This is a genomic window from Lichenicola cladoniae (assembly GCF_013201075.1).
In the GTDB taxonomy this organism is placed as follows: domain Bacteria; phylum Pseudomonadota; class Alphaproteobacteria; order Acetobacterales; family Acetobacteraceae; genus Lichenicola; species Lichenicola cladoniae.
The window spans coordinates 2,295,172-2,410,514 of record NZ_CP053708.1; the positions used below are offsets into that span (position 1 = coordinate 2,295,172).

The following is a 115,343-nucleotide window of genomic DNA, read 5'->3' on the forward strand; positions in this document are numbered from 1 at the left end:
CGAGCTTGACGAGAACCCGGGTCGCATCGGGCCAGTCGAACCCGACCCGGGCAGCCCGGCTGGTGAGCTTCATGGCGCGCAGCAGGGCAGGGAGCCCAATGGCCACTCCAGCCAGCGCACCATGTTCCTGGCGGGCGTGCCGCTCGATCTCCTTGTTATTTTCCCAGATCGCCTTGACCCCGGCGGCGCCGAGCGAGGCATCGTCGAAGACATGCGGGTGCCGACGGACCATCTTGTCCGCGACCAGCCGGGCGATCGTCTCGAAGTCGAACCGGCCGGCTTCCTCTGCCATCCGGGCGTAGTAGACGATCTGGAGCAGCAGGTCGCCGAGCTCGTCGGGCAGGCCGTCCCAGTCGCGCCGGGTGATCGCATCGACGACCTCATAGGCTTCCTCGATCGTGTAGGGCGCGATGCTGTCGAAATTCTGCACCTGGTCCCATGCGCATCCGGTCGTCGGATCACGGAGGGTAACCATGATTGCGAGCAGCCGGTCGAGCTCGGAAGAGGCCGTCATTCGCAGGTGCTCATGGTGATCCTTTGGCGTGTGGGCGGGGTCCCGGCGGGCGGCGGTGCCGCGATGGTAGACGGTGACGCTGTCCGCCTCCAGTAGCCCCCACACTCATTGTTGCAACCCGGTAGAAATGTCCGCTTCTGCGCCGGATAGAAATGTCCTCTCGCCCGGTTTGGCCCTGACGGAGCCGGAGGCGACAGAGGGGCCAAACCGGGCGGTTTGACCCCGCAACGGCGGAAACTTTTGCCAGCAGGGCTTGGTTCAAATCCCGCGAGGTCGGCCTCGCTTGCGACCGTTCGAGACATAGCCAATCTTTTCACTGTTGGTCTTGATCCGTGGTGCGGGACGAGGCTCCGCCTGCAGCTCCTGCACAAAGACCAGTGCCTCGGTCAGCCGCTTATTATCGACAATTGCCGTGTGCGTGACCCGCTGGTCCTTGTCGAACGCCAAGTATGGCAAGGCGACGCCGTTGCAGCGGATCTCCAATCGACCGCCACCAAAGTCGAACAACTCGACGTATTTGCCTGGCAGCGTCTCGGACAGCGCATTGCGTTCGAGGATCAACAGCTTGCGCTGCCATGAGATTTGCAATTGCTGGCCGACATGTCGTAGCTCGCGTTTGCACAGGATGTCGCTGAGGCGGGAGAGGGTGACCTTGAGCGGCCGGTGCAGGTTGTCGGGCCGGGCAGGAGGCACAGCAAAGCGTCCATTGAACCGCTCGATAAATCCTGGCAGGAAGCCGTTGCCATCCTCGATCGTCGTGATCCCTTCAAGCTGCAGCTCCTTGACCAGCCGGTCTTGCAGGGTCCGGTTCGCTCGCTCAACGCGGCCTTTGGCTTGCGACGAATTGGCGCAGAGGATTTCGACATTCAGCTCGGCCAGTGCTCGGCCGAATTGCGTCATGCCATCGCCGCGCATCGCATCGAGCTTTGCGACGCGGAAGACCGTGTGCTTGTCTGAGTAGAATGCTACCGGGCAGCCGTGCTCGATCAGGTAATCCTGCAGCGTTTCGAAGTAGGTCTGGGTACTCTCGCTGGGCACGAACCGCAGCTGCATCAGCCGGCTGGTGGCGTCGTCTATAAATACCAGCAGCGTGCACATTGGATGGTCTGGACCGAACCAGCGGTGCTCGGAACCGTCGATCTGTATGAGCTCTCCGAAATGCTCGCGTCGCGGCCGGTTCTGGTGGAAGCTGCGGCGCTGAGCACGGGTCAGCCAGAGACCGTCGGCACGCATCCAGCAGCGCAGCGTCTCCCGTGGCACCGACAGCTTGTGCCGATCCGCCAGCATCTCCGAGGCCAACGTCGGTCCATAGCCTTGGTAGAGCGACCGGACCAGTCGCAATGCCTCCGTCCGGTGCTCGGTCGGCCGGCGATGGTTCGAGGGTCGGCTGCGATGGCCATGCGCGAGTGAGGCGGCGCCCTCCGTGCGGTAGCGCTCAACCAGCCGGCGCATGTGTCGGGTCGTTAGGCCAAGCAGCGCCGCTCCGGAAGCCACGCTGCGCTCGCCGTCGGTGATCTCGGCCAATACGCCCACGCGATGCAGTTCTTGTCCGCTCATCAGCACCAACCCCATGGCCGGTCTCCGAAATCCTCACCATGAGCGCAGGCAAGTGGTCGGGGACATTTCTATCGGGCTCATTGCGGACATTCTAATCGGGCGCTTACACTCATACACCGCATAATAGATATTATGCCAACTCGGATGTGCTAGTGGGTTGGACAGCGGCTTCGAGCGCAGTCTACATCATACCGGTGGAAATCCATTTGTTCGACAAATCCCGAGCCGGTCCGGCCACGCGGTTGTTGGCGGCCCGGTTGCCGCTGGCGATCTTTGCCGGCCTGGTCTGCCTCTGGCCGGTGATCATGCATGGCGGCTGGCCCTACAACCATGACGGGTTACGCGCGTTGCTTCGCATCGTTGAGGAAGCTGGCCAGTGGCAGGCCGGACATCCGTTGCCGCTATGGTCGAACGTATTCCAGCAGGCATACGGGTCGCCGGCGCCGATCCTGTATCACAAGCTGTTCAGCGCTGTCGGCGCCTGTATCTGGCTGCTGACGGGTTCGCCGCAGACGACCCTGTGCCTGACGCTGCTCCTGTTCATGGTGATCGGCTTCATCGGGACCGGCTTCGCGCTCCGAATGCTCGCGGGGCGGCCTGTGCTCGCGGTGGAGGCCCTGAGCGGCTGGGTACTGCTCTCTTGCAACTATTCGACGACCGACTGGCTCTCTCGCGGCGCAATGGCGGAGTTCGCCGCCTTGTGCCTGCTGCCATACCTGTTCGCCTGGTGCATCGTGCTGCTCCAGCACGGGCGATGCAGCCGCTGGATCGGCCCTCTCATGGCGCTGCTCTGGCTCGCCCATTCCGGCATCGCGCTCTACTGCATTATTCCACTTGGCCTGTGCACCACAGTTGCGGCGGTCAGGCACGGACGCGCGCTTCAAAACGCAATCCGGCCACTGTTCCAGGCGATCGCGATCTTCGCGGTCCTGATCCTGCCGTTCGTGCTGGCGGCCTTGCCGATGCTGGCTTTCGCGGACACGCCGTTCCTGATTCTGCATTACCGCCCGCAGTTTACCCATGCGCAATTCCATCGGCTGTTCGCCGATCCGGACTGGCATTGGGGAGACCACAGCGAAGGCATGACGGTGCAGATCGATCCGTTGCTGCTGGCCGTCGCGGCGGCGTTGGCCCTGGTCATCGTCGTCAGGCCACGGCTTCACTGGCCGGCCTTGTTCCTGTTGCTGACGGCGGTGCTGGTCGTGCTGCTCCAGCTCAGGGCCGCGGTGCCGCTCTATGCTGTCATTCCTGGCTTCGCCTACATCCAGTTCACCTGGCGGCTGCTGTGCTTCCTGAGCGTCGCGCTGTCGATCGGGCTCGGTGTCGTTCTCGTTGCAGTGCTCGACGATAGGAATGGAAGCCCGCGATCCCTGCCCGCTCCAGTCATCGCTGGCCTGGTCTGCCTTGCCATGGTGTCCGGTCTCGGAAAGCCCCGTGCGCCCGGGCCCACCGAGAAATGGTTCTCGAAGGCCGACATGACGCTCGGCGGCCAGGGCATCCCGACCAGCGGAGTGTCCATGGAAGCACCGGAGTATCTACCGAGGGTGCCCGGTGGGCCGCAGGAGTTCGGCGTGCTCTGGCAATCCGCACGCCGCTCGGGGCTGTGCACGGCGACATTGCTGGGCGATCCAAATCGCGAGGCCGCCGAACTTCACTTTCGAAATGACTGTTCAGCAGATGCCGAGATTGCCCTGCCGGTGTTTCTCGCCCCCGGCATGCGCGCGAGCCATGACGCAGTATCTGTGGCGATGGTCCGTGGCTGCGACGACCCAAGGGTTCGGCTTCGGCCTGGCGCAGCGCGCGTTATCAACCTGCAGATGCCGGGGTTTTTCACGGCGCTGCAGGATTGGTGGCATGGCCAGGCCAGCGAGCGCCGGTGCGAGACCTGATCAGGGACCGGTGCGTGCCGGAGACGCCAGGTGCGTTGCCAGCACGGTCTGGGTCTGGCGATCGATCTCCAGCAGCTTGACCTCGTAGCCCCACAGGTCGGCGAGTTGGCGCAGGGTAGCACGCGCATCCTTCTCGTCCAGCAGATGGCCCGGGCTGGTGAGGTGCTGCAGCTTGAGGCAGCGATCGCCCGACAGGTCGACGTCCACGACCTCGATGTCGAGATAGAAATTTCCCGGATCGTAGGACTGCGCCACGCTTCGCCTTATGTCGCGATAGCCTTGCGGGTTGTGGATCGCATCGACCAGCAGATACGGTTTCTCCGCGTCGTCGTGCAGGCGGAACAGCTTGAACTGCCTCATGACCGCAGGCGACATGAACTGCTGGATGAAGCTCTCGTCGCGATATTCCGCCCATGCGTGCTTCAATGTGCCGAGCGCATCGCCATTGCCGGCGATATCGGGAAACCAGGCACGATCCTCTTCCGTCGGCGCTTCGCAGGTGCGCGCGATGTCAGTCATCATCGCATAGCCGAGCGCATAGGGATTGAAGTTGGGACCGCCGCCGGTGTCGAAGCCGGGCTGGCTGATCACGTTGGTGGTGGAATGGATGGTTTCCATGAACGCAGCGTCGTCGATCCGGCCCTGCTCGTGCAGGCGCGACATGATGCGGTAATGCACCCAGGTGGCACATCCCTCGTTCATCATCTTGGCTTGCGGCTGCGGATAGAAATACTGCGCGATCAGCCGGACGATCCGGATGATTTCCCGCTCCCAGGGTGCCAGCCGCTGACCGTTCTTCTCGATGAAATAAAGCAGGTTTTCCTCAGGCAGGCCGAGCCGCCGCCTCCGTTCGGCTGCATTGTCGAGACCCTTTTCCGCCTTAGATCCGGGCACTGTTCGCCACAGATCGTTGAACACACGGTCCTCGTGCTCGCGCCGCTCGCGATCGCGCTGTTGCTCGCCCTTGAGGTCCATCGGCCTCGCGCCGCTGTGACGGTGCACGCCCTGGTTCTGCAGCGCATGTGCGGCGTCGAGAATGCGCTCGACCGCGCGAACACCGTGACGTTCCTCACAACGCGCGATATAGCCGCGGGCGAACTCGAGATAGTCGAGGATGCCGGACGGCTCGGTCCACTCCCTGAACAGGCGGTTGTTCTTGAAGAAATGGTTGTGCCCGAATGCTGCGTGCGCAATCACCAGGGCCTGCATCGTGGCGCTGTTTTCCTCCATCAGGTAGCTGATGCAGGGATCGGAGTTGATCACCACCTCGTAGGCTAACCCCATCAGGCCGCGCTTGTAGGCGTTCTCGTGTCCGACGAAGCGCTTGCCGAACGACCAGTGCTTATAGATCAGCGGCATGCCGTGCGACGTATAGACGTCCAGCATCTGCTCGGAGGTAATGACCTCGATGCGGTTGGCATAAACATCGAGCTCGAGTTCATCGATGGCGATCCGTTCGATTGCATCGTAGGAGTTGCGCAGCGTGTCGAAGTTCCAGTCCGAGCCGCTATAGAGCAGTCCCGGGGACGAGCCCCCTCGCCTGCCCGACTGCCCGGTCTCGATCACATCCAGAGGGCTCATCCTAGGCTGCTCCTGCTCTGGTTCATGCGGTTTCCGGACGTCGCGCGAACAGGTCGCGAAACACCGGGAAGATGTCCCGTTTCTCGGAGACCTGCCGCATCGTCAGCCGATCGTTGGTCTCCGCCACGGCCTTGTAGCCACGCCACAGATCGGTCTCGCCGCGTATGACCGCACCGGAGCCGACAATCTCGATGTAGGCGTAATACTGCACCAAGGGCAGGATCTGTTCGCGCAGCAGCACGCAGGATCTCGGCGTATCCACGTTCGAATTGTCGCCGTCCGAGGCCTGCGCCACGTAGATGTTCCAGGTGTCGGCCGGATGGCGCGCCTTCTGCACCCGGAGCATCTCCACCAAAGCGGACGACACGATGGTACCGCCGGTGCGCGGATCGTGAAAGAACGTGTCCTCGTCGACTTCCTCGGCCACTTCGGCATGCCGGATGAACACGAGGTCGACGCGCTTGTAGCGCCGTTCGAGAAACACATGCAGCAGCAGGAAGAACTGCTTGGCCAAGTCCTTCATGCGCTCGGTCATCGAGCCGGATACGTCCATCAGGCAGAACATGACCGCACGGGTCGAGGGCGTCGGCGTCGTGGTGAAGCGCCGGTAGCGGAGATCGACCGGATCGATCCATGGCACGCGGTTCATCCGCCGGAGCGACACCTGCAGCTCCAGCTTCAGCTCCGCCAGGGCGTCGAGGTCGGAAGGCTCGAGAGGCTCGCGCTCCTCGAGTTCGCTTATGAGCGCTTCAAGCTCCAGCACCCGCTCGGTCTTAGGGCGCCGCAGGCCGATGCGGCGTGCCATCGAATGGCGCATCGTCCGGCCAAGATCCAGTTGCGACGGAGATCCGTCGTTGCTCAACCCGGACCGGGTGATGCTGGTGGTGTCGGTGGTGGCGATCTGGCGCTTCACCAGGTCCGGAAGCTCGAGGTCGTCGAAGAACACGTCCAGGAACTCGTCACGGCTCAGAACGAACCGGAAGCTGTCCTCGCCGCCGCCTTCCTCGCCGCCCTCACCCGGCCCGCCGCCGCCACGGCCGGCACCGCCTGGCGGCCGTTGCAGACGGTCACCGGGCGAGAACACCTTGTTCCCGGACAGCACGATGCTGCGCGCACCGCTGGAAAAGACCCGGTGCAGGCTAGGTTCATGCAAGGCGTCCGAGGGGATCGAGATGGCGCCTCCCTTCCCGACCTCCCGAAGCTTGCCCGAGGCTACCGCATCGCGTGCGGCACGCTGCACGGCATCACGAGCCCTGATGAGCACGCGTTGCCGGTTTTCGAGGTTCTTCCCATGCGGGTTGGGACGCCGGTCAATGATATCCACGCGGTTCAGGCCATCCGATCTTCAGGCTGACTGCTTGACGCGCATGTACCACTCCACGAGGCGGCGAACCTGCCGCTCGGTGTAGCCGCGCGCTACCATGCGCTCGACGAACTGGCCATGCTTGCTCTCGGTATCGCCATCCTTCTTGGACCCGAAACTGATCACCGGGAGCAGGTCCTCGACCTGGCTGAACATCCTCTTTTCGATAACGTCGCGAATTTTCTCGTACGAGGTCCACGATGGATTGAGCCCGCCTTTCTGGGCACGCGACCGCAGGGAGAATTTCACCACCTCGTTACGGAAATCCTTCGGGTTGGCAATCCCGGCCGGCTTCTCGATCTTCGTGAGTTCGGCGTTGAGCAGGTCGCGGCTCAGCATCTGCCCTGTGTCCGGGTCTTTGAAGTCCTGGTCCTCGATCCAGGCATCGGCGTAGTCGAGATAACGGTCGAACAGGTTCTGCCCGTAATCGTGGTAGCTCTCAAGGTAGGCCTTCTGGATCTCGTTGCCGACGAACTCGGCGTAGCGGCCGGCAAGTTCGGATTTCAGGGCCGCAAGATACGATGCCTCGATTTCCGCGGGAAACTGCTCGCGCTTGATTGCCTGCTCCAGCACATACATCAGATGCACCGGATCGGCGGCGATCTCGGTCGGATCGTGGTTGAAGGTCGCCGACAGAACCTTGAACGCGAACCGGGTGGAGATCCCGTCCATGCCCTCGTCGACGCCGGCGGCATCGCGATATTCCTGCATGGTCTTCGCTTTCGGATCGGTCTCGCGAATATTCTCGCCGTCGTAGATGCGCATCTTCGCATATTGCGATGAGTTCGGATGAAGCTTGAGGCGTGACAGCACGGCGAACTTGGCCAGCATCTCGAACGTGTTCGGGGCGCACGGCGCATCGCCGAGTGCCGAGCCGCTGATCAGTTTTTCATAGATGCGGGCTTCTTCCATTGCGCGCAGGCAATAGGGCACCTTGATCACGCAGACGCGGTCGAGGAAGGCCTCGTTGGTCCGGTTATTCCGGAAGGTCTGCCACTCCGCCTCGTTCGAATGCGCCAGGATCATGCCGGTGAAGGGGATCGAGCCGATATTCTCGGTGCCGACATAGTTGCCCTCCTGCGTCGCGGTGAGCAGCGGATGCAGCATCTTGATCGGCGCCTTGAACATCTCGACGAACTCGAGAATGCCCTGGTTGGCCCGGTTGAGGCCGCCCGAGAAACCGTACGCGTCCGGGTCGTTCTGGCTGTGGCTTTCGAGTTGCCGGATATCGACCTTGCCGACGAGAGCTGAAACATCCTGGTTGTTGTCGTCGCCGGGCTCGGTCTTGGCGATCGCGATCTGGCGCAGCTTCGATGGATGCAGCTTCACCACCCGGAAGCGGGAAATGTCGCCGTCGAACTCTTCGAGCCGCTTCAACGCCCACGGGCTCGCAATGCCGGTCAGCACGCGCTTGGGGATGCCGTAGCGTTGCAGCAGGCTCGGCCCCATGCGGTCGACATCGAACAGCCCCAGCGGACTCTCGAACACCGGGCTGAGTTGCTTGCCCGCCTTCAGCACAAAGATCGGCTCCCGTTCCATCAACGATTTCAGCCGTTCACCGAGTGACGATTTTCCGCCGCCGACCGGGCCGAGCAGATAAAGGATCTGCTTGCGCTCCTCGAGTCCCTGCGCTGCATGCCTGAAAAATCCGACGATGCGCTCGACGGTTTCTTCCATGCCGTGGAAATCCGAGAATGCGGGATAGGTCCTGATCGTGCGGTTCATGAACACCCGGGCTAGCCGCGCGTCCTTCGAGGTGTCGATCGTTTCCGGTTCACCGATGGTCTTGAGCATCCGTTCGGCTGCTGTCGCATAGCAGGACGGGTCGCTCAGGCAGAGTTCGAGATATTCGCCGAGGCTCATCTCGGTTTCACGACGTTCGTCGCGCATCGTTGTCGCCAGGGTGAAGACGTCGTCGAGCGGTGCCATGGCGATAATCCCTCGGGTAAGCGTGGGTCTGGTCAGTCCGATCACGAAGCGGCGTCAAAAACGGGTTTTGCTGACGACTGCCGGCTTTCGATCAGGTTCCTCCCTGTTCTAGACCTCGGCGGATGAGGAGCTGGGGCGCCAGCTTCTTCCGTCCAGGGCCTGTTGGTTTGGTATCTTGGCATTCCGGCGAACGGATGTGCCGCCGTCCTGATGGAAGGCTATCGCTGCGCAAGCGCGCGATTCAACTAAAATTGCAGAAGTGTTGCGCACAACCTCTGGAAGTGAACCCTTTGGACACACCACCATGCCATGCCGAAAGCGGCATCTCCGGCCTCGCCGGCGAACGGCTAGAGGGTCAGGATCAGTCCGTCGTGAGCGGCTTCGATGCCGGGCGGCAGGCTGTCACGCATCCATGCCCAGTCCATGTCGGTGCCCATGTGCGTCAGCACCGTCCGCTTGATCCCGAGCTCCTGCGACCAGAGCCTGACCAGGTCGAGGCTGGCATGGGCGGGATGCGGAGCGCGCTGGAAGCAGTCGACGATCCAGGTCCGGCTGCCGGCGATTACCCGCTTCGCGGCATCGTCCAGCGCCACGACGTCGGTCGAGTAGGTGAAGTCGCCGACTCGGAAGCCGAGAGTGGTCCCGCTTCCGTGCACCTGCTCGAACAGGTCCAGCCGCAATCCCTCGATCTCCACCGCCTGACCGGCGACGATGACGCGCGGAAGCAGGACCGGCCGATAGAAGCTTGGCGGCGTCCAGGGCCTGAAGGCATAGGCGAAGCGGTCGGAGATCTCGGCGAGCACCGGGGCGGTGCCGAACACCTGCAAAGGGCGGCCCAGGTTCCGGTTCAGGCTGCGGACGTCGTCCAGTCCGGCGACGTGATCCGCATGCGCGTGCGTATAGAAGATCGCCTCGACCCGTCCGATGCCGTTCGCCAGCAGCTGGTTCCGGAGGTCGGGGGACGTGTCGACCAGCACACGCCGCCCGTCATCGCCCTCGACGACGATCGAGGACCGGCTGCGACGGTTCCGCGATTCCAGGGGGTCGCACACGCCCCAGTCGCCGCGCCCATCCTCGCCGCCGATCATCGGCACGGCGGCAGAGCCACCGCATCCGAGCACCACCACGCGCACGACTAGGTTGCCCGGCTGAACAGGCGGCGGAAATTGGCGGTGGTCAGCGCCGCGACGTCTGCCTCGCTGACGCCGCGCTCCGTGGCCAGCATCGATGCCGTGTGGGCGACGAAGGATGGCTCGTTGCGCTTGCCGCGCCGTGGCACCGGGGCCAGGAACGGCGCATCGGTCTCGACCAGCAACCGGTCGGCCGGAATCGTGCGGGCGATCACTCGCAGCGCTACGGATTTCGGGAAGGTCAGGATACCCGAGAAGCTGATGAAGCCGCCCAATGCGATGGCTGCCTCCGCCAAAGCCGCGCCCGAACTGAAGCAATGCAGCACGAACCGGAACGGGCCGCCCGAGGCATGTTCCTCGCGCAGGATGGCGGCGACATCCTCGTCCGCATCACGCGCATGAATGACCAGCGGCAGGTCGGCGAGCCGTGCGGCCCGCAGATGCACACGGAAGCTCTCCTGCTGGAGTGGGCGAACTTCGGGGCCGCCATGGAAGTAGTCGAGGCCGGTCTCGCCGATGCCGACCACCTCGGGCGCCGCGGCCATCGATGCCAGATCATCCGCCGACGGAAGAATTTCCTCCGATACATGGTCCGGATGGGTGCCGATGGTACACCAGACGGCAAGGTCCGGACGCGCATGCCGCGCCAGGCCCCGGTTGACCGGTGCTGCCGACAACCGGGTGCCGATAGTCACCAATCCGGAGAGGCCCGCCGACCGGGCGCGGTCCAGCAGGCCGGGAAGCTCCTCATCGGTGAAATGATCGAGGTGGCAGTGGCTGTCGATGAGCATCTTCGGTTCCTCAGGCGACGGCCGGAACCACGGGCTCGACATGACGTGGAAAGATCCCCTGCGGGGCCGGCAGCTGCAACCCGGCCGGCAGCGGCGCATCCAGGGCAAGCAGCATCCGTTCCCCCGGCGCCACCCCGAGCTGGTCGAGCAGCCGGCCCATGCTGTCCGGCATGAACGGCTGCAGCACGGTGCCGACCTGGCGCAGCACGTCCACCAGCACGCGCAGCACCGAGCCCATCCGGGCCATGTCGGTTTTCTTGAGCGCCCACGGCGCCTGCCGGTCGATATAGCCATTGGAGGCGCGGACCACCTTCCAGACTTCCTCGAGCGCCTCGTGCAGCGCCTGGCGGTCGATCAGCACACGGACCACCCGGCGCAGCGCCTCGGCCTGGTTGAGCAGGACCGTGTCGTCGTCGGTGACCGATCCGCGATGCGGCAGCCTGCCGTCGCAGTTGCGGGCGATCTGCGACAGGGTGCGCTGCGCCAGATTGCCGAGGTCGTTGGCGAGTTCGACGTTGAGGCGCGAGATCAGGGCGCGGCGGCTGAAATCGCCGTCACCACCGAACGGCACCTCACGCAGCAGGAAATAGCGGACCGCATCGACGCCGAACTCGTCCGCCAGCGCCCGCGGGTCCACCACGTTACCGATCGACTTGCTCATCTTCTCGCCGTCGATGGTCCACCAGCCATGCGAATAGATCCGCTTCGGCAGCGGCAACTCGGCGGCCATCAGGAAGGCCGGCCAGAACACCGCGTGGAACCGCACGATCTCCTTGCCGACCAGGTGCAGGTCGGCGGGCCAGAAGCGCCAGAGCGGGTTGCTCTCGTCCGGATAGCCGAGTGCGGTGATGTAGTTCACCAGCGCATCCCACCAGACATACATGACGTGGGCCGGGTCATTCGGAACCGGCACGCCCCAGCGGAAACTGGTGCGGCTGATCGACAGGTCCTTCAGTCCCTGGCGCACGAAGCTGATCACCTCGTTGCGCCGCGCCTGCGGGCCGATGAAGTCAGGATGAGCATCGTAGAACGCCAGAAGGCGGTCCTGCCAATCCGAGAGGCGGAAGAAGTAGGACGGCTCCGTCACCCACTCGACCGGCGCGCCGGTCGGCGCCACGCGAACGCCGTCGGCACGCAGGACCAGCTCGTCCTCGCCATAGAAGCTCTCGTCCCTGGTGGCGTACCAGCCCTCGTAGGCGCCGAGATAAATGTGGCCGGCATCCTGCAGCCGGCGCCACAGCGCCGCACAGGCATCGAGATGACGTGGCTCGGTGGTGCGGATGAAGTCATCGAACGAGATGTTCATCGCCCGCGCCATGTCGCGGAAGTCCGCGGAGACCCGGTCGGTGAACTCCTGCGGCGCCACGCCGGCGGCAAGCGCCGCCTGCTCGACCTTCTGGCCGTGCTCATCGGTGCCGGTCAGGAAGAACACCTCATGCCCGTCGAGGCGCTTCCAGCGCGCCATGACGTCGGCCGCGATCGAGGTGTAGGCGTGCCCGATATGCGGCGCGCCGTTCACGTAATAGATCGGTGTCGTGATGGTATAGCGCTTGGTCATCGTCCACCGTTACGAAAGGCTGCGCAGCAGGTCCAGGCTCGACAGCAGCGCCTGCCGCTTGTCCAGGTTGAACCGTTCGGTCTCGTCCTGCACGTGACGGATCTGCTGCCAGACCGAGATGTCGTTGTCGGACGCCCGGTCGGAGGCGGCGTTTCCACGCGCCGCATCGCGGACCTCCCTTGATATGGCATCGCCGAGCAGCGTGAGAAAGGTCGCGAAACCACCTTCCTGCCGGTTGACGGCATCGACCATCTGGTATGCGCGGCTGCCGGACGTGCGCGAGGCAAGCGCCTCGCGGACCAGTTCGTCGAGTGCGATCCCGCCCTCACTGGCCAGCACCAGGGCCTGGCCCGGCGATCCGTGCGCCAGCGATGCCAGCACCTCGCGGTCGGCGTGCTCGCGATCGGGGAGCGTGCGCCCGAGCACCTTCATCATGCTTGCATCGTCGAGCACGTCCAGGCGCAGCGCGCGGCATCGGCTCCGGATGGTCGGCAGCAACCGGCCCGGCGACGCGCAGACAAGCAATAATACGGTGTGCGGCGGCGGCTCCTCGAGCAGCTTGAGCAGCGCGTTGGAGGCATTGCGATTGAGGAACTCGACCCCGTCGATAATCACCACGCGCCAGCCGCCTTCGGCCGCAGTGCGGCGCAGCAGGTCGCCGATCGGGCGGACGTCCTCGACGACGATCTCGCCGCGGAACCGCTGCTTTTTTTCGTCGAAGCTGCGTGCCACGGTGATCAGGTCGGAATGGCTGCCCGCGGCGACGCGGCGGAACACCCGATCGGCCCTGTCCACGAACAGGTCGTCGCCGGCTCGCCGCTCCGGTCCGGACAGGAGCCAGCGCGCGAACCGGAAGGCCAGCGTCGCCTTGCCGATCCCGACCGGGCCGGTGATCAGCCAGGCATGATGCAGCCGTCCAGTCCGCGCCGCCGACATCAGCGTGCGTTCGGCCGTCTCGTGGCCGATCAACCAGTCCTGCTCCCTGGGGGGCAACAGGGTTAGTGCGGTCATGCCGGAAGACGCTGCTCGACCTCGTGCAACATGACCTCGTGGACCTGCTGCGTGCTGCCGGTCGCCGGAATCGTAACCACCCGGGTTCCTGCCTGCCGAGCGATCTCGTGGAAGCCGCCCGCCACGCGCTGGTGAAACGCTTCATCCAGCCGCTCGTAACGGTCGCTCCGCGTGCCGCGCTGCCGCAGTCGGGCCAGCGCCAGGTCGCGCGGGAGATCGAGCAGGAGCGTGAGATCCGGCGCCAGCCCGACCAGCCCGATCAGCCGGTCGATAAAGCTGAGGCACCCCGGATCGCCCTGGCCGAGGCCATAGCCCTGGTAGGCAAGCGTAGAGTCGTAAAAGCGGTCGCAGACGACGACCATGCCGGCATCGAGCGCGGGCCTGATGGTGTTTTCGACATGGTCGAGCCTCGACGCGAAGTGGACCATCACCTCCGCCCGCAGGCCAAGCGCATGGTTGCCCTCGAGCAGGAGCGTCCGCAGGGTTTCTGCGCCCGGCGATCCACCGGGCTCTCGGGTACGCAACACCTTGCGGCCGCGCGCCAGCAACGCCTCCGCCAGGAGCACGGCCTGGGTCGATTTGCCTGCGCCCTCGCCGCCCTCGAGCGTAATGAACAGGCCGCTCAACTCCTGCCCAGATAGTGCTTGAGCACAGCGACGGCGCGAGCCGGCAGACCCATGCGTGCGACCGCGTCGACGGCAACCAGCGGCACCTGGATGTCGGTCACACCGGCACCGGAGATGGTGATCAGCCCAACCTGCTGGCCCTTGGCGATCGGGGCCGTGACCGGCGACTGGTAGTCGAGCGCCACTTTGACCCGGTTCTGCCAGCCGTGCGGCACGGTAAGCACAAGATCGGCGGCGGCGCAGGCGGTGACGGACGGTAGCAGCCCGAGCCAGACGGGAACGGTCTGCAGGACCTGTCCGCGTGACAACACACGCGCATTCTCGAAGTTGGCAAATGCCCAGTTCAGCAGCCTCGCACCCTCGGAGGCCCGGGCTTTTGACGAAGGAAGGCCGTTGACGACAAGGGTGATGCGGCGGCCACCCCGATCCGAACTGGCGCACAGACCAAAGCCACCGGCGTCGGTGTGGCCGGTCTTGAGCCCGTCGGCCAGGCCCTTGTCGACCAGGACGTTTCGGTTACCCTGGTTGATGTTGTTGAACTTGTAATCCTTCTCGGAAAAGAAGTGGTAGTCGTCCGGGAAGTCGGCGATCAGCCGGTGCGCCAGCGTCGCCACGTCGCGCGCCGACATGAAATGGTCCGGGTCCGGCCAGCCGGTGACGTTGCGGAACTGCGAGTTGGTCAGTCCGATGGTTTTCGCCTTTGCGTTCATCAACGCGACGAACTGCTCCTCCGAACCGGCAATGCCTTCGGCCAGCACGATGCAGGCATCGTTGCCCGACTGGATCAGCATGCCGCGGATCAGGTCGGAGACCGCTATCTGGCTACCGAGCGGCACGAACATCTTCGAGCCCTGCATCCGCCAGGCCTTCTCGCTGACCGGCAGCATCTGGTCGAGATGCAGCCGACCTTCCTTCAGCATGCCGAAGACGATGTAGGCGGTCATCATCTTGGTCAGCGACGACGGCGGCATGCGCTCGTCGGCGGCCTTCTGCAGCAGGACCGTGCCGGTCTGGAAATCAACCGCGAACGCCCAGCGAGCCTCGGTATCCAACGGGCCGACGGGCGTTTCCGCCGGTGAGCCCGCACCGGCCTGTGCGGTGCCATCGGTCGCGGACGAGTCGTCGTCGGAATCGGGCGTCGGCTTGGATGCGGGATGGGCGGGCACCGGGTGGCGCGGTCGCGCCAGCGCCCCGAAACCGGATGCAAGCGACGACGAGACCACGATGCTTCCGGCACCGCTCAGCAAAATCCTTCTGCTAGGCACGTTGATCCCTATTCGACGATGATGTGCGCACCGGTTACCCCGGCGCGGCGGGCTTGGTCCAGAGCCGCATCCGCATCCGACGTACGCTGGAACGGGCCGACACGCACGCTATAGATGATCTGCCGCCCCTGGCCGTCGCTCCGTACAGAGCCGCCGATGCTGGCGCCGATCTGGTCGGCGTAGCTGCGCTGGTTGAACTGCCCGGCGTCGATCCACAACGCGCCCGGCTCGGGTCTTGCCTGCTGCAGGCGCGGCGGCAGCTTGTCCGGCACACGCGCCTCATCCGTCGTAGGAGCGTAGCCGTGCCCTGGAACCGGAGCCTGCATGGCGGGCGCCGACGAGCCCGGAGCACCCAGCATTTGTTCCTGGACGCCCTCGACCGGTGCGGTGGCGATGTCGAGATGCGGGCCGGATGGAGACTGCTCCGCCAGACGGCGGCTGAGCCCGGCATCCATCTCGAGATCGACGCGGGTCGTGGCTCCGGGCTGGATGTCAAGCAGGCGCGCGGCGCCTTGGGTCAGGGCCAGCAACCTGCCCTGTGCGCCCGGTCCGCGATCGTTGACCCGGACCAGGATCGACCGGCCGTTCTCCAGGTTGGTCACCCGCAAGACCGACGGGAGTTGCAGCGTCTGGTGCGCGGCGGCAACCGCCGAGGCATCGTAGGCTTCGCCGTTCGCGGTCAGAGCCTGCGGACGAGACTGCTCGACGATGGCCAGGCCGGTGGCGTGGTACTCGAGTTGTTCCTTCGGGTAGAACCAGGTTCCGCCTCCGCCCTGCCAGGGCGAGCCCACCACGTAATGAGGCGCAGGAACCGGCGCGGCCGGGTTGATCTTGCGCTGGCAGCCGGCGATGGCGAGAACCAAGGCCAGTGCCGCGACGGGCTTTCTCACGCGGCGGCGTTGCCGATAAGGCCGACCGCCAATGCATAGAAATCCGATGGGTTGTAGCGCCTGATCACGTTGAAATTGGCATAGATCATGAACGCGTCGCCGCCCGCACCGTCCGGCAGGAGCAAGGCGCCATCGACATCCTGCCGCGAAAACCGCGAACCGTCGCTCCGCCGAACGCCGGCCTGATCCCAGCGCGCCAGCGGACGCATCGACTGGCGACCGGCGCTGGACGGGTCGATCTGCCGGGTCAGGGTGACGGCCTGACCCCATGGCTCGCCGGCGACCCAGCCGCTCTTGCCGAGATAGTTGGCAATCGAGGCGAACACGTCGGCGCGGTTGGTCCAGATGTCGCGATGGCCATCGCCGGTATAGTCGACCGCGAACCGGACATAGGAACTCGGCATGAATTGCGGCTGCCCCATCGCGCCGGCATAGCTTCCGAGCATCCGGGCCGGCGCCACGTCGCCATTGCCCAGGATACGGAGTGCGTTCATCAGCTCGGCGCGGAAGAAGCTGGCCCGGCGCCCGTCATAGGCCAGCGTCGCGAGTGCATCTACGACATTGAAGGAGCCGATTCGCGTGCCGAAGTTGGACTCCAGCCCCCAGATACCGACGACGATTCGCGGATCGACCCGGTAGCGCTGCCAGATATCGGTGAGCAGCGTCAGGTTTGCCTGATAGCCGGTGCGCGCCCCTTGCGTCTTCTGGGTTGAGATGACCCGGGTCCGGTACTGCGCCCAGGTCAAGGTGAACTCGGGCTGATGTCTGTCGAGTTCCAGCACCCGGGCGTTCGGGGCCTGCAACGAGAGCGCCTGGTCGAGAATCGACGACGGAACGCCATGGCTGCCGGCTTCGGCACGAACGCCTGCCAGGAAGCCCGCGTAGGATCCGGAAGCCTGGCGAACCGGCGCACGGGTGCGTCCGAAGGCTCCGGAACAGACCGAAACGGCCCCTGCGGAGAACATTGCTGTTGTAAGGGCACGGCGTGTTGTCATCGCTGGAATCTGTGCCACACGCGTCGGTGATACACAACGATCTCGACCGAAACGGCGCCTGATGACACGGCAATCGCCTTAGGGTGCAGGCTGACGGCCTTCCCTCGCTCCGCAGAGCAGATAGTGGAGGAACGGGCTCATGTTGGAGGCAATGACGTCCGCATTGACCGAGAGATACCAGGTCGTCACGAAGGAGGCGTTGGGGTTGCGGCCTTCCAGTGCGCCATCGTCGAAGGAATGACGGATCGGATCCGGGCCGGCGACCGCAACGTCAGGATACTCGGCCCGGTACCAGTCGGTATCGAACAGCAACGACATCGGCTCTATGATGCTGCCGGTCCGGCTAATAGAGCCGGTGCTGACTGGATCGACGAACGCATTGGGCTGGGGCTTGCCGATGGTCGGGGCCGATGTCGCGACCCGGGTCGGCGGGAGTGCGGAAACAGGCGCGTGCCTGGTCCGAAAGACATTGGTATCGTCCGGTCTGGCGGCGGTGGTTACGGATGGAGAACCGATCGGCCGACCTGCCGTCATCGGGGCCCGCACCGCACGAATCGCTCTTCCGGCGGCTTTTTATTGCCGTGGTCGAGTGATCGTTCTTGTCGGTGGCCAATGGTCGTATTCCGGAACCGGTGCTTCCGAAGCTAACCGATCGATGCGGCGGCGTCAGCCCCGATCCACGCCCGGCCCGCAACCAGCTTGATCAGGATGCGTTCCCGGACTTCAAGAGGTGGAGCAGCCAGTGGCGAACGCAGCGCGACGCAAGGGCGGAGTTCGACGGCACAAAGGCCTGATCGCGATCGGGACGTTCGCCGTCCTCCTGATCCTGGTGATCATCCTCTGGCAGTGGGACTGGTTCATCCCCTTGGTCGACCGCCAGGCATCCGCGGCGATCGGTCGCAAGGTTACGATCGAACATCTGCATGTACGGCTCGGTCGCGTGACGCGCATTATCGCCGATGACGTCAAGGTGGCCGGCACCGACCAATTTCCCAAGTCGCTGGCGACCGCGCAGCATCTCACTGTCAATGTGGAGCTGCTCCCGCTGATCAGGCATCGGCAGATCGTCCTGCCGCTGATCGATCTGGACCATCCCACCATCGACGCGGAGGCGGCGCACGACGGCACCAACAACTGGACGACGTCGGACAATTCGAACAGCAAGGCCGACAAGCCGAGTTCGTCACCACCGCTCCTCGGTATACTTCGTATCGAGGATGGTCACGTCCATGTCGTGGACGCCAAGTTGAAGGCCAACTTCAATATCCAGGTCGCCACGACCGAAACGCCGGATCCCGACATTCGGCCGATCCCGGTTGATCAGGGCCATATCGTCGCGAATGCGACGGGAACCTATGCAGGCCAGCCGATCACCGGCCGCTTCGTCGGTGGCGCTATCCTGTCCTTGCGGGACAAGACCCGCCCCTACCCGATCGACCTGCGTGTCGCCAACGGGCCTACCCATGTCTCGCTCGTAGGCACGATAGAGCAGCCGCTGACGTTCGGCGGCGCGAAGGTGAAGCTGCTGTTCGCGGGTCCCGACATGTCGCTGCTCTATCCGCTGACCGGTGTGCCGATCCCGCAGACGCCTGCATACAAGGTCGCCGGAAACCTCGATTACAGCCGCGAGCGGATCGCGTTTCGCGAGTTCACGGGACAGGTCGGCTCCAGCGACCTGAACGGCACCATCACGGTCGTTCCCGCCAAGATCCCGACGATCGATGCCAACCTGAATTCCCACAACGTCGATCTGGAGGATTTGGGCGGGTTCATTGGCGCGGATCCCGGCCACGGAGCGAAAACGCCTGCCTCCACGCCGAAAACACCCGATGCGCATCCTGCCTCGACAGGCGATGTACTGCCGAACACCCCGATCAACATGCCAAAGGTGCGCGCGGCCAACATCCACCTCGTCTACAAGGGGGATCACATCAAGAACCGGAGTATCCCACTCGATAATATCGTCGCACGCCTGAATATCGAGAACGGCGTGATCGATCTCAAGCAGCTTGATTTCAAGGTCGGCACCGGCACGATCTTCAGCAGTGCGACGCTGGATCCGGTCGGATCCTCCCTCAAGACCCGTGCCCATGTCGATTTCCACCGGATCGATCTGTCACGGCTTCTGCAGGCGACCCACACCTTTCATGGTCAGGGCATTATCGGTGGGCGTGCCGATATCACCACACGCGGCAGCTCGTTCGCGGACATGCTTGGAAACGGCGACGGCGGCATCTCGCTCGTCATGAGTGGCGGCGGCGACATCAGCGCGTTGCTGCCGGACATCGCCGGCCTCGAATTCGGCAATGCACTGCTGTCGGCACTCGGAATGCCAAACCGGGCGCAGGTGCAATGCTTTGTCATGGACATGCCTTTGAAGAACGGAATCCTGTCCACGAACTCGTTCCTGTTGCAGACCACGGAAGCCCGGTCGATCGGTCGCGGAACAGTGGATTTCAAGAACCAGACACTGGACTACAGCCTGACAACCCGCTCGTCGCATTTCAGCGTCGGCTCCCTGCCCGGCCCGATCAACATCACCGGCAAGCTGGGCAAGCCGGCGATCAGGCCGGGCGCCGAGGTTGTCGCCCGGGCCGGCGCCGCGGCCGGGCTGGGTGTGGTGCTGGCTCCGCTGGCGTTGCTTCCGACGATCCAGTTCGGCGTTGGGGAGACTGGTGCCTGCCAGTCGGCTCTGGAGGACATGAAGACGCATCCCGCGTCGCCGCCGATGCGTAATTCGGCCACTCCGCCGACCCGGACCAAACACCGTTCACACTGATGTCAAGGCGCGCGCGATCGGGTCGCCTCTCTAAATAAGGAGGTGACGCGGCACGGCACGAGCGATATGCCACCGCACCCGGGGTCGTCCACCGGGCACGGCAGGCTCGTCAACCCGCCACGTGTCGCCGGAGAAACCGCGCTTGCCAACGCCTCGCCCGCTCACGACCACCCGGATCGACTGAGGCGTGTTCTCGCTTTCAGTGACTGCGCTGTTCAAATCGGCTGGCGTTCATCCGCTCCTCCAGGCCCTGGCCATCATCCTGGGCACGTTCATCCTGGAGGATGCCGCGACCGTCCTGGCGGCGATGCAGGTACAGGATGGCCGGATCAACTGGGTCGTCGCCCTGGGTGCCCTCTATATGGGCATCATTCTCGGCGATCTCGGGCTTTACGGAATCGGGCGGCTGGCCGCGCGCTGGAGCTGGGCACGGCGCTTCCTGCCAGAGCAGCGCCGCATCAAGGGACGCGCCTGGATCGAGGAGCGGGTGTTTCGCGTGGTCTTCATCAGCCGGTTCATCCCGGGCGCGCGGTTGCCGACCTACACGACCTGCGGCTATCTGAAGGCAAGCTTCCGGCGTTTCGCGGTGGCTGCGATCCTGGCGACCTCGGTCTGGACGACGTTGCTGTTCATCGTCTCGCGCCATGTCGGCCAGTTCCTGATCGACCATCTTGGGGCCTGGCGCTGGGCCGGCGCTGCCGTCTTCGCGGTCGCGATCGTGCTGATCGGTCGCATTGCGGTGCGGCTGCAGAAAGAGAGTGAATGACAGTCCTGGTAGCCACCCGCCCGACCGTCAGGGAGCGATCGATCTCGTCGTTCGAGTTCTGGCCGGGGTGGATCTTCTACACGCCGGTGGTGCTGTTCTGGATCCTGCTCGGTCTCCGTCATCGCAGCCTCACGCTTCCGACCGCAGCCAATCCGAGGGTCGAGACCGGTGGGTTGTGCGGCGAGCGCAAGAGCACTGTCCTGGACCAGGCCGGGCCGGAGGCGGCAGCCTGGATCGCACCCTACGTGGTTTTTCGGACGGGAAGCGACGATCTGGCACGAGCGCGCTCGGCATTGGATGGGAAGAGCCTCCGCCTGCCGCTGGTGGTGAAGCCCGACATCGGCTGCAACGGCACCGGCGTACGGCTAGTCGAAACCAACGAGGCACTCGCCGAGAGCCTGGCAGCGTTTCCACGCGACACCGCCCTCGTGTTGCAGGAATTGGTGCCGTTCGATGGCGAGGCTGGGATATTCTACATCCGGCCCCCGGGCGCCCTGACCGGACATATCAGTTCGCTGACGCTGAAACAGGCGCCCATCCTGCTCGGCGACGGGCAGTCCAGCATTCGCGAGCTGATCATGGCCGACGAGCGGTCCGGCCAGATCCCGGAAATCTATATGCCGCGCCTGAACGGGCGCCTTGACGATGTGCTGGCGGCGGGCGAGCGGTTCCGCCTGGTGTTCGCGGGCAACCACTGCAAGGGGTCGATCTTCAGCGATGGGAGCCGCGACATCACGCGGGCATTGACCACGCGCGTCGATGCGATCATGCGCGACATCCCCGACTTCCATTTCGGACGGCTGGATGTGCGGTTCGAGAGCCAGGCCGCCCTGCGGGCCGGCGAAGGGTTCCGGATCATCGAGGTCAACGGCGTCGGATCGGAAGCAACCCACATCTGGGATCGGGCAACCCGGCTGCGCACCGCCTATCTGGACCAGTTCAGGCATTATAACATGGCGTTCGAGATCGGTGCGGAGATGCGACGGCGCGGTGCGAAGCCCAGCAGCATCCGCGAGCTTTTCTCCTACTGGAGGCTGCAGCGCCGGCTGATGTCGTCTTATCCGCTGAACGACTGAGTGGGCTTTAGCCGGGGCAATTGCTCGGCGCTCCACCGGAGCCGAAGATATACTGGCTGACCTGCTGTTCCAGGCTGACCATCTCACAGGTATCGGTGACCACCGCACCGGGTGCCAGCATGCGGCTCGACTTGCCGGCATCGACCATGAGTGAGTTCCCGGACGTCAGCGTGCTGCTGCCGATGGAGAGCTTGCTGTCGACCGGCAGCCTCAGGTCCTCGCCGATATGGAAATCCACCCTGGAGGTCATCGAACGGTTGTCGAGGGTGATCGCGGTCACGCTGCCGATCGGCACCCCTGCGAGCACCACGTCGGCACCCGAGTGCAGCCCGTTCGAGGACAGGAAAGTGGCCGCCAGATCATAGCCGGCGTCACCCCTGTCGTGGTCGAGCGTCGTCGCAGCATAGCCGTAGAAGCCGATCGCGACGGCGAGCACGGCGGCACTGGCGGCCACGGACGCAAAGCCGCGTCGGGATATTTGCGGCCTGGCCGTTGTCATGGTCATGCCCATGCCATACGAACCGAACGGATGCAGGTCAATCGCCGGTTGCTTGCGGCACGAGTGATTATGCTGCAACACGCTAGGCTTAGCTTCCGGCCAGGACTTTGAAATGACGACCATCCAGGCGCTCATCATCGCATTGCTGCAAGGACTCACCGAGTTGTTCCCGGTGAGCAGCCTGGGTCATGCAGTGATCCTGCCGGCCCTGCTGCACTGGACCCTGGACGAGCGCTCGCTCACCTTCCTGCCGTTCCTGGTCATGCTGCATGTCGGCACGGCGGCGGCATTGCTGCTGTTCTTCTGGCGGGACTGGCTGGCATTGGCGAGGGGGGCGCTAGGCCTTGCGGACCCGCTGCATGTCCGCGAGAGCCGCCATATCCTGATGCTGATCGTGATCGCGACGATCCCGGCGGTCATTTTGGGCTATGCCTTCGACAGCCTCTTCCGCACCCTGTTCGGTACGCCGATGATTGCCGCGATGTTCCTTATCCTGAACGGCTTGATGCTGTTCCTGGGTGAACGGCTGCGTGCGCGGTCGAGCATGACGGGCGACCGGGCGATCGCCGATCTGACCATCGTCGATGCGGTGGTGATCGGATGCTGGCAGTGCGTCGCGTTCCTGCCGGGAATTTCCCGGTCCGGTGCCACGATCACCGGCGGCCTGTTGCGCGGCATCGACCACCAGGCCTCGGCTCGGTTCTCGTTCCTGATCGCGCTCCCGGTGATCTTCGCCGCAACCGCGTCCCAAGGACTGAAGCTGCATCACGCCCATCTGGGGTTCACCGATCTCCAGCCAGCCATCCTCGGCGCCATCGTGGCCGGGGTCACGGCATTCGCCAGCCTCGCGTTCCTCATGCGCTATTTCAGGAACCACGATAACTGGGCAATGGGACCGTTCGCGATCTACAGCATCGTTGCCGGCGCCGGCAGCCTGTTGGCGCTCACGTTCCTCTGACGCCGCCACCGGGTTGCGGACGTCGATCCAGCATTGTCAGTGAGCCCGAATGTTACCGATGAAGATGATTGCGGCAGCCGTGGCCGTCACGCTCCTGTGCGCCGCGGGCCGTCCGAACATCGCGGTGATGCCGGTATCGCGGATGGACCAGGCCTGGTGGCGCGCCCGCTTCCAGGAAAAGCAGGCAGAGCTCAAGCGCGGGCCGGTCGACCTCCTCTGGATCGGTGACTCGATCACCCAGAACTGGGAACGCACCGGGCCGGAGCCCTGGCGGAATTTCGAGCCGATCTGGCAGCGGTTCTACGGCGATCGCCATGCGGTCAATCTCGGGTTCAAGGGCGACAGCACGTGTCACCTCTTGTGGCGGCTCGAACATGGCGAGCTGGACGGGATCTCGCCGCGTGGCGTGGTCCTGCTGATCGGAGCCAACAACTTCGGACACGTCCACACCGACGCGGAAGAGACGTTCGCCGGCATCCAGGCCGTGCTGGCCGAGATCCACCGGCGCCTGCCGGCAACGCACATCCTGTTGCTGGGAGTGCTACCGTCGATCCGTTCGAGCTGGGTGACCGAGAATACGACCCGCCTGAACAATGAGTTGCGCCAGTTCGCAAGCTCAGGTCCGTCCTACCTGACCTATGTCGATGTCGGCGGCCTGTTCCGCCATGACGGGGTGGTGGATGCAGGCCGGTTCCTCGACCCGCATCTGACGCCACCGGATCCGCCGCTTCATCCGAGCGCGCAGACGCAGCAGCAGATCGCCGCAACGATCGAGCCGTATGTCGCCCGCATGCTCGGTGACCACCCGCACTCCTGACGTTAACCGACCGGAAAGCGGCGTGCCGCATGCTGTAGCGATCCTTGGGGATCGGTACGGCATGCGCCCACATATTTTCGTTGCCACGCCGTGCTACGGCGGCGTCGTCGGCCAGGGCTACATGCAGTCCGTCTGCGCGCTCATGGCGACCGCGCCCGCTGCTGGCCTCGACCTGACCCTGGCCCTGCTCGGGCAGGATGCGCTGATCACCCGCTGCCGAAACACCCTGGTCGGCCACTTCGTCGCCCAGCCCGGGGCCACGCACATCCTGTTCGTCGATGCCGACATCTCGTTCGAGCCTGAACAGGTATTCAGGCTGCTCAGGGCCGCGAAGCCGATTGCCGCCGGCATCTACCCGCTGAAGACCTACCACTGGGATCGAGCCTGCCGGGACCGCGCAGCCGCCGGCGAGGAGGCCGAGAGCGCCGGGCTGCATTATGTCGGCGAGCCGGAGCCCGCTGGGACGATGATACGTGATGGCGATTTCGTAACCGGAATTTCTGCGGGAACCGGTTTCATGCTGATAGAGCGTACAACGATCGCCGCGCTTTCTGCCGCACATCCGGAAACCCGCTATCGCGGCACCCATGCGTATTCCGCGACAATGCCGGCGGCGACCGACAATCACGCCCTGTTCGACTGCCAGATAAACCCGCAGACCGGCATCTACATGAGCGAGGACTTCACCTTCTGCCATCGATGGCGAAAGCTCGGCGGCGAGATATGGCTCGATACCGGGTCCCGCCTCACACATACCGGCCCGTCCGACTTCCACGGCGTGCCGGACCGTCGTTTCGCGACGACGCGACCCCCGGGTTAAAAGCTCGACAACCCGTCGGCACAGCGCTTGGCCGCCTGGATCTGGCGCCGCCCGGTACGAGCCAGCCAGCCTTCGCCATAGATGCTGAAATTATGCAGGCTGCGATACGATGCCGCCTGTCCTGCCGCCAGGTCCCGGACCAGGCCTGCTGCAGCGTGCCGATGCGCGGCTCGAATTGTATTCGGTCCGCATAGTCCATCCTGGCCGACGTCGAGTACGCGCTGCAACAGCCGGACGCTGGTGCCCGTCCCCCGATTCCAGCCGAAATCGAACAGCATCAGGTCGATGCCGTGCGGCATGTCGTCGCACGCCATCGGGTTCCAGTATTGCGCCTTGGCGATCGCGCTGTACATCGCGAACGATAATTTTTTCATCGTATCGACCGTCAGGCTGGACGTCTTCATCCAGGCTGCGAGGGCGGGCGCGCCGACCCCCATGTTCGACCCGACCAGGACACCGGACCCGACCGCGCCGCCGGTCCAGTTTCCGGTATCGCGCGGATCGTCGACATAACCGCCCTCCTCTACACGGGTGAACGCGCTGCAGCCTACGAAATCCGCATCCAGTGCCTGGCCGACGCTATTCAAGCTGGTCTTCAAACCGGTCGCCATGTCAGCCATTCCATTCAATAATCATGAAGCCGTCTGCGCCCACGCCACCGCTTCCGGTGGTGCCTCCGGACCCGCCGCCGCCTGGCCAGTTGCCGGCATTGCCGGCGCCATCACCGGTGTTAGGCACGGCGCCCTGGACGCCGAAGCTCGCTCCGCCGGCACCACCGATGGCGACGTTGCCGATCTGATAGCCGCCCTGCCCGGCCCCCACGCCGATCGATGCGACGGAGTTGATGTTGTTGCTGATCGGAACACCCGCGGTGCCGCCGGTGCCGGCCTGCCCGCTCCGGCCTGCCTGGCCATTGCCGCCGCCGCCGATAATCATCCGGTCGCTGAAGCTGGTGGAGGTCGCTCCAGAGGTGCCTCCGGCAATCTGGATCGCGTAGGTCGAGCCGGCCGCAACATCGATCAGCACCTCGATATAGTTGCCGCCGCCGCCGCCGCCGCCAGGTGAGCCCGCGCCGGCATCGCCACCGGTTCCGCCGGCGGCCCACGCTCGCACCAGCACGATCGAAATGCCCGCTGGACAGGTCCAGCTGTAGGCGCCGGGCGTACCCCATGCGGTGCGGTTGCGGCGGGTCGCCGCGCCGACGAACGCGGTCGTGGCGAGGGTGACGCTCGCATCACCGGGCGGTGCGGTCGGCGCGGTAGGATTGGCGAGGAAGGCCGGCGATACGATCGGTGCCGCCTGCGGGAGCTTGACCGGCACGAACGGTGCGCCGGCCGCGAGTGCGATCATGCCCGCCGTGACCGTGGTGGCGGATGCAGGTATCGAGACATGCCAGAGCGGACTGGAACCGGCCGGGATCGATGCCGGCGAGGTGGCGATCATCGCCACCCGCTGCTGCACGACGGTGCCCTGCGCCTGTCCGTTTCCCTGCACCCCGATCAGGGTCCGGGTCGGATCGGCTGCGTCCACGTAGACGATCGCGGCACTTCCCGCCTGGGTCTCGACGACGCTGGCGGAAATGACGAAATCGCCGGTGCCGGGAAGCGAGACGATCACCGGGGCGGTGTTGACGCCGATCTTTAGCAGCGGATCGCCGTCCGGTGGCAGCGCGCCGTATGCGCCTGCATCGATGACGGTCGGGAAGCTCAGGCTTCCCGGACCGATCGATACGGCCAGTCCACCGACCGGCGTACAGCCGAAACCGTCTGCGTAGGCGGCCCCGTCACCGATCGTCATTTTTGCCAGAAATCCAAGCGCCACCATGGTGTTCCGCGATTGCAGCAACTGATCCGTATCGAGCGGCACAGCGCCGACATAGATGATTTGACGGTCCAACAGCCCGTACTCCGGTTGCAGGACATCGACCGCTTGCGCAGCATGTCTCTGATTTGATGGGTCTGGTCGTTCTCGTCTTCGGGACTCAGCCGATAATGGCGGTCCAGGCGATACTTCCGGCCGGCGCCACGCGCCCGATCGCCTCGTATAGGCCGAGCGTATCGACCGGCAGCGAGCCCTCGGGCCCTCCGGCCGCCACCGGATCGTCGGCCTCGCGGATACCCACCTGGAACGAACTCGGGATATAGCTGCTCGCGACCAGACCGGCCTCGATCTGCCAGCACTGCGTCAGCATTGCCTGGTTCGTAGCACCGGATGCAGTTCCTGCCAGCATGATCGCAATCCGCCGGCCGGCCTCACCCGGGCCCGCAAGCGTGGCTGCGATCCGCTGCCACTGCCCGATCATTGCCAGGTCGACCATCTGCGTCACGGCATTCGCGGGATCGGCCACGTCGGTGATCCGAAGTACGAGCGTGGTCAGGCCGTGGTCTGGCGGAAGCATGACCCATGCCGACCCGGTCACCGGCCCGGCATCCGCCGACGCCGACATCGACGGTCCCGACAAAACTCCCGCGCCGAGAACGGCGATGCTCAACTGCGGCTGGCCGCTCAGCAGCGCGCCGCGGCCACGGTCATCGACCACCCATCGCATTGCGGCTTCCGACACTGCCGGCAGGCAGTTGCTCCAGCCGGTACTGTCCTTGATCAGGTTGAATCCGCGCGCCTCCAGCAGGGGCCCCTGCGATATGCCAGCACTGTAGAGTTGCCGCAGGACCTGCCGCTGCGCGATCTGCATCGTCCCCGATGCGTCGATGAAACTCGCCTGGGAGGCGCGCGTGCTCCAGCCGGCACCGGACACGACCGTCAACAGATACTGGAATGGCATCCGGTTCGATGCGATCGTGATCGTCGGCGAACCGTAGCCGCCCGTGTCCGCTGCACGACCCGGTTCGAAGATCATCGGCGCACGGCCCAGAAACGTGAACAGCGCATTCGAGAGTGCCGAACGCGTCGCGCGCGGGATCAGCAGGCTTGCCTGGATACGGCTGCGGAACGCATCGTCCGTCTCGCCGGCACGCCGTCTCAGCAGCAAGCCAAAGAAATCGACGCAGATCATGTCGAGCAGGCCGGCGGTCGCCGTTGCGATCCGTGTCTGCTGGAGCACATACTCCATCAATCCATGGCAGTAGGACCATGCCCGGCCCCAGCCTGCCAGCAGCCCGTCCATGACCGGCGTGGCGCTGGATGTCGCATCCGGCGAGGTCATCGGAAACCAGGCGGCCGGCAGCACGGTGCGCACCCGCCGCACCATGTCGGCCGTCGAGCCGATGCCGGCCGCATCGTCACCTTGCGTGCTCATAACGGCGTCGTCACGATGGCAATCGCACCCGCCCGGACGACGCTGCCTGCCTGGCCGCCGATATCCGCGGCCGCGCCATTGAGCGAGATGTCCTGCACGTTCGACACACTCGCGTCGGCATCGTAGCAGAGCCCGGCAAGCCTGGAGAAACGCAGCGTCTGGCCGACACCCAGCGCGTTGATGTAGTCGACCAGAGCCGTATTCACCTCGGCGGTCACCAGATCCACATCGACGGACGCGTCCAGCGCGAGCACAACATTCAGCGCTGCAGTCAGCACGATCGGCGCCGCGACCGAGATGGATGTACCGACCGGTCGTGCTGCGTCGAGCGCCGCCGCGACCAGCGCAAGCAGCGACGCGGGCGGATTACCGCTGCCGTCATCGACGATCACGTGGATATTCCCGGGCATCGGGATCCCTGCAGCGGTCTCGTTTTCCTGGATGGTGTAGGTCAGTTGTTGCTGGACCGAGGCGATCGCGTAGCCGAGTGCCTGCTTCGTCGCCTGCGACCGCGTGTTGATATAGGTGGTGAACCGCAGTCGCAGCGCGGCATCGGTTTCCGCCGACTTGCCGCCGCTGAATGCGTTGAGGTTGGTCACGGTGTCGATCCCGGAAATCGCCGTTCCAAGCACGTTCACCGCGCCGCTCTGGATGTTTCCCGCCAGGCCCGCCGTAGCGGCCTGCACCTGCACGATCACGCTGGCGACGCCGACCGCCCGGAAATAAGGCCCATTCACCACCCCGAAGCTTTGTGATGCGTCGCTGGTCCGGACAGTAGCGCCATCGGGAATCGTCGCGCCCTGGGATGCGGGGTTGAACGACGACAACGTCACCTCGCCGGACGCCTGGGTCGCCGGCAGGCGTGCCATGCCGAAATCCTGCACCCAGCTGTCGGCGTCTGCACCGATGCTGGTGGACAGGCGCGTCATGCTGAGAACCTGGAGCAGCAGATACTGCAGCCAAAGCGCCACCGAGGCGGATGCCTCCAGCATCGCGCGCAACACCGAGCCGACCGTCAGGTCGATCAGGCTCGCGCACGATCCCTGGACGGTCGCCGCCATGGTGTTCACGAGCGTCGAGAAGTTCTGGAGAGACAACTGCATCTAGCCACCGATCGGTAAGGTGAGGACCTGGCTGTTGCCGGAACCGGCATCCGTGTAGGTGATGGTCGCGCTGATCGCGCCGATCCGGTTGCCCGCCAGAACGACGGACGGTTCCGGCGCCGCTGCCACCGAGACCTCGTATGCCATCTGCGCGCGAACGATCGCGGCGATCCGCTGTCGCGACGCGACGCCGCCGACCAGCGCCGGAAGACCGGCCCCGTAGGGCAGTTGCCAGATATAGGTTCCGGGACTGGTCAGAAGCCGATGCAGCACGCGCTGCCGTGTTTCGTCATCGCCGCCGACCACGGCGAGATCACCGGACGGGCCCAGCTGAAGATCGCCGCCGACGATGTGGGCGAGGTCAGCCATGCGCCTGCACCGGCGCGCCCGACAGGCCCTGGCCGGTCTGTACGCCGCCATGCTTATGGGTTCCGAGACTGATGCCGGCGGAAACCACATCGCCGCTGGCCTCGATTCTGCCGTCGATGATCAGCTTTCCGCGTATATATATCCCGGTGTCCGTCATGTGCAGATAGGTCCCGCCATCCAGAAAGATGCCGATCTCGCCTGGCTGCACCGGCCGTCCAGTTGCGGGAGCGACCGGCGGCGTGAGCGATACGTCGAACAGCCTGGCAACGACGATCGGATGCTCGGCATCGCCTTCGACCGGCACCACCAGAACCTGCGTGCCGATCTCCGCCGGGCAGGCGATCCGCAAGCCGGAGGCGGCAATCGCGGCGTCCGGTATCCAGCCGCTCTCGATTCCTTCCGGCTGGATCGTCACCTTCACCGAATGCGAGACCGCATCCACGCTGGTGACGAGCGCATGGCGAGGCTGGCCGAGGGCCGCCACCTGCTTTGCGGCATGGAGCTTGATCGTCTCGAGCCAGTCAGCCACTTGCCGCTCCTTCGCCTGAGTCGATCCGAGCCGTGATGTGCTGAATGAAGCCGCCGTCGAGCGACATTTCGCGCTCGATCCGGTCGATCGTGTAGATCCGGTCCCAGCTGGTTCCGGTTCCGGACAGCCTGAGCCGATGTCGCGCAGTCAGATCGAGCTCGCCCGCCATGCTGCCGCTGATGACCCGCTCATGCGCACGCAGCCGGGAGAAGATGTTCTGTGCGAGCAACTCGGCATCGTCTTGAAGCAGGTTCGGCTTGATCACCTGGAACTCGCGTATGTCGCCGGTCACGGTCTGTGGATACCGTGCCGTCACCTGCTGCCGCTGCCGGCTGTTCCAGCTCGAGACCTTCACCTGCACCGATCCGGTCAGCCCGAAACTCCTGTCCATGGTCAGATGCGAGATCGACAATGTCGGAGATGCACTCTGGATGCCCGGCGGCGCATAGTGAACCTCGAACAGGTCGCTCATGTCCGAGACCGGTTTCTTGAAATGCAGCGTGGTGCCGTCGACCCAGAGCTCGTAGCCCTCGAGATCGGCCAGTTCCGCCAGCAGGTCCCAGCCGTTCGCATGCCGCGAGAAGCCCGCCAGCGCCGACTTGGTATGCTGGATCTGGTAGTACTGGCCGACGAGTTTCGATGTGGGATCCAGATCGGCGGTCAGCTGGCAACGCGCCGCGAGCGTGGCCGCGATCTCGGAGGCGGTCTTGTTCAGGTAGCCATCCTGGAGTGCCAGGTCGATCAGTCGCGCCGCATGATCCCGGCCATCGAACGATACGGTGCCCGAGGCCTGGTCCAGGCTGATGCGATCCGCGACCCCCGTCACCATGCGCACCCAATCGAGGTCCTCCTCGTCGGCACCCGACGGCAGCATCCCGAACTCTACGGCGACGTCGAGCTGGTCTGCATCGACCCAGCCGAGCCCGAGGATCCGGGTGATCTCGGTGGCACTGGCATGGATGCGGAAGCTCGCCGCCCGGGAGCTACGCGGCAGGCCGATTTCCGCCGAGCGGCATCCGTTGACGACCGCTCCATCCACGATGAGCCGCATGCGCGGGCGCCTGACCTGGCTGCCGGTGCCACTCACGCGCCTGGCAGCCCGTTGCCGGCACTCGCATCAAAGTCCGGAATATGCAGGCTGGTCAGTCCGAATATCATCGGGTCCGACACTCCGTTCAGCGCGGCGATCCGGTACCACTGGGTGGCGTCGCCGAGCTCGCGCGACGCTACCGAGAACAGGTCGGTGCCGGCGACCAGGATTGTCCGCATCATCGACCTCACGCATGGACAAGGGGTTCCGAGACCCGGGTTCCGGCCGTGGCCGCGTTGGCCGTGGCCAGGTTGGCGTTGATCCGGTTGAGATGCCCGCCGCCGCGAACCGCTGCCGCCAGCATGGCGGCCTCGCCGGTCGCCACCGCCAGGGCGGATGCGGATGCAAAGGACAGGGGCACATCCGGAGACGCGGCCACACCGATCGCACTGCCGGAAATCACCGCCTGAAGCGCCAGGCCCGGGATGCCGAGGTTGGCCTGTATGGGTCCATATGCGTTGGCTGGGCCCGTTGAAGCGGCATCCACGGCCTGCGCCGTCGCCTCCAGGCCGGCGGCCACCGTTCCCAGTGTGCCGGCAAGCGCCGCGAGCCGCGCATCTCCCGACCGGCCGCCGAGCGTTGCGAACGACGATGCCGACGCGATACCCGTCTGCAACACATCGAGGCCGATGCTGAAGTCGCCCTGTAGTGCGAACGCCAGGTCGTTCGCGCCGGTGCCGTTGCCTGCAGGGTCCGGAACGATCTCGCACCTGATCCGGTAGGAAATGACCGCGCCGCGATTCTCGTAGTCATACTGGTAGTGAACGATGACGACGTTGAACGTGTAGTCGCCGAAGCTCACGATCCGCTGGCTGCCCTGCTGGCGCATGAAGTCCAGCGCCCGTGCCCGTCGTGCGGCATCGGGCCCGGTGAACAGGCCGCGCCAAGCGATGACGCCCTGGTCGCTGCCCATCGCATCGATGATCCTGCCGCCGCCCGGCAGCCTGTGGATCGTGACGGCCTGGGCACCGCCGATGCTGATCCTGGCAGGTACTTCGTGACCCTGCAGAAGCAGATCGCCGATGATCAGCGGTGCCGGGCTGCCGACCAGCAGTTCCACCCCGCCACCGAGTGAGCCGAGGATGCCGCTCATCGCGGAACCTGCGCACCGGAATAGATCGGCACCGCACGCAGATCGACCCGCGACGTGCCATGCGACGGCAACGATGCCTGCCGCGCCTGCGACGAAGCAGTAAGCTGGCCGAGTCGTCGTCCATCCAGCATGACGTCTCCCGTGAGATGCACCACCAGTGGCGCGCCAGGGGCCGTACCCGGCTCGTCCGGCGACTGTCGGCCGGGATCATGCCCGAACGCTCCTGCAGGCCACTGCTGGCCGCCGGGAACCGCGCCCTGCTGCGGCCAGCGGGCGAGTGCTGCTGGCGGTGGAACCACGCGCCTCTGCAGCTCCATCGTAGCTGCAGCACCGCCGGCGGCTGCCGAGGCCGCACGGCTTGTGCCCGGGATCCTGCTCGCCGCCGTGATCATCCGGCCCGGCTGCATGATCACGGATGTAGATACGAACGGAGGGGTGGTCGGACTGTCGGGTCGAGCAGGAGCACCGGCATCCGGCACCGCCTCCGGTGACGGCAGGTGCCGGAATGGGGCATATGCCGACAGCTGGTCGCGCCGGGCCCCCGAACGGAAAAGTGCCGGCAATATGCCGATACTTTCTCCGGATCGACCGGGCATCTCTGGAGCGCCCTCCGCGTGAAGTATGGTTGTCCGGTCTATCGAGTCATGCCCGGCACGACCTGCCACCCGCGATGACACCGGGGGCGAAGCAGCAATACCGGGCCCGATCGCCGGGCGAGGCAGGCCTGCCGCCGCCAGTGCCCGCAGGATTGATGGCGATCCGGTTGGAACCGGACCGGGATTCCGAAGTAGGCGCTGCTGACGGACTTCCGCGACACGCGAACCAACCGCCGGCCCCGACGCAACGCCGGACCGGACGTTCGACCTGCGACTATCTCCGACGATCGGTTCTTGCCGAGCCTCTATCGGCAGTCCGGGAGCCGGTGGCCGATCCGCTTCCGCCGGCGCAACAGCCTTGGCAACCGCGCCGGACCGAAACGCAGTCCGGCCAGGCACCCCCGCCCGAACCGCGCGGTCGTTCACGGCATGCGACTGCGAGAACAGCTTCACGACATGCCGCGCCACGCCTGTCGCGGCCGCGTCCACCGGACGCGATACAAGCTCGAGGTGCGGCGATAACGCCGGGGGCTGGCCGGGCAATGCGAGAAGCGATAGCGCCATGCGGTGCGACAGGATCAAGCGTCTACCCCCCTCGGTCCAGTGATACAGCGCGGGCTTCAGCGTCCGTCCGACCAGCTCAGCGACACCCAGTCGAACACCTGGCCGTCGAGTTCGCCGAGCGCTACGCAGCAGGCCAGCCGTCTTCGTTCCGACATCAGCATGACCTCGGACCACGGCACGCCCCCCTTCACCAGAAACAGGATCTGGCGAAGCAGGGCGTGCCGGCTCAGTTTTTTGCGGTATCGAGCTCGCTGCCGGACTGTGTGTTGTCCGGTTCATCGTCGGGGTAATGGACGCGCGACAGCGCATCCATGCCGCCGTTGCCGACCCGCCGACCGAGCTCGCGCACGGCTTCCTTGGTGGTCGGCATCATCACCGGCTTGCCGTCGATCGCGCTGACCGAGCAGATCATCAGCGCATAGCGCATCCAGGCCGCCGAGGATGCCGCAGATCCCGCGGCCTCGATCAGGTCGAGCATGTCCCCCGGGTTGGCCTCGCGCAGTGCGAAACGCCGATCGTCGGCGCAGGTGATTTCCGCAGGCAGGACCATCAGACCCGGTTCCTCTGGCTGGCGTAGAAACCGATCGTCTGCTTGACGATGTTTTCGGCCTGGTAGTGCCCCGCGCTGGTCAGGGTCAACGAGACGCCGATGAACTCGTACGTGCTGGTCGATCCATCCGGTTCCGACACGTACTGGTAGATCGTGCCCGACCCGATCACGCCTGCGTTCCAGAACGCCGCCTCGATCGCGGCGATCAGGTCGTCGAGCGCCGACGATCCGCGATCGACATGGAAGTGCCCGCGCCATCCCGCCGGCGTATTGAACTCGATCGGCACGCTGTTGAGCGGATCCGAGCGCTGCCGGCGCACCTCCTGCGCCGCCTGGAAGCCGGTGACGTCACGCAGGTCCAGCCGTACGCCGTTCCAGAGCAGGACGACCTGGCAGTCGCGGCCGATGCTGTATGGATTACCCAAATTCATGTCCCTTCGTGGCGATCGCGATCAGTCGGAAACCGGTGGCCGCTCTATCGGTCAGCCGCCACCGCCCGCTTGCGTCACCGTCACGCTCTGGCCGCCCTGCAAGTTGACGATGAACTTCTCGTTGATGCCCTGGTAACGAACCTGGACATCGGCCTGGACGTAGCCCAGCGCGGTGCGGCTCTGCGGATTGTTGCCGGCGCCGCAAGCGACGGCATAGGGCAGGCTGCCATCGAGGCTTCCAAGAATCCCCTGCCCCAGCAGGTTCGAGAGCGTACCGAGCAATGTCGCGCGGATGTTCGACAACAACGTCGAGTTGATGATCGCGCCGACATAGCCTCCCATTCCCGCGGCGAGCGTCTCCGCCAGGAAGTTGGTCATGCGGGTATAGCTATCGCTGGCGATGATCGCGTTGCTCGAGCTGTTGTGCCCGCACCGGACCGCCCAATACGCCCCACCCGGGACCGGATTGCAGATGACGTCTATGCCGGCCGTGAACAGCGCCTGCAGTTCGGCCGACGAATAGGTCAGCGCCTGTCCACTCGATGCCAGGCCGCTCTTCTGGCTGCCGACGATGCCGGCCAGCCGCTTGTTCAGGCTGGATTGCTCGGGTGACTGGTTCGACAGGCAGCCGGCGGTAAAGCCCTGCGGACTGACGATCCGGGTCTGTGCATTGGCCTGGTCGTACCAGAACAGCCAGTCGCCGAACATCAGCTTGGTCGTATAGCTGTCGAGACCGGATAGCTGCTTGGCCTGGATTGCGTTGGCGATATTGTCGCCGCTCGTCCCGACCAGGATCATGTAGATCCCTTCGGACTGGCCGAACGCACTCTGCACCGTCCACTGGGTGGGATCGTCGCAATCGGACAGCATGCCGAGCGCGCAGCCCCGACCGCGCAGCACGTACATGCCGCTCCTGGGAAGGCCATCGACGCCGACCAGGGTCGCCGGAACGACACCGTTCGTGCCATCGGTTCCGTTCAGCAGCAGCTGGTTGCTGATCGCGGCAGGTGGAATGCTGCTCCCTGGCCCGATCGACCCGATGCACAAATTCGATGGACCGCGGGTGGCACCGGTGCCGTTGTTCACGGCGGCGACGAGCGCGGACCAGAACGCCAGCGTGTCACCCGGCATGCCGATATTATCGAACACCTCGGCCAGCGACCCCGGCATCTGGAGGGTCAGTTTCCAGGTGGCGGGCTCCGATCCGGCACCGAACGCAATGCTGATCTGGTTTCCCCTTGAGCCGGTACAGAGGGCGGTCAGCAGCATCGGATAGACACTGCCGGTGAAGTCGAGCGCATAGCTCGCGGCGACATCGGTACCGTCCGTCACACGCACGCCGACGAACGAGGCGGCACCCTGCTGCTGCGCGCACGCGATCGGCGTACCCAGGTCGTAGGGGCGTGCCAGGACCGGACCGAACGCCGCGCCGTAGTCCGCCAGGCTACCCAGCACGACCGGCTGATTGACCGGTCCCCACGAGGCGGTTCCCACGATGCCGATCCGGTCGGTAGGCACCCCGTTGAGGGCGAGGGTCTGCGGTGATGCGATCTGCACGTAGAGGTCGGGAACGACCAGGGCTGCGGTATTCAATGCCCCGACCTGGGTGATCTGCGCCATCTGTCAGTGCTCCGCAGTCGCGTCGGGGCTCGCCGTCGCCACGAGCGGCGCAGGGATCACCACGAGCGAGTTGTTGCCGCCATCGAGAATGGCCCGGATCGCCACCGGATCGACGACCAGGTCGCCACGCGCGTAGCGACCGAACGCGTGCAGGACGACCAGCATGGAAGGTGTGGGTCTGTTCATTGGCATCCCGCTAGTTGATGAGGTCGAGGCGGGGAACGACCGACTGTCGTACCGCTTCCGCGAGCGCGTGACCGACGGCGGCAATGCGCTGCGGGTCCGGGCCGGCCGGCGTGTACGTCGGCATCAGCCAGCCGCCTTCGGCCAGCTCGTTCCAGGCATAGATGAGGCCGATCTGCGCAGGACATGCGACGGGGTCGGCCACGATGCTGTTCACCATGTCCACGACATGCGCGCCGAGGGCGAGACTGTCCGCGCGGCCGTAGTAGTTGCCGAGCCCGAGGCCCGCGGGGATCGGATAGAACGGCTGCGGCGTCTCGATCAGCGGCCGCTGATCCCAACCGCACATCGCAGTCGGGATCATCGCAAAACCGGATGATGCACGCGCCGCCCAATCCTGCCTCGCTGAAGCCGCAAGCGATGCGTAGGGCTGCTCGTTGCCGTTCAGTCGCGGTGTGGCGTAGGCGCCACACGCATCGGCGCCCGCAACGATCGCCGCATGCACGTTGGAATAATCGAGCAGCGACGCGCCGGACAGCCAGACTACATAGGGATTGCCGCCGCCCGCCGCCTGCACCTGCTGCCGCACGAACGCGATCGCCGCCGGTACGCCACCGGGCGGCAACCCCTGCGTCTGGTCCGCAGACGAGTCCAGGACCAGGTAGAGCGGTCGCCCGCCCAGCACGGTCATGTAGCCCGGCTGGGTCATCATCCTGATATCGCGCAGCAACGGCGGCTGGTCGGCGCCGTCGCTGCCCCAGTTCGATGTCTGCCCGAGCATGCAGAAACGGAGGCCACCCCGATGCGCGCTGCCGAGATAAAGCTGTAGCGCCAGGCTGAGCGTGTCGTCCGGCTGGTAACTGTCGAATGCCCAGAACGACAACCCTGCCACGAGTGCCGCGGCGATTTCCGCATCCATCGTCGCCTGGGTCGCGCGTGGCCAGGATACGATGCCATCCACCACGGCGGCTTCCGGCGGAAGCCGGTCGTGATAAAGCGCGGGTGACAATACCGAGGCGCATTGCCGGTCGATGGAATTCGCAGGGTCGTACCACGCATCGAAACGGACCGCCCCGAGCGGTGGCACCACCAGCCTCGGCGGAGGAACCACACAGCCGAACCCGACCTCGGGACCGGTGCCGCCCAGCGTGCCGACCCCGAACAGCATCTGCGCCCCGGTCATCACGATCGTGGTCGGATACTCGAGCAGGTAGTTCAGGTCCCGCCGGTAGAGGTTGGCGTTCTGCGAAACATCGGTCTCGAACGTTTCATGATACTGCAGGCGTGCGACCGTTCCGTCCGCCAGGTCGAGCCAGTCGATATTGGACAGGCCGTTATCGATCGCGGATGCAAGCAGGTCGCGTCCGATCGGGGTCGGACACCAGACCGCGATCATGATCCCCTGTTCCTGCCTGCGTGTTTCCATCATCGCGGTACCGCTTCCGACGATCCGCGCCGTCACCCGTGCACCGGAAACCGTCAGCGATGTGCCGACGACCGTTGCGCCGGAAATCATGCCGGCGAACGCCAGCGCCACCGACGCAGGCGTGTCGCCGGCCGCAAGCGTGACGGAATAGGCAACGCCGTCGACGGTCACCCCCGCAGTCTGTCCGGCACCGCCGATACCGCCGAACGACACCGTGTCCCCCAGCACATCGGCAGTCAGAGTCGGCGATGTCTGGGAAACGGTGTGCCAGGTGCGTGGATACCGCGAGGTATCGCGACTGCCGTGCTCGCGGCTGAACACGGTCACCGTCATGGTACCGTCGGCAAGATCGCCGTTCAGGCTCTGGTTGGACGGCCACCCCCGGTAGATCTTGACGATCGTGCCGCTGATGCTCGGCTGCGCCAGGCCAGCCGGGTAGATGATCGTCTCGACCAGACGGCAGAGCGCTGTTTCGACGTCGGAGATATCCGCCATGTCCGGGCCGTCTCCTGAGGCATTGCGCTGATGGTCGCGGGCGGCGTCAGGTCGTCGCCAATCCGGCCACGAGTTTCCAGCCGAACGGTGACAGCTCAGCGCTGACGATCTGATAGCTCTGTCCCGCCGGATCGCGCACACGCATCCCGAACGTGAGAACCACGCGCGGAATCGGTGGCGCCAGCACGTCGTAATAGGCCGCGCGTGTATCGCTCGGCAGCTTGGTCACGTCCTGGCCTGCCCGGCTTCGCACCGACATGCTGACCGGCCAGCCCTGCGCCACCACCGCGTCCGTATCGCTGGTCCGGCCACCGTAGCCATTGGTGCCGGCACTGGTCGCGACCGCGGTGGTCAGGATGTCCAGGGTCTGGTCACACAGGACGCAGAGTGCCGGCCGTAGCGGCTCGATCCTGGCGATGAAATGGATCTCGTCGCCAACCAGGTAATCGCCTTGCCGGACCAGTGAAGGGTCCGCCAGCAACGCGGCGTAGCTGTGGGTCGGCTGCGCCGTCGACACGAACCGAAAATCCGGCTTCACATCGAAGGCGCAAAAAATCGTCCCGAACGGTGAGCCGGCTACCGGCCTATCCGCGGTCGTCGGGCGGTAGAGCATGTGGTCCGCGCCAACGATGGAAGCGGCCCGTGCGAGCCCGTATGCGATCCTCGCGCTGATCGTGGTCTGCAGCAAGTGCGCTGTCTCCTAGGTCAGGAAATTGAAATGACCCCGCCATTGTTCCAGAGCTGGCTGGTGCCGCTCGCCGGCTGCGCGAGCGGCAACGCGGCCATCGTCACCGTGCTGCCGAACGTCAGCACCTGCGCGGAAAGAAGTCCGCCCGTGCTCTGCAACGGAACGCCTGCCGTCAGCACGCGTCCGTCCGGCGTGCGTGCGACCACGCTTCCGGCCGGCCACGTGAAGGTCGCGTTGCGGCCGGCCTGGATGTCGGAAAACAAAAAGCTGCTGCTGCCGCCTGCCATCGTGATCGTGTTGCCGGTCCCGACGACGAGCGGCACCGGCAGCGGCAGCCAGAGCAGCATGTTGCCGCCGGCCTGCGCATCGAACAGCGCCATGAAGCCGATCCTGCCCCACGCGGCCGTCGCAGGTCCAACCGTACCACCACCGATATTGCGGACGATGCCGTTGTCGACGTCACGGAGCACGAACGGCCGCCTGGCATAGGAGGGGTCGATCGGCTCGGTCAGGATGCCCGCCTGCACCACCAGGCCGTAGCCCAGCCATCCGCTGAAGAAGATCGCCATCTCCCGTCCTCCCAATCCCCGCTGAAAACGCGAGCTAGATGATGATTGCCGATACCGATCGCATGGCCGGACCGGCCGGGATGCCGATGAAGCCGATCAGACGACGCGCCCAGTCGTCGAACAGCCTGGTCCGTTCCGCGACCTCGGAGCTGTTGTGCTTCCAGACAGCGGCCTGGTCGGTATCGAGATTGACCGACGCGGCCGGAACAGCCTGTTCCAGCCCATACAGCGTTGCCAGGAACTGCCGGACCACCTGGAGTTCGCCCGGCGCCAGGTTGGTCAGCCGGAACTCGAGCGTCCCGAACGCCTCGAAGAAACGCCAGGACTGGAAGCCGCTGCTGCCGGCGCCATAGGCCGGATATCCGCAGAAGCGGCGTACGTCGATCCGCTCCGCATCGGTAAGCGGCGTGGCTGCGAGGCCTGTCGATCCTGACACCCCGATCTCCTTGCTGCATCGATAATCCGGATGCCGCCCCGGCGTCGCCCGTCACAGCGACGCCGGGGCGGCGTATGGTCCTACAGGCTCTCGATCACCACGCCGCGCTTCAGGTAGCTGTTGGTCGCGGTCGGAATGATCGACGTGCTCGCCGTGGCATCGGTCGGCAGCGCATATCCGCCGATCCAGTACCAGGACTGCGCGATGATCTGCTTCAGCCGGTCGAGCGGCTCCCGCGTGACCATGACGACGTTGTCGACCCGTTCCAGCAACGACTGTTCCGCATCGGGAATGTCGCTATGGCCGGTATCGGCATAGTCGCCCTCGATCAGGGCGCCCTTGCCGCAGACGATCGCGCGGTGGATCGCGCCGGCGCCCAGCGAGGTCTGCTGCGGCGCTTCGGTCGTCGGGATGAAGCGGACCCCGAGCAGCTCGACCACCGAGCCCGCGCTGTAGGTCTCGGTTCCATACGCGCCACGATAGAGATACTTGAAGTCTCCGTCGCGGAACAACCCGAGCATCTGCTGGTCGTCGAGATAGCAGTGATACGAGCCGTCGACAGTCGGCACGTTGTTCATCCGCAGCGCGGCCACCGCGGACAGCACGGTCTGGATCCCAAGCGTATCGCCGGGTACGTAGCTGTTCGCGCCGTAGGTCCCGGTCGGCGCCACCAGGCCGGCTGTGCTCAGCCTTCCGTTTGGCCGCAGCACCAGCGGTGCGGTGGCGGCGACCACCGGCTGGGCATTCGTGCCGTCCGACACACTGATGTTGGTCGAGAAGCTCAGCGTGCCCGACACCCCATTCGGCGCCGTCGACACGCTGTTGGCATCGGCCGTGCTGTTGACGAGCGTATAGGCGTTGCTGCCCACCGTGACCGTCATGCCGCTGGTGGCACCGACGCCGATGACCTGGCCGCCGGTGTTCATGACGTTCTGGAAGCCGCGGATATCGTCGACGATGATCGTCTTGCCCGCCGCCCCGAGCGTCGTAGTGACGCGCGTGTTGCCGCCGAGATAGCCGCCGACGCCGCCGGCCGCCCCGCCGAACAGCGCATTGCGCGCGATCCGGTCGAGGGACTGCATTGCCTGCACGCCGTTGGTCCGCGCATTGGCCAGGAACTGGCTGGCGATACCGACGCCCTCGCTGACCATGTTGAGGTCGATGGTGTCGCCGTACTGGTTGATCGTCAGCGTGTACTGCTCGATCGTCCAGGCCGACGGTGTCATGCCGTTGTCGAAGTTGGTGTTCACGCTGGGCGACATCGGCACGCTGACTAGCGCCTTCAGGCCCTTGCGGGTCTTGGTGATCGTCTCGCCGATACGGTTGGGAAAGATCTCGCGATCGGCGATCGAGCGAAATCCGAGACGCGACTGCAGCCCGTCCTGAAACTCACGGGCAAGGAAGCCCTGCTGGATGATCGGCTGAAGCTGGGACGGGAAGTTCTGGATCGGCATGCGGTGATGTCACCTTCTGTTGGCCCGTGCGCACACTGTCGTGCACACGGGTGATCCTTCATGGGAGCGGTATGGTGTCGCGAATGCTTCAGCGCGGAGCGGAAAGAAGGCGATCCCGTTCCGCCTGCCAGGCGTCACGCGACAGGCTGCGCGCGTCGAGGATGCTCGGTTGCGCCGGCGATGGTGGCCGCTGCAACTGCGCCGTGGTGCCGGCTGCCACGCCGCCCCGGTCGACGGCGAACAAGTACGGCTTCTGCTGGCGAAGCGCGGTAATCACCGCCTCTACCCCCTGCACCTCGCCGGCCTCGTTCAGGCTGAGCCCGGCGGTATCGGCGAGCCGCAGCCCGTCGAGATCGACGATCCCAGAGCGGATGGCGTGCGTCCTCAGTTCCGCATGCATCACCCTCCCGTCCGCATCCGCGCGCGCGGTCGCCACGGTCTGGTCCCGATCGCGTATCGCGGCCGCGCAGGCAGATTCACGCTCCCCGACTGCGATCCGGGCCTGCTCGCGATAGCGGGCCACCTCCCGGCGCAGCTTCTTCTCGTATTCGGTTATCTCGCGGGGAAGCTCGCTCGCCTCCACCACTGCTTCGTCGGTCGGTTCGAGCATGTCCGGGCTCTGCTCTGCCATAGGCTGGACAAGTCCTTCTCAATGCCATCGCCCGCGCCGTCACATGACGGCGCGGGCCCGCGATGGCCGAAAACTTTTGCGGTCGTCAGGCGGCATCCGGCGGTTGGACCGGCTCGGCCAGCCCATACAGGGGAGCCACCACCGCCAGCGCCGCCTGCCGGTCGATCACGCCCGCTTCCAGCAGGGTGACGATGCCGCCAGCCTGTGCCTGCCGGTCCGCCGGGCTTGCCGGGAACCAGCTCGGCCAGATCAGGCCGAGGCCCGACGCCATGATGGTCTTCTCGAGGTTGCCGCCGATCAGCAGCCCCTCGCCCAGCCGGTCCGACGCCTTGCACAGCATCTCCATCAGACTGAGCAGGCCGCCGTCGCCGTAGGAGATCCGCAGCCGATCGGCCAGCCAGATCAGCCCCTGGCACATCAGCTCGATCGCCCGACCGCTCTGTGCGGTGCCGAGCCGGTCGCCGTGGGCCCGGTTGCCATGCATGGCCTCCAGTGCGATCGCCCGAAGCTCCTGCACGTGCGCCAGCACCGCGGCGGCGGCATTTCCGTTGATCTCCAGCAGCTTGGCATCGCCCTCCGGCGGCAGGGTGAGCGCCGTGGCAGCACCTCCGGACCGCACTGCGCCACCGCCATGCTGGCCCGCCGACGGGTCCTTCAGCACCAGCGTCGGGTCCGATCCGTATTTCAGCCCGCGTCCCGCCTGCGAAAGCAGGTAGTCGGCCTCGATCACCGTATCGATCGAGGCGGCGAAGGTACAGGTGCCGTCCGGCCCATCCGGATCATGGCCGCCGCTACCGGAGATGTTGCGTATCCACACGATCGGCACGAACCCGAGCTCGTGCACCACCGTGCGGTCCCGATCGAGCTCCATGCGGCCCGGATCGGACGCCACCGAAAGCGGCGCAAACCATTGTTCGGCAGTGTCGTTCCACACCCGCTTGAACCAGTATGGCCCAGAGCCCGGCTCGACATCGTAGCCCTGCGCCCGGAGATCCCGGTCATCGACCTTGTAGCGCTCGGTCACGCTCGACAACGCGCGCGGATTATCCTGCCGCCAGACCGGAGTCAGGTACTTCGTGGATAGCACCTCGAAGAACGGGCGTCCCTCGACGATCCGCATTTGGATCGCAACCGAACCCACCGAGCCCCGGGTCGCCGCCTCGAGCATGGTCTCGTTCAGCCGTGTTTCCCGGACCACCTGGGACAGCAGGGCTACGGTCCGGCTGTCCGTTGCCTTGATCGACGGCCAGTGTCCCTCGCTGAACAGCAGGGATACGGAATCCTCCACCACCACCCGGCACAATCCCGTACGAACCGACGGACGCCGCTCGTCCAGCGGCACGTACTCCCCTGCGTCGCTTCGTTCCTTGGAGAAGGGATAGGACAATACGTCGTACTGCCGTCCCTCCAGGACCGCCTCGAGTGCGGCAAGCCGCGCACTCCGTCGAGGCATCGACGCGTCGCAGGGCATTCGCGCCTGCAATGCAAGCCAATCCATGCGTTCATCGCTCCATGAAGCTGCTGGTCGCCGTCGCGGCGGAGTTCACGCTTCGCCGGCCGAACAGGTAATATCCGCTTGCATCCACCAGGTGATCGAATCCCAGCCCCTTGTCCGGCTCGTTGGTGCCTTCCTTGTAGACAAGCCGCTCGTAGGCCTCGATCGATCGCGTGCAGCGTGGATCCACCGTCGCCAGCACGGTACCGTCAGCCGATCTGAAATGCCGGTTCATCACGTTCAGCCGGTCCCGCACCGGCGGATGGGCCCGCAGCGCACACACGACGAACCCCTTCTCGCGCAGGATGCCGATATCGGTCTTGCCGCCCGCCGAGCTACGTCGTTGCGCACCGGCAGGATCGGGATACACGGTGATGTGGTCGAGCATCTTTCGGCCCGGCTCGAATCCGTCCCGGCCGAACCGCCGTGCGATCTCATCGGCCATCTCGTCGGTGTTCGAGGTCGGCAGGATGATCTCGTCGATCTGCCGCGTCGTCTCGCCCTCTTCCTGCCAGACCGTTGCGGACATGGGATTGACGTTGAAGTCCATTCCCACATGCAGCGGCCGGTTCGGATCGTGCGCCGAACGCCTGACGTTCTCGGCACGACTGAAGGCGTAGACGACGCGGCCCGCATAGGTTTCGAAACTGGCCCCGTATTCCTGGCGGAACACCCGTGCGTCCAGTTCCTTTTCTGCCGCTTGCAGCTCCTCCGGCGGCACCTGGCCGCCATCCGCGGTGGTGAACAGGAACGAGCGGTAGCTGGGATCGCCGCCCGGCTGGCCCATTATGTAGGCGTCCCGGAAATGGTCGAACCCCTTGGGGGTCCCGATGAACAAGGCGTGCCCGCGCGACGTCGACAGCATCGGCCGGATCACCTCGCGCCATGCGGACGGCCGACAATCCGCCCATTCGTCGCCGCCGAAAAACCAGAGGCCCGAACCGCGCAGGTTTTCCGAGGCGTCGAGCCCGACCAGGCGGATGACATGCCCCGAACGCAGCCTGATGCTGCAGTTCGTCTCGCTGGGCGCACCATCGATCCAGCTTCTCGGAATGGCGCGCTTCACCCGGCCCCACATGACCCGCTTGGCCTGCAGGAAAGTCGGCGCGCCGTACCAGATCTCGTTCTCAGTGCCGATATTCTCCCTGACCGCCAGCCGCGCCGCTCGGCGCAGCTCTTCCGCCATCAGGAAGGTGTTGTGCGTCGCGATCAGCGAGCGTCCACACAGATACAGCCGCGATAGGCTATCGACCTGGATGCAACGCACCGCGGTCGTGTCCACTGGACGTATCGCGCGGATCAGATGGAAGCCGGCCCTTCGCCTGTCGTCGGATCCGCTCCATCCGGCCGGCAGGAGATCGGGAATGTGAAACTTCAATCCCATCGCGAGCCCGTTCCGGATCAGCCGCGTCGTCAGCAATTTCGTGCCGACCGTCCCTGCCACGGAGACCGGCCATAGATGCTCGTCGTCGGCAGTGATTTCGCCGCCGTCGCCGAATAGGATCGTGTTGCATGGGCGCCCGAGCATGATGTGCGTGGCATATGTCACCACGCACACTTGCCCGAGTTCGTCGAACAGGCGCATGCCCGGCTCGACATCGCCCATTCTGGTCCATCCGTCGGGTCCAGGCAGCATCGTGTCCAGTGCGAGCGCCTTTCCGAACCGGCGGCCGCAGACCGCGACGCGGAACCTCGCGGTCTGGTTCCATCCCGCCTCGTAGATCGCCCATTGCGCCGGACTGAGAGCGGGCCGCGCCCAGGCGCTACCGGCCTGGATCGGCCCTTGGCGGATCATCGTCAGCTCCAATCTCCCTGATGGCTGCACCGGAATCGGGTATTGCCGGTGCGGTTCCCGATCGGGTCTGGAACTTCCCCGGCTTGAACCCGCGCAGCAGCAGCACCAGCAGCGGATCGCTGTAGCGCCTCACGATCATCGGTTCGTGCGTGACCGGATCCAGGACCGGCAGACCCGCCTTCAACACCGGCTGTTCAATGCCCTCCAGTGCCCGCCTCCATGCCTCCGCTTCCAGCAGGTCGGCCGCATCGTCCAGCGCCTCGTCGTAGGCGATCGCGAAAGAGGCATCGCGTTGCTTCATGACGTTGATCTGCCGCCTGGTCAGTCCGCTTTCCTTGCACGCCGATGAAGGATTGCCGGTACGCCCGAGCACCGACAGAAAACTCTCCTGCGCAACCAGCGCGGCTGCCCCATCCCTGGCGGCGATGATCGGTTCCGGATGTCCGGAAGACGTGTCGTCCATCGCGCCGTCAGGCGTAACGCACCGCGCCGACCCTGCGTCCTCGCGACGAGGTGCAGGCCATCAGGTTGCTCTGCACCGACGGTCCGTCCTCGAAACGGCGAACCTGCTGTTCCCGCTTGCATGCAATCGCGATCCTCGCCCTGACCGCATCCGGCAATACGCCCAGCCGCGTCAGGTTCGCCGTCCCGAAACGCTTGATCGGCACGCACCGGATCACGACGTCCTGCATCGGCAGGCCGCAGAGGGCCATGTCCGACCAGTGCTCCGGCACGATGTCGGCCCGGTGCCGGGCATCGCTCTGGCTCTCCACCCGTAGCAAGGTCAGTTCCGCGGTATTGATCTCGTGAACGATGTAGACCGATGCTCCAAAGGCAACCACGTCCCCACACACGATCTGAGCCGAGTTCGTGAACATAGAGATCACCTATCTTCGGAGTTCAATAAAAATGCCCGCCGGATTTCTCCGGCGGGCACAACAATTTCAGTATGTAGAATTTATAACCTGACCCGGGTCCACCGTCAATCATTTGTTAACCGTAACGACTAATCTATCGGATGAGCCTGCCTGCGATTGGTACGACGCCGATCGATCGAGGCGTATTGTTCCGCAAGCTGCTCCAGGAGGAACGCCATCTGCGCCGCGATCTTTTTCCGCCCGTTGGAATCGCCGGGCAGCAGTTTCTCGGCAATCACCGAAAAGGAAAGCTCATCGACCAGAAGCAGCTTCAACCGGATTTCCGAGCACAGTCCTAGTCCTTCGCGAACCGTGCGACAGCGTGCAATCGCGGCGGCTCGTGCGAGCATCGACGCATGGATATCCGGCGCCCTGCCGGAGCCCCGTGCTTCCGGATCGCGCGCGCCGATGACGCCCATGACATAGTCGCGATACCAGCGCTCGGCAGCGGATGTGGTTGGCCGAGCCACGTCATCGGATCCCGTCAGGCTGGCAACGCCACCGACCAGGCGCTGAACGTTCTCCTGTATTCGCGCGTCCTGTCCCTTGCCGAGCCGTTCCGGCGTCGCCCTTTCCGCCCGGGGCGTCTCCAACCTGCGTGCCTGTGACATCAGCAGGTCGGAAGAATCCGCAAGTGCTCGTCTCTCGATTTTCATCATCAGTCCTGGCTGCAACGTCGTACGCATCGGCGCGATCTTCTGCTTGAGCATCGTGATCGATAGCCGCTACATCGCGTATCTCGGCAGGATCGGGGTCATGCCGTTGATGGCACTCCAGGTGATCGGATGTCCGGCGCGGAGGGGTGCCGCACCGGCATCCTCGCGGTCACGGGAGCAGAGGGACCGTGCGGTCCTCTGGTTGAGCATCTTTGCGCGACGTTGCGCGAAACTTCGGCTGACACCGAGTTCGAGCGCGGCCTTTCGCAACGTGGCGCCTCGCTTGTCGAGGAATGCCGTTAGGCAGGCGTCTTGATCAGGCGTCCAAGGGAGCGCACGGGGCATGTTTGGGTCCGCATTTGCTGTGAGCGACACCAGATGCTGACAAGTCGTTAGTGAGCGTACAAGAAAAATTTGCGCGTAATAACGAGATTTTTACGTAACGTCGTCTTTGGGACAGCACGGCGTGCTTGATATCGCCAAGTCAACAGACGCTATATACCTTCGCATCCGTACTATAGCCCAAGTACATGTCATTCGTACCACGTTTGACCGCAAAAGCGCCGGCGGCCCATAATTTACTAACGATTTGGTAGGGACAGCTCGGTTAGCGCTGTGATGGCGCTGGACCATTGCCTTGCAATGCCTTACACGGCCCTGCCATTTCGCCTGTGGAGCCCGTCCGGCACGCTCTCGCCGCGTCTGCGCCGCATATCTGTGCGCCGTTCTGGTAGTCCGACTCAAGCACGTCCTTGGCGATATCCAGATCCGGATGTGCGCCGTTGTCGTTGGTGTGAGCTTTCACCTGTTGCTCGCTCTCATGCACGTTGGCCATCGCCGACAGGCAGGCCTTGCCAGCTGCATCGGTCTGGACCCGCAGCACGGAGAGAACCTTGTCCAACTGCACGCGGCCGATATCGGTCTCGTCCGCCCGGACAGGACCACTCGCCGCAAGAATGGCCAGCGACATAAATGCGATAGATGACAATCGTCGGATCATCTGGATCTCCCGGATCGGAACCTTGAAACGCACGCCCAGATCCAGGTCGATGCGGCCACCGCCGGTGAGGAAGATCGGTATGGTCCTACCAGCGACCACACGAGCACGGTATCAAAAGAAGAAGGAGACTTTGGCGGAGGGGATGAGATTCGAACTCACGGTACGGGTTGACCCCGTACAACGGTTTAGCAAACCGCCGCCTTCAGCCACTCGGCCACCCCTCCGCCGAAGAGCGTGCTCATCACACGGCGTTTGCAGGGCGGTTCTAGGCCCTGGTCACCCCGTCGTCAAATGGGCACCGACCCGATTCCTGCCCTTTTTCTCAGGTTGCCAGTCGGCATTGCAGCGCCTCGTTCACCAGCCCCGGATTGCCCTTGCCGCCCATGCCCTTCATCACCTGGCCGACAAAGAACCCGAACAGCTTGTCCTTGCCGCCAAGATACTCGGCCAGCTTGTCCGGGTTGTTCGCCAGCACGGTTTCGATCGCTGCGTCGATCGCACCGGTATCGACCACTTGGCGAAGCCCCTTGCGCTCGACGATGTCGGCCGGCGCATCCCCGGTCTCGACCATCATCTCGAACACGTCCTTGGCGATCCGGCCGTTGATGGTCCCGTCGCTCATCAGGTCGATCAGGCCGCCGAGATTGGGCGCCGTCACCGGGCTATCCAGGATCGTGCGGCCGGTCCGGTTCAGGGCTGCAAAGAAATCGCCGATCACCCAGTTCGAGGCCAGCCTTGCATCGCGCCCGGTCGCCACGGTCTCGTAGAAGTCCGCCGTCGCCTGCTCTGCCACGAGCACCGCTGCATCGTACGGGGGGATGCCGTACTGGCTCACGAACCGCGCCCGCTTGGCATCGGGCAACTCGGGCAGGTCCGCCTTCAGCGCAGCGACCCAATCCTCGTCGAGCACCAGCGGCAGCAGGTCCGGGTCGGGGAAGTAGCGATAATCGTGTGCGTCTTCCTTGCTCCGCATCGAGCGCGTCTCGCCGCGCTGCGGGTCGAACAGTCGCGTCTCCTGCTCCACCGTGCCGCCGCTTTCCCACACCTCGACCTGCCGCCTCGCCTCGACCTCGACCGCCTGGGTCACGAACCGGATCGAGTTGACGTTCTTGATCTCGCACCGGGTCCGGAACGGCTCGCCATGCCTGCGCACCGAGACGTTCACGTCTGCACGCATGGAGCCTTCCTCCATGTTGCCGTCGCAGGTGCCGAGATAACGCAGGATGGTCCGCAGCTTCCTGACATAGGCGCCGGCCTCTTCCGGACTGCGCATATCCGGCTCACTGACGATCTCCATCAGCGCGACGCCGGCTCGGTTCAGGTCGATATACGAGCGCGTCGGGCTCTGGTCATGCATCGACTTGCCGGCATCCTGCTCCAGATGCAGCCGCGTCACGCCGATCTCCCGCCGCGACCCATCGCCGAGCTCGATCTCGATCTTGCCCGCGCCGACGATCGGTCGCGTGAACTGGCTGATCTGGTAGCCGGCCGGCAGGTCGGCATAGAAATAGTTCTTCCGGTCGAAGCTGCTGACCAGATTGACGTATGCCTCCAGCCCGAGCCCGGTCCGCACCGCCTGCGCCACGCAGACCCGGTTGATCACCGGCAGCATGCCCGGAAACGCCGCGTCGACCAGGCTCACCTTGCTGTTCGGTGCGCCGCCATACGTCGCCGACGCGCCGGAGAACAGCTTTGCCTCGCTGACCACCTGGGCATGCACCTCGAGCCCGATCACCAGCTCCCACGGACCGGTCTTGCCCTCGATGATGTAGCTCATGATGCCACCCCCGCCCGGATCGCCGGCAACGTCGTAAACCCTGCCGCCTTCTCCAGAGCCCAGCCGAGCGCGAACAATCCTTCCTCATCGAACGGCCGGCCGAGCAGCTGCAGCCCAAGCGGCAGCCCGTTGCTGTCGAGACCCGCCGGCACGGAGATCCCGGGGATCCCCGCCATGCTCGCCGGCACGGTAAAGATGTCGTTCAGGTACATCGTCACAGGATCGTCCATCTTCTCGCCCTGGGCGAACGCAGCCGACGGCGCCGTCGGTGTCAGCAAGGCGTCGACCTTGCCGAACGCCTCGGTAAAGTCGCGCAGGATCAGGCTCCGCACCTTCTGCGCCCGCAGGTAGTACGCGTCGTAATAGCCTGATGATAAAACATATGTTCCGATCATGATCCGGCGCTTCACCTCCGCGCCGAACCCGGCTGCCCGGGAGAGTTCGTAAAGCTCACCGAGGTTGCTCCCCTCGACCCGTTCGCCGAACCGTACCCCGTCATACCGCGCCAGGTTGGACGAGCATTCCGCCGGCGCCACGATGTAATACGTCGCAAGCCCATACTTCGTGTGCGGCAGCGACACGTTGACGATCTCGCACCCGGCGTCCCGCAGCCAGTCGGTCCCCTGCTGCCACATTGCCTCTATCTCGGCCGGCATGCCGGCCGAGTGATACTCCGCGGGAATACCGATCCGCATTCCCTTGAGGCTGCGCCCGCAGGCCTTGGCGTAATCCGGCACCGCGCGATCGACGCTGGTGCTGTCCTTCGGGTCGAAGCCCGCCATCGAGCGCAACAGGATCGCGCAATCCTCGACCGTTCGCGCCATCGGGCCGGCCTGGTCGAGCGAACTCGCGAACGCCACGACGCCCCAGCGGCTACAGCGGCCGTAGGTCGGCTTGATCCCGGCGATGCCGCAGAACGCCGCCGGCTGCCTGATCGACCCGCCGGTATCGGTCCCGGTCGCGGCGAGTGCCAGCCGGGCCGCGACCGCCGAAGCCGAACCGCCAGACGATCCGCCGGGCACCAGTGCCGTATCGTCGCCGTGCCGCTTCCAGGGGTTCTCCACCGCGCCGAATGCCGAGGTCATGTTCGACGAGCCCATGGCAAATTCGTCGAGGTTGGTCTTGCCGAGGAACACCGCGCCATCGCGCTTGAGCTGCGACGTCACCGTGCTCTCGTACGGCGGCACGAAGTCGCCCAGGATCCGGCTGGCCGCCGTGGTTCGCACGCCTTCGGTGCAGAACAGGTCCTTGATCGCGATCGGGGCGCCGGCCAGCAGCCCGGCAGCGCCGCGTCCGCGTGCCGCGTCCGCCGCCCGCGCGGACTCCAGCGCCTGCTCGCCCGTCACCGTGATGAAGGCGTTCAGGCGCGGGTTGAGCGCCTCGATCGCGTCGAGATGCGCCTGGGTGATCTCCACCGACGAGAAATCGCGGCGTTCCAGGCCTGCCAGAGCAGCGCCCAACGTCAGGTCGGTCAGCATCACTCGATCACCTTCGGCACCGAATAGAACGGCCCGGCTCGATCAGGCGCGTTCGACAGCACGGTCTCGGTGCTGTCTATCTCTGTAACGATATCCTCGCGCATCCGCAGCGCTGCCTGGCCGACGCCGGAGATCGGCTCGACCCCCTCGACATCGAGCTCGGACAGCTGCTCCACCCAGCCCATGATTCCGCTGAGCTCGACCTGCAACCGGGCAAGCTCGGAATCGTCGAAGCCGATCCTGGACAGTTTGGCGATACGTCGGACGGTCGCGGGATCAAGCGACATTGAGAAGCCTCTGGTGGTTACGGAGGCACCCGCGAGCAGTGTCCTGACCAGGATCCGACGCCCGGCCCGGGCACGGATCGCCGGCCAAACATGGTGTGGTCGGCCAAGACCCTGGCAGCCCGGGTGCGGCGGGACCATAACCCCTCTCGATGGCCCTGTTCAACATGCTGCAGCTGCGCGCCGCACTTGCCCCCAACGCCCGCCTGCTCGGACTCGATCTCGGCACCCGTACAATTGGGCTCGCCCTGTCCGACGTTTCGCTTATGCTGGCTTCGCCCTACGCCACCCTGAAGCGCGGCAAGCTCGCCGCCGCCGCCGCCGATATCCTCGGCATCGTCGCCAAGGAACAGGTAGGCGGCCTGGTTGCCGGCCTGCCGCTTTCACTCGACGGCAGCTTCGGACCGGCCGCACAGGCGGCGCGTGACTGGCTGCGCAGCCTGTCCGAGGCGACCGGCCTGCCGGCGGCACTCTGGGACGAGCGACTCTCCTCGAGCGCCGTCAACCGCATGCTCATCTCCGACATGGATATGACCCGCCGCCGGCGCGCCGAAGTGGTGGATAAACTGGCGGCGTCCTACATCCTGCAGGCGGCACTCGATGCCAGCCGGAGTACAGCATCTTGAGCAGCCGGCCCGCCGATCGTCCAAGCGACGTTCGCAGCAATCTCCGTGAGAGGCTCCGCGCCGAAACCCGCCCGGCGCACGACGCCCTCGACCGCTCGCTCGACCTGATCGAGCGGCCCCTCACCCGGGGCGAGTACACGCGCCTGCTGGCCCGCTTCTACGGCTTCCACCAGGTCACCGAGCCGGCACTGGAATCGGCGCTCGATCCATCCGCGACCAGCGGCCGCAGCAAGCTTCCGTCCCTGCAACACGATCTGCGCGCCTGCGGGATCACCGATCCCGAATTGGGCATGCTCGCCCTGATCGACCGGTTACCGCCGTTGACCAGCCTCCCGGCTGCGCTCGGCGCGTTGTATGTCGTTGAAGGAAGCACGCTCGGCGGTCGCCTGATCGGCCGCCACGTCAAGGCCAACCCGGCCATGCCCGATGATTCCTGCCGCTACTTCAACGTCTATGGGGAACAGACCGGCGAACGCTGGCGTGCCACCTGCGATACGCTGGAAGCCGCGTCCGATCCACACACCGATGATGAGGCGATAGAGACAGCAAACGCTATCTTCGCACGCTTGCACGGCTGGCTGATGAAGGATTTTCGGCTGGGCGCCTGACGGGTCAGAACTCCAGTCCACGGGACCGGAAAACGGATGGTGGGCGCGACAGGATTTGAACCTGTGACCCCTACCATGTCAAGGTAGTGCTACTACCGCTGAGCTACGCGCCCATCCGTCGCTGGCGCTTCTACAAGCGCTTCCGCCGTTCTGCAAGCCGGCTCGTGATGGTGGATCATCTCATTCGAAACACGTTTGCAACGGACCGGACATGTTCAGCTGACAAGAGCGCCGGGCTGCGCGACAAGGACCTCATGACGAGGCCGAGCCAACTGCGATCCGCCGAGGCGCTCGCCGATCTTCCATTCCGCATTCTCCGGCCGAACCGCCGCAGGACGCCCCTTCTGCTGTCGTTGCCGCATTCCGGGCGCGTATATCCCCGCGCATTCGTCGAAGCCTCCCGGCTGGACTTCCAGGGACTGCGGCGCAGCGAGGATTGTTTCGTGGACCAGCTGTTCGAGGATGCGACGGATCATGGCGTTCCGCAGCTGGTCGCCGATTTCCCCCGCGTCTATTGCGACGTCAACCGCGAGGCCTGGGAACTCGATCCGGCCATGTTCGCCGACAAGCTCCCGCCATGGTGCAACACCCGCACGGCCAGGGTGACAGCCGGCTTTGGCACGATCGCCAGGCTGGTCTCGTCGGGCGAGCCGATCTATGCCGGGCCGCTGGTGTTCGCCGAGGCCGAGGGTCGCATAAAATCATGCTGGCAGCCCTATCACACTGCCCTGGGCGAACTGATCCAGGAGACCCGTGACATCTACGGGTCGTGCGTCCTGCTCGACTGCCATTCGATGCCGACGGACAAGCCCGGCCGCCCCGGCGCCAGGCAAGAACCCCAGTTCATTCTCGGCGACGCCCACGGCACGTCCTGTGATCCGGCCCTGCCGAAGACCGCCCAGGATTTCCTGGAGGGTCACGGGTTCCTCGTCCGTCGCAACGACCCGTATGCCGGTGGCTACGTGACCCGCCACTACGGGCGCCCGCGGCAGGGCGTGCACACGTTGCAGCTCGAGATCGCCCGCGCGCTCTACATGGACCAGTCACGTTACCAGCCGATCGCGTCGTTCGGTCGTATCCGGCAGTTGATGAGCGGACTTGTCGCGTGTCTCGCGGACGCGAGCCGGCTGCTTCCCGCATAGCTCCGCCGCCCACGATCGGGCCGCCCAAGCAAAAAAAAGGCGGCGCCGTGAGGCACCGCCAAGTTTAGGGAGGAAACGTCCAAGAAGCAGCGCGCCTAAGCAGCGCCGCTGAACTCTTTGTAGCCACAATTGACACGATGGTCAACGACTTTTTGCGTCGCAACATGAGAGCGTTTCTCATCACGAAAACGTTAACGTTTCAGCAAACTCGCTCTGACATCCTAACGCAATGGTTTGTACGAACATGTCCGGCATCCTGGTGCTCGGGCTATTGCTGGTCGCGTTCGCATGGACGCCTCCCGCGACAGCCAGCGACGCCGCAGGCACCGGCGATCTGTGCCAGACGGCGACTGCCAGTGCAGAGCATAGTACGGGCGTTCCCGATCAGCTGCTCGGCGCCATAAGCAGGGTCGAAACCGGCCGCACCGATGCGGAGACCGATACGGTTCGTGCCTGGCCATGGACGATCAACGCCCAGGGCATCGGGCACTTCTATACCTCGAAGTCGGAAGCGGTAACCGCCGCGCGCGACTTCCAGACTGCCGGCATCCGTTCGATCGATGTCGGCTGCATGCAGATCAACCTGATGTTTCACCCGGACGGCTTTACCAGCCTGGATCAGGCCTTCGATCCGGGCGCGAACGCCATCTACGCGGCTCGTTTCCTGACCGATCTGTTTCACCAGACCGGTAGCTGGCCCCATGCCGCGGCGGCCTATCACTCCCAGACGCCCAATCTCGGCAGCGACTACCAGCGGAAAGTCCTCGAGGCCTGGGCGGAACCAACGGGCGGCGCTACCGCGTCACCGCGCCATGACCATGCAACCGCTGCACCCGCATCGGTCGCCGCCTCGAGCGGTAGCGGGCCCGGATTCAGCCGTCGGCCGCTCGGCGGCTTCGGCCACATCGTACGCGACCAGGCTTCGGCACCGGTCCGCACGGTATTCACCGCCGGTGGTGGCGGGCGATCGCTCGCCACCTACCGCTCCGTGCCCGTCTCGCTTGCATCGCTGCCGCCGCACGCCTTGCACGAATGATCCAACTGCTCGACCGTCCCGGCGAACCGCCCGGTTGAAGTGCGCCCGATACCCGCGCATATCGCCGGGAGCAGAGGCCACGCCGGATCGGGCGCAGGCTCCACGTCACGTTGCGAAGGCAGGACCAAGATGAGCGACCATGACCCCGTGCAGGATGCGGCCCCAGCCCCGGCCGGCGAGGAACGCCATGAGTTCGGCGCAGAGGTCGGGCGGCTGCTCGATCTGGTCGTTCACGCGCTTTATTCCGAGCGCGAGATCTTCCTGCGCGAGTTGGTGGCGAACGCCGCAGATGCGTCTGACCGTCGCCGTTTCGAGGCACTGACCGATCCGTCGCGCGCGCTGCCGGATGGTGCCGCGATCCGGATCGTGCCCGACAAGGACACGCGCCTGCTCACCATCAGCGACGATGGCACAGGCATGAGCCATGACGAGCTCGGCCGCTATCTCGGCACCATCGCCCGCTCCGGCACCCGCGCATTCGGCAAGGACATCACCGCCAGCCTGGCCGACGCCAAGCCGGAGGATCGTCCCAGCCTGATCGGCCAGTTCGGCGTCGGCTTCTACGCGGCGTTCATGGTGGCCGAGCGCGTCGAGGTAATCTCCCGCCGCGTCGGAGAGGAGGATGCATGGCGCTGGTCGTCGGAGGGCCAGGGCAGCTACACCCTCTCCCCCGCCACGCGCGACCTGCCCGGCACCGACATCATCCTGCACATCAAGGCGGATGCGGACGAGTTCCTGGAGCCCTACCGGCTCGAGACCATCGTGCGCAAATGGGCCGACCACATCACCTGGCCGATCACGATCCAGCGCGATGGCCAGGCGGTCGCCGCGAACGAGGGCACCGCTCTTTGGCGCAAGTCCAAGAGCGAGATCTCCGAGGAACAATACACCGAGTTCTACCAGCATCTCGGCCACATGTTCGACAAGCCCTGGGCAACCCTGCACTGGCGCGCAGAGGGTACCCTTGAGTTCACCGCCCTCCTTTTCGTGCCCGGCATGCGCCCGTTCGAGCCGGTCGAATCCACGCGTGAGAGTCGCGTCCGCCTGCACGTCCGCCGGATGTTCATCACCGACGAAGCGGCACTGCTGCCGCCCTGGCTGCGCTTCGTGCAGGGTGTGGTCGACACCGAGGACCTGCCGCTCAACGTGTCGCGCGAGATGCTGCAATCGACGCCCGTGCTGGCCCGCATCCGTAAGGCCGTTACCAACCGCGTCATCACCGAGCTGCGCAACAAGGCGAAGGATGCCGAGGGCTACGCGAGCTTCTGGGAAAACTTCGGCCCTGTGCTGAAAGAAGGCGTCTGGGAAGACTCCGAGCATCGCACCGAGGTTGCCGGACTGATCCGCTTCGTGACGTCGGTCCCGACCGCACCGGACGCTGCACCCGGCCAGAACCTGGTCTCGCTCGCTGAATACGTCAGCCGGATGAAGCCGGAACAGGAAGCGATCTACTACCTGGTCGGCGACAGCCACGATGCGCTTGCCAGCAGCCCGCAGCTCGAGGGCTTCCGTGCCCGCGGTATCGAAGTGCTTCTTCTCTCGGACTCGGTCGACGCATTCTGGCCCGAGCGGCTGGACAAGTTCGATGACAAGCCGCTCCGCAGCGTGACCCAGGGCCTGGCCGACCTCTCCAAGATCCCTCTGGACAGCGAGAACCAGGCCGAAGCCGCCGATGTCGAAGCCCTGCTGCCGGCACTGAAGACCGCGCTCGGCAACGCCATCACCGATGTCCGCTCGACCGATCGCCTGGTCCAGAGTGCCGTCGTCCTGGCGGCATCGCAGTCGGGTCCCGACCTGCAGCTGCAGCGGATGATGCGCCGGAGCGGCCAGAAGATGCCGAGCTCGGCGCCGATCCTCGAGATCAACCCGCACCACGCCCTGATCCGCGCCTTGTCGGCGAAGATCGCCCGTGGAGAGTCGGTCGACGAGGCTGCCCACATCCTGTTCGACCTTGCCCGCGTGCAGGATGGCGAGGTCCCGGCCGAGCCGGCTGCCTTCGCCCGTCGCGTCGCCGATACTCTCGTCGCGGCACTGTCCGTTCCGATGGCGTCCCCCGTCCCGGAAGCCTGAAGCGATGGGAGCCGGGCTGAAGCTGGAGCCGCGCACCGATGTCCTCGGTGTCGTCGACCTCCAGGCAAGCTTCATGCCCGGCGGCGAGCTACCCGTCGCGGGCGGCCACAATATCATCCCGATCGTCAACGGTCTGCTGCAGAACCACTTCCGGCACGCCTTCGCCACCCAGGATTGGCACCCAGCCGGCCACACCTCGTTCGCCAGTGCACATCCCGGCCGCAAACCATACGATGTCGTTTCGATGCCCTACGGTCCGCAGATCCTCTGGCCCGATCACGCAGTCCAGGGCACGAAGCATGCCGAGCTGCATCACGACCTGGACAGCCACCGGATCGAGCTTATCATCCGGAAAGGCTGGCGACCCGAACTCGACAGCTACTCGGCATTCCTCGAAAACGACGGCAGGACCCCGACTGGCCTGAAGGGCTGGCTGATCGACCGGGGTGTCCGCCGCCTGTTCCTATGCGGCCTTGCGGCGGATTTCTGCGTCGCCTGGTCTGCCGAGGATGCCGCTCGCGCCGGGTTCGAGACCTTCGTCATCGAGGATGCGACACGCGGCATCGGACTGGAGCAGCCCGACGGCCACACCAGCCTCGATCATGCGAAAGAGCGGCTGACCGGCCTCGGGGTTACGTTCATCCGGTCCACCGACCTCGCCTGACCCCGCCCCATTTGCGGCGATCGTCTCGCTGACCGACACTCGCGCAATGACCCAAGCCGATTCCGCTTCAGCACCACAGACCATGCGCTGGGACCGCCTGCTCGACGACACCCGGCTGGGCAGCGAGCATCGGTCCCGTTCGAGCGCAACCGTGCGATCCACCGAGACGACGCGATCCGAATTCCAGAAGGATCAGGACCGGCTGATCTTTTCCGAGCCGTTCCGCAAGCTCGGCCGCAAGACCCAGGTCCACCCGTTGCCGCAGAACGACCGGGTCCATAACCGGCTGACCCACAGCCTGGAAGTGTCCTGTGTCGGACGGTCCCTGGGTGAGTTGGCCGGCAAGCGCCTGCATGCGGAGGGTCATCTTCCCGTCGGCGTCGTCGCCGCCGACGTCGCCGCGATCGTGCAGGCTGCCTGTCTCGCGCATGACATCGGCAACCCGCCATTCGGCCATGCCGGCGAGTTCGCCATCCGCGACTGGTACGTGAAGCAGGATCCGGCCTTCTTCGCGGGGATGGACATCCCCTGCATCGAGGATCTGCGGACGTTCGAGGGCAACGCCCAGGGCTTCCGCCTGCTGACCAGCCTGGTAGATACGGCTGGCCTCAGGCTGACCTACGCGACGCTCGGCAGCTTCATCAAATATCCCTGGTCGGCTACCCAGGCGCCTCGCTACCGTCCCGGCAAGTTCAGTTATTTCGACTCCGAGCGCGAGGTCTTCGCCACGATCGCCCGGTCGATGGGCCTGCTCGAAGTCGAGCCCGGTGTGTACTGCCGCCACCCGCTGGCCTACTTCGTCGAGGCAGCGGACGACATCTGCTACGCCATCATCGATATCGAGGACGGCATCGAGATGGGCATCCTGCACACCTTCGAGGTGGAGGAGCTGCTTCTCTCCGTCCTGCAGCCGGCCCTCCGCGACCAGTTCACGCAGTTCCGTGACGGACGCTCCGACCGCCAGCGCGTCCGCTGGCTGCGCGGCAAGGCCGTCGACCTGCTGATCGAGGGGTGCGCAGCCAGCTTCTTCGACAACGCAGACGCAATCCTCAGCGGACGCTTTCCGTCCACCCTGGTCGAAGTCGGCAACCCCGACATCGCGCGTGGCGTCGCGGCAGCGAAGACCCTGGCACGCGAGCGGATCTTCACCCACACCCGCAAGATGGAGATCGAGATCGGCGCCTATGCCGCAGTCGACACCTTGCTCGACGCCTGTTCCGACGCCGCCCGCGAGCTCCTCGCCGCCGGCAGCGGACATACTCTCTCCTACCGGGCCTCGCGCATTCTCGGACTGATGGGCGAGTCTGCGCCCACCGAGAAAACCGGGCTGGAGGACAGCTATCGCCTGATCAACGACTTTCTTTCCAGCCTGACCGACAACCGCGCCACCGAACTTGCCCAGGTCATTCGCGGCCGCGGCTGAGGCACTTGCCCTGACCCCAAAAACCCCATAGAACCCGCGCCATCGCAAGGGATGGGTGCGTAGCTCAGCGGTAGAGCATCGCCTTCACACGGCGGGGGTCACAGGTTCAATCCCTGTCGCACCCACCATCCTTATGTGCTTTCGGTGTCCAACCAGGACGGTCACAACCGGACGACCGATCATCGCGCCCGCATTATTCCGACCAGATGCACCAACATCCGTGTTGATCCGTGCGGCCTTATGCACCCGTGGTCATGTTCCATCCGTATGCTTTCCTGCACTAATGCCGCGTCCATCGACCAACGGCCGATCGATCCAAGCGTCCGAGTCCCGGGACCTCGCCCACCGCCTCCGCGTCGCCTGTTGCTGGTCTGCTACCCCTCATCTTAACCGATGCTGATCGACCGCCCTACTCTGGCGCCCGTCCCGGTCGGCCGCATCCCCGCCGCACCTGCCGCCATGCGCCGATGCGGCTGCTATCGATATGCGCGAGCGCGCAAGGCATGTGCAATCGCGGTAAAGATACGGCCTGAAAGCTGGTGCTGATCGGGAAGGCTTGAGCCCGCAGCCAGTAGAGCACCCATTCGTGACGACATCGTTCAACATGGCGCGGGATGTGAAAGGAAGCTGATCGGACGCGTGCGACGTTTGCGTTGACACAGTTTGTTACGCTATACGACCTAATGAACTTCTACCCAATATGGCCGATTCTTGCAGTATTTGTTGGGTTGTTCTGGTTGGCCAGATTTAGGCTGTTCGCGGCGGCTGACACGCCACCGACACAGCAGGTACGGCGCCTGCAAACGATTGACGGGCTGCGCGGCTATCTGGCGCTCAGCGTCATGCTTCATCATGCCGCGATATATCATCTCTGGCTTCGCGATGGCGTCTGGAATGTTCCGCCAAGCAGAACCTACACGATCCTTGGAACTGGTGGCGTGGCAGTGTTCTTTATGATCACCGGTTATTTGTTCTGGGGTGGGCTCATCGATAAGCGCGGCCGCATGGATTGGGCTCGACTCTATCTGGGGCGGCTATTCAGGATTGCCCCGCTGTATTTGTTCGCGATCCTGGTGATGGTCGTCCTGGTAATGATGCACGCCGACTGGCATCTCAAAGTTCCGTTTGGGGAGTTTCTAAACGAGTTGGCTCCCTGGTTGGCGCTAGGGCTTCTCACATCCGGCGATCTCAATGGCCATCCCGCAACCATGATCCTGACGGCCGGAGTCACATGGTCGTTGCGGTATGAATGGATCTTCTATCTGTCACTGCCCATACTCGCGGTGGCTGCGGGCCGGGGTGTAGTGAGGACCGCGATTGTCCTGGTAGTCTTGGCTACCACCTTCTACCTGACGTATCTTGGCAGATTTTATTTTCTTTCGCCTATCGAGCTTACCTTCGTGACGTTGTTCCTGATCGGGATGGCCTGCGCGTCTCTCGATCGCCACGACCGGAAACCCAGGATCAACGATACCGCGGCTTCGAGCATTGTCGTCGCGATGCTAGCGATACTCTTCTTGACCTGCTCATCCGGCTACTCACCACGGGCGATAGCGTTGCTTGGGATTAGCTTCTACCTCGTGATCTCGGGGTGCACTCTGTTCGGGATCCTGACCCACCGAGCATCGAGACGCCTCGGCAATATCAGCTACGGCATCTATCTCCTGCAGGGCCTGGTGTTGGCGGTTCTGTTCCAGAGCCAGATTGTCCGGAGCTTTGCGCTCGTCTCGCCAGTGCGGCACTGGGCAATCATTCTGCTCGGTTCCGCCGTCCTGGTCGGCATCGCCACGATCACCCATGCCTGGATCGAACGTCCAGGCGTAGTGCTAGGCAAGCGGCTAGCGAGGCTGTTGCCAACTACGGCGCCCGACAAAATTCCAGCTGTAGAGGCGACGTAATTCCTGAGATCAAGCCGGACTAAATCAAATTGATCCTCGCTTCAGGGGACGCAATTGGCCGACAGCACGTGACAGCCGTTTACACAGAAGCACTTTGGCGATGAGTTAATTGTTGGACACGAGTGGCGGCAGCCCCAAGTTATTAGCAGCACGCCCTGAGAATACTGTCCCAGACTATTAACTTCTGCGCCGTTCAACAGCGGTGCCATCGCCATCGTACGCCGCGTGCGCCCTGGCGGTAAGGCAACTACTCCCCAGATAATGCAAGCATGACCGACATCCCGAGAAATACCGGGAAACTGATCGCACCCGCTCAATTACACTCTGTCAATGCTGACCGTCAGAATCCGAACATGTGGTCCAGCGAGAACGATCCTTCGTCATCCATCAACCCGTGATAGCCGAACAGGCGACAGGTCGTGTCACGGATCAGCACGTAGCCACGCGGTCCCGCCAGCCCCAATTCCTCGGCGCTGAACAGCTTGTGTGGCCACACCATCATCGAACCCGAACACGCGATTTCTATCGGCCGCTCGGCGACCAGCTCGCCGGCGCTGTCATGCAGCAACAATTGCGTGTTCGACCGCGGGTGCCACTGCGCCGACGACGGATACATCATCGCCGCGAAACTATGCCGCCGCCGGTCCCCGAGACGCAGGAACAGTCGCGTCGACAAACCGGGGGGTGGCCCGGAATAGGATTGCGGCTCGTCGAGGTAGGTCATCGCAGTGTTGAAGATGTGGGCCCCGAAACTGGTCTCCGCGACATGTCCGCTGCTCAGGCTTTCATACCGCACCAGTGCATGCAGCCACCCATCCGCACTTCCACCGTCACGGAAGTCATAGACCAGGTCGGCATGTCCTTCCGGTGCACCGAGCTCCGCAAGATCGAATGCGACGTCATGATCCCGCGGCAGGCGCCCCAGGAACCGTTCCGCCACCTTGCGGCCCTCGACGTCGAACACGTCGAGCCGCAGCGGCAGGTCCACCTGCCGCTCGCCCATCGGCGTCGGCTGCACGATGCTGCGGAACTGGTCCGGCGGCAGGATCGGGAACGGCAGCAGGTAGCCCCGCCCCAGCGACGGCGGCAGCAACGGAATGCCCGGGTCCGCCCTCAGGTCCGCCCGCTCGACATTCAGGTGCGCGATCCGCTTCCGTCCGGTCCGCGTCACCTCGTAGCGTGGCCGCACCATGTGCCGGCCGGCGCGCAGCTCGATCTGTGCCGGCCATTCGAGCCCCGGCAGATGCGCCGCCACATCGACCGCGATGCTCGCATAGGCCGGAACCTCGAACGGCAGCACGACCGGCGCCTCGGCACCCATGCGGTCCAGGCTCAGGGCACCGGCCGGGATCGGCACGGCGTGGCTGTTCTGCACCCATAGATTGACCGTCTCGTCCGCACGCGGTGCCGGCAGGTTGGCATAGCGGTCCGACGGCCAAGCGTTCGCATCGTGCGTCACGGAAAGGCTGCGCCCGCCCGCGCCCTGGCCGTTGTCGTAGGTATCGAGCGCATATTTCACGACATCATGGCCGGCGACGCCGATCGCATGGATGAAAAGCTGCCCCGAAAACTCGGGAAGCTCGAAGCGCCGGCGGACCTCGCCGCTCTCGATCATGATCCCGCCCGGGCCAGACGGAACCGTCTCTTCCCAGGTCGCGAGCGGCCGTCCGGATCCGTCGAACAGGCGCAGCCACAGCCGGACCTGCCGTGCACCGTAATTGGCCCAATAGTTCGCACTCACCAGCCGGGTCGACAGCCCGTCCGCATCGCGAAAGAACGCGTAGTTCGTCGCGAAATTCAACCGGTCGAGATACGCGCGCGACCCGGTAAGCATCTCCGGCTTCAGTCTAGCCTCGTCCAGCGTCACGACCTGCATGCCCTGCGGCACCATCCCACCCATGCGCGCCAGGACCCGGCCGGCGTCGAAACTGGCGATCAGCAGCGTCGCCGCGCGCGACCCGGACAGCTCCGTCAGCGGCCGCGCACTCGTCCCGAGCGCATCCCGTCCGACCGACGACACATCCTGCACATACAGTTCGGACACGCGCGGCATGTCCGGATGCAGCGCGAACAGCATGTCGGCCGCCCCGTCCGGATCGAACACCGCCAGGCTGCCCTGCCGGCGCAAACGGTCCCCGAGTACGGAAAGAGCCTCGGCTGCCAGCGGATGGGCCAGTGCCTTGTAGAGGACGTTGCCGCCCTGGCGCGCATCGTAGGTCTGGATATCAAGCATTCGTCTATACTTCCTGCTCGGGATACCGGTTTGGACCCGTCAGGCCCAGCCTCCGGCACACCTCGTCCGCAATTGCGTCGCTATCGTCCAGGGGCGTCGCGTCCCACGTTTCCAGCCTGCCGTTGAACGGTCGAACGCGACCGGCGTCAATCAGGTCCCGCAGGAACAACCCGATCCGGCGCGAGCGTCCCGGCAACTCAGCGACCAGAACCGGCGCGTGCGTCGCGGCCGCTTCCGACACCATCGAGACACTGTCCGACGTGACCACGATCGCGTCCGCGCAAGCGAGCAGCCCGAGATAGGGGTTCTGTCCCTGCATGTCCCAGATCCAGGCGCCGAGCGGCTGCAATGCGCCCTCCAGGATGCCGCGAACTTCGGTTCCGGTGCGCCGGGATGGCGTCAACGCGATCCCGACCCGATCCGTGCGCATCATCGCGGCCAGGCCGGCGGCCAATGCGTGCGCCTCCGGTGCGCCGAGCCTGAACCGCCCGTTCGCGCCGCCGACCAGCACCGCCACCAATGGTCGCGGCAACCCGGCAAGCCGGTCCTGCCAGACCAGCCGTGCCTCCTCCAGCACCGGGGGCGTCACCCTATGCAGCGCCGTCCGGGTCAGCAGCACGTTCGGCCCGGTGATCTCGTCATGCCGGTTGGCGACCACGAGATCGAACCGGTCGAGCTTCATGCGCGGGTTCTGGATCTGCACGACGCGGCGGCCACGCTCGCGGCGGAGCGCGGCCCCGATCGCACCGCCGGTCCCGCCTACCGTCAGCACCAGCCCGTCGGCCAGATCATGCAGACCGCCGACATGATCGAGCGGCTTCGGCCAGAAGCGCGCCGGCATCCAGGTCCAAGGCCTTTCCGAGCGCAAGGTCCGGGTCGCGGCCGTGACCCCGATCCGTTGTGCCAGCCCGAGCGCCTGCGCCTCCAGCCCGGCATAGCCTTCGGTCAGGATCACCCCCGGGGTCACCTCTTGCGGTGCCGCAGCCCCGGCACGCGTCTGGTTTTCGCGCTGGTCTGTCGGCTGCACCATATCGTTCTGCATGCCGCGCTTGTGGGAGCGCCCCGATCCTGCGTCAATCTGCGGCGCCACGACCCTGCCCGGCCCAATCTGCACATAATCTTGACAGGCGCCTGACCGCACCGCCAAACATCGCCGTCCGAGGCGGGGCTTCTGCCCGCGGAAGGCCATTTCCATGACAGATTTCCGCTCCCTCGGCCTGGCCGATCCCCTGCTCGATGCCCTGCAGAGGGCTGGCTACACCGTGCCGACGCCGATCCAGGCCCAGGCGATCCCGCCGATCCTGGCAGGCCGCGACGTCCAGGGCATTGCCCAGACCGGGACCGGCAAGACCGCCGCCTTTGCGCTGCCGATCCTGCACCGGCTGCTGGCGAACCCGAAGGTCGCCAACCCCCATACCTGCCGCGCCCTGATCCTGTCGCCCACCCGCGAGCTCGCGAGCCAGATCTGCGACGCGGTCCGCATCTATGCCCGCCGCACCAAGCTGCACGTCGCCACGATGTATGGCGGCGTTCCCAAGCCGCCGCAGTCGAAGCACGCCGCTGCCGGCATCGACATCCTGGTCGCCACGCCGGGCCGGCTGCTCGATCACATGTCCGGCGGCACCATCAGCCTGGACGAGACCGAGATCCTGGTCCTGGACGAGGCCGACCACATGCTCAATCTCGGCTTCTTCGAGGACGTGGAGGACATCGTTTCGCAGGTTCCGCACATGCGCCAGACCCTGCTGTTCTCGGCAACGATGCCGCCCGAGATCGATGCCCTGGCCCGGCGCATGCTGCATAATCCGCTGCATCTGGCGGCGAGCCCCGAAGCCACCACCGCCGACCGAATCGAGCAGCGCGTCATCTTCGTCGAGGCCGGCGCCAAGCGTGCCACCCTGATCGAACTGCTCAAGCGGGGCCGCATGACCCGCACCCTGGTGTTCACCCGCACCAAGCAGTCCGCCGACGAGGTCGTCGAGGCCCTCGACAAGGCCGGCATCCGTGCCGCCTCCATCCATGGCGACAAGAGCCAGCCGCAGCGTGACCGTACCCTGGCGTCGTTCCGCAAGGGCGGCTTCCCGGTGCTCGTCGCAACCGACGTCGCCGCGCGCGGCATCGACCTCGACGGCCTGACCCACGTGGTCAATTTCGACCTGCCGGAGGTCCCGCAGGCCTACGTCCATCGTGTCGGGCGCACCGCCCGTGCCGGTGCCGCCGGCATCGCCATCACCCTGTGCGCCGCGCCCGAACGGCCGCTGTTGCGGGCCATCGAGAAGCTCCTGGGCACCCGGTTGCGGGTCTACGAAGTCCGTAGCGCCGCCTGAAGCGCCTGCCCTGGCCGCGCCTCCAAGGGCTCGGCGCCCAACCGATCATCCTGATTCCCCCCGACCCCTCGCCCAAGCACCTGGCTGCCGATCCCGTTCATCAGTTCGGTCGCCACACCGAGCCATCCCCGGCGCGGGTCGGACGGTGCCGCCTCCAGGGCTGGTGGCCTCGTCAGCAATGTCTCGATCGCCCGCCGCAGGTCGCTCGCGTCCGGCGCACACATGATCGCCAGATGTTCGTGGCGGAACTGCTCGACCAAGCCGCCCACGCGGGTCGCCACCACCCATCGTCGCGCGGCGATCGCGGCGGCGGCCACACCGCTCTGGCTGGCCTCCCGGTAGGGGAGGATCACCGCGTCGGACCAGGCGATCAGGTCGGCAATCTCGGTCTCCGGCACCCAACGGTTTTCGACCGTCACGCCGGGTAGCCCCGCCAGTCGCGACAGCTCGGCGCTGGCCGGTCCCTGCCCGACCACCCTGACCTCCACCCGACCGACGAGTCCCGCAGGTGCCAGCGCCTCGGCCAGCAGGTCGAGGCCCTTGTAAGAAAGCAGCCGCCCGAAGCAGAGCAGTCGTACTTTGCCACCATGCGCGAGCGGTGCAGCGGGCTGCGGCCCGAACACGAACGGCGGCAGGCTCGCCATCAGCAGCGTCCGCGCTCCGATGACACCTTGTTCGGCAAGCCTGTCGGCGACGTGCCTGGTCAGCGCGATCAGCCCGTTCGACCGGGCCATCAGCTGCCGTTGCAGCAGCATCTGCATCATCGACCCATCGCCCGGATGCCGATCCGCGTCATGCACCACTACCAGGAACGGCACGCGGAGCCGCTTCAGCGCGGACGCCATCTCAAGATCGAGCGGCCCCGGCATCGCACAGATCGCCACATCGGGCGCCAGCGCCGCGATCCTGCGGAGCAAAGACCGCCGGCGAAACGGCGCCGCCAGCACGCGGGCGACGAACCCGGGAGCATTCCGATAGGTGGAGACCGGCAGCGCCACATCCGCCGGTGAATGGGCGTTCAGCATCTCCGCCCCTGTCGAAAGCGATAGCATCGCCGTACAGTCGGGAACCCGGGCCAGGCCCAGCACCATTTCCGCGGCAACGCGCGGTCCCGCCCCACGGCGTCCCCATTGCCACACCAGCACCCGCGTTCCCGAGCGGATCGGACCGTCGCTCATGCAGCGCGGTCCCGATCCTGGCGCGCGTCGCCGTTCCGGTCCCGGACACCGATCGCCGCAAGTGCCGCCAGCAACCCGTCACCGCCCAGGCGGGCCTGGGCGGCCTCCCAGGCAGCGCCACCGAGGGCCCCGCGACGCGCCGGCGAGTCTGCCAGTTCGCGCAGGTTCATCGCCGCCTGACCGACATCCGCTTCCGCCCAGACCGCTCCAGGCGCCTCGAATACCCGGCGTGGGTCCTGCGCCGGCACCAGCCGGTATCCGATCGGCACTCCGCACCCCGCGTCCAGGAACTCCGACGTGGCCGACCAGTCGGTCGCGATCACCGGCCGCCGCAACAGCATCGCCTGCGCAGGCACCAGCCCGAATCCCTCGCTGCGATGCAGCGACAGCACGATGTCGCAGGCCTGCGTCAACGCGTGCATGTCGGCCTCCGGGAACATCCTCGTCTCCAGCCGAATATTTGGCGCACCGGCGATCGCCTGCTGCAGGAGTGCCAGATCGCCCGGATGATGTTCGGAGTTTCCAACCTTCAGCAGCAGCAGCCGGTCCGAACGATCACCGAACGCCTGCTTGAACGCTGCGATCGCTGCCAGCGGGTTCTTGCGCGCGAAACTCGACGCGAGACTGAACGACGTCAGCACCACGACCACGTCGTCGGCCAATCCGAATGCCTGTCGGTCGAGCCTGGACGCCACCGGCGGCACCAGGGCCACCGCGTGCGGCACGACGCGAATGCGGCCGGGAAGCAGCTTCTCGAATGCGGCCGCCGTGAAGCGCGACGGCACCCAGAGTTCGTGAACATATGCCAGCGCCGGATGCCAGCTGACCGGCACGACCGGCAGCTCCCAGGACCAGTTCCCGACGATACGCCTTCCCCGCACGCGACGCCGGCCGAGTCCGGCGAGCGCTGCCGGAAACTGCGGCGCATTCACATGCAGGATGAGAGCCGCCCGGTCCGGCCATCCGGCAGCGCTGTGTCCGGCTTCGACGGCCCGTTCGGCTCCCGGCAACCGCGGACCGGCCTCGATCGCGGCATTGGCCACCCCGAGCCGCTCGAGCGCCTGGCTCATGATCCGCGCCCCCTCGCCAAGCCCCGAGGCCCGTCCGATCTCGCCGCCGACCACCACGCCATCGCAGGCGGGCGGCGGCACCGCATCCGGCTTCGGAGCAACCCAGGCGGTTGCCCGCGCAAGCCAGAGCCGGCGCGTCGAGGGCGGCAGCATCTGCCAGGCCCGGTGCAGCGGATGCAGTGCTGAGTTCGGTGTTGTCATGGTGTTCACCCGACACTGGATGCGCCTGCATTTCCCGACAAGAGCGTAAAGGGAAGCGAACGGTAACAGCAACACCGCGGCGAGCCATTGCCGCACGACCTCTCCCGTATAGACTGCCGCCATGCGAGACACGCCGCCTCAATCGACGACCGGCATCCTGGCGAAACTCGTCGGCTTCGACACGACCAGCCGCAACAGCAACCTGCATCTTATCGACTGGATGCGCGGCTATCTCGATGACCATGGCGTCTCGACCCGGATCACCCACGACCCGACCGGCACCAAGGCGAACCTGCACGCCGTGATCGGCCCGCCGGTCGCAGGGGGCCTCGCGCTGTCGGGTCATGTGGATACCGTGCCGGTCGAGGGGCAGGATTGGAGCAGCGATCCGTTCACCCTGGTCGAGCGGAATGGCCGCCTGTTCGCGCGCGGCGCCGCCGACATGAAGGGCTTCGTCGCCTCCGCACTCGCCGCGGTGCCCGACCTGCTGGCGATGAAGCTGGTCCGCCCGGTCCACCTGTTCATCAGCTTCAACGAAGAGGTCGACTGCGAAGGCGCGCGCATCCTGGTGCAGGATCTCGAAGCCGGGGCGCTCAGGCCCGCTCTGTGCATCGTCGGCGAGCCATCGATGATGAAGCCGATCATCGCCCACAAGGGCCGGCTGTCGGTGCGTGTCACGGTCAAGGGCCGTGGCGGTCATTCGAGCCAGCCGGCGCTCGGCGTCAATGCCATCCACGCCGCCGCCGAGGCGATCGCCCGCATTGCAGCCGAGTCCCGCCGGCTCGCCACCTCAGGCCGGCGCGAGGCCGGCTTCGAGCCGGAACACAGCACGATCCATGTGGGCCTGATCGAAGGCGGCTCGATCCTGAACATCATCCCGGATCGCGCCGTGTTCGAGATGGAGTGGCGAACCATCCCCGGCGACGATGCCTATTCCGAGCTCGCCGCACTCCAGGCCTATGTCACCGATACGATCGAGCCCTGGATGCATGCGGTCGATCCAAACTCCGGCTTCCTGTTCGAGCCGCTGCACGACCTGCCGCCGCTTTCCCTGGACCCGGGCCATGAGCTGGTCGACCTCGTCAAACAGGCAAGCGGTGCCAACCGGGAAGGCAAGGTCAGCTACGGCACCGAGGCCGGCATATTCCAGAATTCGGGCATTGCGAGCATCGTCTGTGGCCCCGGCGACATCGCGCAGGCGCACAAGCCCGACGAGTGGGTGGCGCTCAGCCAGCTCGAGGCCTGCGACGCCTTCATCCGCCGCATAGCCTCGCGGTGCACCCGTCCATGACCGACACGCCCGAACCGATCGGGCCGGATGCCACCAGCACCGAGCTGACGCCGACCGATAGCTACGATCAGGCGAATTTTTCCGGACTGGCGCATCGTCTCGCCCATATCCCGCCGCTGCCGCGCTTCGACGTGCGCCTGCGCCCGCCAGATCTGGCGCCATGGCTGGCCGGCAATACCGGCACCCGCGGCGTCATGCAGTTCGACTCGGGTCAGGCTGGGCCGCATGTCGCCGTCACCGCCTTGATGCACGGCAACGAGTTTGCCGGCGCGATCGTGCTGGACGAGTTGCTGCGGCAGAACTTCCGGCCGCTGCTCGGCAAGCTTTCGATCGGCTTCCTCAACCTGGCCGCCTTCGATCGGTTCGATGCCACCCAGCCGACCGCCTCGCGCTTCGTCGAGGAGGACATGAACCGGCTCTGGGACCAGGCCGTGCTGAACAGCTCGCGTCAGTCGGTCGAACTGAACCGTGCCCGCGAGCTGCGCACCCTGTTCGACAGCGTCGATATCCTGGTCGACCTCCACTCGATGCTCTGGCCGTCGGACCCGCTGATCCTGAGCGGCCCGACCGCCAAGGGCCGCCGCTTCGCCTGCACCCTGGGCACGCCTTCGATGGTGGTGTCCGACCAGGGCCATAACAGCGGCCCGCGCCTGATCGACTACCGGATGTTCGCCAACCCCGACGATAGCCGGGTCGCCTGCCTGATCGAGGCCGGCCCGCACTGGGAACCGATCACCGTCGACACCGCGCGGATCGCCGTTCGCGCCCTGCTGTGCGGCGCCGGCATGGCGGAAGCCGCGCCGCTGCCCGGCCCGGTCCCTCGCCAGCACTGTGCCGAGGTCACGCGCGTGGTCACCGCTTCCACCGCCAGCTTCAGCTTCATCCAGTCGTTCCGGGGCGGCGAGGTGATCCGCGATCGCGACACCCTGATCGGCCATGACGGTGCCCAGGAGATCCGCACCCCTTACGACAACTGCCTGCTGGTGATGCCGAGCCTGCGTCCAAGCAGGGGGCATACCGCCGTCCGACTGGCCCGGTTGCTGCCCGACATCTAGGCGATAGGTGTTTCGCCCATATCGGCATGCTGGCCTCACGCCGATATGGGCGGCGCCGGCCCCGCCTTGGCACGCAGGGTGCAAGGCGGGGCCACTTGCACAAACGTTCCGACGACGGCCCAATGCCTGGGACGTCCAATTTCAAACACAAGAATGAACAGGGAGAGACTCGCACCATGTCCCAATCGACAGAGGTGGGAGCTGCGTCGCCGCTTTGGCGCTGCAAGTCCATCGACCAGATGCAGCAGGGGGGCGTCTATGACGATGCCGGGCCCAGCCTGAAGCGGGCGCTCGGCCCAGGCGCGCTGGTGGCACTCGGTATCGGGTGCACCATCGGTGCCGGATTGTTCTCGCTTACCGGCATCGCCGCGTCAGAAAATGCCGGCCCGGCCGTCGTGCTGTCCTACCTCATCGCCGCGATCGGCTGCGGTTTCGCTGGGCTCTGCTATAGCGAGCTCGCCAGCATGATCCCGATCGCCGGCAGCGCCTACACCTACGCCTACACGACCCTCGGCGAGTTCGTGGCCTGGATCATCGGCTGGGACCTGGTGCTGGAATATGCGGTCGGCGCCGCGACCGTCGCGGTCAGCTGGTCCCGCTACCTGGTCAAGCTGCTCGGCACCTTCGGCATCTCCCTACCGCCCCGCCTGTGCGCCTCGCCGTTCGAGACCGTCCACCTCGCCGACGGCAGCAGCGCCGTCGGACTGATCAACCTTCCCGCGGTGTTCGTCATCGTGGCGGTCTCGATGCTGCTGATCCGGGGCGTCTCGGAGTCGGCTCGCGTCAACAACGTCATCGTCGCGATCAAGCTCTGCGTCATCGTCGCGGTCATCGCGCTCGGCATCCCCTACATCAAGACCGCCAACTACATCCCGTTCATCCCGCCGAACGACGGGACCTTCGGCCATTTCGGCTTCTCCGGCGTGATGCGCGCGGCCGGCACCATCTTCTTTGCCTATGTCGGCTTCGACGCGGTTTCCACCGCCGCCCAGGAGGCGAAGAACCCCAAGCGCGACATGCCGATCGGCATCCTCGGCAGCCTCGCCGTCTGCTCGCTGGCCTACGTGCTGTTCTCCGGCGTGCTCACCGGCATGCTGAACTACCACCTGATGCTGAACGACCCGGCGCCCGTCGCCACCGCCATCGATCAGACCCCTTATGTCTGGCTCAAGGTCGCCGTGAATTTCGGCATCCTCTGCGGCTTCACCTCGGTGCTGCTGGTCCTGCTGCTCGGCCAGTCACGCGTGTTCTATGCGATGTCCAAGGACGGCCTGCTGCCGCCCTTCTTCTCGGCCGTGCATCATCGCTGGCAAACACCGTGGCGCTCGAACCTGTTCTTCATGGTCCTGACCGGCCTGCTGTGCGCGTTCCTGCCGATCAGCGAACTCGGCCACATGACGTCGATCGGCACCCTGCTGGCCTTCATCATCGTGTGCATCGGCGTGCTGATCCTGCGCTACCGCGAGCCCGACCGTGAGCGTGGCTTCCGCGTCCCGTTCGGTCCGCTGGTCCCGATCCTCGGCATCTTCTCGTGCTTTGCGATCATGGCCTCGCTCGACGGGCTGACCTGGGTCCGTCTCGTCGTCTGGCTCCTGATCGGGTTCGCGGTGTATTTCGGCTACAGCCGTCACCACAGCCGGCTGCGGCACGATCCGAAAGTCCGTCCGGCCTGAGACGCGGGTCTTTCGGTGCGGCCGTCTTTCGAACCGGATGGCCGCACCGTAAAAGATAGCTCCACCGCAACGGAGCTTCACTGATGACGGTCGGCCGCTTTCCGAACACCCGCCTTCGTCGCAACCGCCATGACGGCTTCACCCGCCGTCTGGTTGCCGAGAACCACCTGTCGGTCGACGACCTCATCTGGCCGATCTTCGTGACCGAAGGCGACGATATCGAGAGCGAGGTCTCCTCGATGCCCGGCGTGAAGCGCGTTACCCTGGACCGGCTTGCGGCGCATGTAGCCCCGGCAGCGCGCCTCGGCATCCCTGCCCTCGCTTTGTTCCCGATGACGCCGATCGAAAAGCGCGACGAGGAGGGCACCGAGTCCGACAACCCCGACAACCTGATGTGCCGCGCCGCCCGCCTGTTGAAGCGCGAGTTTCCCGACCTCGGCCTGATCGGCGACGTCGCCCTCGATCCGTACACAATTCATGGCCATGACGGCGTCATCCGCGACGGCTACGTGCATAACGACGACAGCGTCGCGGTGCTGGTGCGCCAATCGATCAACCAGGCCGAAGCCGGAATCGATATCCTGGCCCCGTCTGACATGATGGACGGGCGCATCGGTTCCATCCGCGAGGCTCTCGACCAACGCGGCCTGATCCACGTGCGCCTGATGAGCTATGCCGCCAAGTATGCCAGTGCGTTCTACGGTCCGTTCCGCGATGCGCTCGGGTCCGGCGGCCTGCTCAAGGGCGACAAGAGAACCTACCAGATGGACCCGGCCAACAGCGACGAGGCCCTGCGCGAGGTCGAGCTCGATCTTCTGGAGGGCGCCGACATGGTGATGGTGAAGCCGGGCATGCCATACCTCGACATCATCCGCCGGGTCCGCGACCGGTTCGCGGTGCCGACCTTCGCCTACCAGGTGTCCGGCGAGTACGCGATGATCATGGCAGCAGCCAACAATGGCTGGATCGACCGCGATCGCGCCATGATGGAGAGCCTCATCGCCTTCAAGCGCGCCGGCGCCAACGGTATCCTGACCTACTTCGCAGTCGACGCCGCAAGGCAACTCCGCGACACATGACCCGGATGCGCCGGATCCTTCTCGGCGTCGGTGCCACGATCGGATCGGTGATCCTGCTCGGCGGCGTGCTGATCGGCGGCACCCTGTGGCACACCCTGCCACCGGCGCACCAGACGCTACGCCTCGCAGGTCTGCGGCACCCTGTCTCGATCACCATCGACGAGCATGGCATCCCGCGGATCGATGCCGGCGATCTGGTTGATGCCGCGGTCGCCACCGGCTTCCTGCATGCACGCGACCGCATGTTCGAAATGGAGCTGATGCGCCGCGTCGGCAGCGGCCGCGTTTCCGAACTGGCCGGGCCGGCCGGACTGCCGATCGACCGGATGATGCGCACTCTCGGCCTCCGCAGACTGGCCGAAGCCGCCTACCCGATGCTGCCCAAATCAACCCGCGACCTGCTGGACGGCTACGCACGTGGCGTCAACGCCGCCATCGCCGCACGCGGCCGCTTCATCTCGCCCGAGTTCCTGCTGATCGGCGCCCCGGAGCCGTGGAGCCCAGCCGACTCCCTGCTATGGGGCCGGCTGATGGGGCTGAGCCTCGCCGAGAACTGGCACACCGAGCTCGCCCGCCTCGCCACGCCCGCCCACGTCGCACCCGATCGGCTGCTGAAACTCCGACCCGACCACGCCGAGACGCCGTCGCCCGAAGCCGCTCGCGCGGATCCTGACTTGTCCCGGCTCGCGAGCCGCTTGGCCGATGCGCTACCCCGGTTCCCGGCTCCCTACACGCTGCCAGAGGAAGCTTCCGACGAATGGGCGGTCGATGGCGCCCATAGCCGCACCGGCGCGCCCCTGCTTGCCGGCGACCCGCATCTGGCCTTCGGCTTCCCGAGCATCTGGTATCTCGTCCGCATCGCCGTGCCCGGCCATGTGCTGACCGGAGCCAGCGCGCCCGGCGTGCCGTTCCTGGTGATCGGCCAGAACGGGCATATCGCCTGGACCTTCACCAGCAGCAGCGCCGACTGCCAGGACCTGTTCATCGAGACCCCGCTTTCCGACGGACGCTATGTGACCCCGACCGGTCCGCAGCCGTTCCAGACGCGCGACGAACGCATCCGCGTGCGGGGCGCGCCGGATATCGTCATGACGATCCGGACGACGCGCCACGGCCCGGTCATCAGCGATATCCTTCGAGGTTCCAGCGGCGGCCGGATCATCGCCGCCGCAATGGAGAATTTGCGACCCGAGGATGCGGCTCCCGGCCTCGCGGCACTCGACGTCGCCGACGACATCGATGCCGCCGGACGCGCGGCCGCGCTGATCTCGACGCCGGTGCAGAACCTCCTGGTCGCCGACCGCAGCCGTATCGCCCTGTTCACCACCGGTGAGGTGCCGATCCGGCGATCCGGCGACGGCGGCGTGGCATCCGACGGCGCGGACGGCCTGCATGACTGGATCGGCCATGCCTCGGGCACCGCCCTGCCCACCATCGTCTCGCCCTCAAGCGGACGTATCCTCAACGGCAACGAACGCACCGCACCGCCGGGCTTCCCGGTCTTCATGGGCCACGACTGGCCTGCACCCTGGCGGGCCAGCCGGATCCGCACCCTGCTCGACGCCGCGCCGACCCATGACATCGACGATTTCGTCCGAATGCAGAACGACCCGACCAGCGCCTTCGCGCAACACCTGCTGCCGCCGCTACTGGGCCGGCCGCTTTACCTCGATCCCGCCAGCCTCCAGTTCCGCGCACTCTCTCTGCTTCGCGGCTGGGACGGCAGCATGGACCCGGTTCGTCCGCAGCCGTTGATCTTCAACGCGTGGATCCAGCGCTTCGTCGGCGACGTGCTGGCCCGCGAGGGGGTCCCGGCCGGTGCAGCCGGAAGCTGGGAGGATGTCGCCGACCTGCTGCTGCGTTCGGCCGGCAGTGCTTGGTGCGGCGGCGACTGCACCCCGATGCTGGCCGCGGCGCTCGACACGTCGATGCATGCTCTCACACCGACCCATGGCGCCGACCCGGCAGGCTGGCGCTGGGGCACAGCGCATCATGCGATGTTCGATAATGCGTTCCTGCGTGCGATTCCGCTGGTCGGCGCCATCGCCCACCGTGATATCCCCATAGGTGGCGACGACAGCACCTTGCTCCGCGGCGGCAGCGGCCTACTTGGTGATTTCCGGGCCGTGCACGGTGCTTCCTATCGGGGCGACTACGACCTCGCCGATCCGGAGCGGAGCCGGTTCATCGTCGCGCCGGGACAGTCCGGGAATTGGATGAGCAGCAACGCGTGGAATTTAATGCAGCTTTGGGCGGGGGGCTCTACCATGACGATCGGACACAGTGCCCGCCGCGTCGACGCCACCATCTCGCTTCTGCCTGCAGGCGGCTGAACCGGATGATGGATCGAACTGCGAGGAAGCCGACAGGAGACCGGACGCAATCGGCATGACCTACACACCGCCAAGACGCCCGCAATTCTTCTACACCACAGCACCATTGCCCTGCCCGTATGTCTCCGGGCGTACCGAGCGCAAGGTGGTGACCGAGATCGCCGGCCCCGACGCCGAGGCCTTGCATGACCGGCTGTCGCGCGCCGGTTTCCGGCGCAGCCACAACATCGCCTATGCCCCGGTCTGCCCTTCCTGCAACGCCTGCGTGCCGATTCGTATCCCGGTGGCGCGATTCGCGCCGGGTCGTACCCTGCGCCGCATCCTCAAGCGGAATATCGGCATCGACGGCTTCGAGGTCCCCGCTCGCGCGACGACCGAGCAATATGCGCTGTTCAAGCGCTACCAGCAGGCGCGCCACGGCGACGGCGACATGGCATCGATGAGTTTCTACGACTACCGGGCGATGATCGAGGACACCCCGATCGAGACCTTCCTGGTCGAGTTCCGCGATCCCGAGGACGAGCTGATCGGCGTCTGCCTGACCGATCGGCTCGGCGACGGGCTTTCCGCCGTCTACAGCTTCTTTTCCCCCGAGCTAGCCGACCGGTCGCTTGGAAGTTTTTCGATCCTGTGGCTGATCGACCGTTGCCGCGCCCTTGAGCTGCCGCACGTCTATCTGGGCTACTGGGTCGCAGACAGCCGGAAGATGGCCTACAAGGCCCGCTTCCGGCCGAGCGAGATCCTCAGCATGGGCGCCTGGCGCGAGCTGGAGCAGCAGCCGGACTGACCCGTCCGCGCCCGTGTGGTGCTAGGACCGCGGAATCCAGCTCGGCGCTGCCTTGCCTGGCTCGGCACGCTTGCCGACATAGATTTGTAGATCGGCCATGGAGCGTAGTTTCGCGCCCGGCACCCAGACCAGTCCCGGCTTCGATGCGAATACCCGGACCTCCTTCAGGCCTCCGTCCTTGTACTTCTGCAGCGTCGTACCGGTGCCGCGCCCGAGCACAGGCACCTCGCTCAACGGGAACACCAGCAGCCGCCGGTTTTCGCCGAGCACCGCGACCTGATCGCCGGCCGCTTCGATACAGGCCACGGCGGTCTCGCCCGGCTTCAGGTTCAGGATCTGCTTGCCTGTGCGTTTCTCCACCACCAGGTCCGCGGACTCGATCACCATCCCGCGCCCGCTCGATGCCGCGAGCAGATAGCGCGCGGCATCCTGCAGCACGAACAGCGCGATCACCTCGCCCTCGTTGCCGAGTTCGACCATCAGCCGGATCGGCTGCCCATCACCGCGCCCACGCGGCAGGTCGCCGGCCCGCAGCGTGAAGGCCCTTCCGTCGCTCGCGAACAGGCACACCCGGTCGGTCGTCTGGCACTCCAGCACGCCCAGATCGGGTCGCGGCCCATCGCCTTCCTTGAACTTCTGCGCGCCCAGGTCGATCTGGTGGCCGCGTATCGCCCTGATCCATCCCTTCTGCGACAGGATGACCGTGATCGGCTCGCGATCCAGCGCCATGATCGCCGACAGGTCGAACGGCTTCGGAGGATCGGCGAACGTGCTGCGCCGGTCGCCGAGTGGGCCGGAGCCGAACTGCTTGCGCACCCGCTCGATCTCCTGCCCGATTCGCTTCCAGCGCAGCCGGGGGCCGGTCCCTGTCTCGTCGAGCAGGGCATTCAGCTCGTCCTGCTCGTGCGCAAGCTTGGTATGCTCCTTGCGGATCTCGACCTCTTCCAGCCGGCGCAGGCTGCGCAACCGCATGTTCAGCACCGCCTCCGCCTGCAGCTCGGTCAGCTCGAAGGTCCGCATCAGCCCGGCGCGCGGCTCGTCTTCCTCGCGGATGATCCGGATCACCTCGTCGAGGTTCAGGTAGACCGCGAGAAACCCGTCGAGGATCTCCAGGCGTCGCTGCACCGCGCTCAAGCGATGCGCGCTGCGACGCTTCAGCACCACGTGGCGATGGTCGAGCCACTCCAGCAGGACCTCGCGCAGCCCCATCACCCGCGGCACGCCTGCGGACGACAGCACGTTCATGTTCAGTCCGAACCGGGTCTCGAGCTGGGTGGCGCGGAACAGCGTTTCCATCAGCACTTCCGGCTCGACGCCCTTGGTCTTGGGCTCCAGGACCAGCCTGATGTCGGTCGTGCTCTCGTCGCGTATGTCGCCCAGTAGCGGCAGCTTCTTCAGCTCCATCAGCTCGGCGATCTGCTCGATCAACCGGGACTTCTGGACCTGGTACGGGATCTCGGTGACGACGATCTGCCAGGTGCCGAACCGGCCCTCCTCGCGCGTCCAGCGGGCCCGCAGGCGGAACCCGCCACGGCCGGTTTCGTAGGCGGTGCGGATGGCGGCTGGTTCCTCGACGATCAGCCCCCCGGTCGGGAAGTCGGGACCCTGGATCTGGGCCAGCAAGGCGTCGAGGCTGGTGTTCCGGTCCTTCACCAACAGCAGCGCCGCCGCACAGACCTCGCCGGCATTATGCGGCGGGATGCTGGTGGCCATGCCGACCGCGATGCCGGCCGCGCCGTTCGCCAGCAGGTTCGGGAACGCCGATGGCAGCACGATCGGCTCGCTTTCCTCCCCGTCATAGGTCGGGCGGAAATCGACCGCGTCGTCCTCGATCCCCTCGAGCAGCGCCTTAGCGACCTCGGTCAGCCGGGCCTCGGTGTATCGCATGGCGGCCGCGTTATCGCCGTCGATCGAACCGAAATTGCCCTGGCCCTCGACCAGCGGATAACGCACCGCGAAATCCTGCGCGAGCCGGACCAGCGTCTCGTACACGGCCACGTCGCCATGCGGGTGATACTTGCCGATCACGTCGCCAACCACGCGGGCGCACTTCTTGAAGCCCGCGGTCGGATCCAGCCGCAATTGCTGCATCGCGTAGATCAGCCGCCGATGCACCGGCTTCAGCCCATCCCGGACATCCGGTAGCGACCGCGACATGATGGTCGACATCGCATAGGCGAGATACCGCTCGCTCAGCGCCTCGCTGAGGCTCGTATCCAGAATATGTCCTGCCACGTCGGCCGCCATCACGCTCTCCTCAATCAGACCGAACACCGGGAACAAACAGAGAAACCTGCCCTTGTCCACTCCCGGCCGACCTGCAACCTTCCCAGGTCTTCACTTCGGGCCCGCCGCATCATGTGCCGGCATAGCAGGATAGACCCGATCATGCCGGATCAAGCTGCCGCACCGCCTGCCGAATTTCCGTCCCGACCGGCACGCCGAATGCGCATCCTTGCGCTGACGCTCCTGGTGATCGCCGGCACCGTCAACTACCTGGACCGGTCCGCGCTTTCGATCGGCAATTCCAGCATTCGCGCCTCGCTGCACCTGAGCGACACCGAGATGGGCCTGCTATTGTCCGCTTTCGCCGTCGCCTACGGTGTGGCCCAGCTCCCGGTCGGCATCCTGATCGACCGCTACGGACCGCGCCGCCTGATGAGCATCGGCCTGCTCCTGTGGTCGGTTGCCCAGATCGCCGCCGGCTTCGTCACCGGCCTCGGCCAGTTCCTGTTCGCGCGCGTCGCACTCGGGATCGGCGAGTCGCCGATGTACCTGGCCGGCACCAAGGTCTGCTCGAACTGGTTCCAGGCGCCGGCCCGGGCCTTGCCGATCGGGCTGTTCAACGCCTCCTCGGCGCTCGGGCCGGCGATCGCCCCGCCGATCCTGACCTCCCTGATGATCGCCTTCGGCTGGCGGCCGATGTTCGTGATCATCGGCATCGCAGGCCTGATCGTCGCGGTATCGTGGAACCTGATCTATCGCGATCCTGAGCAATCCGGCCTTTCGCCGCAGGAACGAACGTGGATCCATGCCGAGGATAGCGAAGCCGACCAGGGGAAGACCCTCACCGGCTGGCCCAGCCTGTTCCGGGAAGCCAACACCTGGGGGATGGCGATCGGCTTCTTCGGCGTCATCTACCTGACCTGGCTCTATGGCACCTGGCTGCCGGCCTATCTGGAACGGGCCCGCCACCTGAGCGTGCAACAGGCCGGCATCTGGACCGCCGTTCCCCAGGCCTGCGGCTTCTTCGGCGCCCTGCTGGGAGGAGTCGCCGCACATACCCTCGCCCGTCGAGGGGTCGGACCGGTCGCCAGTTGCCGCCTGCCACTGGTGGTCGCCATGCTGATCACCGCAGCCTGCACCGCCGGCGTTCCGCTCGTCCATAATACCTCTGCCGCCGTTTTCCTGGTCAGCGTCGCGTTGTTCTGCGGCAGCCTCGCCTCCTCATGCGGCTGGGCGATGGCCGCCGTTGCCACCACGCCGGACAAGGTCGCGACGTTGGAGGCGATCCAGAATATCGGCGGATCGATCGGCGGCGCCCTGGCACCCGCCTTGACCGGCCTGGTCGTGCAACTCACCGGTTCCTTCACGCCGGCGCTGCTGCTCGCCGCCGGAATCTCGGCCGCGAGTGCCATCGTTTATCAGATCGGCACCCGTGATCGCCCAGCCGCCCCGGAAAGGATCACGTCATGAAAATCGGTTTCGTCGGCCTCGGCCCCATGGGAGCCGGGATGGCGCGCCGGCTGCTCGATGCCGGCCACGCGCTGAGCGTCCATAATCGTACGGCGTCCCGAGGCGATGCATTGGTCGAGGCGGGCGCCCGACGCGCAGCAACGCCGGCCGACGCTGCGCGCGACGCAGACTTGGTGTTCAGCATGCTCGCCGATGACCCGGCGGTGGAGAGCATGACGCTCGGTGCCGACGGGATCGCCGAAGGCCTGGCACCGGGCGCGGTCCACGTTTCGAGCAGTACGATCTCGGTGGCGTTGTCGGGAAGGCTGGCGGCGGCACATGCCGAGCGCAACCAGGGCTACCTGTCGGCGACGGTGCTCGGTCGTCCGCCTGCCGCCGCTTCGGGCGAACTGTTCGTCGTCGTCGCCGGTGATCCTGCCCTGCAGGCGCGCATGGCTCCGGCGCTGGAGGCCATCGGACAACGGATCTTTTCGGTCGGTGACGACCCGACCCGTTCGAACCTGGTCAAGCTTTCCCTCAACTTCCTGATCTTCTCGACCATCGAGCAGATGTCGGAAGTCTTCGCGCTGAACGAGAAAGGCGGCATCGCTCCCGCGACGATGCTCGAGATCCTGACCGGCAGCTTCTTCACCGCGCCGGTGCATCGCAACTACGGCAAGCTCATCGTCGAGCGGTCGTTCGATCCGCCCGGTGGCGCCATGACCCTGGCAGCCAAGGACACCGACCTCCTGCTTGAAGCAGGGAGCGCCTTACATGTTGCGTTACCAATGGGTTCGCTGGTTCGCGACCGGCTGATTGCGTCACTTGCAAAGGGCGAGGCCGGTCTCGATTTTTCTGCCTTCTCGCGACGGGCCCGCGAGGATGCCGGCCTGCCCGACTAGCGCGTTATCCAGTCGAACCCAGTCGTTCGACCGGCCAAAGACGCTGTTTTGCTCCCGAGCATCGGCTTCTCCGCCATGCCCACATCGTGGGCAGATGGCGGAGAAAGTTGCCGGGATAGTGCTCAGCGTCGGAAGGACTAGCTGGTCGGGACCGAAGCAACCGTCTTCAGGATGCGCGACGCGATCTGATACGGGTCGCCCTGCGAGTTGGGACGCCGATCTTCCAAATAACCGCGATAGTCGTTTTTCACGAAGCTATGCGGCACCCGGATCGAGGCTCCGCGATCGGCGACGCCGTAGCTGAAGCTGTGGATCGACTGGGTCTCGTGCAGCCCGGTCAGGCGCAGGTGGTTGTCCGGGCCATACACCGCGATATGGTCCTCCCTCGCATCCTCGAAGGCGGTCATCAGCTGCTCGAAATACGCCTTGCCGCCGACCTCCCGGAGATAGGTGGTCGAGAAGTTGGCGTGCATGCCGGAGCCGTTCCAATCGGTATCGCCGAGCGGTTTGCAGTGATACTCGATGTCGATCCCGTATTTCTCGGTCAGGCGCTGCAGCAGGTAGCGGGCGACCCACATCTCGTCGGCTGCCTTCTTCGACCCCTTGCCGAAGATCTGGAACTCCCACTGGCCCTTGGCCACCTCGGCATTGATGCCTTCGTGGTTGATGCCGGCATCAAGGCAGAGGTCGAGATGCTCCTCGACGATCTGCCGGGCGATATTGCCGACGTTGCTATAGCCGACGCCGGTGTAATAAGGCCCCTGCGGCGCCGGAAAGCCCCGGTCGGGAAAACCGATCGGCCGGCCGTCCTTGTAGAAGAAGTATTCCTGCTCGAACCCGAACCAGGCACCCGGATCGTCGAGGATGGTGGCCCGGCCATTCGAGGGATGCGGCGTCTCCCCATCCGGCATCATCACCTCGCACATGACGAGCACGCCGTTCTTGCGGGTGCTGTCCGGAAACATCGATACCGGCTTGAGAACGCAGTCCGAGCTCCGCCCCTCGGCCTGCTTGGTCGAGCTGCCGTCGAAGCCCCACATCGGAAGCTCGTCGAGGGCCGGATAGGTGTCGAATTCCTTGATCTGCGTCTTGCCGCGCAGGTTCGGCACCGGCGTGTAGCCATCGAGCCAGAGATACTCGAGCTTATACTTGGTCATGATTCTTCTCTTGTTCTTGAGGGACACCAGGACATCACGGCCATCGATCGTCTTCTCACACTAGCAAGGCAGCCATCACCAATGCAGTAAACGTGCCAAAAATGCTATAACAGGACTGGCCCGAACCAAAATCCGGTAAAGCGTCACCACACCCCGACACGCACGAGTGATTGGCAGGATTGCAGTCCGAACTCCAGCTGCTGCGTATAGAAGCCGAACCAAGTTCGAAAACAGTATTTCCCAATTTTATACACAACAGATGCTTGCATATTGCTACTAATGTCCCAGAGACATGCCTGCCAGCTATCGCGGAAACTATTGCATCGAGAAATTCCGTTCTAATTTAATTAGTTCAAATAAGGGAGAATTGTAATGAACGACAATCCGCATCTACTTGCGATCATGGAAAGCAAGATGGCGCAGGCTCGCCTGCAGCTACAACACGCCAGCTTCGACAAGGCCGACGATCTTCTTGCGCAGGTCAAGATCTATGCGGAAGCACTCAGAACCAAGTCGAGCACTCACTGATCAGGACCCGGGACCTGTCTCGCTGTCCGTCTCGGCCAGCGTCACCATCATGTCGTAGAGGCGCCCTCGTGCCTGCGGCAATGGCCGATGACGCTGGCCGAAGGCATCTCGCACCAGGAAATGTCCGGTCAGCCTGAGCCCATCCCGCCAGTCCGCCGCATTGCCCGGATCGGCGTCGTCTAGCAGGAATTTCGGCAGCCGCAGCAGGCGCTCTCGCCAGAGCCCAGCGCCCTCTTCGGACACGGCACGACCGCTCCGGGGCGAGACGAACGCCAGATTGTCGGACCCGCCACAGACCGCGCATTCCGTCAGGTCGAGCCCATACCCGAGTTCGGACAGCAGCGTCATTTCCCAGCGCACCAAGGCCGCCGGCCCCAGGCGTTCCCCTTCGTCGGGATCCAGGCTCAGCAACGTCAACAACCCAGCCAGCCCATGGAACAGCCGTGGATGGGCCTCGCGCTCGGGCAGGGCGCCGTCGGCCACCGCGCACGCGGAGCTCAGCATTGCCAGTGGCCGCGCAAATTGCAGCAGCCGCGCCGAGGATGGATGCACCAGCTCTGCGGTCAGGTTTCCCAGCATTTCCGGCAATCTGGCGACCCAGCGCGCGGTGATCAGGTTGCCGGCCTGCCAGTTGGCGATCTGGGCCCGCGAACTGCCGCCCCGGACCAGGCCGCGATAGGCCCCGAATTCTTCGCTCAGTACATGCGCGACCGCGCCGCCCTCACCATAGGACGACGCGGCCAGAACAATCGCAGGAGCCTCCCATTCCATCGGAGGCTCCTCTCATCAGGCGTGTATCAGACCTCGGGCACAGGTGCCGGCGCTGCCGGAACACCGGAAACCTTGGCGACTTCGGCTGCGAAGTCGGTGGTCTCCTTCTCGATGCCTTCGCCAAGCTGGAACCGGTCGAACCCGATCAGCTTGCCGCCGGCCTTCTGCACGACCGCCTTCACGCGGCTCTCGCCGTCATGAACCCAGACCTGCTCGAGCAGAACCACTTCCTCGTAGTATTTCTGAACCCGGCCGTTGACCATCTTCTCGATGATGGCTTCCGGCTTGCCGGACGCACGCGCCTGCTCGCTCAGCACGGCGCGCTCACGCTCCAGCGCCGCCGGATCGACCGCATCGACATCGAGTGCCGCCGGGCGCGTCGCCGCGACATGCATGCCGATCTGCCGACCGAGCAGCTCCAGCGCGTCACTCTCGGACGGTGCCTCGATCGCGGCCAGCACGGCGATCTTGCCGATACCCGGACGCAGCGCCGAATGCACGTAGGTCGCGACCACGCCGGACGTGACGCGCAGGACGCGGGCCCGGCGGATCGTCATGTTCTCGCCGATGGTGGCGATCAGCTGCGTCAGCTCCTCGGCCACGGTCTTGTCCGAACCCTGGATCTTCGACGCCTTGATCGCCTCGACATCCTCTCCGACGATCAGTGCTACCTGCGCCACGCCGGCAACGAATGCCTGGAAGCTCTCGTTGCGCGCCACGAAGTCGGTCTCGGCATTCACTTCGACCATCGCGGCGATCCGCGGACCGGACGCAACGGCGACCAGACCCTCGGCCGCGACGCGACCGGACTTCTTCGCTGCAGCAGCGAGACCCTTCTTGCGCAGCCAGTCGACCGCGGGCTCGATCTCGCCAGCCGTCTCGTTCAGCGCCTTCTTGCAGTCCATCATGCCGGCGCCGGTCTTCTCGCGCAGCTCTTTCACGAGGGCAGCCGTGATTTCCGCCATCTTGCTCTCCATAAGCAGATCGGCGCCCATCATCCTGCGATGGGGCGCGTCCCTGTTCGTCCAGTTCCTGGAAACCGCCGCCCGGGGATAAACCCGCAGCGGACGGCCTTGGTCTTACTCGGCTGCGGGCGTCGCCGCTTCGGGCTCCGCAACGGCCGGGGTGAACTCCTCGGCCGATACCAGCTCGGCAGTCGGTGCCAGCTCGGTCACCGCCGGCATCTCGGCCGCTTCGATTTCCGGCATCAGCTCGACCGGGAGTTCCTCGGCAGCACCGTAATCCTGGCCCGAGGCACCGAGTTCCGCCGAGATACCATCCAGCACCGCGGACGCGATCAGGTCGCAATACATGGTGATGGCGCGGATCGCGTCGTCGTTGCCGGGGATCGGATAGGTCACGCCGGCCGGATCGGAATTGCTGTCGAGGATCGCGATCACCGGGATGCCGAGCTTGTTGGCTTCCTCGACCGCGAGCTTCTCCTTGTTGGTGTCGATGATGAACAGGATATCGGGCAGGCCGCCCATTTCCTTGATCCCACCGAGCGACCGCTCGAGCTTCTCGCGATCGCGGGTGATCTCGAGAATTTCCTTCTTGGTCAGGCCCTGCGTGTCGCCGGAGAGCATCTCGTCGATCTGGCGCAGGCGCTTGATCGAGCCGGTGATGGTCTTCCAGTTGGTCAGCATGCCGCCGAGCCAGCGATGGTTGACGTAATACTGCCCGCAACGGGCGGCTGCCTCGGCCACATGCTCTGCCGCAGCCCGCTTGGTGCCGACGAACAGGACGCGACCGCCGCCGGCGACGGTGTCACGAACCGCCTTGAGGGCGCGATCGAGCATCGGCACGGTCTGCTGCAGGTCGATGATGTGAACCTGGTTGCGGATACCGAACAGGTATGGCGCCATGCGCGGGTTCCAGCGGCGAGTATGGTGACCGAAATGGACACCGGCCTCGAGCAGCTGACGCAACGTGAAATCGGGCATCGCCATGAGCGTGCTCCCTTGTCCTACTGGTTGAACCTCCGCGGGGTCTCGGTCCGTCTCCGGACACCAGAGGTAAGCCCCGCGTGCGAATTACCGGCCATAAGCCAGCGGGCCCGCGTATGCGCGCAACCGGCCTCGAATGCAAGCCAGGCAGGAAAAAACTGGACAACACGGTGCAATGCTGTCGTGAGGGCAAGCCTGCTCAAACCGCTCGCCGCAAGATCTCGATGAGCGCTGCGAGCGTCGGCTGCAATTGCCGGCGAGACGGGTAGTAGAGAAAGAACCCGGGAAAAGGCTGCGTCCAGTCTTCGAGAAGCCGCACGAGCCGGCCTGCCGCGATATGAGAGGCGGCTCGTTCCTCCAGAACATAGGCCAAGCCCAGGCCGTCGAGTGCCGCATCGACGGCAAGCTCCGGCTCGTTGACCGTGAGCGGACCGGCGACATCGACCGAAACGGCGTGACCATCACGGTCGAATTCCCAGGGTATGACGACCCCGCCCGCCCGCATCCGATAGCGAATGCAGCGATGATGTCGCAGGTCCCCCGGCTCATGGGGCGTGTTGCCGCCTGCAAGATAAGCCGGTGACGCAATCATCGCCATTCGCAGGCGGGGACCGACCCTGACTGCGATCATGTCCTGCTCGAGTTTCTCGCCCATGCGGATCCCGGCATCGATGGAAGCCGCAATGATGTCGCGGAATTCGTACTCGATCAGCACCTCGACCTGTGCCTCAGGGTATCGCCTGGCGAATTCACCCAGGATAGGTCGGATCACCGCTTCGTAGCCCTGGCGCGTGGCGGTGATCCGCACGATGCCCGTCACGGCGCTACGGTCCCGATCGAGCTCCTGGAGAGCATGTTCTACATCGCCAAGAGCCGGTTCGAGAGTTTCAAGCAGGCGCGCACCGGCCGACGTGGGCGCCACGCTGCGGCTGTTTCTTTGAAGCAGGCGTGTGCCGAGCCGCCGCTCCAGGCGCTTGATGGCATAGCTGAGCGCAGACACGGAAAGCCCGAGCCCCGGGGCCGCGCGGGTGAAACTCCGGGTCCGTGCGACGGCCGCGAAGGCTGCCAGGTCATCGAGCGTTCCTCGCTCCATCGTCGTCTCTCATTCAACGCCTCATCGCAATCATAGCGCCTAATCGTAAGCCGCAGCATTGCCTACCTTGTGGTTTCCATCGCCGCGCAATGCCGCTTGCACCGGTTGCCCGGCGTCAGATCATAGAAGGGGCACGATCATGCTTGAGAAAAATGCCGTCTGGCTTATCACCGGATGTTCGACCGGCCTGGGTCGGGCGCTTGCACAGCAGGCCCTGAAGGCCGGCTATCGCGTCGTCGCGACCGCGCGGGACCGGTCAGTGCTTGGCGAACTCGTCAAAGAGCATGGTGAAGCCGTGCTCGCGGTAGAGCTCGACGTCACCAGGCCTGACCAGATCGAGGCAGCGATCGCCGCGTCCGAAGCCCGCTTCGGCACGGTCGATGTACTCGTCAACAACGCCGGATACGGTTATTTTGGGGCGATCGAGGAAGGCGAGGATGCAGGCGTTCGCGCCATGTTCGAGACCAACGTCTTCGGCCCCTGGAACATGATCAAGGCCGTCCTGCCGGGCATGCGCAACCGGAAGACCGGTTACGTCGTGAACATCAGCTCTGTCGGCGGGCTGGTGACCTACCCGGCGGTCGGGTTCTACCACATGGCGAAATTCGCGTTGGAAGGACTATCCGAGACGCTCGCCAAGGAGGTCGCTCCCTTCGGCATCGGCGTGACGGTCGTGGAGCCGGGTGCGTTCCTGACCGATTTCCGGGGCGGGTCGGCGAAGCAGTCGAACATCCGTCTCCCGGCTTATGCCGATACGGCCGGCAAGGCGCGCGACAACGTATTCGCAGCGCACGGCAAGCAGGAGAATGACCCGGTTCTTGGCGCGCAGGCGATCATCACCGCGATCGAGGCAGCTTTGCCGCCGCTACACCTGGTAATCGGCGGTGATGCGCTCGACCAGATCCGGCAAAAAATCGTCGACCTGAAGCGTGATCTGGACACGTGGGAAGACCTGACCCGGAGCACGAAGTTCCAGAAGAAGTAGAAGCCGACACGCCTGCAGATCACCCGGCGACAGCGACGTCGGGTAATTTGCAATGCGGGCTAGAACCCGATCACGGACCGCAAACAGGTGTTCCGCTCCGTCGGCTACCGCTCCTCGACATACCGGACGCCGACCACCAGCTTCAGCGTCTCCGCAAGCTTCGGCGTGACCATGTAGGCGTCCGGCAAGGTCAGTTCGACATCCTGCGTGTCGTCCAGGCACGGCAGGACCACCACCTTGCCGCGGCCGCCCTTCACCTTGCCGAGCACCACGCGGATCTCGTCGATCGCTGCCGGCCGATCCACCCAGATCCGCATCTCCGCCTTGTCCTCGGCGGCCGCCTTGTCCAGCGAGATCGCATCCTGCGCGGTCACCCGCAGCATCTCGCCTTCCATGCGGATGTCGGCGGTGACCAGTACCGCCTGCCCAGTCACCAGCACGTCGCGGGTTCGGGCCAGCACCTCGCTGAAGAACGTCACCTCGCAACTGCCCGAGGCATCGGACAGCCGGACCCAGGCCATCTTGGTTCCGGTGCGGGTCGGCCGCTCCTTCCGGTCGATGACGCACCCGGCGATCTTGACCCGGCCGATCCCCGCCTGCCCGGCCGCCTCGATCGCATTCGCCTTCACCGCCCCCAGCCGCCGCAGCAGCGAGGCATAGCCGTCGAGCGGATGCGCGGTCAGGTGGAAGCCGATCGCGTCCGCCTCCAGCCCGAGCCGCTCGATCCCCGGCCAGTCCGGCCCGGTCGGTAGGCGCAGCGTTTCCCGGCGGGCTGTGCCGCCGAACAGCCCGATCTGCCCGCTGGACGCTTCCTCCGCCTGGGCCTGCGCCCGCCGCAGGATGGTTTCCGCCGCCCCGAACACCCGGGCCCGGTTGTCATCCAGGCTGTCGAAGGCTCCCGCCTTGGCCAGGTTCTCGATCTGCATCTTGTTCAGCTGCTTCGGGTCCGCCCGCTGCGCGAAATCCGCCAGGTCGGAAAACACCGTGCCATTCCGCAGCGTCTCCAGCGCCTGCATCGCCGCCAGTCCGACCTTCTTGACCGCCGCGAGCGCATACCGGATCGACTGGGTGCCGTCCTCGGCGACTTCGACGGTGAAATCCGCCCCGGACCGGTTGATGTCCGGCGGCAGCACCTTGATCCCGAGCCGCTCCGCTTCCTGTCGCAGCGCCGCCAGCTTGTCGGTCTTTTCCCGCGCCAGCGACATGCACGCCGCCAGGAACGCGACCGGATGATTGGCCTTCATCCAAGCCGTTTGGTACGACACCAGCGCATAGGCCGCCGCATGCGACTTGTTGAAGCCATAGTCGGCGAACTTCGCCATCAGCTCGAACACCTCGACCGCCTTGTCCGAGCTGATCCCGCGTGCCATCGCACCGTCGGTAAAAATGGCCCGCTGCGTATCCATCTCGGAGCGGATCTTCTTGCCCATCGCACGGCGCAGCATGTCGGCCGCACCCAGGCTGTAGCCCGCCATCTTCTGGGCGATCTGCATGACCTGTTCCTGATAGACCATGATCCCATAGGTCTCTTCCAAGATACCGCGGATCTCCTCGTGCGGCGCTTCCCATTTTTCCCCGTGCTTGCGCCGGCAATAATCGGGAATATTCGCCATCGGCCCAGGACGGTACAAGGCGCCCGCCGCGATCAGATCCTCGATCCGGGTCGGCCGCATCTGGCGCAGCACGTCCCGCATGCCGGCACCTTCGAACTGGAACACGCCAGCGGTATCGCCGCGCGCCAGCATCGCGTACGTCCGCGCATCGTCCAGCGGCAGCATTGACAGATCGACCACGACGCCGAGCTTCGCCAGCATCTGCACGCCGCGCTGCAGGATCGTCAGCGTCGTCAGGCCGAGGAAGTCGAACTTCACCAGCCCGGCCTGCTCGACGAACTTCATGTTGTACTGCGTGACCAGCATGTCGCTCTTGGGATCGCGATACAGCGGCACCAGCTCGACCAGCTTGCGATCGCCGATCACCACGCCGGCCGCATGCGTGCTGGCGTGCCGGTACAGCCCCTCGAGCTGCAGCGCGATCTCCATCAGCCGGCGCACGCCCTCATCCTGGTCGCGCATCTCCTGCAACCGGGTCTCGCCATCGATCGCCTGCTTCAGCGTCACCGGCTTGGCCGGATTGTTAGGGATCAGCTCACAAACCTTGTTGACCAGCCCGTACGGCAACGCCAGCACGCGGCCGACGTCACGCACGGCCGCGCGCGCCTGCAGCTTTCCGAAGGTGATGATTTGCGCGACACGGTCCGCGCCGTATTCGCGACGAACGTAGGCGATCACCTCGTCGCGCCGGTCCTGGCAGAAATCGATGTCGAAATCCGGCATCGACACGCGCTCGGGGTTCAGGAACCGCTCGAACAGCAGGTTGAACGGCAGCGGATCGATATCGGTGATGGTCAGTGCCCACGCGGCCAGCGACCCGGCGCCGGACCCACGCCCCGGCCCCACCGGAATGTCGTGCGCCTTGGCCCACTGGATGAAGTCGGCCACGATCATGAAGTAGCCGGGGAAGCCCATGTCCGCGATGACATTGAGCTCGAATGCCAGCCGCTCGCGATAGCGCGTGCAGGTATCGACGTCCGCCCCGAGCTTCTCGAGCCGCAGTTCGAGGCCTTCCTCGGCCATCGCCCTCAGCGTCTGGTCCTCGGTGCTGCCCTCGCGGACCTTCGGACACACCGGCAGCAGCGGCTTGCGCGTCTCGGACATCACCGCGCACCGCCGGGCAATCGCCAGCGTATTGTCGCAGGCCTCGGGCAGGTCCGCGAACAGCTCGCGCATCATCGCCGGCGGCTTGAACCACTGCTCCGGCGAGACCCGCCAGCGCTCCCGCTCGGCCACCGTGCGTCCCTGCGCGATACAGATCAGCGCGTCATGCGCCTCGTGCATCTCGGGCCTCGGGAAGAATACCTCGTTGGTCGCCACCAGCGGCAACCCGAGCTCGTCCGCCAGCTCGATCAGCCCGGGCTCGATCGTCTTCTCGATCGCCAGGCCATGCCGCTGCAGCTCGACCGCGATCCGGCCCGGAAACGCCAGCGCCAGCGTCTCCAGAAGCCGCCGCGCCGCATCCTGCTGACCATCCGCCAACAGCCGCGCCAACGGCCCACGACCACCGCCGGTCAGCAGGATCAGCCCTTCGGAATGGGCGCAGAGCGTCCCGATCGTCACGCATGGATCGGACGGATCGCTCTCGAGGAACCCGATCGACGACAGATGCTGCAGATTGGCCAGCCCGACCCGGTCCTGCGCCAGCAGCACCAGCGGTTCCGACGCCGTGGTGCCACGCCCGGGCCCCGCCGCCTGCGAGCCGCCGATCTGCAGCCCGTCCGCCAGCGATACGGCGTCGGCCATCAGGGTGATCTGGCAGCCGATGATCGGCTGCACGCCCTTGGCCGTGCAGTACTGCGAAAATTCGAGCGCCCCGAACATGTTACCGCTGTCGGTGATCGCCACCGCCGGCATACCGGCGGCCCGCGCCAGCGCCGCGATCTCCGGAACCTGGATCGCCCCCTGGCTCAGCGAGTAGGCCGAATGGACCCGGAGATGAACGAAATCAGCGTGCGACATGGGCTAAGTTTATCACCCCTAGAGCGCCCCTGCAGCCTCCAGCGCCCGAGTCGGGACGGTGCCCTGATCCGCGATGTGGTCGAGGGTGCGGCTGAGGAACGCCATCACAGCGACCTCCTCGGCAGTCAGCCCGGTCTGGGCGCGGCTCTCGGGCGCCAGGGCCGCTTCCACGCGTGCTCTCAGCGCCTCGGCCAGCGAGCCATCCATGTAGCCATCGAAAATCCTGGGATGTATGTAGCATTTGCGGCAGATCGCCGGCGTGTTGCCGAGCAGCTTGGCCACGGTCTCGATCGCCCGCAGCACGTTCTTCTTGGCCTTCGCCTCGCTGTCGAACTGCTCAAACTCATGCAGCGCCAGCGCCGCGAGGTTGGTCGCCGCCCAGGTCCTGAAATCCTTGGCCGTTATGTCCTCGCCGGTCACCTCCTGCAGATACTCGTTCACGTCATGCGACGAGATGTCGTGCTGGATGCCGTCCTCGTCGAGATACTGGAACAACTCCTGCCCGCGCAGTTCCTGCAGCCTGGAGACGATACCGGCCAGACGCCGGTCCTTCAGCTCGATATGCTGCTGGATGCCGTGCTTGGCCCGGAAATCGAGCACCAGGCCGGTGCCGCTGACCTTGGCATGCCGGCGGCGCAGCGTGGTCAGCCCGAAGCTCTTGTTGGTCTTGGCATACTCGTCGTTGCCGATCCGCATCATGGTCTTCTCGAGCAGCGCCACCACGGTCGCCAGCACCTTCGCCCGCGGCAGTCCGGGCCGGGTGAGGTCCTTCTGCACCTGCGCCCGCAGCGCCGGCAGCTTCTCGCCGAACACCAGCATCTTGCCGTATTTCGCCTCGTCCCGGATCGAGCGCCAGTCCGGGTGGTAGCGGTACTGCTTGCGGCCCCGCGCGTCCCGGCCCACCGCCTGCAGGTGCCCTTTCGGGTCGCGGCAGATCCAGACGTCGGTATAGGCTGGCGGAACCGCGAGCTTCTTCAGCCGGACCAGCACGGCCTCATCGGTGACCGCCTCGCCGTTCGGCGCGAAATACGTCAGCCCATCCGGACCCAGCCTGCGCGTAAAGCCCGGCTTGCTGTCGTCGACATAATGCAGATGCGCCGCCCGCGCCGCCTCGCGTCCATCCACCGACACGTCCGCCAGGTCGGGGCGCGGCGCCACCTTCCCCGATGCAGCCTTCTTCGCCATCCCGCCCACCGTCCCGTCCGTCGCCCGGATACAACCGGGCATCGGCCGGGGGGTTCGACGGCTCAGCTGAACGGGACGATCAAACCCTCGCGCAGCGTCACGATCCGGTCCATCCGTCCCGCCAGCTCGACATTGTGGGTGGCGATCAGCGCCGCGAGACCCTGCTCGCGCACCACGCGCATGAGCTCGGCAAACACCACGCCCGATGTCGCCACGTCGAGGTTGCCGGTCGGCTCGTCCGCCAGCAGCACCCTGGGACGATTGGCCAGCGCCCTGGCGATCGCCACCCGCTGCTGCTCGCCGCCGGACAGCTTGCCGGGCAGATGGTCCAGGCGCCGCTGCAGCCCGAACAGCCCGAGCAGTTCGTCCGCCCGCACCCGCGCATCCCGCCTGGACACGCCGGCGATCATCTGCGGCAGCACCACGTTCTCCCGTGCGGTAAATTCCGCCAGCAGGTGGTGCGACTGATAGACGAAGCCGATCGAGTTGCGGCGGATGGCAGTGCGGTCCTTGTCGGAAAGCTGCCCGGCGTCGCGCCCGGCCACCACCACCGATCCGCCCTGCGGCTTCTCCAGCAGGCCCGCCAGGTGCAGCAGCGTCGACTTGCCGGTGCCGCTCGGTGCGACCAGCGCCACGATCTCGCCGGGACGCAGTTCCAGATCCGCGCCGCGCAGGACCTCCAGCTTGTCGTCTCCGCTGACGAAGCTGTGGCTTACCTGCCGCAGTGCCAGCGGCACGTCGGCAATCACATCGCTACTCATGACGAAGCGCCTCGACCGGATCCGTCCGCGCCGCACGCCAGCTCGGATACAGCGTTGCCAGCAGCGACAGGACCAGCGCCATCACGATCACCTGGGTGACCTCCGGCCATTCGAGCTTCGCCGGCAGATGCTCGAGATAATAGACTTCCGGATTGAACAGGTTGGTGCCGGTAAGCGATTGCAGCCACTGACGAAGCCGCTCGATGTTCAGGCAGAACACAATGCCGATCACCGTGCCGACGAGCGTCCCGGTAATCCCGACCGACGCCCCGCACATCAGGAAGATCCGCATGATCGCGCCACGCGTGGCGCCGATCGTCCGCAGCACCGCGATATCGCGGGTCTTGTCCTTGACCATCATGATCAGCGACGAGATCACGTTGAACGCTGCCACCAGGATGATCAGCGTCAGGATCAGGAACATCACGTTCTGCTCGACCTGCACCGCGCCGAAGAATGCGTTGTTGCTCTGCGTCCAGTCGAGCACCCGGAGCCGGTCCCCAGACAGTGCCTGCCGGATCTGCGGCGTCACCGTCGCGACGTTGGCCGGATCCTGCGTCATCACCTGGATCAGCGAGACCGCACCCGGCAGCTGGAAATAGACCTGCGCTGCCTGCATCGGCAGGAACACGTAGCTCGCATTATAGTCGCTGACGCCGGCATCGAAGATCGCAACCACGGTGTAGGCACGCACACGCGGGATCGTACCGAATGCCGTGGCCGCGCCGTTCGGAGACACCAGCGTCAGGTGCGACCCGATCGTCAGGCCGGCACGGCTGGCCAGGGTGGCGCCGATCGCGATCGCATCGTCGCCCTGGAAGGCATCGAGCGAACCGGCCCGGATGTTGTCGCTGATCTCGTGCAGCGCCCGCAAATTCGCCTGGCTCATCCCGTGCACGAGGCCGCCGGCGCTGTATGAACCGGCGCTGAGCAGCACCTGCCCCTCGACGATCGGCGACACCGAAACCACGTTCGGCAACTGGCGCACACGTTGCGCGATCGCATCATAGTCGCTGATCGGCGCACCCGAGCCATAGATGCTGAGATCGCCGTTCAGCCCGACGATCCGGTCGAGCAGCTCGGTCTTGAACCCGTTCATCACCGACATGACGATGATCAGCGTCGCCACGCCGAGCGCGATCCCGATCAGCGAGAAAATCGCGATCACCGACACGAACCGTTCGCCCCGGCGTGCCCGCAGGTAACGGCCGGCGACGGCCCGCTCGAATGGGCCGAACATCGTCAGGACGCCGCCTTCGTGCCGAACGCGGCGATCATCGCCAGCGCATCGTCCACCGACATCTCGCTCCGCTCGCCGGTTGCGCGGCGCTTCAGCTCGACCCGTCCACCCGCCGTGCCGCGCGGCCCGACCACGAACTGCCATGGGTGGCCCATCAGGTCCGCATCGGCGAATTTCGCGCCGGCCCGATCGGAGCGGTCATCGTAGAGCAGCCGTCCAGGGGCCTCCCGGTACAGACGCTCGCACAGCGCATCGCAGGCCAGGTCGCCGCTCTTCAGGTTCAGGATCACCGCGTCGAACGGCGCTACACCCTCCGGCCAGATGATCCCCGCATCGTCGTGGCTCGCCTCGATGATCGCGCCGACCAGACGCGACACGCCGATCCCGTAGCTGCCCATTTCGGGAAAGAAGCTCTGGCCGTCGGCGCCGTTGATCGAGACCCCCATCGCCTCGGTATACTTTGTACCGAAATGAAAGATGTGCCCGACCTCGATGCCTCGGCCTTCGCGCTGCCGGTCCGGGGCGATGTCGCTCCAGGCAGCCTGGTCGTGCTTCTCGTCGGTCGCCGCATAGAACGAGGTGGTCCGCCTGAAGAATGTATCCAGCGATGCATGGTCGTCGGTATCGACCGGCTCGTGCAGCCAGTCCTGCTCGTCGAGGGCGCCATCGTAGAACACGCCGCTTTCCCCGGTCGGCGCCAGGATGATGAACTCGTGGCTGAGTTCGCCGCCGATCGGACCGGTATCGGCCACCATCGGGATCGCCTTCACGCCGAGCCGCTGGAACGTGCGCAGGTAGGCCAGCATCATGCGCTGGTAGCTCGCCACCGCACCGGCATGATCGACATCGAAGCTGTAGGCGTCCTTCATCAGGAATTCGCGGCCGCGCATCACGCCGAACCGCGGCCTGACCTCGTCCCGGAACTTCCACTGGATGTGATAGAGCGTCTGCGGCAGCTCGCGATACGATTTCACCGCCTGCCCGAACAGGTCGGTGATCATCTCCTCGTTGGTCGGCCCATAGAGCAGGTCGCGTTCGTGCCGGTCGCGAATACGCAGCATCTCCGGGCCATACGCATCGTAGCGGCCGCTGCGCTTCCAGAGTTCTGCCGGCTGCAGGGTCGGCATCAGCACTTCCTGTGCGCCCACGGAGTCCTGCTCCTCCCGCACGATCTGGCTGATGTTGCGCAACACCCGCAGGCCTGCCGGCAGCCAGGCATAGATGCCTGACGCGGTCTGGCGCACCAGCCCTGCCCTCAGCATCAGGCGGTGGGAGACGATCTGCGCATCCGCAGGAGTCTCCTTGAGGGTCGGCAGGAAGCTGCGGGACAGACGCATCGAGAGCTGGCTCTTCTAGGCTTGGGATACGAGACGCCCGGACCCTAGATGAAACGTCGCCAGCTGAAAACCGCAAGCATCTCGAATTGTGCGCCGCACAAAAGTATTGCAAGTTAAAATGCCGCACTGCACAAGTAAAAGATTGAAGTTGTTGCATTTCCAATGATGACAGGGCTGCAATCTACCCATAGATAGAGCCCACGAAGCTTGGTTCGGCATCGGAGCCAAGTTTAGGGAGAAAACACCAGTCACACGGCAGGAGAAGGTTCAGTTCTTGTCCTGCCGGAGATGACTTTACCGGTCCCTCGATGGATCCACGACGATCAATACAGTAACAGGCCCGAACGAAATTGCACCAAAGAGTGCAAGGCGTTCGGCTGTTCTGTTTTCCGACCGGCCTGAGCGACCGAGCGGAATTAAATCATTAAATCCGCATCAGGTGTACATCCACGAGCGGCCGCTTCTGCAGCTTGCGTCCAAGAGCACGCCGCAACGCCGTCTTGGCAGCGTCGCGGAACCCGTCCTCGTCCTGGCGGACGTTGGCGGGAATCTCAGCAAGGCTCGCCGCAAAGGCACCGGTGACCCGGATCGATTCGGCGTCATCGACCTCGAACAGCCCGGGCGCGCTCAACTTGGGCTTGCCCAGCACACGGCCCCCGCCATCGATGACGAGGCTGGCCAGCACCATCCCGTTGAACAGCATCTTGCGACGTGCCGCGAGAACGCCGCCATTCATCGGCAGGATACGGTTACCGTCCAACGCGAGACGTCCGACCGGGGCGCTATCGACGACCTCGACCCGGCCCGGTGCCAGATTGAGGATGTCGCCATCCTCCAGCAGGATCGGCGTCACCCCCTCCTCGCGTGCCAGTTCGGCATGGGCGGTCAGGTGGCGCCACTCGCCATGCACCGGAACCGCGAAGCGCGGCTTCACCAGCCCGTACAGCCGGCGGATCTCGTCGCGCGCCGCATGACCGGACACATGGACGCTGTGATCGCGATCGGTCAGCACCCGGACGCCGCGCTTGACCAGGTTATCCTGCACGGCCATGACCGCGCGCTCGTTGCCTGGGATCATGCGGCTCGAATAGACGACCGTGTCACCCTCGCCGAGCGAGATGTTCTGGTGCGTGTCGCTGGCGATGCGCGACAAGGCGCTGCGTGGCTCGCCCTGGCTGCCGGTCACGATCAGCAGCAGGTTGTCGTCGGGGATATCCTCCGCATCCTGTTCGGACAGGAACTCGGGCACATCGCGCAGATAGCCGCACTCGCGGGCCGCCACGTCGAGGTTGCGCAATGACCGCCCGACGATCACCACCGAACGCCCGGCTGCCTCCGCCGCAAGCGCGATGCTCTCGACCCGCGCCACGTTGCTGGCGAAACATGTGACCGCGATCCGTCCGCTGATACTGCGGATCAGCGTCGCCATGCTGCGCCGGACATCCGCCTCGGAACCGGATTCACCCTCGACCATCGCATTGGTGCTGTCGCACACCATTGCCAGCACGCCCTCGCGGCCGAGCTCGGCGAAGGCCTCCAGGTTGGTCGGGGGCCCGACCAGCGGATTGGGATCCAGTTTCCAGTCGCCGCTGTGCAGCACCGTGCCGTAGGGCGTCCGCAGCACAAGCGCCTGCGCCTCGGGAACGGAGTGGGTCATCTGCAGGAACTCGAGCTTGTAAGGCCCGAGCTCGAACTTTCCGTTCGTCGGGATCACATGCAGCGGCACCTGGCCAAGCAGCTGAGCTTCGCCGAGCTTGCGTCGCAGCACCGCCGCCGCGAACGGGGTCGCATAGACCGGGCAGCGAAGCTGCGGCCAGAGATGCGCCACCGCGCCGAGATGGTCCTCGTGCGCATGGGTAATGACCAGCCCGATCAGCGCGCTGCGGCGATCGGCGATGAAGCTGGGATCCGGCATCAGGATCTCCGCTTCAGGCGTCTCGCTGCCGCCGAACCCGATCCCGCAATCGACTGCGAGCCAGGTGCCGTCGCACCGGTAGAGGTTGAGGTTCATGCCGATCTCGCCCGTCCCACCCAGGGGCAGGAAGGCCAGATCGCCGTTCAATTCATTCATCAGTCGCCTTCAATCGCTTTTGACTTGTCGTTTGTGAGGAGGGGATGGGGATTACGCCCCGCGAGAATACGGAGACCCTCGAGCGTCAGCTCCGGATCGATCCGTTCGATGATGTCGGTGCCCTCGGCCAGCAACGGCGCCAGGCCACCTGTGGCGATCACCTTCATCGGTGCGCCGAATTCCGTCTTGATCCTGGCAACCAGGCCCTCAACCAGTCCTATATAGCCCCAGAATACCCCAGACCGCATTGCCGCCACCGTCCCGCGGCCGATGACCGATTGCGGCCGCCCGATCGCGATACGCGGCAGGCGTGCCGCCGCCTGGTGCAATGCCTCGATCGAGAGGTTGACGCCGGGGGCGATCGCCCCGCCATTATAACCGCCCTTGTCGTCGACCACGTCGAATGTCGTTGCCGTCCCGAAATCGATGATGATCAGCGGACCACCATAGAGACGATGCGCCGCCAGGCCGTTCAGCAGACGATCCACACCTACTTCGCTCGGCTGATCCATCAGGATCTCGATACCCCAGTCCAGCCGCAGCGCTGCGATCAGCGGCTCGGTGCCGAACCAGTCCCGGCTCAACCGCCGCAGGTTATAGAGCGCCGCCGGGACGACCGTGCCGATCACCGTCTGGGTGATCTGGGCCGGCGAAAGGCCCTGATGCGTTAGAAGGGTCAGCAGCCAGACCGCGTATTCATCCGAAGTCCGCTGGGTATCGGTCGAGATCCGCCAGATGCCACGCCATGACAGCCCGTCATGCACGGCAAACACTATATTGGTATTCCCGGCATCGACGACAAGCAGCATGGTCTCTCAATGCCCTCCGAGCAGCAGGATCTCGCCGGTATCGATCCGCTGCTCGCAGCCGGCGACATCCAGCAGCAACGCCCCATCGGTGCTGAGGCCTGCGAACGATCCCGCTCTCTGCTCCCCACGGTCCCGGACTGCAAGCGGGGTTCCGATCGGATGAGCCCGGTCCAGCCAATCGGACCGGATGGCGGCGAAGCCATGGGTCGAGCCACGTTCGATCCACTCGTCCAGTCCGACCAGCAGTCGCGCTGCGACCTCTCGTGCCGACGGCGGCGGCCCGAGTTCCGCCATGCAGGCGGCCACCCTGTCCGGCAGCTCAGGTGCGGATAGCAGATTGGCGCCAAAGCCTATGACGAGCCAGTCATGGCCGTCATTCGCGCCGCGTTCAATCAGGATTCCGCCCAGCTTGCAGCCATCCAGCATCAGGTCGTTCGGCCATTTCAACGACAGGCGACCATCCGGATCGTCATGGGACAATGCCTGATGCAGGGCGAGCCCCGCCAGCAGGGGCCATCGCGCCAGGAGACCGAAACCGCCCTCAGGCCGAAGCAGGACGGACATCGCCAGGTTACCCGCCGGCGGTTCGATCCACCCCCGTCCGCGGCTGCCACGCGCACGGGTCTGCTGCAGCGCCAGGATGGCAAGGCCCGCCTCTTCCCCCGCTTCCGCCCGCGCGATGCAGCTGTCCGACGTCGATGGAAGGCTGTCATGGACGACGAGGCGCCAATCGTGGCCGCCGTTCACGACAGGCTCGCGTTCACCTGAACAACACGCCGGCCGCCGCCTGTGCAGCTGTGGTCACCGGTCCCAGCACCAACAGGAACAGTGCGGTCACCAGACCCATGGCACCCGCAACGAACGAGAGCGACGGTGCCCGGCGATCGAACGCCAGGTCCGGCGCGTCGAGATACATCACCTTCACGACTCGCCAGTAGTAATAGAGGCCGACGACGCTGGTCAGGATGCCGATCACCGCCAAGGTCCACAGCCCGGACTGCACGGCGGCGGCGAAGACCATGAGCTTGCCGAAAAACCCGGAAAGTGGCGGCACGCCGGCCATGCTGAACATGAAGACTGCGAGCAGCAACGCCAGCATCGGATCGGTTCGCGACAGCCCTGCAAGGTCGCTGATCTTGTCCAGCGGACGCCCGCGCCGGCGCATTGCCATGATGCAGGCAAAGACGCCGGTCGTCATGAACAGGTATGTGGTGAGATACACCAATGTCCCGCGAGCACCCTCGGGTGTGCCGACCGCGACGCCGATCATCGCATAACCCATGTGGCCGATGGAGGAGTAGGCCATCAGGCGCTTGATGTTGGTCTGCGGGATCGCCGCCAGGGCACCGGTGATCATGGTGATGATCGCGACCAGTTCGACCAGAAGCTGCCACTGGTGAGCCAGGTGTCCGAACGGGCCGGCCATCACGCGAAGCAGCAGCGCGAATGCCGCAACCTTCGGAGCACCGGCCATGAACGCCGTCACCGATGTGGGAGCGCCCTGGTAGACGTCCGGGGTCCACATATGGAACGGCGCCGCGGACAGCTTGAACGCCAGCCCGACGAACACGAACACGATGCCGATAACCAGGCCGGCCGGGACGATGCCGGTGCCGGTCAGCGCCGTCTTCAGCCCGACATACTCCATGGTGCCGGCAAAGCCGTAGACCAGCGAGATACCGTAGAGCAGCAACCCGGACGCCAGCGACCCGAGCACGAAATACTTGAGCCCCGCTTCCGCCGAGGTGAGCTCGTCGCGCGCGAAGGCGCACAGGATATAGATCGCCAGAGACTGCAGCTCGAGGCCGACATACAAGGTCATCAGGTTCTCTGACGACGCCATCATCATGGTGCCGACCGTCGCGAACAGCAGCAGCACCGGAAACTCGAACCGATCCACCTTCTGGCGCACGTTGTAGTCCAGCGACAGGACCGCGCTGAACGCACCACCCGCGAGGCTGAGGATCTTCATGAACCGGGCAAACCCGTCATTCACGAACGTCCCGCGATAACCCGCCCCTTGCGGTGCCTGGAGCACCAGCACTGCGGTCACTACGAAGGCAGCCAGCGCAAGCACGGTGCAGGAGAAGCTCGGCTCCATCTTTTTCTGCAGCACGCCATACACCAGGATGGCGAGGCCGCAGACGGAGAGAAAGATCTCCGGAAGAGCCAGGGTCCAGTTCATCATGGTTTTACCGATCACCGGAAGATCAGGAAGACGGAGATCAGCGTCACCAGGCCGATCAGCATGGTGAAGGCATAGACCGCGATGGAGCCGGTCTGCAGGCGGACAAGCTGGGTAGAACCACCCGCCGTCAGCCGGGCCAGACCATTCGAGGCGCCGTCGATGACGGTCTCGTCGCCGACATGCCACAGGCCGCGGGCAAGGGCCCGATAGGGCCGGACGAAGATCGCGCCATACAGCTCGTCGAAATACCACTTGTTCAGCAGGAACAGGTACAGCGGACGGAACCGCACCGCGAGCTGAGCCGGGATCTCAGGCCGAGCCATGTAGCAGAACCACGCGGTCGCCGCACCCGCCAGCGCCGCGAGGGTCGGTATCAGCGTGACCAGGAACGGCAGCTGCTCGAGCTGCGCCAGCACGTGGTTGTCCTGGCCGGTGAAGATCGCCCCGTTCCAAAACGCACCCTGACCTGCGCCGACATAAGCCGGGTAAAGCAGCCAGCCTGCGAACACTGCACCGAGCGACAGGAAGACCAACGGTCCGGTAATGACCGGTGGGCTCTCATGCGCATAATCCGCAAGATGCTGGTCGCGCGGTGTTCCATGGAACACCAGGAACAGCAGCCGGCCGCTATAGAGCGCCGTAATGAAGGCAGTCACGACGCCGAGCACCCAGCCGTAAATCCCGACGCCGCCAGCTGTCCAGGCCGCATCGATGATCGCATCCTTGGACCACCAGCCGGAAAAGGGCGGGATACCGGCAAGCGCCAACGACCCTGCCCACATCGCGACATAGGTAATCGGCAGCTTGCGCCAGAGACCGCCCATCTTGAACATGTTTTGCTCGCCGGACAGCGCATGGATCACCGATCCGGCGCTCAGGAACAGCAGCGCCTTGAAGAAGGCATGCGTCGTCAGGTGGAACATCGATGCCTGGTACGCTCCGACCCCGGCCGCGATGAACATGTAGCCCAGCTGGGAACAGGTCGAGTAAGCGATCGTCCGCTTGATGTCGGGCTGCACGAGCCCGACGGTCGCCGCAAAGAAGCAGGTGCTGGCACCGATCAGCACCACGATGAACTTGGTGACGGGCGCGAATTCCAGCAGCGGCGACATGCGGGCCAGCAGGAACACTCCCGCCGTCACCATGGTCGCGGCATGGATTAGCGCAGAAACCGGTGTCGGCCCTTCCATCGCGTCGGGAAGCCAGGTGTGCAGGAAAAGCTGCGCCGACTTGCCCATGGCGCCGATGAACAGCATCACGCCGATCACCTCGTAGGCCCGCAGGTCGCTGCCGAACAGGTGATAGACCGCGCCCGCATGCGCCGGGACCAGCGCAAAGATGTTGTCGTAGGCAACGGTGCCGAATTGCAGGAACAGGAGCGCGATCCCGACCATGAAGAACAGGTCCGCGACGCGGTTGACAACGAACGCCTTGATTGCCGCAGCATTGGCGCTCGGCCTGTCATACCAGTAGCCGATCAGCAGGTAGCTCATCAGCCCCACCCCTTCCCAGCCGAAGAACAGCTGGATCAGGTTGTCGGAACTGACCAGCATCAGCATGGCGAAGGTGAACAACGACAGGTAAGCGAAAAACCGCGAAACCGGCGTGGTCTCGTGGTTCATGTAGCCGATGCTGTAGATGTGGATCACCGTCGACACCACGGTGACCATCGCCACCATCGATGCGGACAATGCGTCGAACCTGAGCTGCCAGCTTGCATGGAATCCGCCTGCCTGGATCCAGGTCGAGATCGGTACTGCGATCGTCTGCGAGCCGGTTACGACGCCGAGCCAGAGTGCACCGATCGCGGTGACCGAAGCGACCAGCATCAGGAGTATACTGGCGACGATCGCGGACCGTCTGCCAATCAGCCAGCCGAACAGGCCGGGGATGATGGCGCCGACCAGCGGCGCGAACACCGCGACCGCGAACAGGGGGGCAACCGATAGCATCTCAGCCCTTCATCAGTGTCACGTCCTCGACCTGGATCGAGCCACGATTGCGGAAATACACGGTGACGATCGCAAGCCCGATCGCGGCCTCAGCAGCCGCAACCGTGAGCGAGAACAGGGTAAAGACCTGCCCGGACAGATCGCCGAGCGCCGCCGAGAAGGCCACCAGGTTGAGATTGGCGGCGAGCAGGATCAGCTCGATCGACATCATGATGATTATGATGTTCTTGCGGTTCAGGAAGATCCCGAACACGCCTAGAACCAGCAGAATCGCACCCACCGTTAGGAAGGGTCCCAGCCCGACCGCTTGCAGCCCAGACGACATGGCTCAGGCTCCGTGATGGTGGTCGGCTTGGTGGTCTTCCGGCGCTGTGCCCCTGCCATGTGCGGCAACAGCCCCGTAGCCGTCGTGCGGCCGAAGGAAGCCGCCGCTATCGCGTACCCCGTCACCGATCGACAACGACATCATCTCGAGCGTGTCCGCTGGCGTCCGGAGATGCTGCAGCGTCACATCCTGGCGCCGGGCCGACGGCCGTTCACGCAGCGTCAGCACGATCGCCCCGATCATCGCCACCAGCAACACCAGCCCGCACGCCTGGAACAGGAACACGTAGTCCGTATAGATCAACCGGCCGAGTGCCTCGGTGTTGCTGATGGCCGGGCCCGGCCCGGACGCGACCGGATGCATCGCCGGGATGACCTTCCAGCCACCGATGGTGAACACCAGCTCCGCGAACAAGGCGACGCCGACTGCGGCACCGACCGGCGTATAGCGCTGCAGCCCCTCGCGAAGTTGGTTGAAGTTCACGTCCAGCATCATGACGACGAACAGGAACAGCACCGCGACCGCGCCGACATAAACGATGACCAGGATCATCGCCAGGAACTCTGCACCTGCGATCAGGAACAGCCCGGCCGCATTGAAGAACGCGAGGATCAGGAACAGCACTGCATGAACCGGATTGCGGGCACTGACCACCATGACCCCGGATACGACCAGGATCGCGGCGAACAGGTAGAAGGCGATCTGGGTGATCATCGATAGGGTGCATCCTGCTCGAGACGGCGAGCGAGCACCGTCTCCCAGCGATCGCCGTTCGAGAGCAGCTTGTCCTTGTTGTACATCAGCTCCTCGCGCGTCTCGGTCGCGAACTCGTAGTTCGGTCCCTCGACGATTGCATCCACCGGACACGCCTCCTCGCAGAGGCCGCAATAGATGCACTTGGTCATGTCGATATCGTAGCGCGTGGTGCGACGCGACCCGTCCTCTCGCGGCTCGGCCTCGATGGTGATCGCCTCGGCCGGGCAGACCGCTTCGCACAGCTTGCAGGCTATGCAGCGTTCCTCGCCGTTCGGATACCGGCGAAGCGCGTGCTCGCCCCGGAACCGCGGGCTCAGATGACCTTTCTCATAAGGATAGTTGATGGTCGCTTTCGGTTTGAACATCGCACGCAGTGTGACGCCCATGCCGCCGAGCAGCTCCAGCATCAGGAACGAGCGCGCAGTCCGATCGAGCATGGCCATCAGCCGACACCATTATGCGGCATGCCGGGCAGCAGCCCGGTTGCCATGAGGAAACCCGCGGTCAGGATCATCCAGACCAGCGAGAACGGGAGGAACACTTTCCAGCCCAGACGCATCAACTGGTCGTAGCGATACCGCGGAAAGGTCGCACGCACCCAAACGAACATGAACAGCACGAAGCAGATCTTGAGGATCAGCCAGATCGGACCGGGCACCCAGTTGAGCGGTGCGATGTCGATCGGCGGCAGCCAGCCGCCCAGGAACAGGATGCTGGTCATCGCCGACATCAGGATCATGTTCATGTATTCGCCGAGGAAGAACAGCCCGAATGCCAGCGAGCTATATTCCACGAAGAACCCGGCCACGAGTTCGCTCTCGCCTTCCGGCAGATCGAACGGCGCCCGGTTGGTCTCGGCCAGGGAAGAGATGAAGAAGATCACGAACATCGGCAGCATCGGCAGTGCGAACCAGACATGGCGCTGCGCCAGCACGATGTCGTTCAGGTTGAGGCTGCCCACGATCAGCACGATCGAGACGATCACCAGCCCGAGCGACACCTCGTAGGATACCATTTGTGCCGCCGAACGCAGGCCGCCCATGAAGGCGTATTTCGAGTTGCTGGCCCAGCCGGCGATCAGGATCCCGTACACCCCAAGCGAGGACACTCCGAGCAGATACAGGACACCGACATTGATGTTGGCGATCGCCCAGCCATTGTTGGTCGGGATCACCGCCCAAGCCATCATCGCCAGCACGAACGTCAGGAACGGTGCCAACAGATACAGCACCCGGTTGGCGCCGGACGGAATCACCGTTTCCTTAGTCAGCATCTTGATCGCGTCGGCAAAGGTCTGGAACAGCCCGAACGGCCCGACCGTGTTCGGACCTTTCCTGAGCTGCATCGCGCCGAGGACCTTGCGCTCGCCATAGACGAGATACGCCACCGCCATCAACAGCGGCACCAGGATCGCCAGGCACTCCAGCACGGTCAGAACGACCAGGCCGAAGATCGTATGGAACAGGAACTCGTTCACCGCCCTACTCCGCCGCCTGCACGACCGGATGGACATACACCCGGGAGCATTCCGCCATCGTCGGACTGGCGCGGCTTATGGCATTGGTCTGGTAGTAGTCGTGGATCACGCTGCCGAATGGCGCCGATCCGATCGCCGTCGCGTCGCCGGCCGGGCCGGCAAGTTGCACCGCGCCGAAGCGCGGCAGGCCCTGGCGCGCGAACACCGGATTCACCTCGGCCAGGCGCCGGCGCACGCCCTCGATATCGTCATACGGAAGCTTGTGCCCGACCACTTCGGAGAATGCCCGCAGGATACGCCAGTCCTCACGCGCTTCGCCAGGCGGGAAGATCGCCTGGAACGCGCGCTGGACGCGACCCTCGGTATTCACGTAAGTCCCTGATTTTTCGGCATAGGTAGCACCGGGCAGGATCACGTCCGCCCGGGCCGCGCCAGCATCGCCATGATGGCCCTGATAGATCACGAACGTGTCCGGCCCAATCCGGGCCGGCCCGATCTCATCTGCCCCGAGCAACCACAGAACCTCGACACCGCCGCTCATCATCCCGGCAACCGACCGGCTGCCCGACTTGGGCACGAAGCCCAGATCGAGCGCCGCCACGCGGGCCGCCGCATGATGCAGCACATTGAAACCGTGCCAGTCCGCCTTGAGCGCACCGACCTGCTCCGCCAGCGTCCAGACCGCCGCCAGCACCGCTCCGGCATCGTCGCGGGTCAGCGCCGCCTGCCCGACCACGATCATCGGACGTTTGGCGTTTTTCAGCACCTCCGCGAACTCGATCGCCCCGTCGAGCAGACCGGCGAGCACCGATGGCCGGTCGCCCAGCATGGTCGCGTCGTAGGTGAGGTCAGGTCCTGCCGCGCCGATCACCCCGATCGGGAAGTTTCCGGCCAGCCAGCGCTTGCGGATGCGGGCATTGATGACGGGGGCCTCGAGACGCGGATTGGTGCCGATCAGCAGAAGCGCATCGGCCTCCTCGATCCCGACGATCCCGGTATTGAACGTGTAGAACTCGCGCCTGGAGACGTCGTATTGCGCGCCATCCTGGCGGCAATCGAGGTTATTGGACCCAAGTGCCGTCATCAGGTCCTTGAGCGCCACCATGCTTTCGGCGTCGCAAAGGTCGCCGGCGATCGCCCCGATCCGCTCGCCCTTGACGCCTTCGAGCCGCCGCGCGATCGACACGAACGCATCCTGCCAGCTTGCCGGATGCAACTTGCCATGCACCCGCACCCACGGCCGGTCCAGCCGGCGCCGCTTGAACCCGTCGAACGAGAATCGGCCCTTGTCGGCCATCCATTCCTCGTTCACCTCGTCGTTTGTCCGCGGCAGGATACGCAGGACTTCCGGTCCACGGGCATGGATCCGGATATTGACCCCCGTCGCATCCATCACGTCGATGCTGTCGGTCTTTTTGAGCTCCCACGGCCGCGCCACGAATGCGTACGGCTTCGACGTCAGCGCGCCGACCGGGCAGATGTCGATCAGGTTGCCGGACAGTTCCGACGTCAGCGCCTTCTCGACGTACGTGGTGATTTCCATGTTCTCGCCGCGCGACGTGGCACCAAGTTCCGGCACCCCCGCCACTTCGGAGGCGAACCGGATGCACCGCGTGCACTGGATGCACCGCGTCATCACGGTCTTGACCAACGGACCGAGATACTTGTCCTGCACCGCACGCTTGTTCTCGGCGTAGCGCGAATGATCGGCACCGTACGAATAGGCCTGGTCCTGCAGGTCGCACTCGCCGCCCTGGTCGCAGATCGGGCAATCCAGAGGATGGTTGATCAGCAGGAATTCCATGACCGCACGGCGCGCACGGCGCACGACCTCGGTATCGGTCTTGACCACCATGCCGTCGGCGACCGGGTAGCCGCACGATGCAACCGGCTTCGGCGCCTTCTCGATCTCGACCAGGCACATGCGGCAGTTGCCGGCGATCGACAGCCGCTCGTGATAGCAGAAGCGGGGGATTTCCTTGCCCGCAGCTTCGCAGGCCTGCAGCACGGACGAACCGTTCGCTACCTCGACCTGGATCCCGTCCACTGTGACCCGCGCCATGGTTGCTACTCCGCCGCCATGGGAACAGGCAGGTTATCGGGCGTCGGCGCGAGGGTAGCCGCGCCATGTGCCATCTTGTACCACCTGATGCGCTCTTCCATCACGGGACGGAAGTGCCTGATCAGCCCCTGGATCGGCCAGGCGGCCGCATCGCCGAGCGCACAGATCGTGTGACCCTCGACCTGCCTGGTCACCTGCTCGAGCATGTCGATTTCCTCGGGCTCGGCACGACCTTCAACCATCCGGTACATCACGCGCATCATCCAGCCGGTGCCTTCCCGGCACGGCGTGCACTGGCCGCAGCTCTCATGCTTGAAGAAGCGCGCGAACCGGGCGATCGCCCTGACGATGTCGGTGGACTGGTCCATCACGATCATGCCGGCGGTGCCGAGGCCCGATCGTTCTGCACGGAGACTGTCGAAATCCATCAGCACCGTGGCGCAGGTGGACGCAGGCAGTACCGGCACCGAACAACCGCCGGGAATGACCGCCAGCAGGTTGTCCCAGCCACCACGCACACCGCCCGCATGCCGCTCGATGATCTCGCGCATCGGCATGCCGAGTTCTTCCTCGACCACGCATGGACGATTCACATGGCCGGACACCGACATCAGCTTGGTGCCGGCATTGTTGGGACGGCCCAGCGACGAGAACCAGCTACCGCCGCGGCGCAGGATGGTCGACGCGACAGCAATGCTCTCGACGTTGTTGACCGTCGTCGGGCAGCCGTACAAGCCCATCGCCGCCGGAAACGGCGGCTTCATGCGCGGCAGGCCCTTCTTGCCCTCGAGGCTCTCCAGCAGCGCGGTTTCCTCGCCGCAGATGTAGGCGCCTGCACCACGGTGAATAAAGAAGTCGAAGTCCCAGCCGGAGCCGCTTGCATTCTTGCCGATCAGGCCGGCGTCGTATGCTTCGTCGATCGCGATCTGCAGATGGCTCGTCTCGTTGAAATACTCGCCGCGCACATAGATGTAGGCGGTGTGTGCTCCCATCGCGAACGAGGCGATCAGTGCGCTCTCGATCAGCTTGTGCGGTTCGTGACGCAGGATCTCGCGATCCTTGCAGGTCCCAGGCTCGCTTTCGTCGCCGTTGATCACGAGATACGACGGGCGTCCGTCCGACACCTTCGGCATGAACGACCATTTCAGACCGGTCGGGAACCCGGCGCCGCCACGGCCGCGCAGGTTCGACGCCTTCATCTCCGCAATGATCCCGTCACGGCCGCGCGCCAGGATAGCCGTCGTACCGTCCCAATCGCCGCGCACACGAGCGCCTGCGAGGTGCCAGTCGTTCTGGCCGTAGATGTTGGTAAAGATCCGGTCCTTGTCGCTCAGCATGATGTCCGCTCTTTAAACCGTTTCCGGCATGTTGCCTGGCTGGCCATCGGCAGACCGGTCACCCAGATCATCCAGCAATGTCGTACGGCCGCCAAAGGCCGCCGAATTGAAGCGATCGATGGTCGGACCGCGTTCCGGTTTCTCGCCGCGTTTTAGCGCGTCGATCAGATCGCGTGTGCGGTCGCCATCCAGATCTTCGTAGTAATCGTCGTTGACCTGCATCATCGGTGCGTTCGCGCACGCCCCCATGCATTCGACTTCCGTCATGGTGAACAAGCCGTCCGCGCTGGTTTCCCCGAATCCGCTCACGCCGCCGGCCGTCTTGCAGGCCGCGACCACGTCGTCCGATCCGCGCAGCCAGCACGGGGTATTGGTGCAGACCTGGAGGTGGTAGCGCCCGATCGGCTTGGTGTTGAACATCAGGTAGAAGGTCGCAACCTCATAGACCCGGATCGGCGGCATCGACAGCCGGCGCGCAACCGCGTCCATGGCAACCCGTGGCACCCAGGCGCTACCGGTCTCCCGGCCCATCTGGTTCTGGACGATATACAGCAGGGGAATCACCCCGCTTGCCTGGCGTCCCTCGGGATACCGGGCAAGGATGACGTCAATTTCCGAATTGCTGTGTTCATCGAACGCGAAGTGCGTCGGCTGATGGCCCTCAGCCTTGCGCGGCGCGTGCCCCGGTTGACCGTGGCCGATATTCTCGGCTGAAAAATGACCAGACATCTGATTACCTGTCGATCTCGCCGAACACGAGATCGAGCGACCCGATGATCGCGACCGTGTCGGCCAGCATATGCCGTCTGGAAAGCTCGTCGAGCGCCTGCAGATGCGCGAAGCCCGTCGACCTGATCTTGCACCGATACGGCTGGTTGCTGCCGTCCGCCACGAGATACACGCCGAATTCGCCCTTGGGGCTCTCGACCGCGGTGTACGTCGCACCCGGCGGCACGTGATACCCCTCGGTGAACAGCTTAAAATGATGGATCAGGGCTTCCATCGAGCGCTTCATGTCCTTGCGCGACGGCGGAGAGATCTTGGTGTCCTGCACCTTCACCGGGCCCGGCCTCATCTGCGCCAGGCACTGCTCGACGATCCGCACGCTCTCGCGCATCTCGGCAACCCGGATCAGGTACCGGTCATAGCAGTCGCCGTTTCGCGTGACGGGCACGTTGAACTCGACCTTGTCATACATGTCGTAGGGCTGCGAACGACGCAGGTCCCACGGAACACCGGACGCTCTCAGGCACGGACCGCTGAAGCCCCAGTCGAGCGCCTGTTCCGAGGTGAACACGCCGATGCCGACCGTCCGCTGCTTCCAGATCCGGTTGTTCGTCAGCATGGATTCAAGCGTGTCGATGAACTTAGGAAAATCCGTCGCCCATGCGGCAATGCGATCCGTCAGTCCGAGCGGAAGATCGCGCGCGACTCCACCCGGGCGGAAATAGTTGGCATGGAACCGTGCGCCGGACGCAGCCTCGTAGAACTCGAGCAGCTTCTCGCGTTCCTCATAGCCCCAGAGTGCCGGTGTCAGCGCGCCCGCATCGAGTGCGAACGACGTGACGCTCAGCAAATGGTTAAGCACGCGCGTGATCTCGGCGAACATCGTCCGGATCCACTTGGCCCGGTCCGGCGGCTCGATGCCGAGCAGCTTCTCCGTCGCAAGCGCGAACGCCTGCTCCTCGCACATCGGCGACACGTAATCGAGCCGGTCGAAATACGGCAGCGCCTTCATGTACGTCTTGTATTCGATGAGCTTCTCAGTCCCGCGATGCAGCAGGCCGATATGCGGCACCGCCCGCGTCACGACCTCGCCGTCCATCTCCAGCACCAGCCGCAGCACGCCATGCGCAGACGGATGCTGAGGACCGAAATTCAACGAATGGCTGTCGATCTCGACCGTCTTGACGCTGCGCCCGTCGCCAGCCTGGTCGGGCTGCATCGTGTCGGGGATGTCTTCACGCAGGATGATGTCGCTCATCGTCTAGAGCTCCCGATCGGGCATGCAAGCCCATTCATGAACGCGCCTGCCCCGGCGGACCCGCTACGATTCCCTGGCGTCCCTCGTGGGCTTTTTCGTCCCCGGGCAGCGTCATCATGCCTTCCCAGGGGGACACGAAATCGAAGTTTCGGAAATCCTGTGTCAGCTTGACCGGCTCATAGATCACCGCCCGGCGATCCACGTCGTAGCGAACCTCGACGTATCCGGTCAGCGGGAAGTCCTTGCGCAACGGATGCCCTTCGAACCCATAGTCGGTGAGGATCCGGCGCAGGTCCGGCTGTCCGGAGAACAGGACGCCGAACAGATCGTAGCATTCGCGCTCCCACCAGGTGGCAGCCGACCAGATCGTGTGCACCGACGGCACGGGGATCGTCTCATTGGTGGTGACGATCACCCGGCAACGCTGGTTCAGCGTGACCGAGAGAAGGTTGTAGACCACGTCGAACCGCTCTTCGCGCTCGGGAAAGTCCACTCCGCACAGATCCATCATCTGCTGGAAAGCGAACCGCTTGTCGTCCCGCAGCGCCGTCATGAGGCCGACCAGCGAGTCGCGTTCGACACGGACGACCAACTCGCCTTTCTCGACCCCTGCCGACTGGATGCCCGTGAAACCGGTCGCCAGCGTGACAGCGAGCGATCCCAGCCGCCCAGCAAGCTCAACCACGCAGAATGGTCCCCGTCCGTCTGATCTTCTTCTGCAACTGCAGGATCCCGTAGACCAGGGCTTCCGCGGTCGGCGGACATCCCGGCACGTAGACATCCACCGGCACGATCCGGTCGCAGCCACGGACCACCGAATAGGAGTAATGGTAGTAGCCGCCGCCGTTGGCGCAGCTTCCCATGCTGATCACCCAACGCGGCTCGGCCATCTGGTCGTAGATCCGACGCATGGCCGGCGCCATCTTGTTGGTCAGCGTGCCGGACACGATCATCACGTCGGCCTGCCGCGGGCTTCCACGCGGAATGATGCCGAAACGATCGAGATCGTATCGCGGCATGAACGCGTGGATCATCTCGACCGCGCAACAGGCTAGGCCGAACGACAACGGCCACAAGCTACCGGTCCGTGCCCAGTTCACCAGCTTGTCGACATTCGCGACGACAAAGCCCTTCTCGGTGATTTCGCCGGTGATGCCCTTGATCACGGCGTCTTGCGCCGGCCCCGGCGTCAGGGCCTCGCGATTCCAGGCTACATGCTGATGTTCGGCCGACATGCCCGGCGTATGGACGATGCCGTCCGGGTTCGAGATCGTCTGGTTATCACTCATGACCGGATCATTCCCACTCCAGCGCGCCTTTGCACCACTCGTAGACGAAACCCACTGTCAGCACGCCGAGGAAGCCGAGCATGGAGAGGAAGCCGAACAGCCCGATATGCCCCAGGCTGACCGCCCACGGAAACAGGAATGCGATCTCCAGATCAAAGATGATGAACAGGATCGCTACCAGGTAGAAGCGGACGTCGAAGCGGCGGCGGGCATCGTCAAACGCGTCGAAGCCGCATTCGTAGGCCGCAACCTTTTCCGGGTATGGGTTCTGCCGCCCGGCGAGCAACGAACCACCCAGCATCGCGGCCGAAATGGCAGCTGCGATTATGACGAACACCATGATCGGAAAGTAGTCGGACAAGAGGGTCTGCATGACACCGATTCTCATGAAGCGGACGCTGAGCCGTCCGAACCGGGATCGGCTGAACCAGCTTACCGATGCTTCGCTGTCAGGAAGTTAATCCAACCAGCGCGTATCGCAAGGTGCAGTGCAGCATTTGTTCCCTGCCGAACAGCAGTGTCTCAACACAACGCCTGAATTCGGATCAGGTAAAGCAGAGCGCCATTAAAATTTGGAGGAGGCTGAAAGCCCGCCTTGCGCCCAGTTGTGAATGCGGCACTGGCCATCGATCCGATGGCCAGTGGCGCGAGTGACGGGGCTCGAACCCGCGACCTCCGGCTTGACAGGCCGGCGCTCTAACCAACTGAGCTACACCCGCATCTGGCGTGAGCGGCGGTTTAAAGGCCGGGTCCGGGCGCGTCAAGGCGCGAAGGCAGGCTTTTTCAGCGTGATGTGGCCCCGGTTCTTCCACAGGGGAGCGAACCGGAGACGAGTGGGGAATGGGCGGTGACGGTTTCGAACCGCCGACCCTCTCGGTGTAAACGAGACGCTCTACCGCTGAGCTAACCGCCCCTGGTCCGCCTCCAAATCAGGGAAGCGTCATCACGCAGTTCAGGACACTGCGTCCTTCAGGGTCTTGCCCGCCTTGAAACGGACCGATGTCGAGGCGGGGATATCGATCTCCTCCCCTGTGCGCGGATTGCGGCCTTTTGCCGCCTTCCGTGCCGCAGTCACGAACGTGCCGAACCCGACGAGCCGAACTTCCTGCTTGTTCCGCAGCGCCTTCTCGATCGCCGCGAACACGGCATCCACGACTGCGCCTGCCTTGGCCTTCGGCAGGTCGGCCTCGTCTGCGACCGCAGAAATCAACTCCTGCTTGTTGAGGGGCTTCTCCATGGGCGGCCTTCCCTGATCGGTCGTGGTGCCACGTTGCGTGGCCCATATTTTGAGCCCGCTTGCCGTGACGCCACGATACGAGGACGCCGGCATCGCCAGACAGACCGGAGATTAACGACCTCCGTTCTCCGCCGTCAACGAACGCACGGTGAGAAACGGGCACATACCCACCCGCTCCTCACCAGCCGATCAATGCGGCAACGACGGACTCACGCCGGCAGCAACCGGGGCCGCCACCGGCTCAGCCGGCTCTTCCCACTCGATGGCTTCCGGATTCCGCACCAGGGCCTGCCTGATGACCTCGTCCACGTGGGCAACCGGGATCAGCTTGATGAACTTCTTCACCGACTCCGGGATTTCCGCGATGTCCTTCTCGTTGTCCTTCGGGAAGAACACCGTCGTGATCCCGGCCCGCATCGCCGCCAGCAGCTTCTCCTTGAGGCCCCCGATCGGCAGCACGCGCCCGCGCAGCGTGATCTCGCCGGTCATCGCGATATCCCGACGAATCGGGATCCCGGTCATGACGCTCACGATCGACGTCGCCATGGCGATGCCGGCCGAGGGCCCATCCTTCGGTGTCGCCCCCTCCGGGACATGCACGTGGATGTCGCGTTTCTCGAACAAGGTCGGCTTGATCCCGAAATTGATCGAGCGGCTCCGTACATAGGACAATGCAGCCGACACGCTCTCCTGCATGACGTCACCGAGCTTGCCGGTCGTCTTCACCAGGCCCTTGCCGGGCAGCATGACGCTCTCGATGGTCAGTATCTCGCCGCCTACCTCGGTCCAGGCCAGGCCGGTCACCACGCCGACCATGTCCTCGGATTCGGCCTCGCCATACCGGTAGCGCTTCACGCCGGCGTATTTCTCGAGGTTCTTCTTGGTGATCGTCACCTTCTTGGCCTTGCCGGTGACGATCTCCTTCACCGCCTTCCGGGCCAGGTTGGCGATCTCGCGCTCGAGGTTCCGCACACCGGCCTCACGCGTATAGGTCCTCACCAACTCGCGCAGCGCGTCGTCCGATAGCGACCATTCGTCAGGCTTGAGGCTATGAGCCTCCGTCTGCTTGGCCAGGAGGTGGCGCTTGGCGATCTCGACCTTCTCGTCCTCTGTGTAACCAGGGATGCGGATGATCTCCATCCGGTCCAGCAGCGGCTGCGGCATGTTCAGGCTGTTCGCCGTGGTCACGAACATCACGTCGGACAGGTCGTAATCGACCTCGAGGTAATGATCGGCGAACGTGCTGTTCTGCTCCGGATCCAGCACCTCGAGCAGTGCCGATGACGGATCGCCGCGCCAATCGGCGCCCAGCTTGTCGATTTCGTCGAGCAGGAACAGCGGGTTCGAACTCTTCGCCTTTTTCATGCCCTGGATCACCTTGCCGGGCATCGAGCCGATATAGGTGCGCCGGTGGCCACGGATCTCGGCCTCGTCCCTGACGCCGCCAAGCGACATCCGCACAAAGTTCCGGCCGGTCGCCTTGGCGATCGACTTGCCCAGCGACGTCTTGCCGACGCCGGGTGGTCCGACCAGGCAGAGGATCGGCCCCTTCAGCTTGTTCGCGCGGCTCTGCACGGCCAGGTACTCGAGGATCCGCTCCTTGACCTTCTCGAGCCCGTAATGGTCGGCATCGAGGACCTTCTCGGCCTCGAGCAGGTCGTTGCGGACCTTGGAGCGCTTCTTCCAGGGGATCGACACCATCCAGTCGAGGTAGTTCCGCACCACCGTTGATTCTGCCGACATCGGGCTCATGGCGCGCAGCTTCTTGAGCTCGCCGGTCGCCTTGTCGAGCGCCTCCTTGGTGAACTTGGTCTTCTTGATCTTGTCCTCGAGTTCGGACGTCTCGTCCTTGCCGTCCTCGCCGTCCCCAAGCTCCTTCTGGATCGCCTTCAGCTGCTCGTTCAGATAGTACTCGCGCTGGGTCTTCTCCATCTGCCGCTTGACGCGGTTCCGGATGCGCTTCTCCACCTGGAGCACGCCGATCTCGGCCTCCATGTGCGCGAACACCCGCTCCAGGCGCTCACCGACCGGCAGCGTCTCGAGCAGTTCCTGCTTTTCCGAGATCTTGAGATTGAGGTGGCTGGCGATCGTATCGGCCAGCTTGCTCGGCTCCTCGATCTGGTTCAGCGAGACCAGCACCTCGGGCGCGATCTTCTTGTTCAGCTTGATGTACTGCTCGAACTGGCTGACCACGGTGCGCCCGAGCGCCTCGACCTCGCTGCCCTCGGCAGGCGCCTCCTCGGGCATCTCCTCGACAACCGCCTCGAAATGGCTCTCGGTCTCGCAGAACTCGCGAATCCGCGCGCGCCGGCCGCCTTCGACCAGCACCTTCACAGTGCCATCGGGCAGCTTCAGCAACTGCAGGATCGTTGAGACGGTGCCGCATCGATAGATGTCGTCGGCGGTCGGGTCGTCCTGAGCCGCGTTCTTCTGCGCGACCAGGAGGATCTGCTTGTCCTCCTTGGTCACCGCCTCCAGGGCCCGCACGGACTTCTCGCGGCCGACGAAGAGCGGAACGATCATGTGCGGGAACACGACGATGTCGCGGAGCGGCAGTACCGCCAAAGTGGTTTCGCCAAGCGCCCTGGACGAACCGGAACCGTCCGCTTGGACCTCGGCGGAAGCCGCCTGCTCGGTCTCCACCGCCGCCGGTGCGGGATCGACCGCCGGCAATGTCTCGTCCGCGCCCTCGGTGTCGGTATCTTCTG

General features: G+C 65.1%; 105 protein-coding genes and 5 tRNA genes (2 of these 110 only partly in view). 27 read left to right on the forward strand and 83 right to left on the reverse strand.

The window, feature by feature from the left end; translation table 11 throughout:
* Together mazG and HN018_RS10655 are read right to left on the reverse strand one after the other, a co-directional pair.
* Positions 1-514, reverse strand: the 5' portion of a protein-coding gene (gene mazG, locus HN018_RS10650; RefSeq protein ID WP_171837283.1) for a nucleoside triphosphate pyrophosphohydrolase. The gene continues 275 nt to the left of window position 1, outside the view; only the first 514 of its 789 coding nucleotides appear in the window; the start codon lies at positions 512-514; the stop codon falls past the left edge of the window.
* 258 nt (positions 515-772) lie between these two features.
* Positions 773-2,071 carry an ISNCY family transposase gene (locus HN018_RS10655; protein WP_204259724.1) on the reverse strand — a complete coding sequence of 433 codons (1,299 nt, stop codon included), beginning with the start codon at positions 2,069-2,071 and terminating at the stop codon, positions 773-775.
* 206 nt (positions 2,072-2,277) lie between these two features.
* On the opposite strand from HN018_RS10655, the gene HN018_RS10660 reads away from it, so the two are divergent.
* Positions 2,278-3,960: a hypothetical protein gene (locus tag HN018_RS10660; protein ID WP_171835383.1), complete on the forward strand. Its 1,683-nt coding sequence runs from the start codon at positions 2,278-2,280 to the stop codon at positions 3,958-3,960.
* On the opposite strand, the gene HN018_RS10665 is transcribed toward HN018_RS10660, so the two are convergent.
* The 12 genes from HN018_RS10665 to HN018_RS10720 form a co-directional block, all read right to left on the reverse strand.
* Positions 3,961-5,541 carry a SpoVR family protein gene (locus tag HN018_RS10665; RefSeq protein WP_171835384.1) on the reverse strand — a complete coding sequence of 527 codons (1,581 nt, stop codon included), beginning with the start codon at positions 5,539-5,541 and terminating at the stop codon, positions 3,961-3,963. It abuts the gene before it with no gap.
* A gap of 22 nt (positions 5,542-5,563) precedes the next feature.
* Positions 5,564-6,865 carry a YeaH/YhbH family protein gene (locus HN018_RS10670; protein ID WP_171835385.1) on the reverse strand — a complete coding sequence of 434 codons (1,302 nt, stop codon included), beginning with the start codon at positions 6,863-6,865 and terminating at the stop codon, positions 5,564-5,566.
* 21 nt (positions 6,866-6,886) lie between these two features.
* Complete coding sequence (locus HN018_RS10675) at positions 6,887-8,833, reverse strand: PrkA family serine protein kinase (protein WP_171835386.1); 1,947 nt, start codon at positions 8,831-8,833, stop codon at positions 6,887-6,889.
* A 347-nt stretch (positions 8,834-9,180) separates the two neighbouring features.
* Complete coding sequence (locus tag HN018_RS10680; RefSeq protein ID WP_171835387.1) at positions 9,181-9,966, reverse strand: MBL fold metallo-hydrolase; 786 nt, start codon at positions 9,964-9,966, stop codon at positions 9,181-9,183.
* 2 nt (positions 9,967-9,968) lie between these two features.
* Entirely contained in the window at positions 9,969-10,754 is a 786-nt protein-coding gene (locus tag HN018_RS10685) for a TatD family hydrolase (protein WP_239479207.1), read from the reverse strand.
* A 10-nt stretch (positions 10,755-10,764) separates the two neighbouring features.
* Positions 10,765-12,312: a methionine--tRNA ligase gene (metG, locus tag HN018_RS10690; protein ID WP_171835389.1), complete on the reverse strand. Its 1,548-nt coding sequence runs from the start codon at positions 12,310-12,312 to the stop codon at positions 10,765-10,767.
* A gap of 9 nt (positions 12,313-12,321) precedes the next feature.
* Complete coding sequence (locus tag HN018_RS10695) at positions 12,322-13,323, reverse strand: DNA polymerase III subunit delta' (protein ID WP_171835390.1); 1,002 nt, start codon at positions 13,321-13,323, stop codon at positions 12,322-12,324.
* Positions 13,320-13,949, reverse strand: a complete 630-nt coding sequence (gene tmk, locus HN018_RS10700; RefSeq protein WP_171835391.1) for a dTMP kinase — start codon at positions 13,947-13,949, stop codon at positions 13,320-13,322. Before tmk ends, HN018_RS10695 begins: the two co-directional genes overlap by 4 nt.
* Positions 13,946-15,220, reverse strand: a complete 1,275-nt coding sequence (locus tag HN018_RS10705; RefSeq protein ID WP_171835689.1) for a D-alanyl-D-alanine carboxypeptidase family protein — start codon at positions 15,218-15,220, stop codon at positions 13,946-13,948. The genes tmk and HN018_RS10705 overlap by 4 nt, the downstream gene beginning before the upstream one ends.
* 2 nt (positions 15,221-15,222) lie before the next feature.
* Positions 15,223-16,104, reverse strand: coding sequence for an SPOR domain-containing protein (locus HN018_RS10710; protein ID WP_171835392.1), 882 nt, complete (start codon positions 16,102-16,104; stop codon positions 15,223-15,225).
* Complete coding sequence (locus tag HN018_RS10715; RefSeq protein WP_171835393.1) at positions 16,101-17,099, reverse strand: lytic murein transglycosylase; 999 nt, start codon at positions 17,097-17,099, stop codon at positions 16,101-16,103. Before HN018_RS10715 ends, HN018_RS10710 begins: the two co-directional genes overlap by 4 nt.
* Positions 17,100-17,177: 78 nt before the next feature.
* Entirely contained in the window at positions 17,178-17,633 is a 456-nt protein-coding gene (locus tag HN018_RS10720) for a hypothetical protein (protein ID WP_171835394.1), read from the reverse strand.
* A 208-nt stretch (positions 17,634-17,841) separates the two neighbouring features.
* Between HN018_RS10720 and HN018_RS10725 the strand changes: the two genes are divergently transcribed.
* The 3 genes from HN018_RS10725 to HN018_RS10735 all read left to right on the forward strand — a co-directional run bounded on the left by HN018_RS10725 (position 17,842) and on the right by HN018_RS10735 (position 21,720).
* Positions 17,842-19,878, forward strand: a complete 2,037-nt coding sequence (locus HN018_RS10725; protein WP_171835395.1) for an AsmA family protein — start codon at positions 17,842-17,844, stop codon at positions 19,876-19,878.
* Positions 19,879-20,065: 187 nt separating this feature from the next.
* Positions 20,066-20,644, forward strand: coding sequence for a DedA family protein (locus HN018_RS10730; protein WP_171835396.1), 579 nt, complete (start codon positions 20,066-20,068; stop codon positions 20,642-20,644).
* Positions 20,641-21,720 carry an ATP-grasp domain-containing protein gene (locus tag HN018_RS10735; RefSeq protein ID WP_171835397.1) on the forward strand — a complete coding sequence of 360 codons (1,080 nt, stop codon included), beginning with the start codon at positions 20,641-20,643 and terminating at the stop codon, positions 21,718-21,720. Before HN018_RS10730 ends, HN018_RS10735 begins: the two co-directional genes overlap by 4 nt.
* Positions 21,721-21,727: 7 nt before the next feature.
* Here the strand turns inward: HN018_RS10735 and HN018_RS10740 are convergent, their stop codons facing one another.
* Positions 21,728-22,225, reverse strand: a complete 498-nt coding sequence (locus tag HN018_RS10740) for an MlaD family protein (RefSeq protein WP_239479210.1) — start codon at positions 22,223-22,225, stop codon at positions 21,728-21,730.
* Positions 22,226-22,331: 106 nt separating this feature from the next.
* On the opposite strand from HN018_RS10740, the gene HN018_RS10745 reads away from it, so the two are divergent.
* The 3 genes from HN018_RS10745 (at position 22,332) to HN018_RS10755 (ending at position 24,814) form a co-directional block, all read left to right on the forward strand.
* Positions 22,332-23,177, forward strand: coding sequence for an undecaprenyl-diphosphate phosphatase (locus HN018_RS10745; RefSeq protein WP_171835398.1), 846 nt, complete (start codon positions 22,332-22,334; stop codon positions 23,175-23,177).
* 58 nt (positions 23,178-23,235) lie between these two features.
* A complete protein-coding gene (locus tag HN018_RS10750; protein ID WP_239479212.1) occupies positions 23,236-23,994 on the forward strand; it encodes a GDSL-type esterase/lipase family protein in 759 nt (252 codons plus the stop codon).
* Positions 23,995-24,055: 61 nt separating this feature from the next.
* On the forward strand, positions 24,056-24,814 hold the full coding sequence (locus tag HN018_RS10755; RefSeq protein WP_171835400.1) for a hypothetical protein: 759 nt from the start codon (positions 24,056-24,058) through the stop codon (positions 24,812-24,814).
* Here HN018_RS10755 and HN018_RS10760 read toward each other — a convergent pair.
* The 32 genes from HN018_RS10760 to gatC all read right to left on the reverse strand — a co-directional run bounded on the left by HN018_RS10760 (position 24,811) and on the right by gatC (position 51,302).
* Positions 24,811-25,425, reverse strand: a complete 615-nt coding sequence (locus HN018_RS10760; RefSeq protein WP_171835401.1) for a glycoside hydrolase family 108 protein — start codon at positions 25,423-25,425, stop codon at positions 24,811-24,813. The two genes, HN018_RS10755 and HN018_RS10760, sit on opposite strands and share 4 nt — an antisense overlap.
* 1 nt (position 25,426) lies before the next feature.
* Positions 25,427-26,710 carry a hypothetical protein gene (locus tag HN018_RS10765; protein ID WP_171835402.1) on the reverse strand — a complete coding sequence of 428 codons (1,284 nt, stop codon included), beginning with the start codon at positions 26,708-26,710 and terminating at the stop codon, positions 25,427-25,429.
* Between the two features lie 85 nt (positions 26,711-26,795).
* Positions 26,796-28,070: a phage head spike fiber domain-containing protein gene (locus HN018_RS10770; protein WP_171835403.1), complete on the reverse strand. Its 1,275-nt coding sequence runs from the start codon at positions 28,068-28,070 to the stop codon at positions 26,796-26,798.
* A complete protein-coding gene (locus HN018_RS10775; protein WP_171835404.1) occupies positions 28,067-29,173 on the reverse strand; it encodes a baseplate J/gp47 family protein in 1,107 nt (368 codons plus the stop codon). The genes HN018_RS10770 and HN018_RS10775 overlap by 4 nt, the downstream gene beginning before the upstream one ends.
* Positions 29,174-29,542, reverse strand: a complete 369-nt coding sequence (locus tag HN018_RS10780; protein WP_171835405.1) for a hypothetical protein — start codon at positions 29,540-29,542, stop codon at positions 29,174-29,176. It abuts the gene before it with no gap.
* Positions 29,535-30,071, reverse strand: a complete 537-nt coding sequence (locus tag HN018_RS10785; RefSeq protein WP_171835406.1) for a phage baseplate assembly protein V — start codon at positions 30,069-30,071, stop codon at positions 29,535-29,537. Before HN018_RS10785 ends, HN018_RS10780 begins: the two co-directional genes overlap by 8 nt.
* A complete protein-coding gene (locus HN018_RS10790) occupies positions 30,064-31,122 on the reverse strand; it encodes a hypothetical protein (protein ID WP_171835407.1) in 1,059 nt (352 codons plus the stop codon). The genes HN018_RS10785 and HN018_RS10790 overlap by 8 nt, the downstream gene beginning before the upstream one ends.
* Positions 31,123-31,154: 32 nt before the next feature.
* Complete coding sequence (locus HN018_RS10795) at positions 31,155-31,343, reverse strand: hypothetical protein (RefSeq protein ID WP_239479214.1); 189 nt, start codon at positions 31,341-31,343, stop codon at positions 31,155-31,157.
* Positions 31,344-31,348: 5 nt separating this feature from the next.
* On the reverse strand, positions 31,349-32,254 hold the full coding sequence (locus HN018_RS10800) for a hypothetical protein (protein ID WP_171835408.1): 906 nt from the start codon (positions 32,252-32,254) through the stop codon (positions 31,349-31,351).
* Positions 32,251-32,553 (reverse strand): hypothetical protein, encoded by a 303-nt coding sequence (locus tag HN018_RS10805; protein WP_172443473.1) that lies wholly within the window; start codon positions 32,551-32,553, stop codon positions 32,251-32,253. Before HN018_RS10805 ends, HN018_RS10800 begins: the two co-directional genes overlap by 4 nt.
* A 917-nt stretch (positions 32,554-33,470) precedes the next feature.
* On the reverse strand, positions 33,471-33,593 hold the full coding sequence (locus HN018_RS29100; protein ID WP_275434313.1) for a hypothetical protein: 123 nt from the start codon (positions 33,591-33,593) through the stop codon (positions 33,471-33,473).
* A gap of 47 nt (positions 33,594-33,640) precedes the next feature.
* Complete coding sequence (locus HN018_RS10810; protein ID WP_239479216.1) at positions 33,641-33,964, reverse strand: hypothetical protein; 324 nt, start codon at positions 33,962-33,964, stop codon at positions 33,641-33,643.
* The gene (locus HN018_RS10815; protein ID WP_239479217.1) at positions 33,964-34,395 is read right to left on the reverse strand and encodes a hypothetical protein; all 432 of its coding nucleotides are present in this window, start codon (positions 34,393-34,395) and stop codon (positions 33,964-33,966) included. The genes HN018_RS10810 and HN018_RS10815 overlap by 1 nt, the downstream gene beginning before the upstream one ends.
* Before the next feature lie 51 nt (positions 34,396-34,446).
* A complete protein-coding gene (locus HN018_RS10820) occupies positions 34,447-36,015 on the reverse strand; it encodes a phage tail protein (RefSeq protein ID WP_171835410.1) in 1,569 nt (522 codons plus the stop codon).
* A 3-nt stretch (positions 36,016-36,018) separates the two neighbouring features.
* Entirely contained in the window at positions 36,019-36,201 is a 183-nt protein-coding gene (locus tag HN018_RS10825; RefSeq protein WP_171835411.1) for a hypothetical protein, read from the reverse strand.
* A gap of 10 nt (positions 36,202-36,211) precedes the next feature.
* Positions 36,212-38,119 (reverse strand): glycoside hydrolase family 71/99 protein, encoded by a 1,908-nt coding sequence (locus tag HN018_RS10830; RefSeq protein WP_171835412.1) that lies wholly within the window; start codon positions 38,117-38,119, stop codon positions 36,212-36,214.
* A 46-nt stretch (positions 38,120-38,165) separates the two neighbouring features.
* Positions 38,166-38,807, reverse strand: a complete 642-nt coding sequence (locus HN018_RS10835; protein ID WP_171835413.1) for a hypothetical protein — start codon at positions 38,805-38,807, stop codon at positions 38,166-38,168.
* Positions 38,808-38,824: 17 nt separating this feature from the next.
* Positions 38,825-39,376: a phage tail fiber protein gene (locus tag HN018_RS10840; RefSeq protein ID WP_171835414.1), complete on the reverse strand. Its 552-nt coding sequence runs from the start codon at positions 39,374-39,376 to the stop codon at positions 38,825-38,827.
* 34 nt (positions 39,377-39,410) lie between these two features.
* Positions 39,411-39,812, reverse strand: coding sequence for a hypothetical protein (locus tag HN018_RS10845; RefSeq protein WP_239479218.1), 402 nt, complete (start codon positions 39,810-39,812; stop codon positions 39,411-39,413).
* 80 nt (positions 39,813-39,892) lie between these two features.
* Positions 39,893-41,266, reverse strand: coding sequence for a DUF4043 domain-containing protein (locus HN018_RS10850; protein ID WP_171835415.1), 1,374 nt, complete (start codon positions 41,264-41,266; stop codon positions 39,893-39,895).
* 88 nt (positions 41,267-41,354) lie between these two features.
* Complete coding sequence (locus HN018_RS10855; RefSeq protein ID WP_171835416.1) at positions 41,355-41,897, reverse strand: hypothetical protein; 543 nt, start codon at positions 41,895-41,897, stop codon at positions 41,355-41,357.
* A gap of 85 nt (positions 41,898-41,982) precedes the next feature.
* Positions 41,983-43,395, reverse strand: a complete 1,413-nt coding sequence (locus HN018_RS10860) for a phage portal protein (protein ID WP_171835417.1) — start codon at positions 43,393-43,395, stop codon at positions 41,983-41,985.
* Between the two features lie 4 nt (positions 43,396-43,399).
* Positions 43,400-45,187, reverse strand: coding sequence for a hypothetical protein (locus tag HN018_RS10865; protein WP_171835418.1), 1,788 nt, complete (start codon positions 45,185-45,187; stop codon positions 43,400-43,402).
* On the reverse strand, positions 45,156-45,650 hold the full coding sequence (locus HN018_RS10870) for a hypothetical protein (protein ID WP_171835419.1): 495 nt from the start codon (positions 45,648-45,650) through the stop codon (positions 45,156-45,158). The genes HN018_RS10865 and HN018_RS10870 overlap by 32 nt, the downstream gene beginning before the upstream one ends.
* Before the next feature lie 7 nt (positions 45,651-45,657).
* Positions 45,658-46,065, reverse strand: coding sequence for a hypothetical protein (locus HN018_RS10875; protein WP_171835420.1), 408 nt, complete (start codon positions 46,063-46,065; stop codon positions 45,658-45,660).
* A 128-nt stretch (positions 46,066-46,193) separates the two neighbouring features.
* On the reverse strand, positions 46,194-46,814 hold the full coding sequence (locus HN018_RS10880; protein ID WP_171835421.1) for a hypothetical protein: 621 nt from the start codon (positions 46,812-46,814) through the stop codon (positions 46,194-46,196).
* A gap of 15 nt (positions 46,815-46,829) precedes the next feature.
* Entirely contained in the window at positions 46,830-47,105 is a 276-nt protein-coding gene (locus HN018_RS10885) for a hypothetical protein (protein WP_171835422.1), read from the reverse strand.
* 262 nt (positions 47,106-47,367) lie between these two features.
* Positions 47,368-47,730 (reverse strand): hypothetical protein, encoded by a 363-nt coding sequence (locus HN018_RS10890; protein ID WP_172443474.1) that lies wholly within the window; start codon positions 47,728-47,730, stop codon positions 47,368-47,370.
* A 161-nt stretch (positions 47,731-47,891) separates the two neighbouring features.
* Positions 47,892-47,984: transfer RNA gene (locus HN018_RS10895), tRNA-Ser, on the reverse strand.
* 98 nt (positions 47,985-48,082) lie between these two features.
* On the reverse strand, positions 48,083-49,537 hold the full coding sequence (gatB, locus tag HN018_RS10900; RefSeq protein WP_171835424.1) for an Asp-tRNA(Asn)/Glu-tRNA(Gln) amidotransferase subunit GatB: 1,455 nt from the start codon (positions 49,535-49,537) through the stop codon (positions 48,083-48,085).
* On the reverse strand, positions 49,534-51,018 hold the full coding sequence (gatA, locus tag HN018_RS10905) for an Asp-tRNA(Asn)/Glu-tRNA(Gln) amidotransferase subunit GatA (protein WP_408886776.1): 1,485 nt from the start codon (positions 51,016-51,018) through the stop codon (positions 49,534-49,536). Before gatA ends, gatB begins: the two co-directional genes overlap by 4 nt.
* Positions 51,015-51,302: an Asp-tRNA(Asn)/Glu-tRNA(Gln) amidotransferase subunit GatC gene (gene gatC / locus HN018_RS10910; RefSeq protein WP_171835426.1), complete on the reverse strand. Its 288-nt coding sequence runs from the start codon at positions 51,300-51,302 to the stop codon at positions 51,015-51,017. The genes gatA and gatC overlap by 4 nt, the downstream gene beginning before the upstream one ends.
* Positions 51,303-51,451: 149 nt before the next feature.
* On the opposite strand from gatC, the gene ruvX reads away from it, so the two are divergent.
* Complete coding sequence (gene ruvX / locus HN018_RS10915) at positions 51,452-51,925, forward strand: Holliday junction resolvase RuvX (RefSeq protein WP_171835427.1); 474 nt, start codon at positions 51,452-51,454, stop codon at positions 51,923-51,925.
* The gene (locus HN018_RS10920; protein WP_171835428.1) at positions 51,922-52,533 is read left to right on the forward strand and encodes a biliverdin-producing heme oxygenase; all 612 of its coding nucleotides are present in this window, start codon (positions 51,922-51,924) and stop codon (positions 52,531-52,533) included. The genes ruvX and HN018_RS10920 overlap by 4 nt, the downstream gene beginning before the upstream one ends.
* Before the next feature lie 37 nt (positions 52,534-52,570).
* Here the strand turns inward: HN018_RS10920 and HN018_RS10925 are convergent.
* Positions 52,571-52,646, reverse strand: a tRNA-Val gene (locus HN018_RS10925).
* Positions 52,647-52,787: 141 nt separating this feature from the next.
* On the opposite strand from HN018_RS10925, the gene HN018_RS10930 reads away from it, so the two are divergent.
* The 7 genes from HN018_RS10930 (at position 52,788) to HN018_RS10960 (ending at position 60,766) form a co-directional block, all read left to right on the forward strand.
* Positions 52,788-53,675 (forward strand): N-formylglutamate amidohydrolase, encoded by an 888-nt coding sequence (locus HN018_RS10930; RefSeq protein WP_171835429.1) that lies wholly within the window; start codon positions 52,788-52,790, stop codon positions 53,673-53,675.
* Between the two features lie 244 nt (positions 53,676-53,919).
* Positions 53,920-54,711 carry a lytic transglycosylase domain-containing protein gene (locus HN018_RS10935; protein ID WP_171835430.1) on the forward strand — a complete coding sequence of 264 codons (792 nt, stop codon included), beginning with the start codon at positions 53,920-53,922 and terminating at the stop codon, positions 54,709-54,711.
* A gap of 129 nt (positions 54,712-54,840) precedes the next feature.
* Entirely contained in the window at positions 54,841-56,781 is a 1,941-nt protein-coding gene (htpG, locus tag HN018_RS10940; RefSeq protein WP_171835431.1) for a molecular chaperone HtpG, read from the forward strand.
* Positions 56,782-56,785: 4 nt separating this feature from the next.
* A complete protein-coding gene (locus HN018_RS10945) occupies positions 56,786-57,445 on the forward strand; it encodes a nicotinamidase (RefSeq protein WP_171835432.1) in 660 nt (219 codons plus the stop codon).
* Positions 57,446-57,491: 46 nt separating this feature from the next.
* Positions 57,492-58,868 (forward strand): deoxyguanosinetriphosphate triphosphohydrolase, encoded by a 1,377-nt coding sequence (locus HN018_RS10950; protein ID WP_171835433.1) that lies wholly within the window; start codon positions 57,492-57,494, stop codon positions 58,866-58,868.
* 53 nt (positions 58,869-58,921) lie between these two features.
* Positions 58,922-58,996 (forward strand) — tRNA-Val (locus HN018_RS10955).
* A gap of 555 nt (positions 58,997-59,551) precedes the next feature.
* Positions 59,552-60,766: an acyltransferase family protein gene (locus HN018_RS10960; protein WP_171835434.1), complete on the forward strand. Its 1,215-nt coding sequence runs from the start codon at positions 59,552-59,554 to the stop codon at positions 60,764-60,766.
* 340 nt (positions 60,767-61,106) lie between these two features.
* On the opposite strand, the gene HN018_RS10965 is transcribed toward HN018_RS10960, so the two are convergent.
* Together HN018_RS10965 and HN018_RS10970 are read right to left on the reverse strand one after the other, a co-directional pair.
* On the reverse strand, positions 61,107-62,999 hold the full coding sequence (locus tag HN018_RS10965) for a hypothetical protein (protein ID WP_171835435.1): 1,893 nt from the start codon (positions 62,997-62,999) through the stop codon (positions 61,107-61,109).
* A 4-nt stretch (positions 63,000-63,003) separates the two neighbouring features.
* Positions 63,004-64,041 (reverse strand): mitochondrial fission ELM1 family protein, encoded by a 1,038-nt coding sequence (locus HN018_RS10970; RefSeq protein WP_239479220.1) that lies wholly within the window; start codon positions 64,039-64,041, stop codon positions 63,004-63,006.
* Between the two features lie 151 nt (positions 64,042-64,192).
* Between HN018_RS10970 and HN018_RS10975 the strand changes: the two genes are divergently transcribed.
* Positions 64,193-65,326, forward strand: coding sequence for a DEAD/DEAH box helicase (locus HN018_RS10975; protein ID WP_171835436.1), 1,134 nt, complete (start codon positions 64,193-64,195; stop codon positions 65,324-65,326).
* On the opposite strand, the gene HN018_RS10980 is transcribed toward HN018_RS10975, so the two are convergent.
* Both HN018_RS10980 and HN018_RS10985 read right to left on the reverse strand, forming a co-directional pair.
* Positions 65,302-66,504 (reverse strand): glycosyltransferase, encoded by a 1,203-nt coding sequence (locus HN018_RS10980; protein ID WP_171835437.1) that lies wholly within the window; start codon positions 66,502-66,504, stop codon positions 65,302-65,304. The two genes, HN018_RS10975 and HN018_RS10980, sit on opposite strands and share 25 nt — an antisense overlap.
* Complete coding sequence (locus HN018_RS10985; RefSeq protein WP_171835438.1) at positions 66,501-67,775, reverse strand: glycosyltransferase family 4 protein; 1,275 nt, start codon at positions 67,773-67,775, stop codon at positions 66,501-66,503. Before HN018_RS10985 ends, HN018_RS10980 begins: the two co-directional genes overlap by 4 nt.
* 121 nt (positions 67,776-67,896) lie before the next feature.
* Here HN018_RS10985 and argE point away from each other — a divergent pair, with 121 nt between their 5' ends.
* The 6 genes from argE to HN018_RS11015 all read left to right on the forward strand — a co-directional run bounded on the left by argE (position 67,897) and on the right by HN018_RS11015 (position 75,993).
* Positions 67,897-69,066: an acetylornithine deacetylase gene (gene argE / locus HN018_RS10990; RefSeq protein WP_171835439.1), complete on the forward strand. Its 1,170-nt coding sequence runs from the start codon at positions 67,897-67,899 to the stop codon at positions 69,064-69,066.
* The gene (locus HN018_RS10995; RefSeq protein WP_171835440.1) at positions 69,063-70,121 is read left to right on the forward strand and encodes a M14 family metallopeptidase; all 1,059 of its coding nucleotides are present in this window, start codon (positions 69,063-69,065) and stop codon (positions 70,119-70,121) included. Before argE ends, HN018_RS10995 begins: the two co-directional genes overlap by 4 nt.
* A gap of 176 nt (positions 70,122-70,297) precedes the next feature.
* Positions 70,298-71,794 (forward strand): amino acid permease, encoded by a 1,497-nt coding sequence (locus HN018_RS11000; protein WP_408886777.1) that lies wholly within the window; start codon positions 70,298-70,300, stop codon positions 71,792-71,794.
* An 83-nt stretch (positions 71,795-71,877) separates the two neighbouring features.
* Complete coding sequence (gene hemB / locus HN018_RS11005; RefSeq protein WP_171835441.1) at positions 71,878-72,873, forward strand: porphobilinogen synthase; 996 nt, start codon at positions 71,878-71,880, stop codon at positions 72,871-72,873.
* Positions 72,870-75,206, forward strand: coding sequence for a penicillin acylase family protein (locus tag HN018_RS11010; RefSeq protein ID WP_172443475.1), 2,337 nt, complete (start codon positions 72,870-72,872; stop codon positions 75,204-75,206). Before hemB ends, HN018_RS11010 begins: the two co-directional genes overlap by 4 nt.
* Positions 75,207-75,261: 55 nt before the next feature.
* On the forward strand, positions 75,262-75,993 hold the full coding sequence (locus HN018_RS11015; protein ID WP_171835443.1) for an arginyltransferase: 732 nt from the start codon (positions 75,262-75,264) through the stop codon (positions 75,991-75,993).
* A 21-nt stretch (positions 75,994-76,014) separates the two neighbouring features.
* On the opposite strand, the gene parC is transcribed toward HN018_RS11015, so the two are convergent.
* A complete protein-coding gene (gene parC / locus HN018_RS11020) occupies positions 76,015-78,240 on the reverse strand; it encodes a DNA topoisomerase IV subunit A (protein WP_171835444.1) in 2,226 nt (741 codons plus the stop codon).
* Positions 78,241-78,381: 141 nt separating this feature from the next.
* Here parC and HN018_RS11025 point away from each other — a divergent pair, with 141 nt between their 5' ends.
* Both HN018_RS11025 and HN018_RS11030 read left to right on the forward strand, forming a co-directional pair.
* Positions 78,382-79,689, forward strand: coding sequence for an MFS transporter (locus tag HN018_RS11025; protein ID WP_171835445.1), 1,308 nt, complete (start codon positions 78,382-78,384; stop codon positions 79,687-79,689).
* Complete coding sequence (locus HN018_RS11030; RefSeq protein ID WP_171835446.1) at positions 79,686-80,570, forward strand: NAD(P)-dependent oxidoreductase; 885 nt, start codon at positions 79,686-79,688, stop codon at positions 80,568-80,570. The genes HN018_RS11025 and HN018_RS11030 overlap by 4 nt, the downstream gene beginning before the upstream one ends.
* A 137-nt stretch (positions 80,571-80,707) precedes the next feature.
* Here HN018_RS11030 and HN018_RS11035 read toward each other — a convergent pair whose 3' ends face one another.
* Positions 80,708-81,727, reverse strand: coding sequence for a glutamine synthetase beta-grasp domain-containing protein (locus HN018_RS11035; RefSeq protein WP_171835447.1), 1,020 nt, complete (start codon positions 81,725-81,727; stop codon positions 80,708-80,710).
* Between the two features lie 372 nt (positions 81,728-82,099).
* Between HN018_RS11035 and HN018_RS11040 the strand changes: the two genes are divergently transcribed.
* The gene (locus HN018_RS11040; RefSeq protein ID WP_171835448.1) at positions 82,100-82,255 is read left to right on the forward strand and encodes a hypothetical protein; all 156 of its coding nucleotides are present in this window, start codon (positions 82,100-82,102) and stop codon (positions 82,253-82,255) included.
* On the opposite strand, the gene recO is transcribed toward HN018_RS11040, so the two are convergent.
* The 4 genes from recO to HN018_RS11060 form a co-directional block, all read right to left on the reverse strand.
* Complete coding sequence (recO, locus tag HN018_RS11045) at positions 82,256-83,026, reverse strand: DNA repair protein RecO (protein WP_171835449.1); 771 nt, start codon at positions 83,024-83,026, stop codon at positions 82,256-82,258.
* Between the two features lie 26 nt (positions 83,027-83,052).
* Positions 83,053-83,991, reverse strand: coding sequence for a translation elongation factor Ts (tsf, locus tag HN018_RS11050; RefSeq protein ID WP_171835450.1), 939 nt, complete (start codon positions 83,989-83,991; stop codon positions 83,053-83,055).
* 114 nt (positions 83,992-84,105) lie between these two features.
* Positions 84,106-84,975 (reverse strand): 30S ribosomal protein S2, encoded by an 870-nt coding sequence (gene rpsB / locus HN018_RS11055; protein WP_171835451.1) that lies wholly within the window; start codon positions 84,973-84,975, stop codon positions 84,106-84,108.
* Between the two features lie 196 nt (positions 84,976-85,171).
* Positions 85,172-86,065 (reverse strand): LysR family transcriptional regulator, encoded by an 894-nt coding sequence (locus HN018_RS11060; RefSeq protein WP_171835452.1) that lies wholly within the window; start codon positions 86,063-86,065, stop codon positions 85,172-85,174.
* A gap of 139 nt (positions 86,066-86,204) precedes the next feature.
* On the opposite strand from HN018_RS11060, the gene HN018_RS11065 reads away from it, so the two are divergent.
* Positions 86,205-87,050 (forward strand): oxidoreductase, encoded by an 846-nt coding sequence (locus tag HN018_RS11065; RefSeq protein ID WP_171835453.1) that lies wholly within the window; start codon positions 86,205-86,207, stop codon positions 87,048-87,050.
* Between the two features lie 104 nt (positions 87,051-87,154).
* Here the strand turns inward: HN018_RS11065 and dnaE are convergent, their stop codons facing one another.
* The 25 genes from dnaE to lon form a co-directional block, all read right to left on the reverse strand.
* Entirely contained in the window at positions 87,155-90,625 is a 3,471-nt protein-coding gene (gene dnaE, locus HN018_RS11070; protein WP_171835454.1) for a DNA polymerase III subunit alpha, read from the reverse strand.
* A gap of 18 nt (positions 90,626-90,643) precedes the next feature.
* Complete coding sequence (locus HN018_RS11075) at positions 90,644-91,810, reverse strand: DNA topoisomerase IB (protein ID WP_171835697.1); 1,167 nt, start codon at positions 91,808-91,810, stop codon at positions 90,644-90,646.
* 62 nt (positions 91,811-91,872) lie between these two features.
* On the reverse strand, positions 91,873-92,571 hold the full coding sequence (locus HN018_RS11080; RefSeq protein ID WP_171835455.1) for an ABC transporter ATP-binding protein: 699 nt from the start codon (positions 92,569-92,571) through the stop codon (positions 91,873-91,875).
* Entirely contained in the window at positions 92,564-93,811 is a 1,248-nt protein-coding gene (locus HN018_RS11085) for a lipoprotein-releasing ABC transporter permease subunit (protein ID WP_171835456.1), read from the reverse strand. The genes HN018_RS11080 and HN018_RS11085 overlap by 8 nt, the downstream gene beginning before the upstream one ends.
* 2 nt (positions 93,812-93,813) lie before the next feature.
* Positions 93,814-95,148, reverse strand: a complete 1,335-nt coding sequence (gene proS / locus HN018_RS11090; RefSeq protein WP_171835457.1) for a proline--tRNA ligase — start codon at positions 95,146-95,148, stop codon at positions 93,814-93,816.
* Positions 95,149-95,572: 424 nt separating this feature from the next.
* A complete protein-coding gene (locus HN018_RS11095; protein ID WP_171835458.1) occupies positions 95,573-97,219 on the reverse strand; it encodes a ribonuclease J in 1,647 nt (548 codons plus the stop codon).
* A complete protein-coding gene (locus tag HN018_RS11100) occupies positions 97,219-98,028 on the reverse strand; it encodes a type III pantothenate kinase (protein ID WP_171835459.1) in 810 nt (269 codons plus the stop codon). Before HN018_RS11100 ends, HN018_RS11095 begins: the two co-directional genes overlap by 1 nt.
* Positions 98,029-98,034: 6 nt before the next feature.
* Complete coding sequence (locus tag HN018_RS11105; RefSeq protein WP_171835460.1) at positions 98,035-98,775, reverse strand: biotin--[acetyl-CoA-carboxylase] ligase; 741 nt, start codon at positions 98,773-98,775, stop codon at positions 98,035-98,037.
* Positions 98,776-98,788: 13 nt separating this feature from the next.
* Positions 98,789-100,213: an NADH-quinone oxidoreductase subunit NuoN gene (gene nuoN / locus HN018_RS11110; RefSeq protein ID WP_171835698.1), complete on the reverse strand. Its 1,425-nt coding sequence runs from the start codon at positions 100,211-100,213 to the stop codon at positions 98,789-98,791.
* Between the two features lie 14 nt (positions 100,214-100,227).
* Entirely contained in the window at positions 100,228-102,168 is a 1,941-nt protein-coding gene (gene nuoL / locus HN018_RS11115; protein ID WP_171835461.1) for an NADH-quinone oxidoreductase subunit L, read from the reverse strand.
* Between the two features lies 1 nt (position 102,169).
* The gene (gene nuoK / locus HN018_RS11120) at positions 102,170-102,493 is read right to left on the reverse strand and encodes an NADH-quinone oxidoreductase subunit NuoK (RefSeq protein WP_171835462.1); all 324 of its coding nucleotides are present in this window, start codon (positions 102,491-102,493) and stop codon (positions 102,170-102,172) included.
* A 3-nt stretch (positions 102,494-102,496) separates the two neighbouring features.
* Positions 102,497-103,207 carry an NADH-quinone oxidoreductase subunit J gene (locus HN018_RS11125; RefSeq protein ID WP_171835463.1) on the reverse strand — a complete coding sequence of 237 codons (711 nt, stop codon included), beginning with the start codon at positions 103,205-103,207 and terminating at the stop codon, positions 102,497-102,499.
* Positions 103,204-103,692 (reverse strand): NADH-quinone oxidoreductase subunit NuoI, encoded by a 489-nt coding sequence (gene nuoI, locus HN018_RS11130; RefSeq protein ID WP_171835464.1) that lies wholly within the window; start codon positions 103,690-103,692, stop codon positions 103,204-103,206. The genes HN018_RS11125 and nuoI overlap by 4 nt, the downstream gene beginning before the upstream one ends.
* The gene (gene nuoH, locus HN018_RS11135) at positions 103,692-104,726 is read right to left on the reverse strand and encodes an NADH-quinone oxidoreductase subunit NuoH (RefSeq protein WP_171835465.1); all 1,035 of its coding nucleotides are present in this window, start codon (positions 104,724-104,726) and stop codon (positions 103,692-103,694) included. The genes nuoI and nuoH overlap by 1 nt, the downstream gene beginning before the upstream one ends.
* A gap of 4 nt (positions 104,727-104,730) precedes the next feature.
* Positions 104,731-106,788 (reverse strand): NADH-quinone oxidoreductase subunit NuoG, encoded by a 2,058-nt coding sequence (nuoG, locus tag HN018_RS11140; protein WP_171835466.1) that lies wholly within the window; start codon positions 106,786-106,788, stop codon positions 104,731-104,733.
* A 5-nt stretch (positions 106,789-106,793) separates the two neighbouring features.
* Positions 106,794-108,125, reverse strand: a complete 1,332-nt coding sequence (gene nuoF / locus HN018_RS11145; RefSeq protein WP_171835467.1) for an NADH-quinone oxidoreductase subunit NuoF — start codon at positions 108,123-108,125, stop codon at positions 106,794-106,796.
* Between the two features lie 12 nt (positions 108,126-108,137).
* Positions 108,138-108,854 (reverse strand): complex I 24 kDa subunit family protein, encoded by a 717-nt coding sequence (locus HN018_RS11150; protein ID WP_171835468.1) that lies wholly within the window; start codon positions 108,852-108,854, stop codon positions 108,138-108,140.
* 4 nt (positions 108,855-108,858) lie between these two features.
* Positions 108,859-110,109, reverse strand: a complete 1,251-nt coding sequence (locus HN018_RS11155; RefSeq protein ID WP_171835469.1) for an NADH-quinone oxidoreductase subunit D — start codon at positions 110,107-110,109, stop codon at positions 108,859-108,861.
* A gap of 34 nt (positions 110,110-110,143) precedes the next feature.
* Entirely contained in the window at positions 110,144-110,794 is a 651-nt protein-coding gene (locus tag HN018_RS11160) for an NADH-quinone oxidoreductase subunit C (RefSeq protein WP_408886710.1), read from the reverse strand.
* Positions 110,787-111,344, reverse strand: a complete 558-nt coding sequence (locus HN018_RS11165; RefSeq protein ID WP_171835699.1) for a NuoB/complex I 20 kDa subunit family protein — start codon at positions 111,342-111,344, stop codon at positions 110,787-110,789. The genes HN018_RS11160 and HN018_RS11165 overlap by 8 nt, the downstream gene beginning before the upstream one ends.
* A gap of 61 nt (positions 111,345-111,405) precedes the next feature.
* Positions 111,406-111,771 (reverse strand): NADH-quinone oxidoreductase subunit A, encoded by a 366-nt coding sequence (ndhC, locus tag HN018_RS11170; RefSeq protein ID WP_171835471.1) that lies wholly within the window; start codon positions 111,769-111,771, stop codon positions 111,406-111,408.
* Positions 111,772-112,040: 269 nt separating this feature from the next.
* A tRNA-Asp gene (locus tag HN018_RS11175) sits at positions 112,041-112,117 on the reverse strand.
* Positions 112,118-112,239: 122 nt separating this feature from the next.
* Positions 112,240-112,311: transfer RNA gene (locus tag HN018_RS11180), tRNA-Val, on the reverse strand.
* Between the two features lie 39 nt (positions 112,312-112,350).
* Positions 112,351-112,635: an HU family DNA-binding protein gene (locus tag HN018_RS11185; protein ID WP_171835472.1), complete on the reverse strand. Its 285-nt coding sequence runs from the start codon at positions 112,633-112,635 to the stop codon at positions 112,351-112,353.
* Between the two features lie 189 nt (positions 112,636-112,824).
* A protein-coding gene (gene lon / locus HN018_RS11190; protein WP_171835473.1) for an endopeptidase La crosses the window boundary here: on the reverse strand, positions 112,825-115,343 show its 3' portion. The gene runs 40 nt beyond the window's last position; only the last 2,519 of its 2,559 coding nucleotides appear in the window; the start codon falls outside the window, past its right edge; it ends in the stop codon at positions 112,825-112,827.

Excerpts from the sequence above, each read along its gene's own strand:
- htpG (WP_171835431.1), top strand. The coding sequence starts at position 54,841 with ATGAGCGACCATGACCCCGTGCAGGATGCGGCCCCAGCCCCGGCCGGC.
- HN018_RS10740 (WP_239479210.1), bottom strand. The coding sequence starts at position 22,225 with ATGACCATGACAACGGCCAGGCCGCAAATATCCCGACGCGGCTTTGCG.
- dnaE (WP_171835454.1), bottom strand. The coding sequence starts at position 90,625 with ATGTCGCACGCTGATTTCGTTCATCTCCGGGTCCATTCGGCCTACTCG.
- HN018_RS10850 (WP_171835415.1), bottom strand. The coding sequence starts at position 41,266 with ATGCCGATCCAGAACTTCCCGTCCCAGCTTCAGCCGATCATCCAGCAG.
- HN018_RS10675 (WP_171835386.1), bottom strand. The coding sequence starts at position 8,833 with ATGGCACCGCTCGACGACGTCTTCACCCTGGCGACAACGATGCGCGAC.
- HN018_RS11030 (WP_171835446.1), top strand. The coding sequence starts at position 79,686 with ATGAAAATCGGTTTCGTCGGCCTCGGCCCCATGGGAGCCGGGATGGCG.
- HN018_RS10985 (WP_171835438.1), bottom strand. The coding sequence starts at position 67,775 with ATGACAACACCGAACTCAGCACTGCATCCGCTGCACCGGGCCTGGCAG.
- HN018_RS11100 (WP_171835459.1), bottom strand. The coding sequence starts at position 98,028 with ATGCTGCTTGTCGTCGATGCCGGGAATACCAATATAGTGTTTGCCGTG.
- hemB (WP_171835441.1), top strand. The coding sequence starts at position 71,878 with ATGACGGTCGGCCGCTTTCCGAACACCCGCCTTCGTCGCAACCGCCAT.
- HN018_RS10885 (WP_171835422.1), bottom strand. The coding sequence starts at position 47,105 with ATGCCCCGTGCGCTCCCTTGGACGCCTGATCAAGACGCCTGCCTAACG.
- HN018_RS10715 (WP_171835393.1), bottom strand. The coding sequence starts at position 17,099 with ATGACAACACGCCGTGCCCTTACAACAGCAATGTTCTCCGCAGGGGCC.
- HN018_RS10875 (WP_171835420.1), bottom strand. The coding sequence starts at position 46,065 with ATGTTCACGAACTCGGCTCAGATCGTGTGTGGGGACGTGGTTGCCTTT.
- nuoL (WP_171835461.1), bottom strand. The coding sequence starts at position 102,168 with ATGCTATCGGTTGCCCCCCTGTTCGCGGTCGCGGTGTTCGCGCCGCTG.
- HN018_RS10695 (WP_171835390.1), bottom strand. The coding sequence starts at position 13,323 with ATGACCGCACTAACCCTGTTGCCCCCCAGGGAGCAGGACTGGTTGATC.
- HN018_RS10810 (WP_239479216.1), bottom strand. The coding sequence starts at position 33,964 with ATGGTCCTGCCTGCGGAAATCACCTGCGCCGACGATCGGCGTTTCGCA.
- HN018_RS10830 (WP_171835412.1), bottom strand. The coding sequence starts at position 38,119 with ATGGCGGATATCTCCGACGTCGAAACAGCGCTCTGCCGTCTGGTCGAG.
- HN018_RS10790 (WP_171835407.1), bottom strand. The coding sequence starts at position 31,122 with ATGCGGCTCATCGTGGATGGAGCGGTCGTCAACGGATGCCGCTCGGCG.
- HN018_RS11025 (WP_171835445.1), top strand. The coding sequence starts at position 78,382 with ATGCCGGATCAAGCTGCCGCACCGCCTGCCGAATTTCCGTCCCGACCG.
- HN018_RS10780 (WP_171835405.1), bottom strand. The coding sequence starts at position 29,542 with ATGGCTGACCTCGCCCACATCGTCGGCGGCGATCTTCAGCTGGGCCCG.
- HN018_RS10975 (WP_171835436.1), top strand. The coding sequence starts at position 64,193 with ATGACAGATTTCCGCTCCCTCGGCCTGGCCGATCCCCTGCTCGATGCC.
- HN018_RS10930 (WP_171835429.1), top strand. The coding sequence starts at position 52,788 with ATGACGAGGCCGAGCCAACTGCGATCCGCCGAGGCGCTCGCCGATCTT.
- HN018_RS11035 (WP_171835447.1), bottom strand. The coding sequence starts at position 81,727 with ATGACCAAGTATAAGCTCGAGTATCTCTGGCTCGATGGCTACACGCCG.
- HN018_RS10995 (WP_171835440.1), top strand. The coding sequence starts at position 69,063 with ATGACCGACACGCCCGAACCGATCGGGCCGGATGCCACCAGCACCGAG.
- metG (WP_171835389.1), bottom strand. The coding sequence starts at position 12,312 with ATGACCAAGCGCTATACCATCACGACACCGATCTATTACGTGAACGGC.
- HN018_RS10655 (WP_204259724.1), bottom strand. The coding sequence starts at position 2,071 with ATGAGCGGACAAGAACTGCATCGCGTGGGCGTATTGGCCGAGATCACC.
- gatB (WP_171835424.1), bottom strand. The coding sequence starts at position 49,537 with ATGAGCTACATCATCGAGGGCAAGACCGGTCCGTGGGAGCTGGTGATC.
- HN018_RS11080 (WP_171835455.1), bottom strand. The coding sequence starts at position 92,571 with ATGAGTAGCGATGTGATTGCCGACGTGCCGCTGGCACTGCGGCAGGTA.
- HN018_RS11125 (WP_171835463.1), bottom strand. The coding sequence starts at position 103,207 with ATGATCACCCAGATCGCCTTCTACCTGTTCGCCGCGATCCTGGTCGTA.
- parC (WP_171835444.1), bottom strand. The coding sequence starts at position 78,240 with ATGGCGGCCGACGTGGCAGGACATATTCTGGATACGAGCCTCAGCGAG.
- nuoG (WP_171835466.1), bottom strand. The coding sequence starts at position 106,788 with ATGGCGCGGGTCACAGTGGACGGGATCCAGGTCGAGGTAGCGAACGGT.
- HN018_RS10870 (WP_171835419.1), bottom strand. The coding sequence starts at position 45,650 with ATGGACGACACGTCTTCCGGACATCCGGAACCGATCATCGCCGCCAGG.
- HN018_RS10890 (WP_172443474.1), bottom strand. The coding sequence starts at position 47,730 with ATGTCGCTGGCCATTCTTGCGGCGAGTGGTCCTGTCCGGGCGGACGAG.
- HN018_RS11075 (WP_171835697.1), bottom strand. The coding sequence starts at position 91,810 with ATGGCGAAGAAGGCTGCATCGGGGAAGGTGGCGCCGCGCCCCGACCTG.
- tsf (WP_171835450.1), bottom strand. The coding sequence starts at position 83,991 with ATGGCGGAAATCACGGCTGCCCTCGTGAAAGAGCTGCGCGAGAAGACC.
- HN018_RS10960 (WP_171835434.1), top strand. The coding sequence starts at position 59,552 with ATGAACTTCTACCCAATATGGCCGATTCTTGCAGTATTTGTTGGGTTG.
- HN018_RS10795 (WP_239479214.1), bottom strand. The coding sequence starts at position 31,343 with ATGATGCGGACAATCCTGGTCGCCGGCACCGACCTGTTCTCGGTAGCG.
- HN018_RS10720 (WP_171835394.1), bottom strand. The coding sequence starts at position 17,633 with ATGACGGCAGGTCGGCCGATCGGTTCTCCATCCGTAACCACCGCCGCC.
- ndhC (WP_171835471.1), bottom strand. The coding sequence starts at position 111,771 with ATGCAGACCCTCTTGTCCGACTACTTTCCGATCATGGTGTTCGTCATA.
- HN018_RS10815 (WP_239479217.1), bottom strand. The coding sequence starts at position 34,395 with ATGAATTTGGGTAATCCATACAGCATCGGCCGCGACTGCCAGGTCGTC.
- HN018_RS11000 (WP_408886777.1), top strand. The coding sequence starts at position 70,298 with ATGTCCCAATCGACAGAGGTGGGAGCTGCGTCGCCGCTTTGGCGCTGC.
- HN018_RS10880 (WP_171835421.1), bottom strand. The coding sequence starts at position 46,814 with ATGCTCAAGCAGAAGATCGCGCCGATGCGTACGACGTTGCAGCCAGGA.
- HN018_RS11085 (WP_171835456.1), bottom strand. The coding sequence starts at position 93,811 with ATGTTCGGCCCATTCGAGCGGGCCGTCGCCGGCCGTTACCTGCGGGCA.
- ruvX (WP_171835427.1), top strand. The coding sequence starts at position 51,452 with ATGGCCCTGTTCAACATGCTGCAGCTGCGCGCCGCACTTGCCCCCAAC.
- HN018_RS10970 (WP_239479220.1), bottom strand. The coding sequence starts at position 64,041 with ATGCAGAACGATATGGTGCAGCCGACAGACCAGCGCGAAAACCAGACG.
- HN018_RS10770 (WP_171835403.1), bottom strand. The coding sequence starts at position 28,070 with ATGAGCACGCAAGGTGACGATGCGGCCGGCATCGGCTCGACGGCCGAC.
- HN018_RS11015 (WP_171835443.1), top strand. The coding sequence starts at position 75,262 with ATGACCTACACACCGCCAAGACGCCCGCAATTCTTCTACACCACAGCA.
- HN018_RS10950 (WP_171835433.1), top strand. The coding sequence starts at position 57,492 with ATGACCCAAGCCGATTCCGCTTCAGCACCACAGACCATGCGCTGGGAC.
- HN018_RS11010 (WP_172443475.1), top strand. The coding sequence starts at position 72,870 with ATGACCCGGATGCGCCGGATCCTTCTCGGCGTCGGTGCCACGATCGGA.
- HN018_RS11060 (WP_171835452.1), bottom strand. The coding sequence starts at position 86,065 with ATGGAGCGAGGAACGCTCGATGACCTGGCAGCCTTCGCGGCCGTCGCA.
- nuoI (WP_171835464.1), bottom strand. The coding sequence starts at position 103,692 with ATGGCCATGCTCGATCGGACTGCGCGCTCGTTCCTGATGCTGGAGCTG.
- HN018_RS11040 (WP_171835448.1), top strand. The coding sequence starts at position 82,100 with ATGAACGACAATCCGCATCTACTTGCGATCATGGAAAGCAAGATGGCG.
- nuoF (WP_171835467.1), bottom strand. The coding sequence starts at position 108,125 with ATGCTGAGCGACAAGGACCGGATCTTTACCAACATCTACGGCCAGAAC.
- HN018_RS10820 (WP_171835410.1), bottom strand. The coding sequence starts at position 36,015 with ATGGCGCAGATCACCCAGGTCGGGGCATTGAATACCGCAGCCCTGGTC.
- HN018_RS10855 (WP_171835416.1), bottom strand. The coding sequence starts at position 41,897 with ATGGCAGAGCAGAGCCCGGACATGCTCGAACCGACCGACGAAGCAGTG.
- HN018_RS10860 (WP_171835417.1), bottom strand. The coding sequence starts at position 43,395 with ATGGATTGGCTTGCATTGCAGGCGCGAATGCCCTGCGACGCGTCGATG.
- HN018_RS11150 (WP_171835468.1), bottom strand. The coding sequence starts at position 108,854 with ATGTCTGGTCATTTTTCAGCCGAGAATATCGGCCACGGTCAACCGGGG.
- HN018_RS11185 (WP_171835472.1), bottom strand. The coding sequence starts at position 112,635 with ATGGAGAAGCCCCTCAACAAGCAGGAGTTGATTTCTGCGGTCGCAGAC.
- HN018_RS11155 (WP_171835469.1), bottom strand. The coding sequence starts at position 110,109 with ATGAGCGACATCATCCTGCGTGAAGACATCCCCGACACGATGCAGCCC.
- argE (WP_171835439.1), top strand. The coding sequence starts at position 67,897 with ATGCGAGACACGCCGCCTCAATCGACGACCGGCATCCTGGCGAAACTC.
- nuoN (WP_171835698.1), bottom strand. The coding sequence starts at position 100,213 with ATGAACTGGACCCTGGCTCTTCCGGAGATCTTTCTCTCCGTCTGCGGC.
- HN018_RS10825 (WP_171835411.1), bottom strand. The coding sequence starts at position 36,201 with ATGAACAGACCCACACCTTCCATGCTGGTCGTCCTGCACGCGTTCGGT.
- recO (WP_171835449.1), bottom strand. The coding sequence starts at position 83,026 with ATGGAATGGGAGGCTCCTGCGATTGTTCTGGCCGCGTCGTCCTATGGT.
- nuoK (WP_171835462.1), bottom strand. The coding sequence starts at position 102,493 with ATGTCGTCTGGGCTGCAAGCGGTCGGGCTGGGACCCTTCCTAACGGTG.
- HN018_RS10980 (WP_171835437.1), bottom strand. The coding sequence starts at position 66,504 with ATGAGCGACGGTCCGATCCGCTCGGGAACGCGGGTGCTGGTGTGGCAA.
- gatC (WP_171835426.1), bottom strand. The coding sequence starts at position 51,302 with ATGTCGCTTGATCCCGCGACCGTCCGACGTATCGCCAAACTGTCCAGG.
- HN018_RS10935 (WP_171835430.1), top strand. The coding sequence starts at position 53,920 with ATGTCCGGCATCCTGGTGCTCGGGCTATTGCTGGTCGCGTTCGCATGG.
- HN018_RS10750 (WP_239479212.1), top strand. The coding sequence starts at position 23,236 with ATGAAGATGATTGCGGCAGCCGTGGCCGTCACGCTCCTGTGCGCCGCG.
- HN018_RS10745 (WP_171835398.1), top strand. The coding sequence starts at position 22,332 with ATGACGACCATCCAGGCGCTCATCATCGCATTGCTGCAAGGACTCACC.
- HN018_RS10800 (WP_171835408.1), bottom strand. The coding sequence starts at position 32,254 with ATGAGCGGCATCCTCGGCTCACTCGGTGGCGGGGTGGAACTGCTGGTC.
- HN018_RS10665 (WP_171835384.1), bottom strand. The coding sequence starts at position 5,541 with ATGAGCCCTCTGGATGTGATCGAGACCGGGCAGTCGGGCAGGCGAGGG.
- HN018_RS10865 (WP_171835418.1), bottom strand. The coding sequence starts at position 45,187 with ATGATCCGCCAAGGGCCGATCCAGGCCGGTAGCGCCTGGGCGCGGCCC.
- HN018_RS10735 (WP_171835397.1), top strand. The coding sequence starts at position 20,641 with ATGACAGTCCTGGTAGCCACCCGCCCGACCGTCAGGGAGCGATCGATC.
- proS (WP_171835457.1), bottom strand. The coding sequence starts at position 95,148 with ATGCGTCTGTCCCGCAGCTTCCTGCCGACCCTCAAGGAGACTCCTGCG.
- HN018_RS11095 (WP_171835458.1), bottom strand. The coding sequence starts at position 97,219 with ATGAATGAATTGAACGGCGATCTGGCCTTCCTGCCCCTGGGTGGGACG.
- HN018_RS10685 (WP_239479207.1), bottom strand. The coding sequence starts at position 10,754 with ATGCTCATCGACAGCCACTGCCACCTCGATCATTTCACCGATGAGGAG.
- rpsB (WP_171835451.1), bottom strand. The coding sequence starts at position 84,975 with ATGGCGATGCCCGATTTCACGTTGCGTCAGCTGCTCGAGGCCGGTGTC.
- HN018_RS10755 (WP_171835400.1), top strand. The coding sequence starts at position 24,056 with ATGCGCCCACATATTTTCGTTGCCACGCCGTGCTACGGCGGCGTCGTC.
- HN018_RS10760 (WP_171835401.1), bottom strand. The coding sequence starts at position 25,425 with ATGGCGACCGGTTTGAAGACCAGCTTGAATAGCGTCGGCCAGGCACTG.
- HN018_RS10840 (WP_171835414.1), bottom strand. The coding sequence starts at position 39,376 with ATGGCGATCTTCTTCAGCGGATGGCTGGGCTACGGCCTGGTGGTGCAG.
- HN018_RS11165 (WP_171835699.1), bottom strand. The coding sequence starts at position 111,344 with ATGTCGGCCGAACATCAGCATGTAGCCTGGAATCGCGAGGCCCTGACG.
- HN018_RS10965 (WP_171835435.1), bottom strand. The coding sequence starts at position 62,999 with ATGCTTGATATCCAGACCTACGATGCGCGCCAGGGCGGCAACGTCCTC.
- HN018_RS10945 (WP_171835432.1), top strand. The coding sequence starts at position 56,786 with ATGGGAGCCGGGCTGAAGCTGGAGCCGCGCACCGATGTCCTCGGTGTC.
- HN018_RS10775 (WP_171835404.1), bottom strand. The coding sequence starts at position 29,173 with ATGCAGTTGTCTCTCCAGAACTTCTCGACGCTCGTGAACACCATGGCG.
- HN018_RS11065 (WP_171835453.1), top strand. The coding sequence starts at position 86,205 with ATGCTTGAGAAAAATGCCGTCTGGCTTATCACCGGATGTTCGACCGGC.